The sequence below is a fragment of the Streptomyces sp. NPDC029169 genome (assembly GCF_055563935.1).
The window spans coordinates 453,727-540,055 of the sequence record NZ_JBVHXA010000003.1 but is presented as its reverse complement, the minus strand read 5'-3'; the positions used below and the strand labels follow the sequence as shown (position 1 = coordinate 540,055).

The 86,329-nt window shown below is 71.1% G+C and carries 85 protein-coding genes, 2 tRNA genes, 1 pseudogene and 1 riboswitch (1 of these 89 cut by a window edge); of the genes and pseudogenes, 38 read left to right on the top strand and 50 right to left on the bottom strand.

Annotated elements, in window-relative coordinates:
* Positions 1-142: 142 nt before the first annotated feature.
* On the bottom strand, positions 143-1,351 hold the full coding sequence (locus ACZ4VI_RS09225) for an NAD(P)-dependent malic enzyme (RefSeq protein ID WP_467998073.1): 1,209 nt from the start codon (positions 1,349-1,351) through the stop codon (positions 143-145).
* Between the two features lie 534 nt (positions 1,352-1,885).
* On the opposite strand from ACZ4VI_RS09225, the gene ACZ4VI_RS09220 reads away from it, so the two are divergent.
* Genes ACZ4VI_RS09220 through ACZ4VI_RS09210 form a run of 3 tightly spaced genes read left to right on the top strand, consistent with a single transcriptional unit; the run spans position 1,886 to position 4,590 of the window.
* The gene (locus tag ACZ4VI_RS09220; protein WP_467998071.1) at positions 1,886-2,851 is read left to right on the top strand and encodes an ABC transporter substrate-binding protein; all 966 of its coding nucleotides are present in this window, start codon (positions 1,886-1,888) and stop codon (positions 2,849-2,851) included.
* Between the two features lie 30 nt (positions 2,852-2,881).
* Positions 2,882-3,832, top strand: coding sequence for an amino acid ABC transporter permease (locus ACZ4VI_RS09215; RefSeq protein WP_467998069.1), 951 nt, complete (start codon positions 2,882-2,884; stop codon positions 3,830-3,832).
* Positions 3,833-3,837: 5 nt separating this feature from the next.
* Positions 3,838-4,590, top strand: coding sequence for an amino acid ABC transporter ATP-binding protein (locus ACZ4VI_RS09210; protein ID WP_467998113.1), 753 nt, complete (start codon positions 3,838-3,840; stop codon positions 4,588-4,590).
* Positions 4,591-4,653: 63 nt separating this feature from the next.
* Here the strand turns inward: ACZ4VI_RS09210 and ACZ4VI_RS09205 are convergent, their stop codons facing one another.
* Positions 4,654-5,418: a class I SAM-dependent methyltransferase gene (locus ACZ4VI_RS09205; RefSeq protein WP_467998067.1), complete on the bottom strand. Its 765-nt coding sequence runs from the start codon at positions 5,416-5,418 to the stop codon at positions 4,654-4,656.
* Between the two features lie 94 nt (positions 5,419-5,512).
* On the opposite strand from ACZ4VI_RS09205, the gene ACZ4VI_RS09200 reads away from it, so the two are divergent.
* A complete protein-coding gene (locus ACZ4VI_RS09200; protein ID WP_467998065.1) occupies positions 5,513-6,142 on the top strand; it encodes a CGNR zinc finger domain-containing protein in 630 nt (209 codons plus the stop codon).
* Here the strand turns inward: ACZ4VI_RS09200 and sodX are convergent.
* A complete protein-coding gene (gene sodX / locus ACZ4VI_RS09195) occupies positions 6,046-6,468 on the bottom strand; it encodes a nickel-type superoxide dismutase maturation protease (RefSeq protein ID WP_467998111.1) in 423 nt (140 codons plus the stop codon). The genes ACZ4VI_RS09200 and sodX overlap by 97 nt on opposite strands.
* A 168-nt stretch (positions 6,469-6,636) precedes the next feature.
* Between sodX and sodN the strand changes: the two genes are divergently transcribed.
* Complete coding sequence (gene sodN / locus ACZ4VI_RS09190; RefSeq protein ID WP_361850540.1) at positions 6,637-7,032, top strand: superoxide dismutase, Ni; 396 nt, start codon at positions 6,637-6,639, stop codon at positions 7,030-7,032.
* Between the two features lie 167 nt (positions 7,033-7,199).
* On the opposite strand, the gene ACZ4VI_RS09185 is transcribed toward sodN, so the two are convergent.
* Entirely contained in the window at positions 7,200-7,652 is a 453-nt protein-coding gene (locus ACZ4VI_RS09185; RefSeq protein WP_467998063.1) for a VOC family protein, read from the bottom strand.
* A gap of 131 nt (positions 7,653-7,783) precedes the next feature.
* Between ACZ4VI_RS09185 and ACZ4VI_RS09180 the strand changes: the two genes are divergently transcribed.
* Together ACZ4VI_RS09180 and ACZ4VI_RS09175 are read left to right on the top strand one after the other, a co-directional pair.
* Complete coding sequence (locus tag ACZ4VI_RS09180; RefSeq protein ID WP_467998061.1) at positions 7,784-8,110, top strand: YdhR family protein; 327 nt, start codon at positions 7,784-7,786, stop codon at positions 8,108-8,110.
* 7 nt (positions 8,111-8,117) lie between these two features.
* Complete coding sequence (locus ACZ4VI_RS09175) at positions 8,118-8,414, top strand: hypothetical protein (protein ID WP_467998059.1); 297 nt, start codon at positions 8,118-8,120, stop codon at positions 8,412-8,414.
* Positions 8,415-8,466: 52 nt separating this feature from the next.
* On the opposite strand, the gene ACZ4VI_RS09170 is transcribed toward ACZ4VI_RS09175, so the two are convergent.
* The 4 genes from ACZ4VI_RS09170 to ACZ4VI_RS09155 form a co-directional block, all read right to left on the bottom strand.
* The gene (locus ACZ4VI_RS09170) at positions 8,467-9,084 is read right to left on the bottom strand and encodes a hypothetical protein (RefSeq protein WP_467998110.1); all 618 of its coding nucleotides are present in this window, start codon (positions 9,082-9,084) and stop codon (positions 8,467-8,469) included.
* A gap of 91 nt (positions 9,085-9,175) precedes the next feature.
* Complete coding sequence (locus ACZ4VI_RS09165) at positions 9,176-9,646, bottom strand: GNAT family N-acetyltransferase (protein WP_467998057.1); 471 nt, start codon at positions 9,644-9,646, stop codon at positions 9,176-9,178.
* Entirely contained in the window at positions 9,643-10,143 is a 501-nt protein-coding gene (locus ACZ4VI_RS09160) for a hypothetical protein (RefSeq protein WP_467998056.1), read from the bottom strand. Before ACZ4VI_RS09160 ends, ACZ4VI_RS09165 begins: the two co-directional genes overlap by 4 nt.
* Positions 10,140-11,096 carry a LysR family transcriptional regulator gene (locus ACZ4VI_RS09155; protein WP_467998054.1) on the bottom strand — a complete coding sequence of 319 codons (957 nt, stop codon included), beginning with the start codon at positions 11,094-11,096 and terminating at the stop codon, positions 10,140-10,142. Before ACZ4VI_RS09155 ends, ACZ4VI_RS09160 begins: the two co-directional genes overlap by 4 nt.
* Before the next feature lie 185 nt (positions 11,097-11,281).
* Here ACZ4VI_RS09155 and snpA point away from each other — a divergent pair, with 185 nt between their 5' ends.
* On the top strand, positions 11,282-11,923 hold the full coding sequence (gene snpA, locus ACZ4VI_RS09150; RefSeq protein WP_467998052.1) for a snapalysin: 642 nt from the start codon (positions 11,282-11,284) through the stop codon (positions 11,921-11,923).
* Between the two features lie 139 nt (positions 11,924-12,062).
* Positions 12,063-12,521 (top strand): group II truncated hemoglobin, encoded by a 459-nt coding sequence (locus ACZ4VI_RS09145; protein ID WP_467998050.1) that lies wholly within the window; start codon positions 12,063-12,065, stop codon positions 12,519-12,521.
* Between the two features lie 81 nt (positions 12,522-12,602).
* Here ACZ4VI_RS09145 and ACZ4VI_RS09140 read toward each other — a convergent pair whose 3' ends face one another.
* Together ACZ4VI_RS09140 and ACZ4VI_RS09135 are read right to left on the bottom strand one after the other, a co-directional pair.
* On the bottom strand, positions 12,603-13,019 hold the full coding sequence (locus ACZ4VI_RS09140; RefSeq protein WP_467998048.1) for a DUF6304 family protein: 417 nt from the start codon (positions 13,017-13,019) through the stop codon (positions 12,603-12,605).
* A gap of 405 nt (positions 13,020-13,424) precedes the next feature.
* Positions 13,425-14,006 carry a dihydrofolate reductase family protein gene (locus tag ACZ4VI_RS09135; RefSeq protein ID WP_467998046.1) on the bottom strand — a complete coding sequence of 194 codons (582 nt, stop codon included), beginning with the start codon at positions 14,004-14,006 and terminating at the stop codon, positions 13,425-13,427.
* A 136-nt stretch (positions 14,007-14,142) separates the two neighbouring features.
* Here ACZ4VI_RS09135 and ACZ4VI_RS09130 point away from each other — a divergent pair, with 136 nt between their 5' ends.
* Entirely contained in the window at positions 14,143-14,718 is a 576-nt protein-coding gene (locus ACZ4VI_RS09130; protein WP_467998044.1) for a TetR/AcrR family transcriptional regulator, read from the top strand.
* A gap of 55 nt (positions 14,719-14,773) precedes the next feature.
* Here the strand turns inward: ACZ4VI_RS09130 and ACZ4VI_RS09125 are convergent, their stop codons facing one another.
* Together ACZ4VI_RS09125 and ACZ4VI_RS09120 are read right to left on the bottom strand one after the other, a co-directional pair.
* Positions 14,774-15,826 carry a family 2 encapsulin nanocompartment cargo protein polyprenyl transferase gene (locus ACZ4VI_RS09125; RefSeq protein WP_467998042.1) on the bottom strand — a complete coding sequence of 351 codons (1,053 nt, stop codon included), beginning with the start codon at positions 15,824-15,826 and terminating at the stop codon, positions 14,774-14,776.
* A gap of 101 nt (positions 15,827-15,927) precedes the next feature.
* Positions 15,928-17,343, bottom strand: a complete 1,416-nt coding sequence (locus ACZ4VI_RS09120; RefSeq protein WP_467998040.1) for a family 2B encapsulin nanocompartment shell protein — start codon at positions 17,341-17,343, stop codon at positions 15,928-15,930.
* Between the two features lie 300 nt (positions 17,344-17,643).
* Between ACZ4VI_RS09120 and ACZ4VI_RS09115 the strand changes: the two genes are divergently transcribed.
* Both ACZ4VI_RS09115 and ACZ4VI_RS09110 read left to right on the top strand, forming a co-directional pair.
* Complete coding sequence (locus ACZ4VI_RS09115; RefSeq protein WP_467998038.1) at positions 17,644-18,234, top strand: N-acetylmuramoyl-L-alanine amidase; 591 nt, start codon at positions 17,644-17,646, stop codon at positions 18,232-18,234.
* Between the two features lie 43 nt (positions 18,235-18,277).
* Positions 18,278-19,177, top strand: a complete 900-nt coding sequence (locus ACZ4VI_RS09110) for a 1-aminocyclopropane-1-carboxylate deaminase/D-cysteine desulfhydrase (protein ID WP_467998036.1) — start codon at positions 18,278-18,280, stop codon at positions 19,175-19,177.
* A 70-nt stretch (positions 19,178-19,247) separates the two neighbouring features.
* Here ACZ4VI_RS09110 and ACZ4VI_RS09105 read toward each other — a convergent pair whose 3' ends face one another.
* Positions 19,248-20,843 (bottom strand): Na+/H+ antiporter, encoded by a 1,596-nt coding sequence (locus tag ACZ4VI_RS09105; protein WP_467998034.1) that lies wholly within the window; start codon positions 20,841-20,843, stop codon positions 19,248-19,250.
* 46 nt (positions 20,844-20,889) lie between these two features.
* Between ACZ4VI_RS09105 and ACZ4VI_RS09100 the strand changes: the two genes are divergently transcribed.
* The 3 genes from ACZ4VI_RS09100 (at position 20,890) to ACZ4VI_RS09090 (ending at position 22,813) form a co-directional block, all read left to right on the top strand.
* The gene (locus ACZ4VI_RS09100) at positions 20,890-21,150 is read left to right on the top strand and encodes a UBP-type zinc finger domain-containing protein (RefSeq protein ID WP_467998032.1); all 261 of its coding nucleotides are present in this window, start codon (positions 20,890-20,892) and stop codon (positions 21,148-21,150) included.
* Between the two features lie 248 nt (positions 21,151-21,398).
* Positions 21,399-21,812 (top strand): ATP-binding protein, encoded by a 414-nt coding sequence (locus tag ACZ4VI_RS09095; protein ID WP_361436509.1) that lies wholly within the window; start codon positions 21,399-21,401, stop codon positions 21,810-21,812.
* A complete protein-coding gene (locus ACZ4VI_RS09090) occupies positions 21,809-22,813 on the top strand; it encodes an RNA polymerase sigma factor SigF (protein WP_467998029.1) in 1,005 nt (334 codons plus the stop codon). Before ACZ4VI_RS09095 ends, ACZ4VI_RS09090 begins: the two co-directional genes overlap by 4 nt.
* Positions 22,814-22,830: 17 nt before the next feature.
* On the opposite strand, the gene ACZ4VI_RS09085 is transcribed toward ACZ4VI_RS09090, so the two are convergent.
* Positions 22,831-23,244 carry a hypothetical protein gene (locus tag ACZ4VI_RS09085; protein ID WP_467998027.1) on the bottom strand — a complete coding sequence of 138 codons (414 nt, stop codon included), beginning with the start codon at positions 23,242-23,244 and terminating at the stop codon, positions 22,831-22,833.
* A 91-nt stretch (positions 23,245-23,335) separates the two neighbouring features.
* On the opposite strand from ACZ4VI_RS09085, the gene ACZ4VI_RS09080 reads away from it, so the two are divergent.
* Both ACZ4VI_RS09080 and ACZ4VI_RS09075 read left to right on the top strand, forming a co-directional pair.
* Complete coding sequence (locus ACZ4VI_RS09080) at positions 23,336-24,304, top strand: diacylglycerol/lipid kinase family protein (RefSeq protein WP_467998025.1); 969 nt, start codon at positions 23,336-23,338, stop codon at positions 24,302-24,304.
* A gap of 315 nt (positions 24,305-24,619) precedes the next feature.
* Complete coding sequence (locus tag ACZ4VI_RS09075) at positions 24,620-24,877, top strand: WhiB family transcriptional regulator (RefSeq protein WP_003953983.1); 258 nt, start codon at positions 24,620-24,622, stop codon at positions 24,875-24,877.
* 174 nt (positions 24,878-25,051) lie between these two features.
* Here ACZ4VI_RS09075 and ACZ4VI_RS09070 read toward each other — a convergent pair whose 3' ends face one another.
* The gene (locus ACZ4VI_RS09070; RefSeq protein WP_467998108.1) at positions 25,052-26,518 is read right to left on the bottom strand and encodes a sensor histidine kinase; all 1,467 of its coding nucleotides are present in this window, start codon (positions 26,516-26,518) and stop codon (positions 25,052-25,054) included.
* Between the two features lie 564 nt (positions 26,519-27,082).
* Here ACZ4VI_RS09070 and nagB point away from each other — a divergent pair.
* Positions 27,083-27,868 carry a glucosamine-6-phosphate deaminase gene (gene nagB / locus ACZ4VI_RS09065; protein WP_467998023.1) on the top strand — a complete coding sequence of 262 codons (786 nt, stop codon included), beginning with the start codon at positions 27,083-27,085 and terminating at the stop codon, positions 27,866-27,868.
* A 61-nt stretch (positions 27,869-27,929) separates the two neighbouring features.
* On the opposite strand, the gene ACZ4VI_RS09060 is transcribed toward nagB, so the two are convergent.
* From ACZ4VI_RS09060 to ACZ4VI_RS09045, 4 genes are all read right to left on the bottom strand, one after another.
* The gene (locus ACZ4VI_RS09060; RefSeq protein ID WP_467998021.1) at positions 27,930-29,447 is read right to left on the bottom strand and encodes a glycoside hydrolase family 3 protein; all 1,518 of its coding nucleotides are present in this window, start codon (positions 29,445-29,447) and stop codon (positions 27,930-27,932) included.
* A gap of 9 nt (positions 29,448-29,456) precedes the next feature.
* Positions 29,457-30,293 carry a carbohydrate ABC transporter permease gene (locus tag ACZ4VI_RS09055; RefSeq protein ID WP_467998107.1) on the bottom strand — a complete coding sequence of 279 codons (837 nt, stop codon included), beginning with the start codon at positions 30,291-30,293 and terminating at the stop codon, positions 29,457-29,459.
* Positions 30,294-30,331: 38 nt separating this feature from the next.
* On the bottom strand, positions 30,332-31,354 hold the full coding sequence (locus ACZ4VI_RS09050; RefSeq protein ID WP_467998019.1) for a carbohydrate ABC transporter permease: 1,023 nt from the start codon (positions 31,352-31,354) through the stop codon (positions 30,332-30,334).
* A 134-nt stretch (positions 31,355-31,488) separates the two neighbouring features.
* On the bottom strand, positions 31,489-32,781 hold the full coding sequence (locus ACZ4VI_RS09045; RefSeq protein WP_467998017.1) for an extracellular solute-binding protein: 1,293 nt from the start codon (positions 32,779-32,781) through the stop codon (positions 31,489-31,491).
* Between the two features lie 283 nt (positions 32,782-33,064).
* On the opposite strand from ACZ4VI_RS09045, the gene ACZ4VI_RS09040 reads away from it, so the two are divergent.
* The 7 genes from ACZ4VI_RS09040 (at position 33,065) to ACZ4VI_RS09010 (ending at position 40,759) form a co-directional block, all read left to right on the top strand.
* Positions 33,065-33,829 (top strand): GntR family transcriptional regulator, encoded by a 765-nt coding sequence (locus ACZ4VI_RS09040; RefSeq protein WP_467998105.1) that lies wholly within the window; start codon positions 33,065-33,067, stop codon positions 33,827-33,829.
* Between the two features lie 200 nt (positions 33,830-34,029).
* On the top strand, positions 34,030-34,284 hold the full coding sequence (locus ACZ4VI_RS09035) for a DUF3311 domain-containing protein (RefSeq protein WP_467998015.1): 255 nt from the start codon (positions 34,030-34,032) through the stop codon (positions 34,282-34,284).
* Positions 34,281-35,906, top strand: coding sequence for a monocarboxylate uptake permease MctP (gene mctP / locus ACZ4VI_RS09030; protein WP_467998013.1), 1,626 nt, complete (start codon positions 34,281-34,283; stop codon positions 35,904-35,906). Before ACZ4VI_RS09035 ends, mctP begins: the two co-directional genes overlap by 4 nt.
* Before the next feature lie 249 nt (positions 35,907-36,155).
* Positions 36,156-36,665, top strand: coding sequence for a GNAT family N-acetyltransferase (locus ACZ4VI_RS09025; RefSeq protein ID WP_467998011.1), 510 nt, complete (start codon positions 36,156-36,158; stop codon positions 36,663-36,665).
* A 52-nt stretch (positions 36,666-36,717) separates the two neighbouring features.
* Positions 36,718-36,846, top strand: a riboswitch (cobalamin riboswitch).
* A 130-nt stretch (positions 36,847-36,976) separates the two neighbouring features.
* Positions 36,977-39,340 (top strand): ribonucleoside-diphosphate reductase subunit alpha, encoded by a 2,364-nt coding sequence (locus ACZ4VI_RS09020; RefSeq protein ID WP_467998009.1) that lies wholly within the window; start codon positions 36,977-36,979, stop codon positions 39,338-39,340.
* Positions 39,340-40,356, top strand: coding sequence for a ribonucleotide-diphosphate reductase subunit beta (locus tag ACZ4VI_RS09015; protein ID WP_467998007.1), 1,017 nt, complete (start codon positions 39,340-39,342; stop codon positions 40,354-40,356). Before ACZ4VI_RS09020 ends, ACZ4VI_RS09015 begins: the two co-directional genes overlap by 1 nt.
* Position 40,357: 1 nt before the next feature.
* Positions 40,358-40,759, top strand: coding sequence for a ribosomal maturation YjgA family protein (locus ACZ4VI_RS09010; protein ID WP_467998005.1), 402 nt, complete (start codon positions 40,358-40,360; stop codon positions 40,757-40,759).
* On the opposite strand, the gene def is transcribed toward ACZ4VI_RS09010, so the two are convergent.
* The 8 genes and pseudogenes from def to ACZ4VI_RS08970 form a co-directional block, all read right to left on the bottom strand.
* Positions 40,735-41,364, bottom strand: coding sequence for a peptide deformylase (gene def, locus ACZ4VI_RS09005; RefSeq protein ID WP_467998003.1), 630 nt, complete (start codon positions 41,362-41,364; stop codon positions 40,735-40,737). The two genes, ACZ4VI_RS09010 and def, sit on opposite strands and share 25 nt — an antisense overlap.
* A gap of 70 nt (positions 41,365-41,434) precedes the next feature.
* A complete protein-coding gene (locus ACZ4VI_RS09000) occupies positions 41,435-42,415 on the bottom strand; it encodes a tetratricopeptide repeat protein (protein WP_215065589.1) in 981 nt (326 codons plus the stop codon).
* 79 nt (positions 42,416-42,494) lie between these two features.
* On the bottom strand, positions 42,495-43,748 hold the full coding sequence (locus ACZ4VI_RS08995; protein WP_467998001.1) for an HD-GYP domain-containing protein: 1,254 nt from the start codon (positions 43,746-43,748) through the stop codon (positions 42,495-42,497).
* Positions 43,749-44,065: 317 nt separating this feature from the next.
* A pseudogene (locus tag ACZ4VI_RS08990) lies at positions 44,066-45,439 on the bottom strand (HD-GYP domain-containing protein); the annotation flags it as partial.
* Positions 45,440-45,576: 137 nt separating this feature from the next.
* Positions 45,577-45,876 carry a mycothiol system anti-sigma-R factor gene (gene rsrA, locus ACZ4VI_RS08985; protein ID WP_467997999.1) on the bottom strand — a complete coding sequence of 100 codons (300 nt, stop codon included), beginning with the start codon at positions 45,874-45,876 and terminating at the stop codon, positions 45,577-45,579.
* Positions 45,873-46,529, bottom strand: coding sequence for a sigma-70 family RNA polymerase sigma factor (locus ACZ4VI_RS08980; RefSeq protein WP_352186978.1), 657 nt, complete (start codon positions 46,527-46,529; stop codon positions 45,873-45,875). The genes rsrA and ACZ4VI_RS08980 overlap by 4 nt, the downstream gene beginning before the upstream one ends.
* A gap of 228 nt (positions 46,530-46,757) precedes the next feature.
* A complete protein-coding gene (locus ACZ4VI_RS08975) occupies positions 46,758-47,393 on the bottom strand; it encodes an alpha/beta hydrolase family protein (protein WP_467997997.1) in 636 nt (211 codons plus the stop codon).
* Between the two features lie 160 nt (positions 47,394-47,553).
* Positions 47,554-48,369: an SOS response-associated peptidase gene (locus ACZ4VI_RS08970; protein ID WP_467997995.1), complete on the bottom strand. Its 816-nt coding sequence runs from the start codon at positions 48,367-48,369 to the stop codon at positions 47,554-47,556.
* A 51-nt stretch (positions 48,370-48,420) separates the two neighbouring features.
* Between ACZ4VI_RS08970 and ACZ4VI_RS08965 the strand changes: the two genes are divergently transcribed.
* The 4 genes from ACZ4VI_RS08965 to ACZ4VI_RS08950 all read left to right on the top strand — a co-directional run bounded on the left by ACZ4VI_RS08965 (position 48,421) and on the right by ACZ4VI_RS08950 (position 51,897).
* Entirely contained in the window at positions 48,421-49,107 is a 687-nt protein-coding gene (locus ACZ4VI_RS08965; protein WP_467997993.1) for a M50 family metallopeptidase, read from the top strand.
* 28 nt (positions 49,108-49,135) lie between these two features.
* Positions 49,136-50,464, top strand: a complete 1,329-nt coding sequence (gene aroA, locus ACZ4VI_RS08960) for a 3-phosphoshikimate 1-carboxyvinyltransferase (protein WP_467997991.1) — start codon at positions 49,136-49,138, stop codon at positions 50,462-50,464.
* Between the two features lie 3 nt (positions 50,465-50,467).
* A complete protein-coding gene (rsgA, locus tag ACZ4VI_RS08955) occupies positions 50,468-51,481 on the top strand; it encodes a ribosome small subunit-dependent GTPase A (protein ID WP_467997989.1) in 1,014 nt (337 codons plus the stop codon).
* A 92-nt stretch (positions 51,482-51,573) separates the two neighbouring features.
* Positions 51,574-51,897, top strand: a complete 324-nt coding sequence (locus ACZ4VI_RS08950; RefSeq protein WP_467997987.1) for a DMT family transporter — start codon at positions 51,574-51,576, stop codon at positions 51,895-51,897.
* Here the strand turns inward: ACZ4VI_RS08950 and ACZ4VI_RS08945 are convergent.
* The gene (locus ACZ4VI_RS08945) at positions 51,789-52,448 is read right to left on the bottom strand and encodes a TetR/AcrR family transcriptional regulator (protein ID WP_467997985.1); all 660 of its coding nucleotides are present in this window, start codon (positions 52,446-52,448) and stop codon (positions 51,789-51,791) included. The two genes, ACZ4VI_RS08950 and ACZ4VI_RS08945, sit on opposite strands and share 109 nt — an antisense overlap.
* A gap of 106 nt (positions 52,449-52,554) precedes the next feature.
* On the opposite strand from ACZ4VI_RS08945, the gene hisN reads away from it, so the two are divergent.
* From hisN to ACZ4VI_RS08930, 3 genes are all read left to right on the top strand, one after another.
* Positions 52,555-53,355 carry a histidinol-phosphatase gene (hisN, locus tag ACZ4VI_RS08940; RefSeq protein ID WP_467997983.1) on the top strand — a complete coding sequence of 267 codons (801 nt, stop codon included), beginning with the start codon at positions 52,555-52,557 and terminating at the stop codon, positions 53,353-53,355.
* A gap of 163 nt (positions 53,356-53,518) precedes the next feature.
* The gene (locus ACZ4VI_RS08935) at positions 53,519-53,920 is read left to right on the top strand and encodes a CBS domain-containing protein (protein WP_352186969.1); all 402 of its coding nucleotides are present in this window, start codon (positions 53,519-53,521) and stop codon (positions 53,918-53,920) included.
* Between the two features lie 119 nt (positions 53,921-54,039).
* Positions 54,040-54,459 carry a Fur family transcriptional regulator gene (locus tag ACZ4VI_RS08930; RefSeq protein ID WP_467997981.1) on the top strand — a complete coding sequence of 140 codons (420 nt, stop codon included), beginning with the start codon at positions 54,040-54,042 and terminating at the stop codon, positions 54,457-54,459.
* Between the two features lie 114 nt (positions 54,460-54,573).
* Here ACZ4VI_RS08930 and ACZ4VI_RS08925 read toward each other — a convergent pair.
* The 4 genes from ACZ4VI_RS08925 to ACZ4VI_RS08910 form a co-directional block, all read right to left on the bottom strand.
* Positions 54,574-54,647 (bottom strand) — tRNA-Met (locus ACZ4VI_RS08925).
* 66 nt (positions 54,648-54,713) lie between these two features.
* Positions 54,714-56,714, bottom strand: coding sequence for a tetratricopeptide repeat protein (locus ACZ4VI_RS08920; protein ID WP_467997979.1), 2,001 nt, complete (start codon positions 56,712-56,714; stop codon positions 54,714-54,716).
* A gap of 204 nt (positions 56,715-56,918) precedes the next feature.
* A tRNA-Met gene (locus tag ACZ4VI_RS08915) sits at positions 56,919-56,992 on the bottom strand.
* Between the two features lie 51 nt (positions 56,993-57,043).
* The gene (locus ACZ4VI_RS08910) at positions 57,044-60,043 is read right to left on the bottom strand and encodes a UPF0182 family membrane protein (RefSeq protein WP_467997977.1); all 3,000 of its coding nucleotides are present in this window, start codon (positions 60,041-60,043) and stop codon (positions 57,044-57,046) included.
* A gap of 135 nt (positions 60,044-60,178) precedes the next feature.
* Between ACZ4VI_RS08910 and ACZ4VI_RS08905 the strand changes: the two genes are divergently transcribed.
* The gene (locus tag ACZ4VI_RS08905; protein WP_467997976.1) at positions 60,179-60,733 is read left to right on the top strand and encodes a PPA1309 family protein; all 555 of its coding nucleotides are present in this window, start codon (positions 60,179-60,181) and stop codon (positions 60,731-60,733) included.
* Positions 60,734-60,802: 69 nt separating this feature from the next.
* Here ACZ4VI_RS08905 and ACZ4VI_RS08900 read toward each other — a convergent pair whose 3' ends face one another.
* The 4 genes from ACZ4VI_RS08900 to ACZ4VI_RS08885 form a co-directional block, all read right to left on the bottom strand.
* Positions 60,803-61,891: a YlbL family protein gene (locus ACZ4VI_RS08900; RefSeq protein ID WP_467997974.1), complete on the bottom strand. Its 1,089-nt coding sequence runs from the start codon at positions 61,889-61,891 to the stop codon at positions 60,803-60,805.
* Between the two features lie 72 nt (positions 61,892-61,963).
* Positions 61,964-62,194: a hypothetical protein gene (locus ACZ4VI_RS08895; RefSeq protein WP_467997972.1), complete on the bottom strand. Its 231-nt coding sequence runs from the start codon at positions 62,192-62,194 to the stop codon at positions 61,964-61,966.
* A gap of 185 nt (positions 62,195-62,379) precedes the next feature.
* Positions 62,380-62,838 (bottom strand): molybdenum cofactor biosynthesis protein MoaE, encoded by a 459-nt coding sequence (locus tag ACZ4VI_RS08890; RefSeq protein ID WP_467997971.1) that lies wholly within the window; start codon positions 62,836-62,838, stop codon positions 62,380-62,382.
* Between the two features lie 78 nt (positions 62,839-62,916).
* On the bottom strand, positions 62,917-64,026 hold the full coding sequence (locus ACZ4VI_RS08885; protein ID WP_467997969.1) for an SDR family oxidoreductase: 1,110 nt from the start codon (positions 64,024-64,026) through the stop codon (positions 62,917-62,919).
* A 231-nt stretch (positions 64,027-64,257) separates the two neighbouring features.
* On the opposite strand from ACZ4VI_RS08885, the gene ACZ4VI_RS08880 reads away from it, so the two are divergent.
* Positions 64,258-65,700 carry a zinc-dependent metalloprotease gene (locus ACZ4VI_RS08880; protein WP_467997967.1) on the top strand — a complete coding sequence of 481 codons (1,443 nt, stop codon included), beginning with the start codon at positions 64,258-64,260 and terminating at the stop codon, positions 65,698-65,700.
* Complete coding sequence (locus ACZ4VI_RS08875) at positions 65,697-66,218, top strand: NUDIX hydrolase (RefSeq protein WP_467997965.1); 522 nt, start codon at positions 65,697-65,699, stop codon at positions 66,216-66,218. Before ACZ4VI_RS08880 ends, ACZ4VI_RS08875 begins: the two co-directional genes overlap by 4 nt.
* Positions 66,219-66,271: 53 nt before the next feature.
* On the opposite strand, the gene ACZ4VI_RS08870 is transcribed toward ACZ4VI_RS08875, so the two are convergent.
* The 4 genes from ACZ4VI_RS08870 to ACZ4VI_RS08855 form a co-directional block, all read right to left on the bottom strand.
* Positions 66,272-67,027: an AIM24 family protein gene (locus ACZ4VI_RS08870; RefSeq protein ID WP_467997963.1), complete on the bottom strand. Its 756-nt coding sequence runs from the start codon at positions 67,025-67,027 to the stop codon at positions 66,272-66,274.
* Positions 67,028-67,044: 17 nt separating this feature from the next.
* Positions 67,045-67,725 (bottom strand): AIM24 family protein, encoded by a 681-nt coding sequence (locus ACZ4VI_RS08865; RefSeq protein WP_467997962.1) that lies wholly within the window; start codon positions 67,723-67,725, stop codon positions 67,045-67,047.
* Between the two features lie 13 nt (positions 67,726-67,738).
* Entirely contained in the window at positions 67,739-69,355 is a 1,617-nt protein-coding gene (locus tag ACZ4VI_RS08860; protein ID WP_467997960.1) for a TerD family protein, read from the bottom strand.
* Between the two features lie 113 nt (positions 69,356-69,468).
* On the bottom strand, positions 69,469-70,044 hold the full coding sequence (locus ACZ4VI_RS08855) for a M48 metallopeptidase family protein (RefSeq protein WP_467997958.1): 576 nt from the start codon (positions 70,042-70,044) through the stop codon (positions 69,469-69,471).
* Between the two features lie 193 nt (positions 70,045-70,237).
* Here ACZ4VI_RS08855 and ACZ4VI_RS08850 point away from each other — a divergent pair, with 193 nt between their 5' ends.
* Entirely contained in the window at positions 70,238-71,389 is a 1,152-nt protein-coding gene (locus ACZ4VI_RS08850; RefSeq protein WP_467997956.1) for a ThiF family adenylyltransferase, read from the top strand.
* Positions 71,390-71,430: 41 nt separating this feature from the next.
* Positions 71,431-72,774: an ABC1 kinase family protein gene (locus ACZ4VI_RS08845; RefSeq protein ID WP_467997954.1), complete on the top strand. Its 1,344-nt coding sequence runs from the start codon at positions 71,431-71,433 to the stop codon at positions 72,772-72,774.
* Positions 72,775-72,858: 84 nt separating this feature from the next.
* On the opposite strand, the gene ACZ4VI_RS08840 is transcribed toward ACZ4VI_RS08845, so the two are convergent.
* From ACZ4VI_RS08840 to ACZ4VI_RS08820, 5 genes are all read right to left on the bottom strand, one after another.
* Positions 72,859-73,041, bottom strand: coding sequence for a hypothetical protein (locus tag ACZ4VI_RS08840; protein ID WP_467997952.1), 183 nt, complete (start codon positions 73,039-73,041; stop codon positions 72,859-72,861).
* 92 nt (positions 73,042-73,133) lie between these two features.
* On the bottom strand, positions 73,134-73,457 hold the full coding sequence (locus tag ACZ4VI_RS08835) for a hypothetical protein (RefSeq protein ID WP_467997950.1): 324 nt from the start codon (positions 73,455-73,457) through the stop codon (positions 73,134-73,136).
* The gene (locus ACZ4VI_RS08830; RefSeq protein ID WP_147981118.1) at positions 73,454-73,822 is read right to left on the bottom strand and encodes a WhiB family transcriptional regulator; all 369 of its coding nucleotides are present in this window, start codon (positions 73,820-73,822) and stop codon (positions 73,454-73,456) included. The genes ACZ4VI_RS08835 and ACZ4VI_RS08830 overlap by 4 nt, the downstream gene beginning before the upstream one ends.
* Before the next feature lie 171 nt (positions 73,823-73,993).
* On the bottom strand, positions 73,994-74,365 hold the full coding sequence (locus ACZ4VI_RS08825; RefSeq protein ID WP_467997948.1) for a hypothetical protein: 372 nt from the start codon (positions 74,363-74,365) through the stop codon (positions 73,994-73,996).
* A gap of 171 nt (positions 74,366-74,536) precedes the next feature.
* Positions 74,537-76,735, bottom strand: coding sequence for an ATP-dependent DNA helicase UvrD2 (locus ACZ4VI_RS08820; RefSeq protein ID WP_467997946.1), 2,199 nt, complete (start codon positions 76,733-76,735; stop codon positions 74,537-74,539).
* Between the two features lie 161 nt (positions 76,736-76,896).
* Between ACZ4VI_RS08820 and ACZ4VI_RS08815 the strand changes: the two genes are divergently transcribed.
* Complete coding sequence (locus ACZ4VI_RS08815; protein ID WP_137993475.1) at positions 76,897-77,139, top strand: mycoredoxin; 243 nt, start codon at positions 76,897-76,899, stop codon at positions 77,137-77,139.
* 101 nt (positions 77,140-77,240) lie between these two features.
* On the opposite strand, the gene nudC is transcribed toward ACZ4VI_RS08815, so the two are convergent.
* From nudC to ACZ4VI_RS08790, 5 genes are all read right to left on the bottom strand, one after another.
* The gene (gene nudC / locus ACZ4VI_RS08810; protein WP_467997944.1) at positions 77,241-78,227 is read right to left on the bottom strand and encodes an NAD(+) diphosphatase; all 987 of its coding nucleotides are present in this window, start codon (positions 78,225-78,227) and stop codon (positions 77,241-77,243) included.
* Positions 78,224-79,657, bottom strand: a complete 1,434-nt coding sequence (locus ACZ4VI_RS08805; RefSeq protein WP_467997942.1) for a dipeptidase — start codon at positions 79,655-79,657, stop codon at positions 78,224-78,226. The genes nudC and ACZ4VI_RS08805 overlap by 4 nt, the downstream gene beginning before the upstream one ends.
* A gap of 10 nt (positions 79,658-79,667) precedes the next feature.
* Positions 79,668-83,054, bottom strand: a complete 3,387-nt coding sequence (locus ACZ4VI_RS08800) for a UvrD-helicase domain-containing protein (protein WP_467997940.1) — start codon at positions 83,052-83,054, stop codon at positions 79,668-79,670.
* 57 nt (positions 83,055-83,111) lie between these two features.
* Positions 83,112-83,933 carry a hypothetical protein gene (locus ACZ4VI_RS08795; RefSeq protein ID WP_467997938.1) on the bottom strand — a complete coding sequence of 274 codons (822 nt, stop codon included), beginning with the start codon at positions 83,931-83,933 and terminating at the stop codon, positions 83,112-83,114.
* 91 nt (positions 83,934-84,024) lie between these two features.
* On the bottom strand, positions 84,025-86,329 hold the 3' portion of the coding sequence (locus ACZ4VI_RS08790; RefSeq protein ID WP_467997936.1) for a UvrD-helicase domain-containing protein. Its footprint extends 1,484 nt past the window's final position; 2,305 of the gene's 3,789 nt are visible here — the last part of the coding sequence; its start codon lies off the right edge, out of view; it ends in the stop codon at positions 84,025-84,027.

Here is an 86,329-nt window from a genome sequence, read left to right as displayed (position 1 = left end):
GCACCCACCCCATACGACAACGTCGGCCTTCAAGACCACAACCAGGTCTCGAAGGCCGACGTCACGCACAGGCCCCGGATTTGCCAACAGCATCCTGCACAGAGCGGGGCCCTTCATACGTAGCGAAACGTACCGGACACGCCTACCGGCGGGCCACGCCCTCGGCGCGGGCGGCGGCGGCGACCGCGGCCGCGACGGCCGGGGCGACGCGGTCGTCGAACGGCGACGGGATCACGCAGTCGGCGGCGAGCTGCTCGCCCACCACGTCCGCGATCGCGTTCGCGGCGGCGATCTTCATGCCCTCGGTGATCCGGGAGGCCCGGACCTGGAGGGCGCCGGCGAAGATGCCGGGGAAGGCCAGCACGTTGTTGATCTGGTTCGGGTAGTCCGAACGGCCGGTCGCCACGACGGCCGCGTACTTGTGCGCGACGTCGGGGTGGACCTCGGGGTTCGGGTTGGCCATGGCGAACACGAAGGCGTTCGGCGCCATGGACGCGACCGCGGCCTCCGGGACCGTACCGCCGGAGACGCCGATGAAGACGTCGGCGCCGGCCAGGGCGGTCTCCAGGGAGCCGGTCAGGCCCGCCTTGTTCGTGAGCTCGGCGATCTCGCGCTTGACCTCGGTGAGGTCCTCACGGTCGCGGCTGACGATGCCCTTGCGGTCCGCGACGGCCACGTCGCCGAGCCCGGCCTCCAGGAGGAACTTGGCGATGGCCACACCGGCCGCACCGGCGCCGGAGATGACGGCGCGCAGGTCACCGAGGGTCCGGCCGGTCAGCTTCGCCGCGTTGCGGAGGGCGGCGAGGGTGACGATCGCGGTGCCGTGCTGGTCGTCGTGGAAGACGGGGATGTCGAGGCGCTCCTGCAGCTTGCGCTCGATCTCGAAGCACCGCGGCGCCGAGATGTCCTCCAGGTTCACTCCACCGAAGGAGGGCGCGAGCCGGACGACGGTCTCCACGATCTCATCGGTGTCGGTGGTGGCGAGCGCGATCGGCACCGCGTCCACGCCGCCGAACTGCTTGAAGAGGATCGCTTTCCCCTCCATGACCGGAAGCGAGGCCTCCGGGCCGATGTCGCCGAGTCCGAGCACCGCCGTACCGTCGGTCACGACCGCGACGACCTGGGACTTCCAGGTGTAGTCGTGGACCAGTTCCGGCTGCTCGGCAATCGCGGTGCACACCTTGGCGACGCCGGGCGTGTACGCGAGGGACAGGTCGTCCTTGTCGCGCAGCGGCACCGTGGCCGAGATGGCCATCTTGCCGCCGCGGTGCAGCGCGAAGGCCGGATCGAAGGGCTCCTGAGCCCCTTCCGTACCGCTCTCGCTGCGAGGATTGACGATCTCCGCTGCCATTGGGTTGACCCCTTAAGTCTTCTTCATTTGAGGGTGGCCACTCCTGGATGAGGAGGGGTGGGCGGGTCCCGCGGTCGCCGTGTCTGGCAACCGCGCGGGCGCGCCGCACAACGCGCCCTGAGCCCCGGATGAGGGGTGTAAGGATCCTTCTTACCGGACGTACGTCACCGTAGACGAGTCCAATACGGAGCGGTGATGCGACTCATACAGCCGTATCGGCACCTTGCGCAGAGGAGGCACGTCGCCCCATGTCCGGATACGGTCGGCGGTACACCGGATCGTGGCCTTCGTGTCGTCCAAATGGCGAGATCAACCGGAGATTTTCCGGTGCGATAGCGGTATCTCCGGAGAAGATCCGGCCTTGATGTACCGGCCTGTCGCGATTCGGGGGTCACCCGTTATCCGATTTTGACATGCGAGGCCGTCCGATTCGTGCGTTCCGAATGGCAAGATGCGCGTAATCACACGAGGTCGCGACACCCGAAGGTGCGTGCGCGGCCTGGCAGCTCCCTCACACGCCGGAGGAACCCGACCATGACCGCACGCTCCACGCGCTGTACGACCGCCGCCAAGACCCGTACGTCCCGTCTTGCCGCGGTCGCCGCCATCGCGGTCGCCGGCTCCATGCTGCTGACCGCCTGCGGCGACCAGACCGAGGGCGGCACGACCCCCGAGGGCGGCACGAAGACCACCGGCTCCGCCGCTCCGCTCTTCTCCAAGCTGCCCGCCGACATCCAGAAGGCCGGCGTCATCAAGGTCGGCACGGACGCCGCGTACGCCCCGATGGAGTTCACCCAGGACGGCAAGATCGTCGGTGTCGACCCGGACATCGCCGAGGCCCTCTCCAAGCAGCTCGGTGTGAAGTTCCAGTTCACCTCGGGCACCTTCGACGGCCTGATCACCTCGATCTACACCGGCCGCCAGGACCTGATCATGTCCTCGATGACGGACAACAAGAAGCGTCAGGAGGGCCTGGACGACACCGGCAAGAAGATCGGCAAGGGCATCGACTTCGTCGACTACTTCAGCTCCGGCGTCTCCCTGCTGGTCAAGAAGGGCAACCCGCAGAACATCAACTCCCTCGACGACCTCTGCGGCAAGACGGTCGCCGTCCAGCGCGGCACCATCTACGAGGACACCTTCAAGGCCCAGGCCACGAAGTGCGGCGCGAACAAGCTCACCATCCAGGCGTTCGACACCGACGCCGAGGCCCAGACCCGCGTCAAGGCCGGCGGCGCCGTCGCCGACCTGAACGACTACCCGGTCGCCGCGTACATCGCGAAGACCTCGGGCGGCGGCAACGACTTCGAGGTCACCGGCCAGCAGAGTGACGTCGGCCTCTTCGGCATCGGCGTCTCCAAGGACAACACCCAGCTGCGTGACGCGATCAAGGAAGCCCTCGACGCGATCATCAAGGACGGCTCGTACGCCAAGGTCCTGGAGAAGTGGGACGTCGAGGACAGCGCCGTCAAGTCGGCCACCATCAACGCCGGCAAGTGACTCTCCGCGCTCCATTGAAGGGCAGTCATTGTGACTGACAAGATCGACAAGGGTCCGGCCGATTCTCCGGCCGGGCCCGGCGCCTCGGGCTCCCCGTACGAGGCGATCAAAGCAATCCCCGTGAGGCACGTCGGCCGCTGGGTCAGCGCAGTCGTCGTCATCGCGCTGCTCGGCTGGCTCGTCTTCGCCTTCTCCCAGGGCAACATCATCTGGGACACGGTCGGGGACAAGCTGTTCGACACCTCGGTCCTCGAGGGCCTGTGGAACACCATTGTCATCAGCGTCGCGTCCATGGCGCTGGGCCTCGTCCTCGGCGTCGTCTTCGCCGTGATGCGGCTCTCCAGGAACCCGGTGACCGGCGCAGTCGCCTGGCTCTACATCTGGTTCTTCCGCGGCACGCCGGTCTACGTCCAGCTGCTGGTCTGGTTCAACCTGTCGCTGATCTTCGAGTTCATCAACCTCGGGCCGATCTACAAGAACGAGACCGTGGACGTCATGACGCCGTTCATGGTCGCGCTCCTGGGTCTCGGCCTCAACGAGGGCGCGTACATGGCGGAGATCGTCCGCGCCGGCATCCAGTCGGTCGACGAGGGGCAGACGGAGGCCGCGCACGCGCTCGGCATGCCGCAGACGAAGACCATGCGTCGCATCGTCCTGCCGCAGGCCATGCGGGTGATCGTGCCGCCGACGGGCAACGAGTTCATCAACATGCTCAAGACCTCCTCGCTGGTCTCGGCCGTGCAGTACACCGAGGTCCTGCGGGCGTCGTCGAACATCGGCAACACGGCCGGTGCCGTCATGGAGATGCTGTTCGTGGCCTCCATCTGGTACCTGGCCCTGACCAGCGTGTTCAGCGTCGGCCAGTACTACCTGGAGCGCCGCTTCGCCCGCGGTTCACTGCGGAGCCTGCCGCCGACCCCGCTGCAGCGCATCCGGACTAACCTGACTATGTTCAAGCGTTCTCCGGAGGCGACGCGATGACCGCCATGGTCAAGGCCGAGGGCGTCCACAAGTCCTACGGCGCAGCCCACATCCTGCGCGGTATCGACCTCGAGGTCGCTCCCCGTGAGGTGTTCTGTCTGGTCGGTCCGTCCGGCTCCGGCAAGTCGACGTTCCTGCGGTGCATCAACCACCTGGAGCGGGTCGACGGCGGCCGGCTGTCCGTCGACGGCCAGCTGGTGGGCTACCGCGAGAAGGGCGACAAGCTCTACGAGCTGAAGGACAGCGAGGTCGCGGCCCAGCGCCGGGACATCGGCATGGTCTTCCAGCGCTTCAACCTGTTCCCGCACATGACGGCCCTGGCCAATGTCATGGAGGCGCCGATCCAGGTGAAGGGCGAGTCGAAGGCCGTCGCCCGCGAGCGGGCCGAGCGGCTGCTCGACCGCGTGGGCCTGGCCGACAAGGCCGGGAACTACCCCACGCAGCTCTCCGGCGGCCAGCAGCAGCGCGTGGCCATCGCCCGCGCGCTGGCGATGGAGCCGAAGCTGATGCTCTTCGACGAGCCGACCTCGGCGCTCGACCCGGAGCTGGTCGGTGACGTCCTCGACGTCATGCGTGACCTCGCCGAGTCGGGCATGACGATGATCGTCGTCACCCACGAGATGGGCTTCGCCCGCGAGGTGGGCGACAACCTCGTGTTCATGGACGGCGGCGTGGTGGTCGAGTCGGGCCACCCGCGCGACGTCCTGGGCAACCCGCAGCACGACCGGACGAAGGCGTTCCTGTCGAAGGTGCTGTAGCACGGCCGTAAGGCGATGGGGCGGTACGGGATTCCCGTATCGCCCCATCGCCGCATCCACGGCCTACTTCAGCGCGAGAAGGAGCGTGTCCGAGGGCGAGGCCCAGACGGCCCGGGCCTCCCCGAACCCGGCGGCGCGAAGGATCTCGGCGTGGCGGCGGGGGGACGGCATGTCGCCGTCGGCGTGCTCGCCGTAGATCTCGAAGCGGCGGGCGGTCGGCCCGGCGAGGACCGGGTCCTTGGCGGCCACGGCCCACCACTCGGCCCAGTCGAGCGCGCCGGCGGCCTTGGCGCGGTCCATGGCGGCGTGGCGGTGGGCGCGTTCGGCGGCGTTGATCCGGGGGGTGGTCTCGTCGATCATGTGGTCGGCGTTCATGAAGACGCCGCCGTCCCGGACGAGGCCGGCGAGCTGCCCGTAGAGCGCGGTGAGCGGCTCGGTGTGCAGCCAGTGCAGCGCGGTGGCGGTGAGCACAGCGTCGTACGAGTCGTGCGGGAGGCGGGTGACCCACTGCGGGTCCTTGAGGTCGGCGGTCACGAAGGTGACGCGCTCGTCGTCGGCGAAGTACCCCTCGGCGATGGCGAGCAGGGCGGGGTCGAGGTCGACGCCGACGCTGGTCGCCTTCGGGAACCTCGTGAGGAGCCGATCCGTGATACTCCCTGTACCGCACGCCAGGTCCAGAACGCGGGGCTCCGGCCCCACCACGGCCTCGACCATGTCGAGCATCACGCGGAACCGCTCCTCGCGGTCCGGCATGTACCACTCCTGCTGTCGGTCCCAGCTCTCCTGCCAGGCCGCCCAGTCGGTTCCGGTAGTAGCCGCGTCCGTCATAGCACTCCCTCACCCTCTTCGTAATACCCTCGAAGGGGAAACATCCATTACCCCCTCCGCACCCGACACTAGACTTCCGCCGTAAGGACTACAAGTGGAACTGGCCTATTACTCGGATTACGCCGTGCGTCTGGTCAACACCGAGGAGCCGGCCCGCAACAAGGACTCCCTGACGTCGGTCGAGGCGGTCCGCGAGCTCTTCGGCGCGGCCTCCCAGATGGCCCGGCGGGTGACGGACGCCGACGTGACGCGCTTCCGTTCGGTACGGACCCGGCTGCGGGCGGTCTTCACCGCGGCGGACGAGGGCGACCACACGGGCGCCGTGGACCTCCTCAACTCCCTCCTCCTGGAGTTCCCCGTCAGCCCGCAGATCTCGGGGCACGACTACCTGGACGACGAGGGGCACCCGCGCTGGCACATGCACCTCGCCGACCACCCCTCGAACGCGACGGCGGGGTACGCGGCCATCGCGGCGATGGGACTCGCGTTCCACCTCACGGAGTTCGGGGCCGACCGGCTCGGGCTCTGCCAGGCGGCGCCGTGCCGCAACGCCTACCTCGACACCTCGACCAACCGCTCCCGCCGCTACTGCTCGGACCGCTGCGCGACCCGCGCGAACGTGGCCGCCTACCGGGCCCGCAAGCGCCTGGAGGCCGAACGGTCCGACGAGACCGGCCTCACCGCGGAGAAGAGCCAGGAGAGCACCACACCGGCCGACCGCTGACGCCCGGGCGTGACGGGCCGGTATCGCGCCCGTACGCGCCCGAGCACCAGCTCGGCGGGCACGGCGCCGAAGACACGGCTGTCGCCCTCGGTGTCCGGATTGTCCCCGAGCACCCACCACCCTCCGCCCTGTCGCTCGATCAGGCGCTTGACGATGAGCAGATCCTGCTGGAGCGGGTGACGCAGCACGGCCACGTTCCCGGGCCGCAGCCGGGCCCCGTACTGCACGAGGAGCTGGTCGCCGTGGAGCAGCGTGGGCACCATGGACACCCCCGTCACCTCGGCGATCCCGAACAGGGGCCCGGCCCCCCGCCCCGCGTCCGTCATCCGGCACCTCCCGATCAGATCGTCGACGTCGTCAACGTCGTCCACTCGTACACGAGTCCCATGGTGACCCTGGACTTTTGTCCTAAGCCCCTGGGGGCGCTCGCGAAAACCGCCTTCTCGGGGAGTAATCTCCCACCTGAGAAGACGATCACGAGGAAGGACAGCTGAATGCTCTCCCGCCTGTTTGCCCCCAAGGTGAAGGTCAGCGCCCACTGCGACCTCCCCTGCGGTGTCTACGACCCGGCCCAGGCCCGGATCGAGGCCGAGTCGGTCAAGGCCGTCCAGGAGAAGTACCAGGCCAACGAGGACGCGCACTTCCGCGCGCGTGCCACGGTCATCAAGGAGCAGCGCGCGGAGCTCGCCAAGCACCACATCTCGGTGCTCTGGAGCGACTACTTCAAGCCCCCGCACTTCGAGAAGTACCCCGAGCTGCACACGCTCATCAACGACACCCTGAAGGCCCTCTCGGCCGCCAAGGCGTCGACGGACCCGAAGACGGGCGAGAAGGCGCTGGAGCTCATCGCCGAGGTCGACCGGATCTTCTGGGAGACGAAGAAGGCCTGATCTTCGATCATGCCGCTTGACCTGCGATTTCTTCGATCGTCTGGTCTACCTGTCCGCACCCGGTCCGCTGGCCGCCGAGAACGGCGTCCATGACGGCCCGGGTGCGGTCTTCTTCGCGGAGGCGTAAGCGGGCGGCCGACACGACGACCAATCACGCCCGTGTCGACTCAGAGATCATCTGCGATCGGCGGTCGATGGACGAACATCCAGCGGTGGCCTTCAAGGTCCTCGGCGCGGTAGAGACGTCCGTGAGGGGTGTCCTCCGGCTCCGAGAGGATGGTGGCACCCGCCTGGGTGGCACGCTCGCAGTGTTCGTCGACGTCGTCGACGAAGACCAGGACGCCGTCGATGACGTAGGGCACGGTCGACCAGGCACGGGCGCGCTCGCAGTGCTCGCGATGCGTCCTCGGGCCTTCGTAGTCCGGGGTGGGGGTGCCCATCATGATGCGACCGCCGCCCGCGATCATTTCGCCGTGCGCCAGTCCGCCATCCTCGTCGAGCATGCGCAGGTGCTCGACGAAGCCGAACGCCTTCGCCAGCCAGTCCATCGCGGCGGGCCCGTCCTCGTAGTCCAGCATCGGCACGACTGCCTGCCGCTCGAAACCGGTGAGGTCCGCCATCACGCCCTCCAGGAGCCGGCCCCCTGATATCAGGCTATGCCGCACCTGGTCGCCGGTCTCGTCGACGACCAGCACAACGTGACCACTGCCTAGACTCGACCCAGGGGCGTCTCAAGGACGGAGGTGACTCCATGCCCGCCATCCTCTTCGTCCGGATCACATCCGGACTCGATGCGCAGGAGTTCGAACGGCGCCTGCTGGAACGGCGGCCCCGTTTCCGTGACGTACCCGGTCTCCTGCAGAAGGTCTACGGCCGCGACAGCGCAACCGGCGACGTGTGCGGCATCTACTTCTTCGAGAGCCAGGAGGCGCTCGACGCGTTCCGGGAGACCGAGCTTGCCCGCACCATCCCCGCCGCGTACGAAGCGGTCGAGGTCCGCCGCGAGGTGTACGAGGTGCTCTATTCACTGCGGCCCGACCGGGGGCCCTTCGCCGAATCCGGCCACGCGGCGGCGTGACCCGCCGATGACCGGCGACGATGGCCCCAAGACCGAGCCCGCGCCAGCCACCACCAGCTGCACGACGACGCAGACGAGTTCGGTCGCGGTCGGCCAGATGATCGCCATGATCGCCGGCTCGGTGCTCACCCTCGTCTTCGCCGCAGTCTCCACCCGCCTGGACAAGACCAAGGTGCGAGCCTCGACCAGCGCCAACGCCACCCAGTCCATGGCCGCTGCCTCCGCCGTCCCCGCCCCCCAGCGCCCCACCGGCATCGGCCTGTTCCAGCTCGCCTACCTCATGGGCGGAGCCCTCGGCCCGTAGCACCGCCCGAAGGGGCCCGACCGGCAATCCCGGTCGGGCCCCTTCGGCGCGCCTACGGCGGTTCCGGCAGGTCCAGGGCGCGGGCGAGTGCGGCGGAGACGGGGGCGGCGTGGTCGGGTAGGTGCTGGGCCGTCCAGGCGGTGGCCAGGTGGAGGAAGTCCGTCAGGTCCCGTTCCGCGCCGGCGAGCAGGCTACGGAGGTGCGCGAGGGGCAGCTCGATCACCGGGCTGTCGTCCCGGTCGACATCGACGGTCAGTCGTGCCACCGTGCCCACGCGTTCGGCGAGCGGCGTGGGGTCGTGTCCGAAGCAGGCCGAGCCGTCGCCGTCGATGACCTCACGCCAGTCGCTTCGCTCGTCCAGCCCGTTGCAGCAGCCAGGCACCAGGGTCGCGCCTGTCGTGGTGTCGGTGACCCGCAGGCCGCCGGCGGCGTAGAGGTGGTCCATGGTGAGGAGTCCGTGCAGGAAGCTTCCGAGCGGATCAGCGGGCCGGGGAGGGCGGTTGTCGACGTCCGGATCGATGTCGTTGCACTCGGCGATACGCATGACGGCCGTGCCGACCTCGGCGGGCGTGAGCGAGCCGCTGAGTGGCAGGAAGCCGTACGCAACGGACTCGGCCACCGGCCAGAGGGCGAAGTCGTCGGAGGGGAAGATCTCCAGGACGGGCTGCATGACGATCACACGGAGAGTGTGCGGCATGCTCGCCCGGTCGGTCCCCGAAGGGTTCCGGGGACCGGGCCCGCCGGGGACTCCAGAGGCGCGGTCATCGGGGTGGGTCCGTCCGGAGGGTGTAGCGGAGTTTGGGGTTCGCGGTGGCGCCCAGGCGGTCGTAGAAGCGGATCGCGCCCTCGTTCCAGGTCGGGGTCTGCCATTGGATGTGCGTGAGGCCGAGTGCGCGGGCCTCCGTGCGCAAGGCGTCGATGAACAGGGGGCCCAGGCCCTGGCCGCGTTGGGTCGGGGAGAGGTAGAGGCAGTCCATGTGGAGGTACTCGGCGCCGTCCCAGGTGGAGAGTTCCGCGGCGCACGTCGCGTAGCCGACGAGGCTGCCGTCGGGGAGTTCGGCCACCAGGCAGCGCAGGCGGGGTGGTTCGGGCCCGAAGAGGAGGCGGGTCAGGCGGTCCGCGAGGCCCGGGGCCGGGGGTGCGGCCTTCTCGTACGCGGCGTGCTCGGCGGCCAGTTCGGCCACCCGGTCGAGGTCCTCGGGCCGTGCGGGGCGGATGCGTGCCGCGGTCAACGGACGGCCCCCTCGGTGACGTCGGCCGCCCATGCGCGGACACGCTCGGCGGCCGTTCCCGTGCCGTCCAGGATCCGGCGCACGAACGCCTCCCGCTCGCGGGCGAGTACCGCCGCCTCCCAGACGCAGGGGGCGAGACCGCTCCGGCCCGGGCGCAGCTCCTCCGGGCGCCCCGCCGGGCCCGTCCAGATCGCCAGCTCGGACATATGGCCCTCGATCCAGCTGTGGACGAGCACGTAGTCCCCGTCGCCGCCCGCGTGCAGGATCACGACCGCGAGCCCCAGCGCGCCGGCGTGCCCGCCGAGTGCCAGCTGGTCCGCCGCTATCCGCAGGGCGGGCGCGAGTTCGGCCTCCCCGACCGTACGGCCGGGCGCCTCGATCGCGTACACCTTCACGAGCTGCCCGCCGGCCTCCCGCGTTCCCCACGCGCGGGCGGTCCGGGTGTGATGCCCGTCCGCCAGCGCCATCAGCGCCGCCTCGTCCACAAGATCCGTCATGCCGTCATCATGCCCGGCCCCACTGACATCCCATGCCGGCCGAGCCACTGCCGGTACGGCGCCGCCCGCAGCGCCGCCTCCCGGTAGGCCGCCGAGAGTTCGGCGTACAGCGGGTCGAGCAGCGCTGCCTCCCGGGCGTACAGCAGCAGACGTACCGCCAGGGGGTCGCCCCGCAGCGGCCGGATCTCCAGGTCCTCGCGTGGCAACGATGTCGGCTGGCAGGGTGCCACGGCCTCACCGAGGACGATCAGGGACGCCGCCGTGTGGTAATCGCCGTGCAACAGCGGCGGACTGATGCCCGCCTCGGCCAGGACGCGCCGCAGACCGTCCCACTCGCCGTCCACCGTCGGGTCGACCATCCAGCGGTCCTGGGCGAGGTCGGTCAGCTCCACGACGGGCCGCGCGGCGGCCGGATGGTCCCGGGCCATCGCGACGAACTGCGGCTCCCGTTCGACCAGCACCCGCGCCTGGAGGCCGTGCGGCACCCGCAGCGGGCAGCCCTCGACCTCGTGGACGAAGGCCACGTCCAGTTGGCCCGCCGCGACCGACCGCAGCAGGGCGTGGGCGGAGACGTCCATGTGGAGCGCGATGTCGGTGCCGGGGAGCCCCTGGCGCAGCCGGCGCAGCCACCCCGGCAGGGCTCTGCTCGCGGTCGAACCGACCCGCAGCCGTGGCCCGTCGGCGCGGGCCGCCGCGGCCCTGGTCTCACTGACCAGCGTGGCCATCTGGTCGACCAGCGGCCGGGCCCGGCTGAGCACCGACCGGCCGAGCGGTGTGGGCCGGCAGCCGGTGCGGCCGCGGGCGAAGAGCTCCGCGCCCAGGCAGTTCTCGATCCGGCGCAGCTGTGTCGTCAACGAGGGCTGGCTCATGCCGAGTTGCCGTGCTGCCTTGTGCAGACTGCCCGTCTCCGCGATGGCGCAGAGCACGCGCAGATGCCTCACCTCCAGCTCCATACCCCGAGGGTAGGGCGGCACCAGGTGTCGCACCAGACACCCTCGTCTCGCCAATTCCCTTTGAATCGGAGGGAGTTAAGAGATTCGGTTGGGGGTGATGTCTTCGTGCTATCGCCTGCTGCCATCATCCGCCCAGGCCCCGGCTCCCCCGACACTCTCTCCAACCGACCAGGAGGAGCCCCCCCATGAGACACCCCAAGGTCCTCACCGCCTCGCTCGCCGCGACCCTCGGCCTCGGCCTCGCCGCCGCACTCGGCGCCGCACCGACCGCCCAGGCCGCGCCCACTCCCGCCGCGTACGCGGCCTACGCCGGGTCCGCCGAGGACGCCAGGGCGACCAAGGCGTTCCAGGAAGCCGTCATGAAGTCCGTGGCGAAGAAGCGCGCCGCCAATCCTGGCGCCGCCGCCGTCACCGTCGTCTACAGCGCCGCCAACGCCCCGAGCTTCCGCACCCAGATCGCCCAGAGCACCCAGATATGGAACAGCTCGGTGGTCAACGTACGGCTGGTGGAGGGCAGCAACCCGGACTTCCGCTACTACGAGGGCAATGACTCGCGCGGCTCGTACGCCAGCACCGACGGTCATGGAAACGGCTACATCTTCCTCGACTACCGGCAGAACCAGCAGTACAACTCCACCCGCGTCACCGCCCACGAGACCGGGCACGTCCTCGGCCTCCCCGACCACTACTCGGGCCCGTGCAGCGAGCTGATGTCCGGCGGCGGCCCGGGCACCTCCTGCCAGAACGCCCAGCCCAACGCCCAGGAGCGGGCACGCGTCGACCAGCTGTGGCGCTACGGCCTCGCCTCGGCCGTCAAGACCTTCTGAGGCCGTCGAAGCCGCGCCCGGGTGGGGCGGACGGTCACGGCCGTCCGCCCCGCCGTACGCGCCGAGGGCGAACATCCTTGGATCCGGGGCGTGTTGTGTGAATGCTGGGAGGACACATCCCGGATCCCGGAGGCGTCCCATGACCGCCGAGCACGAGAAGTCCCTGTACGAGGCCGTGGGCGGTGGCGACGGGCTGCGCCGGCTCTCCGAGACGTTCTACGAGTCGGTCCTCGCCGACCCCCTCCTCGCACCGGTCTTCGCCGGCTTCACCCCCGCCCATGTCGAGCATGTCGCCGTATGGCTGGCGGAGGTGTTCTCGGGGCCCGCCGCCTTCACGGCGGAGCTGGGCGGGCATCAGGCGCTGCTCCGCGCCCATCTCGGGCTCGGCATCACCGAGGAGCAGCGGCTGCGCTGGATGGAGCTGATGACGGCGGCGGTGGAGGAGGAGCTGCCGGGCGACGAGCTGCTGCGCCGCCGGGTGGTGGAGTACTTCGACTGGGGGACGCGGATCGCCAAGGACGTCTCGGCCTCGGCGCCGGGCACGGATCTCGGCGAACCCGGTCCCACTCCGCGCTGGGGCTGGAACGGCCTCGCCTGATCGTCGTCGTACGCACAGCCGCTGAGTGACGTGGCCTACGTCAGGTCATGGGCCGGCGCCCCGCGGCCCCCGCCCACCCCCTCAGGCCGTCTGGAGCGGGCGGCGGCCGAACGTCGCCCCCGGCGGCAGCTGGCGCCTCACCCGGTCGAGCGCCTCCTCGAAGTCGCCGCCCGCGATGCCCGACTCGAAGGCCGCGCCGCCGTAGTGCAGCGTCAGGCTCAGGTCCGCGCGCTCACCGAGCGTCAGCAGGCAGCTGAGGGTGGCCTGCTGCGTGGCACCGTCCACGACGACGGGGAGCGGCAGGTCCCACTCCAGGACGCACCCGGTGAGCGTCTCTCCGCCCTCCTCCGCGCGCAGGGCGGCGAAACCCGGGCCCGTGTACTCGACTCCCCTGATGCGGGCGGACACCTGCTGTCCGTCCACCGTGATCACGATCGCTTCCGCGCCGCTGCGGTCCCGGTACCAGCCGGTCCACACTTCCGTCGACTCCGATGACATGCGCGGACTGTAGCGGTCTGACCGGCTCCTTCGCGCGGCCGGTCACCCTGTGGCCGGACTTCTCCCGGTCTCGTCGTTCTTGCCGGTCACGTGCGTGCTAGCGGCTTCCGTTCCGTCCTCGGGAGGGGTGTCCTCGGCGGCGTCCGGAGGGGACCCTTCCGCGCCGTCGCCCCCAACGCCCCCCACGCCCCCATCGGCGCCCTCGGGCCGGACATACAGCGGGCACCGCGGGTTCCGGCACGGCTGTACTTCCCACTCCGGCACCCAGGCCCCCAGGACCTTGTGCCGCTTCGCGACGGTCTCCAGGGGCTGTCCGCAGGCCGGGCACGTGGGCGTAGCCTGCGGGTCCCGGGTCGTACGCGGGGTCTCGCTGCCCATACCTCCCAGGGTAGGGCGCGCCCCAGGTCACCGCTTCCTGGTGTACGTCCGGACGAGCACCCCGTTGTCAAAGGTCCGCACCTCGCCCAGTTCGAAGTCACGGGGCTCGAAGTCCGCGCCGAACATCGGCATGCCGGAGCCGTAGACCTGCGGGTACGTCTTGATGATCAGCTCGTCGATCTCCTCGATGAGCTCGCCGGCGATCGTGGAACCGCCGCAGAGCCAGATGTCGAGCGGGCTGTCCTCGGCCTTGAGCTCCCGGACGCGGCCGACGAGGTCGTCGGCGATCAGCTCGACGTTCGGGTCGGGCGACTCGGCGAGCGAGCGGGTCGCGACGACTTCCCGCAGGTGGGCGTACGGGCTGGTGACGCCGATGTCCAGGGCGAGCTTGTACGAGTTCAGGCCCTGGATGACGGTGTCGAAGTGCTTGTTGTCGGCGTCGATCCCGAGCGGGACACGCCCTTGGGCCGGGATCGTCTCCGGGTACTCGCCCGCCATGAACTCCAGGTACTCCCCCTCGGTGTACTTGAACATCGACGCGGCGTCGCCCTGGGGGTCGCCGATGAAGCCGTCGATGGTGCAGGCGATGTAGTAGGTGAGCTTGCGCAAACCGTGTCCTCTTCTTCGGGAAGGCGGGCCGCCGGTGCAACCACGACAGTTATAGTGCTTCACGTGTAGTGGTTGCGCAAGCCCTATTTTCGAAGAGTTCGAAGAGAACGAAGAACACGCACGGATGGAGCCCGAAGTGGCGAGAAACCCGGAACGCCGTACGGCCCTGCTCGACGCGGCCATCGAGGTACTCGCGGACGAAGGCGCCCGCGGGCTGACCTTCCGGGCGGTGGACGCCCGGGCGGGTGTCCCCATGGGAACCTCGTCCAACTACTTCCCCGACCGGGACCAGCTGCTCTCTCAGGTCGCGGACCGGATCTTCGTCCGGCTGACCCCGGAGCCGGGTTCCCTGGACACGGCCATGACGCCCGAGCCCAGTCGCGAGCTCGTCGTCGAGCTGATGCGCTGGCTGGCCCGGCGGATGGCCGCCGAGCGCCCCTGCTATCTGGGCCTCTTCGAGCTCCGCCTGGAGGCCACCCGCCGCCCGGAGCTGCGCACGCAGCTCACCAAAGTGCTGCGCACCGATCTCGACTTCAACATCCGCCTGCACATCGAGTCGGGCATGCCGGGCGACGCGGACACGGTCCGGCTGCTCTACTTCGCCTTGACCGGGCTGCTCTTCGACCACTTCACGGTCCCCGGGCTCCACGGCGACCGCGAACTGGACGACCTCATCGAGACGGTGGTCAGCCGGATCGTGCCGGAGGACTGACCGTGCCGGAGGACTGACCGCGCAGGAGAACCGATCGTGCCCGAAGGCCGGCCGGTCATCGTGTCCGGCGCGTCACGAACTCCGCCAGGGCCAGCAGGTCCCCGGCCGCCGCCAGGTCCGGAACCGCGCGGGAGAGCTGCTGCACCGCCCCGGCCATCCGGTCGGCCGCGTGGGTCTGCGCCCAGTCCCGGCCTCCCGCCCGCTCGACCGCGTCCGCCGCCGCCCGGACGGCCGGGGCGTCGAGTTCCTTACGGGCGTACAGCTCGGCCAGCTCCGCCCCCGCCGCGGTCCCCGAGGCGAGGGCCGCTACCACCGGCAGCGACTTCTTGTGGGCGACGAGATCCGCACCGGCAGGCTTGCCCGTGCGCTCCGGGTCGCCCCAGATGCCGATCAGGTCGTCGATGAGCTGGAACGCGAGCCCGGCCTCCCGGCCGAACGCGTCCATCGCCGCGACCTCCTCCTCCCCCGCGCCCGCGTACAGCGCGCCCAGGGCGCAGGCGCAGCCCAGCAGGGCGCCCGTCTTGGCGGTGGCCATCGCCATGCACTCGTCCACGCTCACCTCGTGCGGTCCGCGCTGCTCGAAGGCGCAGTCCGCCTGCTGGCCGGCGCAGAGCTCGATGACGCAGGCGGCGAGCCGGGCCGAGGCGGCGGCCGAGGCCGGGTGGCCGTCCTCGGCGAGCATCCGCAGCGCGAGCGCGAGCATGGCGTCGCCTGCCATCAGTGCGTCGGGGATGCCGAACACCGTCCAGGCCGTGGGCCGGTGCCGGCGGGTCGGGTCCTCGTCCATGATGTCGTCGTGGAGCAACGTGAAGTTGTGCGCGAGCTCCACCGCGGTGGCGGCCCGCACCGCGGTCGCCGGGTCACCGCCGAGCGCGCGGGCGGCGGCGAGCACCAGCGCGGGCCGGATCGCCTTGCCCGCCTGCCCGGCGGCCGGGGAGCCGTCGGCCCGCTCCCAGCCGAAGTGGTACATCGCCACTCTCCGTATGGAGCCCGGCAACGACTCGACGGTCGACCGCAGTTGGGGCTGGACGACCGTCCGCGTCTGGTCCAGGAGTGCCACGGCACCCTGGGGGCCGGCCCCGTCGGCCACGGCATCCGCCCGGGTCATGGTCACGTAACTTCCCCCCTCTTTCCTGAGGCTCTTGGCGTGTGGGGTCGTGACGGGGGACGGTCGGCGCGGCCCCCCGTCACGATCACCGGGCGGGCGGGTCAGCGCCAGCGGCTCACCTCCACGTTCTCCAGGACCCCCAGCGCGTCGGGCACGAGGATCGCCGCCGAGTAGTAGGCCGTGACCAGGTAGGAGATGATCGCCTGCTCGTCGATGCCCATGAAGCGCACGGAGAGGCTGGGCTCGATCTCGTCAGGGAGGCCCGTCTGGTGCAGGCCGATCACGCCCTGGTCGGACTCGCCCGTACGCATACAGATGATCGACGTGGTGCGGGCGTCCGAGACCGGGATCTTGTTGCACGGGTAGATCGGGACACCGCGCCAGGTCGGGATCCGGTTGCCGTTGATCTCGATGGACTCGGGGACGAGTCCCCGCCGGTTGCACTCGCGGCCGAAGGCGGCGATGGCGCGCGGGTGGGCGAGGAACATCTTCGAACCCCGGCGGCGCGAGAGGAGTTCGTCCATGTCGTCCGGGCTGGGCACACCGTCGTGGGGCTGGAGGCGCTGTCCGTAGTCGCAGTTGGAGAGCAGGCCGAACTCGCGGTTGTTGATCAGCTCGTGCTCCTGGCGCTCGCGCAGCGCCTCGACCGTGAGCCGCAACTGCTGCTCGGTCTGGTTCATCGGCTGGTTGTAGAGGTCGGCGACGCGGCTGTGGACCTTCAGGACCGTCTGCGCCACCGACAGCTCGTACTCGCGCGGCGAGGCGTCGTAGTCCACGTACGTGTGCGGGACGAGCGCCTCCCCGACGTGGCCGGCGGAGAGGTCGATCGCGGCCTCGCCGTAGTTGTTGGTGCGCTGGTGGGGCAGTGCGGCGACGCCCGCGAGATGCTCGGCGAGCGAGGTGGCCCGTTCGGCGAGGTTGCGCACGTCGTCGCGGGTCAGCTCGAGGACGGTGCAGGCGGTGGCCGCGCGGGCGGTCCACTCCCACGTGCCGTCCGGGTGGGTCAACGCGCTGTCGCCGAAGTGCGCGCCGTCGGCGAGGACTCCGAGGACCGCCTCGTCGCCGTACGGCCCCTCGCCGATCTGCTCGATCTTGCCGTGCGCCAGGAGGTGGACGCGGTCGGTGGGCTCGCCCGCGGTGGCGATCACCTCTCCTGGCGCGTACTCCCGCTGGCGGCAGCGCGACGCGAGCTCGGCGAGGGCCTCCTCGTCCCCGTAGCCGCGCAGCGCGGGGAGTTCGCCGAGCTCCGCGGGGATGACGGCGACGCGCTCACCGGTCTGGACGAAGGTGACGCGGCCGTCCCCCACGGAGTAGCTGAGCCTCCGGTTCACCCGGTAGGTACCGCCCTGCACCTGCACCCACGGCAGCATCCGCAGGAGCCACCGGGAGGTGATCTCCTGCATCTGCGGCGCCGACTTGGTGGTGGTCGCCAGGTTCCGCGCGGCGGCGGTACCGAGACTCTGCTGCGGGCCTGTCTGTTCCGCGCGGACCTCGTCGCCAACCGAACCTACGGACATGGAACTCCCTCTCGATGTGAATGACCTGCGAGAGGAAGCCTTTCAGCACGGAGAGTGGGCGCGCCATTACACAAATGAGTGGGAGTGATCGGGCTCCGGCTGGGCATGTCACCCGGTTTCCACTCGAACAGCCCTGCCCCGACCACCCGATGCGCCGTGTCCGGATCGGCTCGCACACGGTCCGAACGGATGGCCGCGGAGCCGGTTGCTCCGCTACTCCGGTGGTCCGGGTACATCGGTTCCTGTCCCGTTCCGCTCATCCCGTCATCCCGTCATCCCGTCAACCCGAAGGAGGCGGTCATGGCCCCACCCATGTCCGCGAGCAGGTTCCTCGACGCGCTGCGCGACGAGGGCCTCTCGGTCGTGCAGGTCGGCGACTGGCGTACGCACAACCGCAACCACAAGGGCCCGTGGGGTCCGGTCCACGGCGTGATGATCCACCACACGGTCACCCGCGGCACGGAGAACACGGTACGGATCTGCCGGGAGGGCCACTCGTCCCTGCCCGGGCCGCTCTGCCACGGCGTGATCGCCAAGGACGGCACGGTCCATCTCGTCGGCTACGGCCGCGCCAACCACGCGGGGGCCGGGGACGACGAGGTCCTGCGGGCGGTCATCGCGGAGCAGGGCCTCCCGCCGGACAACGAGGCCACGACGGACGGCAACCGGCACTTCTACGGGTTCGAGTGCGAGAACCTCGGCGACGGGGAGGACCCGTGGCCGAAGGTCCAGCTGGAGGCCATCGAGAAGGCGGCGGCGGCGCTCTGCCGGGTGCACGGCTGGACCCAGCGCTCCGTGATCGGCCACCTGGAGTGGCAGCCGGGGAAGGTCGACCCGCGCGGCTTCACGATGGCCTCGATGCGCGAGCGGATCGGGGAGCGACTGCGGTAGGGGTACGGGGGGCCGGGGAGAGGCCGGGGCCGACAATGGGCGGGTGACCACGTTCGACCTCGCTCTGTCCCGGCTGCAGCCCCGGCTCCCGTCCCCCCTGGAGCCGGTCGAGGACGAGCGCTTCGCACGACGCGGACTGCGGCTGCTGCTCAAGCGGGACGACCTGATCCATCCGGACCTGCCGGGCAACAAGTGGCGGAAGCTGGCGCTCAATCTGCGGGCGGCCGACAGCCGTCCGGTGCTGACCTTCGGCGGCGCGTACTCCAACCATCTGCGGGCGACGGCCGCCGCCGGGCGCCTGTTGGACTTCGAGACGATCGGGGTCGTCCGGGGGCAGGAGCTGGCCGACGGCCCGCTGAACCCCTCGCTGGCGCGGTGCGCGGCGGACGGGATGCGGCTGGTGTTCGTGGACCGTTCCACGTACCGGGCGAAGACGGACCCTGAGGTGCTGGCGGGGCTGCTCGCGGGGTCCCCTTCGGGGACGTACGTCGTTCCCGAAGGCGGCAGCAACGCGCTCGCCGTCGAGGGCTGTACGGAGCTCGGCCGCGAGCTGCGCGGGGTTGCGGACGTGGTCGCCGTCGCCTGCGGCACCGGAGGCACGCTGGCGGGCCTGGCGGCGGGCCTCGGCCCCGGGCAGCGGGCGCTCGGCATCCCGGTCCTCAAGGGCGGCTTCCTGGCCGAGGAGATACGCGCCCTCCAACGCGCCGCCTTCGGCGGTCCCCGGGGCGACTGGAGCCTCGACGAGCGCTTCCACGGCGGCGGTTACGCCCGTACGACCCCGGCCCTCGACGCGTTCGCCCAGGACTTCGAGGCGCGGCATGGACTCGCCATCGAGCGACTGTATGTCGCCAAAATGCTCCACGGCCTTGTCACCCTCGCCGAGGAGGGCGCGTTCCCCCCAGGCACGACGATCGCGGCGGTCATCACGGGCACCCCGTCCTGAGGAGCCCCACACCACGGACGCGGTCGCCTGCCCCCGACCTAGCGCACGCGCGCGTGCCCGCCCGCCGGCCTCAGCCCGTCTCCTCGCGGTAGGCCGCCGCTTCCTCCAGGTCGAGGCGGCGGAGCAGGGTGCGGAGCATTTCGTCGTCGATGCGGCGGGCGTCGCGGAGGCGGACGAAGACCTCGCGTTCGGCTTCGATCATTTCGCGGGCGAGGCGGCGGTAGGTGTCGTCGGCCGTCTCGCCCGTGATCGCGTTGACCGCGCCGAGGCGCTCCCACACTGCGTTGCGGCGCCGTTCGAGGACCGTGCGGAGGCGGTCGGCCAGGGGCTGGGGCAGGGTGTTGCGCTCGTCGCTCAGGAGGGCGTCGAGGCGCTGCTCCGCGGCCCGGGACGCCTCGCTCTGGGCCTGGGCCTCCGCCAGGGTCTCCTGGTACGCGTCGCGGCCGGGGAGGTTCAGGAGCCGGATCAGCGGCGGCAGGGTGAGGCCCTGGACCACCAGCGTCCCGATCACCGTGGTGAAGGTGAGGAAGAGGACGAGGTTGCGGGCGGGGAACTCCACCCCGTCCGTCATCACCGGGATCGAGAAGGCGATGGCGAGGGAGACCACACCCCGCATACCGGCCCAGCCGACGATCAGCGGCGCCTTCCAGTCCACCCCCGGCTCCCGTTCCCTGATCCGCTGCGACATCCAGCGCGGCAGGAAGGTGGCCGGGTAGACCCAGACGAAGCGCACGACGACCACGGCCACGAAGACCCCCACGGCGTACCAGACCGCCTCGCCGATCCCGTACCGCCCGAGGCCCTGGACGACGTACGGCAGCTGCAGTCCGATCAGGGCGAAGACGGCGGACTCCAGGATGAAGGCGACCATCCTCCACACGGCCGCCTCCTGGAGGCGGGTCGCGAAGTCCACCTGCCAGTTGCGGTGCCCGAGGAAGAGGCCGACGACGACCACGGCGAGGACTCCGGAGGCGCCGACCTCCTCCGCCGCCGCGTAGGCGGCGAAGGGGATGAGGAGCGAGAGGGTGTTCTGGAGCAGGGCCTCGCCGAGCCGGAGGCGCAGCCAGTGGATGGGGACCATCAGGACGAGGCCGACGCCGATCCCGCCGATCGCCGCGAGCGCGAACTCGCCGAGGCCGCCCGCCCAGCCGATGCCCTCCCCGACCGCCGCGGCGAGCGCCACCTTGAAGGCCGTGATCGCGGTGGCATCGTTCACCAGGGACTCGCCCTGGAGGATGGTGGTGATCCGGTTCGGCAGCCCCAGCCTGCGGGCGATCGCCGTCGCCGCGACAGCGTCCGGCGGCGCGACCACCGCGCCGAGCACGAGCGCCGCGGTCAGCGGCAGGTCCGGGACGAGGACGTACGCGAGCCAGCCGACCGCCACGGTGGCGAAGAGGACGTACCCGACCGACAGCAGCGCGACGGGCCGGATGTTGGCCCGCAGATCGAGGTACGAGGAGTCCACCGCCGCCGTGTAGAGGAGCGGGGGCAGGATGAGCGGCAGGACGATGTGCGGGTCGAGGGTGTAGTCCGGGACGCCGGGGACGTACGCGGCGGCGAGGCCGACGGCCACCAGGAGCAGCGGCGCCGGCACCGGAGTCCTGCGGGCCAGGCCCGCCACCGCGGCGCTCGCCGCGACCAGCCCGACCAGCTGCAGTGCGTCCATCCTTCGGCCCCGTCCCCGGCTCGTCCGACCACGTAACCTGGCCATCATGAGCGAGTGCCTGCACGTTGCCGAAATGCCGCGCCCCGAACCGGCGCCGGTGACCGACACCTGCCCCGAGTGCCTGGCGGACGGCACCCACCCCGTCCAACTGCGGCTCTGTCTCAGCTGTGGTCACGTGGGATGCTGCGACTCCTCGTCGGGGCGGCACGCCACCGGGCACTTCTCGACCACCGGCCACCCGGTGATGCGGACCTTCGAACCGAACGAGCGCTGGCGGTGGTGCTTCGTGGACGGTTCGATCGTCTGACGGCTGGGTACGACAATCCTCCGCTGACCGCTCGCAATTGGGACCCGCAGACCCCTAGCCACTGTCCGTACTCATGGCCTTACCATGAGTGACAGACGGGGGCGGGGTCCCGACCGGGACCCACGGCGACAGGGCAGCATGGATCGCGATAGCGTCACCGCGGATCGCGCAACCGACTGCGCACCGCCCGGTTCGGGGGGCTTTCTCCCCCGGGCCCCGAATGAGCTTGTGCCACCTTGGAGGTGAGGGTGTCCCAGATCGCAGGCGAGCCCGGGTCCCAGGACTTCGTGGAAGTCCGGCTGCCCGCTGCGGGTGCCTACCTGTCCGTGCTGCGTACGGCCACGGCCGGCCTCGCGGCACGCTTGGACTTCACCCTCGACGAGATCGAGGACTTGCGGATCGCGGTCGACGAGGCGTGCGCCATCCTGCTCCAGCAGGCCGTGCCGGGGTCCGTCCTCAGCTGTGTCTTCCGCCTGGTCGACGACTCGCTCGACGTGACCGTGTCGGCGCCGACGACGGACGGGCGGGCACCGGAACGGGACACCTTCGCCTGGACGGTGCTCTCCGCGCTGGCCGGGAAGGTCGAGTCGTCCGTCGCGGACGACAAGACGGTCTCCATCAGCCTGTACAAACAGCGCGGCGCGGGGCCAGGCCCGGCGTGAGGAGCGGGGACGCGACGGCCGGCATCCCTGAGCAGCAGGCGCGGCCGCATCCGGAGGTCGAGGTCGAGGTCGCTACGGAGCAGGCGGTCCAGATGAGCGAGCACGAGCAGCACAGCAAGGTCCCCGAGGGAGCCGAGGATGCCCTGGAGCCCGAGGAGTCCCCGAAGGACCAGGGTTCGGAGGTCCACCGGCTGGCCGGGGAGTCCGGGCCTTCCGGGGGTTCCGAGCCGCGGGAGACTCCGGATCCGCACGACCGGAGCGGGGCGCGCGCGCTCTTCGTCGAGCTGCGCAAGCTCCCGGAGGGGTCTCCGGAGAAGGCGGAGCTGCGCAATCAGCTGGTGCGGATGCACCTCCCGCTGGTCGAGCACCTGGCCCGGCGGTTCCGTAACCGGGGCGAGCCGCTCGACGACCTGACGCAGGTCGCGACGATCGGTCTGATCAAGTCGGTGGACCGCTTCGACCCGGAGCGGGGCGTCGAGTTCTCCACGTACGCGACGCCGACGGTCGTGGGCGAGATCAAGCGGCACTTCCGGGACAAGGGCTGGGCGGTGCGCGTGCCGCGTCGGCTCCAGGAGCTGCGGCTCTCGCTGACGACGGCGACGGCAGAGCTGTCCCAGCTGCACGGCCGCTCCCCGACGGTCCACGAGCTCGCGGAGCGGCTCGGGATCTCCGAGGAGGAGGTCCTGGAGGGCCTGGAGTCGGCGAACGCCTACTCGACGCTCTCCCTGGACGTGCCGGACACGGACGACGAGTCCCCGGCGGTCGCGGACACGCTCGGTGCGGAGGACGAGGCCCTGGAGGGGGTCGAGTACCGGGAGTCGCTCAAGCCGCTGCTCGAGGACCTGCCGCCCCGGGAGAAGCGGATCCTGCTGCTGCGGTTCTTCGGCAACATGACCCAGTCGCAGATCGCGCAGGAGGTCGGCATCTCGCAGATGCACGTCTCCCGCCTGCTGGCCCGCACGCTGGCCCAGCTTCGGGAGAAGCTACTCGTCGAGGAGTAGTCGAGGAGGAGAAGCCGTTACGCCTCGCCGCGGCGGCCGATGCCCAGGGCCTCGGTCGTCGCGGGGTTCACCAGGAGCACCAGCCCGGTGACGGCGAGGACGCCGAGGGCGATACCGGCCGGGATCATGGCGCTGTTCGCCTGGAGGAGCTGCCAGGCGACCGGCAGGGCCAGGATCTGGGTGATGATCGCCGGCCCTCGGCTCCAGGAGCGGCGCAGCAGCAGTCCGCGTGCCGCCGCCCCCGGGATGAGTCCGAGCGCGATCAGGGTCGCCCCGCCCATGAGGGCTTGCGTCAGGCCGTCGGGGTCGCCGGTGAGCGCGCTCACGAGCACGTACACGCCCCCGATCATCAGCGCGAGGGCTTCGATTCCGGCCACCGCGGCCGCCGCGGTCAACCGGGCGGGGCGGGGAGTCTGCTCCGTACTGCTCATACGAGGCAGGGTAGCCGGGGCCGCTTCCTGGGCTGTCCGGCAGGTGGCCGCGACTGGGCTCCGGTACCGCCGGGTAGGTACGCTGGCGGCCATGCGCGCACTTCTTGTGGTCAATCCGGCAGCCACCACCACCAGTGCCCGCACGCGTGACGTCCTCATCCACGCCCTCGCGAGCGAGATGAAGCTGGAGGCCGTCACCACCGAGTACCGCGGGCACGCCCGCGACCTCGGCCGCCGGGCCGCCGAGTCCGAGGACATCGAGCTGGTCGTCGCCCTCGGCGGTGACGGGACGGTGAACGAGGTCGTCAACGGACTCCTCCACGGCGGGCCGGATCCGGACCGGCTTCCGGGTCTCGCGGTCGTCCCCGGCGGCTCCACCAATGTCTTCGCCCGCGCGCTCGGACTGCCCAACGACGCCGTCGAGGCGACGGGCGCGCTGCTCGACGCGCTCCGTGAGCGCCGTGCACGCACAGTGAGCCTCGGGCTCGCGTCCGGCACGCCGGGGACGGAGGACGAGGCCGTCCCGGCCCGCTGGTTCACGTTCTGCGCCGGGTTCGGTTTCGACGCCAGTGTCATCGGGCGAGTCGAACAGCAGCGGGAGCGCGGCAAGAGATCCACACACGCGCTCTACCTCCGGCAGGTGGTCCGCCAGTTCCTGGACGAGCCGAACCGCCGGCACGGCACGATCACCCTGGAGCGCCCGGGCGAGGCCCCGGTCGAGGACCTGGTCCTGTCCATAATCTGCAACACCTCTCCCTGGACCTACCTGGGCAATCGTCCGGTGTACGCGTCTCCGGAGGCCTCGTTCGAGACGGCCCTCGACGTCCTCGGACTGAGCCGGCTCTCGACCCCCGCGGTGGCCCGCTACGCCACCCAGCTGCTCACCTCCACGCCGGAGCGCGGCCCGAAGGGCAAGCACGCCCTGTCTCTGCACGACCTGACCGACTTCACCTTGCATTCGAAGGTTCCGCTCCCGCTCCAGATGGACGGAGACCACCTCGGACTGCGTACGAGCGTGACGTTCACAGGCGTACGCCGTGCACTGCGTGTGATTGTGTGAGTGGAAGGGCCGAAAGTCCTTTCACTCGAACGTTTAGGCTGCCATCCACCCCATAGAAGTACGGCTGTGACCTAGCCGACACCGAGGAATCAAAAAAAACTTTCCGGAAGGGGTTGTATCCCGTGCCGGGGTTTGGGAGTCTCTTCTTGGCGATCGGGACGGCCCGCAAGACCGGCCTCCACTGAGAGCCAGAACCCCTCCTCAGTCCAAGGACCACACCAGTTCATCTGGCAGTCGGCCCTTCACTTACGGGGGGATTCGTGAAAGCGTTCACATTCACAAGCAACCCGCACGTAACCAAGAGAGGTAGCAGCCATGGACTGGCGTCACAACGCCGTTTGTCGTGAGGAAGACCCCGAGCTGTTCTTCCCCATCGGCAACACCGGTCCTGCGCTGCTGCAGATCGAGGAAGCCAAGGCCGTCTGCCGCCGCTGCCCCGTCATGGAGCAGTGCCTGCAGTGGGCGCTCGAGTCCGGCCAGGACTCCGGCGTCTGGGGTGGCCTCAGCGAGGACGAGCGCCGTGCGATGAAGCGCCGCGCCGCTCGCAACCGGGCGCGCAACGCCAGCGCCTGAACACCCTGACAAGCCTGAGGCAAGCGGCGCGTACATCGCGTACGCAATCACCGCCCCCGAGCCGCAGCGCGCAGCAGTAACCCACAGCATTCGAGCCCCGGACCGATCTCCTTCGGTCCGGGGCTCGCTGCTGTGAACGGCTGGACTCGCTGCTGTCCACCGATGGACCCGGGGCTACTTCTGGGACTGTACGGGGATGTCGAGGACGACCCTCGTCCCGCGCTCCGCGCCGGGCTGCATGTCGAACGTGCCGCCCAACTCCCCCTCCACCAGCGTCCGTACGATCTGCAGGCCGAGGTTGCCCGCGCGCTGCGGGTCGAAGCCCTCCGGCAGACCGCGGCCGTCGTCCTTGACCGTGATCAGCAGCCGAGCGTCGGCCCGGGGTTCGCCGCGGACGGCCGTGACCTCGACCGTGCCCTGCTCGCCCGGCGCGAAGGCGTGCTCCAGCGCGTTCTGGAGGATCTCGGTGAGGACCATGGAGAGCGGGGTGGCGACCTCGGCGTCGAGGATGCCGAAGCGGCCGTTGCGCCGGCAGGTCACCTTGCCCGGGGAGATCTCGGCGACCATCGCGATCACGCGGTCGGCGATCTCGTCGAACTCCACTCGCTCGTCCAGGTTCTGGGACAGCGTCTCATGCACGATGGCGATCGAACCGACCCTGCGTACGGCCTCGTTGAGGGCCTCGCGCCCCTGGTCGGAGTCCATTCGGCGGGCCTGGAGGCGCAGCAGCGCGGCCACGGTCTGGAGGTTGTTCTTCACCCGGTGGTGGATCTCCCGGATAGTGGCGTCCTTGGTGATCAACTCGCGCTCGCGGCGCCGCAGTTCGGTGACGTCGCGGAGCAGGACGAGCGAACCGATGCGGGTGCCCTTGGGCTTGAGCGGGATCGCCCGGAGCTGGATCACCCCGCCGCTGCCCTCGACCTCGGCCTCGCGCGGGGCGTAGCCGGAGGCCAGTTTGACCAGGGCCTCGTCGACGGGGCCGCGGGAGGGAGCGAGTTCGGCGGTGATCTGGCCGAGGTGCTGGCCGACGAGATCGGCCGCGAGCCCGAGGCGGTGGTACGCGGAGAGGGCGTTGGGCGAGGCGTACTGGACGATGCCGTCGGCGTCGAGGCGGATCAGTCCGTCGCCGGCCCGGGGCGAGGAGTCCATGTCGGTCGCTTCCCCGGGGAAGGGGAAGGTGCCGGCGGCGATCATCTGGGCCAGGTCGGAGGCGGACTGGAGGTAGGTGAGCTCCAGGCGGGACGGGGTCCGCACGGTGAGCAGGTTGGTGTTGCGGGCGATGACGCCGAGGACGCGGCCCTCGCGGCGTACGGGGATGGACTCGACCCGCACCGGGACCTCCTCGCGCCACTCGGGGTCGCCCTCGCGCACGATCCGGCCCTCGTCGAGGGCGGCGTCGAGCAGCGGGCGGCGGCCGCGCGGGACGAGGTGGCCGACCATGTCGTCCTGGTAGGAGGTCGGGCCGGTGTTGGGCCGCATCTGGGCCACGGACACATAGCGGGTGCCGTCCAGGGTGGGGACCCAGAGAACGAGGTCGGCGAAGGAGAGGTCGGAGAGCAGCTGCCACTCCGAGACCAGCAGGTGGAGCCACTCGAGGTCGGACTCACTCAGAGCGGTGTGCTGGCGGACGAGGTCGTTCATGGAGGGCACATGAGCGAGCGTACCTGCGGAATCGGAGGGCTATGAACCTGGATCTCGCGGCGTTCGTGTTGGAGGATGGGCCGGGAACACGGGGTTGCCGATGGATGGACAGACAAGAATGGTCTAGTCCACAATGGCGGAGCAGCATCCTGTGAAGACCTCCGCTCTCCCCGCACAGGAGGGCGGACGAGGTGATCGACGCTCTCTGCCCTGACTGCGTCGAGACCTCCGATAACGGCCGTGGACCGCACATCCTCGGCCGGGCGACTCCGGGCTGCGGTGCCGGACGGGTTGAGGGTCCCGTCAGGCGCCGCGGCCCGCGGGTGCCCCCGCCTCTCACCTCTCCCGCGCTTTCTCGCGCTGCTCGGCCCCAGGGGGCCTCACATTCCATGCGCCCGCTGGGCTCCGGTGGCTCCGCGGGTCCTCCCGTTCGACCATGGGGAAGGGCACTGTCCGCCCGCTGGAAGGGCCTGAGCAGACTCCCGCCGCTCTGCTAGATTGAGGTTTGATTGGTCTATACCACCAGCCCCCTCACCAGCCCCTCACGAGATCGGCAGGCACAGCGTGGAAGTTGTCATCGTCCCGGACGCCAGGGCAGGCGGAGCGCTCATCGCGGAGGGCATAGCCGGCCTCCTGCGCCGCAAGCCCGACGCGCTGATCGGCGTTGCCACCGGTTCGACTCCGCTGCCCATCTACGAGGCCCTGATCGCCCAGGTCATGGCCGGTTCCCTGGACGCCTCGCGCGCCCGGATCGCTCAGCTGGACGAGTACGTCGGGCTCCCCACGGGGCACCCGGAGTCGTACCGCTCCACCGTGCTGCGCCAGGTCGTCGAGCCGCTCGGGCTCTCCGAGGACGCCTTCATGGGCCCCGACGGCTCGGCCGAGGACGTCCAGGCCGCCTGCGAGGCCTACGACCAGGCCCTGCGCGACGCCGGCGGGGTCGACCTCCAGATCCTCGGCATCGGGACCGACGGGCACATCGGCTTCAACGAGCCGTGCTCCTCGCTCGCCTCCCGGACGCGGATCAAGACGCTCACCGATCAGACCCGCGTCGACAACGCGCGCTTCTTCGACAACGACATCGAACAGGTGCCGCACCACGTCATCACCCAGGGCATCGGCACCATCCTGGAGGCCCGTCACCTGGTGCTGCTCGCCACCGGCGAGGGCAAGGCCGACGCCGTGGCCCAGACCGTCGAGGGCCCGGTCGCCGCGCTCGTACCGGCTTCCGCGCTGCAGCTGCACCCGCACGCCACGGTCGTCGTGGACGAGGCCGCCGCGTCCAAGCTGAAGCTCGCGGACTACTTCCGCCACACCTTCGCCAACAAGCCCGCCTGGCAGGGCATCTAAGACGGATACGGGAGGGGCCCGGCACCTGATCCAGGTGCCGGGCCCCTCCCACGTACGGATCTCACACGCCGGCGATGGCCTCCGCCGCCGCGCGGCCGCAGACCCGGGCCGCGCCGTGCGTGGCGATGTGCAGGGCGCCGCGGGGCCCGGCCTGGTTCAGGCCCATCTCCACCACGACGGTGTCCGGGCGGGCCGCGAGCAGGGCGTCGAGGGCCTCGGTCATCCACGGGTGCCGGTGGGCGTCCCGTACCACCGCGACGATCCGCCGCTCCCCCGCGGCGGCGAGCACGGCGTTCACCGACGGCTTCTCGTACGCGCCGGTCTCGGTGCCGGGCAGCAGCCGCTCCAGCTCGGCCGCCACGCCCCAGGGCGTCTCGTCGCCCACGGCGATGTTGGCGACCGGGGTGAAGGCGGCCACGTAGGGCGCGCCGGTCAGCGGGGTGTACGGCCGCTCCCCCGGGGTGAGCGTCAGGGCCCGGCGGGCCGCGACGAGTCCGATGTCGGTGCCGGGCGCGGTCCCCTCCTGCACCGCCGCGCCCGGCCCCGTTCCAGCCCCCCTGGCCCGGTGCGACTGGGTCCAGGCCGCCAGGGCGCGTACACGCGCCGCGGCGTCGGCCAGCCGCTCCTCGGGCAGTTCACCGGTCCGTACCGCTCCGACCAGCGCGTCGCGCAGTCGCAGTACGGTGTCCTCGTCGGCCAGCCCGCCGCCGACGCAGATGGCGTCGGCGCCCGCGGCGATCGCGAGGACGGATCCCCGCTCGATGCCGTACGTCGACGCGATGGCCTGCATCTCCATGCCGTCGGTGACGATCAGCCCCTCGAAGCCCAGCTCCTGGCGCAGCAGACCGGTCAGGATCTGCGGGCTCAGGGTGGCCGGACGGTCGGGGTCGAGCGCGGAGAGCAGGATATGCGCGCTCATGACTGCTTTGGTACCCGCGGCGATCGCGGCGCGGAAAGGTACCAGCTCACGGGCGTGCAGTGTGGCGAGGTCCACATCGATCCGGGGCAGCGCGTGGTGCGAGTCCACGTTGGTGTCGCCGTGTCCGGGGAAGTGCTTGGTGCAGGCGGCGACGCCGGCGGCCTGGAGGCCCTGGACGTAGGCGACGGTGTGCCGGGCGACCAGGTCGGGGCCGGCTCCGAAGGACCGGACGCCGATGACCGGGTTGTCGGCGTTGGAGTTCACGTCGGCCGAGGGGGCCCAGTTGAGGTCGACCCCGCAGGCGGCGAGCCGGCGGCCGAGCTCCTCGGCGACGGCCCGGGTGAGGTCCACGTCGTCGACCGCGCCGAGGGCGTGGTTGCCGGGGAAGGAGGAGCCCTGCCGGACCTCCAGGCGCGTGACGTCCCCGCCCTCCTCGTCGATGGCGACCAGGACGTCGTCCCGCTCCGCCCGCAGCTGCGCGGTGAGCGCGGCGAGCTGCTCGGGGGAGGCGATGTTCCGGCCGAACAGTCCGACGGAGGAGAGGCCCTCGCCGATCCTGCGGAGCAGCCAGTCCGGCGCGGTGGTGCCGAGGAAGCCGGGCTGGAGAACCGTGAGCGCGTCACGGGTCAGGGTGTCCGTGGCGGTTGCGAGTGTGGTCATGGGGCGGCGTTATCCCTTCACCGCGCCGGCGGTCATGCCGCCGACGGCCTTGCGCTGGAGGAAGAGGAACACGATGAGCACGGGGAGGGCGAAGAGCGTGGAGGCGGCCATGGTGGCGCCCCAGTCGCTGCCGAACGCGGTCTGGAACTGGGTCAGCCAGAGCGTCAGGGTCTGCGACTCCTTGTCCTTGTTGAGCATCAGGATCATCGCGAACTCGTTCCACGCCGTGATGAATCCGAAGAGCGAGGTGGACATCAGGCCCGGGGCGAGGAGCGGGAAGATCACCTTGCGGAAGGCCTGGCCGCGGGTGCAGCCGTCGATCTGGGCGGCCTCCTCCAGTTCGACCGGGACGGCGGCGATGAAGCCGCGGAGCGTCCAGATCGTGAAGGGCAGCACCATGACGAAGTAGACGAGGGTGAGCAGCGGGATGCTGTTCAGCATGTCGTTCTCGCGGGCGATCATGTACATCGCGATGACCATGACCTCCCAGGGGGCCATCTGAGCCATCATCACGACGAGGACGATTCCCTTGCGGCCCCTGAACTTCATCCGGGCGATCGCGAAGCTCGCGGCGAGGGCGACGATCAGGGCGAGCAGCACCGCGCCGACGGTGACGGCCAGGCTGTTCGTGACGTACGTCCAGAACAGGTCGACGCCGGTCGCGGTCGAGTAGTTCTGGAACGTCGGGGTGAAGACGAAGACCGGGTCCTTGGTGAGGATCTGGTGCTGCGGCTTCAGCGAGGACGAGAACATCCAGTAGACCGGGAAGACGAAGACCACGGCGAGGACGAGGGCGCTGAGGTTCTTGACGACCGCGCCGGCCCGGAGGGGCTTCCTGGTGCGCAGCTTCTGCGGGGGCTGGGTGGCGGTGGTGCTGCTGCTGCTCACTGCTCCTCCTCCTGCTTCAGGATCAGGCGGAAGTAGAAGGACATGACCGCGATGAGCATCACGATCGTCAGGACGGAGATGGCCGCCGCGAGTCCGTAGTGGAACTGCCCCACGCCCTCGATGTAGGCGTAGACGGGGAGGGTCTCGGAGCCTCGGTCGGGACCGCCCGCGTTCATGGCGTAGACCTGGGCGAAGGCCTTGAAGACCCAGATGATCTCCAGGAACGTGGTGATCATGAAGAAGGGCCTGAGGTTCGGGAAGACCACGGCCCAGAAGGTGCGCCAGCCGTTCGCGCCGTCCATCTTGGCGGCCTCGTACAGCTCCGATCCGACGGTGGTCAGACCGGCATACATGTTGAGGGCGACGAAGGGGATGGAGCCCCAGACGATCAGGACCCCGATGATGACGAGGGCGGAGAAGCCGGACTCGAACCAGTTGTGCTGCTCGTAGCCGTCGAAGCCGAGCGTCCGCATGATCCAGTTGATCACGCCGAACTGCTCGTCGAAGAGCCACCGGAAGACGGTGACCGAGGCGATGATCGGCATGGCCCAGGCGAGCATGAGCGCCAGCGAGAGCACCAGCCGCATCTTCTTGCCGAGGCGGTTGAGCAGGAGGCCTATGCCGGTGCCGATCGCCATGATCAGGACGACGTTGGCGGCGGTGAAGAGGAGGCTTCGGACGACGACGGTCCAGAAGTCGGGGTCACCGAGGAGTTCGGTGTAGTTCTCGAAGCCGATCCAGACCGTCTCGCGGGTGATGAACTCCTTCCGGTCGAGCTGCTGGAAGGAGAGGATCACATTGCGGATCAGCGGGTAGAGCAGCAGCGCCGCCATGGACAGCAGGGCGGGCGCGATCAGCAGGTACGGCAGCAGCCCACCGGGCAGGGAGCGTCTGCCGCGTGGAGGCTGGAGGACTTCCTTCGAGCCGGAAGGGGGTGGCGGAGTCTTCGACGTCCCTGCCGCCCTCCCGGGCGCGTCCTGGGGAACGGCGGTGGCCGCCCCCGGGGAGTCCACGGTCATGGTCTTATTCCTCGCGGTTCTGGGGCTCCCGCGCCCACCGGGGCGCGGCCCGCTTCGGCGCGGGCCGCAGATCACTGCAATGACCCGGTGGTGCGGCCGGTGCGAGACCGTCCGCACCACCGGGTGGCTACGGCTTACTGCTTGTTGATGCGCTCGTCGATGACCTTGTCGGCGGCCTCGCCGGCCTTCTTCGGGTCCTCGCCGTTCAGGACCTTGGTCATGTAGTCCTTGATCGGGTTCGGAGCGGTCTCGACGTTCGCCCAGCCCGGGGTCACCGGGGTGATCTTGCCGGAGGCCGCGGCGAGGGCCATGGCCTCGGCGAAGGAGCCCGCGGCCGGCTTGAACTGCGCGGCGTCGGTGTTCGGGAGCAGCGCGCCCTCGGTGGCGGTGGCGTACTTCGTCATGAAGTCCTTGCCGGCGGCCAGGGCCAGCCACTCCGTGGCGAGCTCCTTGTTGGCGGAGCGCTCGGCGACGGCGAGGTTGGAGCCGCCGAGGAAGACGGAGCCCGGCTTGTCGGCGGTCTTGCCCGGGATCGGGAAGTAGCCGAAGTCGGCGGTCTTGCCGGCCTTCTTCATGGCCTCGATCGCGCCGCCGGCCTCCCAGCCGAGGCCGATCCAGGACGCCACCCCGCCCTTGGGGATGATGTCGGTGGACTGCTGCGGGGTCGCCTCGTCCTTGTCCTTCGGAGCGGTCGAGTACGACGCGAGCTCCTTGTAGAAGTTCATGGCGTTGACGGCCTCGGGGGAGGACAGGTTGCCCTTCCACTTGTCGCCGTCCTTGACCGCGAGGTCGCTGCCCTCGTCCCAGACGAAGCCGGCGTAGACGTACCAGCTCTGGCCGGGCAGGTAGATCGGCTGCGTCTTCGGGTCGGAGGCCTTGAGCTTCTTCAGGCCGTCGATCCACTCGTCGCGGGTCTTCGGGGCGGAGACGCCGGCCTTCTTGAAGGCGGCCTTGTCGTAGACGACGACGCGGTTGGCGGCGTACCAGGGGGTGGAGTAGAGCTTGCCGTCCAGCTCGGTGGAGGCGAGCATGCCCTTGTTCCAGGCGTCGTAGCCGAGCTTGGCCTTGTCGCCGGTCAGGTCCGCGAGGCCGCCGGTGACCGCGAAGCCGGCGGTCTGGGTGTTGCCGAGCTCAAGGACGTCCGGCGGGGTGTCCTCGGAGAGGGCGGTGGTGATCTTCTCCTGGATGCCGTTCCACTGCTGCTTCTCGACCTTGACCTTGACGCCGGGGTGCTTGGCCTCGAACGCCTTGTTGACCTCCGCCATCCAGGCGTCGGGGGCCGACCCGTCCATGACCCAGACGGTCAGCGTCTTGTTGCCCGACGCGTCCGTCTTGCCACCCTTGTCGCCGCCGTCCTCCGAACCACACGCGGCGATACCGACCATGATGCCCGCGACGCCGATCGCCGCGATGAGCTTGCGCTTCACGCCACCCTCCTCAGGGATGCCTGCAACCCCCCCACCGCGCGAAGACATACGTCGAGTAGTGCTCGTGGGGCTGGGACCTGGTCTTTAATGGTTTAGACCAGTACCGGGAGCTTGGCCTAGACCTTTAGGGGTGTCAAGGGTGTATAAGAAGGGCAGTCGCGTCCGTTATCGGACCGACACCTGAGGGAGGGCGACGACCCGTGACCGGTCCGTGCCACCATGTGAGCCGCGACAGACGGAGGAGCCGGTGACGGCAGCAGCACAGGAGTCGGGAAGGCAGGCCATGGCCACGGACGCGGGCAATACGGAGCAAGAAAGCGGGGTCGCCACCCGCACCGCGCGCGTGCCCAAGTACTACCGACTGAAGCGACACTTGCTCGACATGACGGAGACCCTGCCGCCCGGCACCCCCGTCCCGCCCGAGCGCACCCTCGCCGCCGAGTTCGACACCTCGCGCACCACCGTGCGCCAGGCCCTGCAGGAGCTGGTCGTCGAGGGCCGGCTCGAGCGGATCCAGGGCAAGGGCACGTTCGTGGCCAAGCCCAAGGTCTCCCAGGCGCTCCAGCTCACCTCGTACACCGAGGACATGCGGGCCCAGGGCCTGGAGCCCACTTCCCAGCTGCTCGACATCGGGTACGTGACGGCCGACGACACCCTCGCCGGGCTGCTCGACATCTCGCCCGGCGGGCGCGTGCTGCGGATCGAGCGGCTGCGGCTCGCGAGCGGTGAGCCGATGGCGATCGAGACCACGCACCTGTCGGCCAAACGCTTCCCGGCGCTGCGCCGCTCCCTGGTGAAGTACACCTCGCTCTACACCGCGCTCGCCGAGGTGTACGACGTGCACCTGGCCGAGGCCGAGGAGACCATCGAGACCTCGCTCGCCACCCCGCGCGAGGCCGGCCTGCTCGGTACGGACGTGGGCCTGCCGATGCTGATGCTCTCCCGCCACTCGCTGGACGCGCAGGGCGAGCCCGTCGAGTGGGTGCGCTCGGTGTACCGCGGCGACCGGTACAAGTTCGTGGCGCGGCTGCAGAGGCCCAACGGCTAGCGGCCCAACGGCTGAAAAAGATCGCTCATACGCTGAACCAGCGCCCCGATATCTCCGTGAGGAGTGTCGGGGCGCTGTCGTACCCGGAAGGTGATCCGTCCGCTATTCGGACGGGGGTTCCATAGAGTGAAACGGTCCCCTAGATTTCCTCCGCATTGCACAGCTGATCAAGGGTGTTCGCGAGGGGACGGAGTCGCCGTATGTCGGAAGTGACACAAAAGAAGGAACCGGTCATCACCCCGGTTCGGGTGGTGGTGGCGCTCTGTCTGTTCGCGCCGTTCGTGGCGATGCTCTGGGTGAGCTCGTACGCGAAGGTCGAACCGATGTTCATCGGCATCCCGTTCTTCTACTGGTACCAGATGGCGTGGGTGCTCATCTCGACCGCGCTGACCATGATCGCGTTCAAGCTGTGGCAGCGTGACCAGCGCGCCCGCAAGGGAGGTGCGTCGAAGTGAAGGACGGCGTGAACGGCGTCGCACTCGCCGTCTTCATCTTCTTCTTCCTGGCCGTCACGGTCATGGGCTTCCTCGCCTCGCGCTGGCGCAGGGCCGAGAACGAGCACAGCCTCGACGAATGGGGCCTGGGCGGACGGTCGTTCGGCACCTGGGTGACCTGGTTCCTGCTGGGCGGCGACCTCTACACCGCGTACACCTTCGTCGCCGTCCCGGCGGCGATCTACGCGGCGGGCGCGGCCGGCTTCTTCGCCGTGCCGTACACGATCCTCGTCTACCCGCTGATCTTCACCTTCCTGCCCCGCCTCTGGTCGGTGTCGCACAAGCACGGGTACGTCACCACCTCGGACTTCGTGCGCGGACGCTGGGGTTCCAAGGGCCTGTCGCTGGCGGTCGCCGTCACCGGCATCCTCGCGACCATGCCGTACATCGCGCTCCAGCTCGTCGGCATCCAGGCGGTCCTGGACGTGATGGGCGTGGGCGGCGGCGAGAACACGCACTGGTTCGTCAAGGACCTGCCGCTGCTCATCGCCTTCGGTGTCCTCGCGGCGTACACCTACTCCTCGGGTCTGCGCGCCCCGGCGCTCATCGCCTTCGTCAAGGACACCCTGATCTACATCGTCATCGCGGTGGCGATCATCTACATCCCGATCAAGCTGGGCGGCTTCGACGAGATCTTCACCAAGGCCGGCGAGGCGTACGCGACGATCAACCCGGCGACCGAGAAGCCGCGCGGCGCGCTGGTGCCGGGCGAGATGGGCCAGTGGGGCTACGCGACGCTCGCGCTCGGCTCGGCGCTCGCGCTCTTCATGTACCCGCACTCGATCACGGCGACGCTCTCCTCGCGCAGCCGTGACGTGATCCGCCGCAACACCACGATCCTGCCGCTGTACTCGCTGATGCTGGGCCTGCTCGCGCTGCTCGGCTTCATGGCGATCGCCGCCGGTGTGAAGGTGACCAACGGTCAGCTCGCCATCCCGCAGCTGTTCGAGAACATGTTCCCGGACTGGTTCGCGGGCGTCGCCTTCGCCGCCATCGGCATCGGCGCGCTGGTGCCGGCCGCGATCATGTCGATCGCCGCCGCCAACCTCTTCACCCGCAACATCTACAAGGACTTCCTGAAGCCGGACGCCACGCCGGAGCAGGAGACCAAGGTGTCCAAGCTGGTGTCGCTGCTCGTCAAGGTCGGTGCGCTGGCCTTCGTCCTCACCATGGACAAGACGGTCGCCATCAACTTCCAGCTGCTCGGTGGCATCTGGATCCTGCAGACCCTCCCGGCCCTGGTCGGCGGCCTGTTCACCCGCTGGTTCCACCGCTGGGCGCTGCTCACGGGCTGGGCCGTCGGCATGGTCTACGGCACGCTGGCCGCGTACGGCGTGGCCAGCCCGACCCAGAAGCACTTCGGCGGCTCGTCCGCCGAGATCCCGGGCATCGGCGAGATCGGTTACATCGGCCTCACCGCCTTCGTGATCAACGTCCTCGTCACCGTCGTCCTGACCTTCGTCCTGAAGGCCGTCAAGGCCCCGGAGGGCGTGGACGAGACCTCGCCGTCGGACTACACGGCGGACGCGGGCGACAAGGGCGTCGCCACCGAGCTGCCGAAGGTGGGCGTCGGCTCCCACTGAGCCGCTCCGGACACGACCGAAGGCCGTCGCGCTTCCTCAGGGAAAGCGCGGCGGCCTTCTTCGGTGCGTCCCCGCCCGACCGCGCGGAGCTTGAGGCCCGCGCCCGGGCCCTGCAGACCCTTCCCGGGCACGTGTACGTGACGGAGGTCGACGGCTTCCGTACGGAGAACGGGCTGCGCATCCAGGTCGGCGACGGAGCCCCCGGCAACGGAGTGGGCGCGAGCGGCTGAGCGCGGCAGACTGCGTCGCATGGACTTCACCACCAGGGCGGTACGGCCCGAGGAGTACGACGCCCTCGGGGAGATCATCGGGCAGGCGTATCTCGCCGACGAGCTGCTCCACTTCGGCGAGGGCGACTGGTATCTGGGCGAGCTGCGGGACGTGGCCAAGCGGGCCGCGGCGGCCGAGGTGCTGGTGGCCGTCGACGCGGAGGGCACGCTGCTTGGCGGCGTGACCTTCGTCCCCTCGCCCGGACCGATGGCCGACCTCGCCCGCGAGGGCGAGGCCGAGATCCGGATGCTGGCCGTCGACCGCGCCGCCCGCGGCCGGGGCGTCGGCGAGGCGCTCGTACGGGCCTGCATCGAGCGCGCGCGGGCCGTCGAGGGCTGCGTACGGATCGTCCTGTCCACCCAGCCCGCCATGCGCGGCGCCCACCGCGTGTACGAGCGGCTCGGCTTCCGGCGCACCCCGGAACGGGACTGGAGCCCCCTCCCCGAGCAGCCGGAGTTCCTTCTGCTCAGCTACGCCCTGGAGTTGTAGGCGCACGGGCGACACACAACATGTGGGGGGTGCTTCGAGGAGCGCCCCCCACATGTATGCTCGTGCTCGCTGTTCTCGCAGGGGAATCCGGTGGAAATCCGGAACTGTCCCGCAACGGTGTGGTTTCGGTGTGCTTGTGCACCGGCCGAGTCCGAAGACCTGCGGACAGCGCGCCCGGTCCTTCCGTTCCGGGTGCCACAGACGTCCGGGCCTCGCGGAGTGGGCCGTGGCGCGGCCCTCCCCTGCGTACGGGTGTGGCCGCCGCCCGCCTCCCCCCGCCGGCCCCGAGCCGAGCGAGGGAGAGCCCCCACGTGACCATCGCGCCCGCCGATCCGGCCGCAGTGATCGAGAGCGACGGCAAGGAGAGCGACGGACCCGGGACCGTACTCCTGCGGACCCTGACCGACCTCACCGCCGACCTCACCGACACCGACCCCGGCAAGGTCGCCGCCGCCGCGCTGCGCGGCCGCAACGCCGGTTCGGACGAGGCGGAGCTGCGCGAACTGGCCACGGAGGCGGCCGCGGGTCTGATCGCCGAGGACCCCGCGTACTCCCGGCTCGCGGCCCGGCTGCTCACGATCACGATCGCCGACGAGGCGGCCTCCCAGGGCTCGGTCACCTTCTCCGAGTCCGTCGCCGTCGGTCACCGCGAGGGCCTGATCGCCGACCGCACCGCCGCGTTCGTCGCCCTGCACGCCGAGCGGCTCGACGCGCTCATCGACGGCACCGCGGACGACCGCTTCGGCTACTTCGGCCTGCGCACCCTCTACTCCCGTTACCTGCTGCGTCACCCGATCACCCGCAAGGTGATCGAGACGCCGCAGCACTTCATGCTCCGCGTCGCCTGCGGTCTGGCCGAGGACGACTCCACGCGCGCCCTGGACGAAGTCGCCGCGCTGTACGGGCTGATGAGCCGGCTGGACTACCTGCCCTCCTCCCCCACGCTCTTCAACTCCGGCACCCGCCACCCGCAGATGTCGTCCTGCTACCTCCTCGACTCCCCGCTCGACGAGCTGGACTCCATCTACGACCGTTACCACCAGGTCGCGCGGCTCTCGAAGCACGCGGGCGGCATCGGGCTCTCGTACTCCCGTATCCGCGCCCGCGGTTCGCTGATCCGCGGCACCAACGGGCACTCCAACGGCATCGTGCCGTTCCTGAAGACCCTGGACGCCTCGGTCGCGGCCGTGAACCAGGGCGGGCGGCGAAAGGGCGCGGCCGCGGTCTACCTGGAGACCTGGCACGCGGACATCGAGGAGTTCCTTGAGCTGCGCGACAACACCGGTGAGGACGCCCGGCGTACGCACAACCTGAACCTGGCGCACTGGATCCCGGACGAGTTCATGCGCCGCGTCAACGCCGACGCCGAGTGGTCGCTCTTCTCCCCGGCCGACGTGCCCGAGCTGGTCGACCTGTGGGGCGAGGAGTTCGACGCCGCGTACCGCGCCGCCGAGGCGAAGGGGCTCGCCCGCAAGACCATGCCCGCCCGTGACCTGTACGGCCGGATGATGCGGACCCTCGCCCAGACCGGCAACGGCTGGATGACGTTCAAGGACGCCTCGAACCGCACGGCCAACCAGACCGCCGAGCCGGGCCACACGGTCCACTCCTCCAACCTCTGCACGGAGATCCTGGAGGTCACGGACGACGGCGAGACGGCGGTCTGCAACCTGGGTTCGGTGAACCTGGGAGCATTCGTCGTCGACGGCGACATCGACTGGGAGCGCCTGGACGAGACCGTCCGCACGGCCGTCACGTTCCTCGACCGGGTCGTGGACATCAACTTCTACCCGACCGAGCAGGCCGGCCGCTCCAACGCCCGCTGGCGCCCGGTGGGCCTGGGCGCGATGGGCCTCCAGGACGTCTTCTTCCAGCTGAAGCTGCCCTTCGACTCGGCGGAGGCGCGCGCCCTGTCCACCCGTATCGCCGAGCGGATCATGCTGGCGGCGTACGAGGCCTCCGCCGACCTCGCCGAGCGCAACGGCCCCCTGCCGGCCTGGGAGAAGACCCGTACGGCGCGCGGTGTCCTGCACCCCGACCACTACGACGTCGAGCTGAACTGGCCGGAGCGGTGGACGGCGCTGCGCGAGCGGATCGCGTCGACCGGCATGCGCAACTCCCTCCTCCTCGCCATCGCGCCGACGGCGACGATCGCCTCGATCGCGGGCGTGTACGAGTGCATCGAGCCGCAGGTCTCCAACCTGTTCAAGCGCGAGACGCTCTCGGGAGAGTTCCTCCAGGTCAACTCGTACCTGGTGGAGGAGCTGAAGCGGCTCGGCGTGTGGGACGCGCAGACCCGCGAGGCACTGCGCGAGTCCAACGGCTCGGTGGCCGGCTTCACCTGGGTCCCGGCCGAGGTCCGCGAGCTGTACCGGACGGCGTGGGAGATCCCGCAGCGCGGCCTGATCGACATGGCGGCGGCCCGCACGCCGTTCCTGGACCAGAGCCAGTCCCTGAACCTGTTCCTCGAAACCCCGACGATCGGCAAGCTGTCGTCGATGTACGCGTACGCCTGGAAGCAGGGCCTGAAGACGACGTACTACCTGCGCTCCCGCCCGGCGACGAGGATCGCCCGCGCGGCGTCCGCGACGCCGATCCCCGTCCAACAGGCCGCCGACCCCGAGGCGGTCGCCTGCTCCCTTGAGAACCCCGAGTCCTGCGAGGCCTGCCAGTAATGAGCTCCAACGAACAGAAGAACCTCCTCGACCCGGGCTTCGAGCTGACTCTCCGCCCCATGCGGTACCCGGACTTCTACGAGCGCTACCGGGACGCGATCAAGAACACGTGGACGGTGGAGGAGGTCGACCTCCACTCGGACGTCGCCGACCTCGCCAAGCTGACCCCGGGCGAGCAGCACATGATCGGCCGGCTGGTCGCGTTCTTCGCGACGGGCGACTCGATCGTGGCGAACAACCTCGTGCTGACGCTGTACAAGCACATCAACTCCCCCGAGGCGCGGCTGTACCTCTCGCGCCAGCTCTTCGAGGAGGCCGTGCACGTCCAGTTCTATCTGACGCTGCTCGACACCTACCTGCCCGACCCGGATGACCGCGCGGCGGCCTTCGACGCGGTGGAAAACATCCCCTCCATCCGCGAGAAGGCGCAGTTCTGCTTCAAGTGGATGGACTCGGTAGAGAAGATCGACCGGCTGGAGACGAAGGCCGACCGCCGCCGCTTCCTCCTCAACCTGATCTGCTTCGCGGCGTGCATCGAGGGCCTGTTCTTCTACGGCGCGTTCGCCTACGTCTACTGGTTCCGGTCCCGCGGCCTGCTGCACGGCCTCGCGACGGGCACCAACTGGGTCTTCCGCGACGAGACGATGCACATGAACTTCGCCTTCGAGGTCGTGGACACCGTCCGCAAGGAGGAGCCGGAGCTCTTCGACGACGCGCTCAAGCAGCAGGTCACCGACATGCTGAAGGAGGCCGTCGAGGCGGAGCTGCAGTTCGGCCGCGACCTGTGCGGCGACGGCCTGCCGGGCATGAACACCGAGTCGATGCGCGAGTACCTCCAGTGCGTCGCCGACCAGCGCCTCCAGCGCCTGGGCTTCGCCCCGGTGTACGGCTCCGAGAACCCCTTCGCGTTCATGGAGCTCCAGGGCGTCCAGGAGCTGACGAACTTCTTCGAGCGCCGCCCGTCCGCCTACCAGGTGGCGGTCGAGGGCTCGGTGGACCTGGACGAGGACTTCTGAGTTGATACGCGTACGGGCGGCGGCCGCGGCCGCCGCCCTGCTCACCGTCGCCGCGGGCCTGGGGATCAGGGCCGCGGCGTCGGGCATCGTGGCGAAGTACGCGGGGGACGCGCTCTATACGGTGCTGATCCTGACCCTGGTGGTGCTGCTCGCACCCCGCGTGCGGCCGGTCACGGCAGCCGGGATCGCACTCGGCTTCAGCTGCGCCGTCGAGCTGTTCCAACTCACCGGCGTACCCGCGGAGTTGGCGGCGCACAGCACCCTGGCCCGGCTCGTGCTCGGTACGTCGTTCAATGCGCCGGATCTGTTCTGGTACGCGATCGGCGCGGCGGTCGGCTGGGCCGGCCACCGCGCCGTGGGTGCGCGGAGCAGCGAGGGTCAGTCGTTCGGGACCGTCTCGTAGCGCGGGGTGCCCTCTTCCATCTGGCGCAGGGCGTCCTTGCGGTCGCGCTTGGAGAGCTTGTCGATGTACAGGAAGCCGTACAGGTGGTCCGTCTCGTGCTGGAGGCAGCGGGCGAAATAGCCGGTGCCGCGGACCTTGATCGGGTTGCCCTGGGCGTCCTGGCCATGGACCTCGGCGTAGTCCGGGCGGGCCAGTGAGGCGTACGCCGTCGGGACCGAGAGGCAGCCCTCGTTGGAGTCGTCCAGGACGCGGCGGTCGGCCGGGAGGTCCTGGAGCACCGGGTTGACGACGACGCCGGTGTGGCGGACGCCCTCGTCGTCGGGGCAGTCGTAGACGAAGACCTTGAGGTCGACACCGATCTGGTTCGCGGCCAGGCCCACGCCCTCGGCGGCCTTCTGGCTGGCGAACATGTCGTCGATCAGGGCCGCGAGCTTGTCGTCGAACTCCGTGACGTCCTTGCACTCCCGGTGGAGCACCGGGTTGCCGACGACGGTGATCGGGCGCACCGTGCCGCGCTCGCGGTACGCGAGCTCACGCGCCTCGCAGTCCTCCGTGTCGACGACGAAGCCGTCGTTGATCCGCTCGTCCGTCTCCTGCTGCGCCATTGTCGCTTCTGCGCCTTCCTCAAAACCCCAGCGATGGTCCCGTACAGCCTAAGGGCAGGATCCGGGCTGATCAGCAGACCTCTTCGAGATCCCGCCACTCACGGCTGTCCGGGCTGTCCGCCACCCAGCCGTCGAGGAGGCCGCGGACCAGGCCCACGGGGGCGGCGATCCCGCACTCTCGTTCGGGGACCCAGAGCTCGCCGGGCGAGCGGTGGCCGAGGGGGCCGGGGTGGCCCGGTTCGCTGTGGTCGTGCGGGTCGAGGTGCTCGCCCTCGCCCTCCGCGCTGGGCATGGTCGACTCGGAGCAGGCGCGGCAGAGCAGCCGGACCGACGAGGACCAGTCCTCTGCGGCGAATCCGGCGTCGGCGGCGAGCTGCTCGAGGGCGTCCCGGTCGGCCTCCGTGGCGGCCTCCAGGAGGACCACCCAGGTGGGGACGGGTGAGGGGGCCCATAGCTCGATCTCGTCGAAGACGGGGTAGGACGGGCCCGCCGTGGTCGTGCGCTCGCCGTTCGGCACGCCGTCGTGCAGGACGACCTCGCCCCAGCGCCGGCCCGAGGACGGCAGCGGGATGGACAGCACCTCGATACGGGCCGGGTCGAGCCTGCGGCCCCATACGACCTCGGCCTCGCCCTCCGGCGAGAGCCGGACGGCGGCGCTGCCCAGCTCCATCCCGGCGGGCTCACCGGTCCCGGCGGAGGCCCCGGGCACCTTCAGCCCGTACGCCTGCCAGGCGCGGCGGGCCAGCGGCCAGTCCTGGAGCGCGGTGGCGGCGATGCCGACGTTCCACCAGTCCGGGGCGCCGGTCTCCTTGTCGAGCAGCGCGACGGCGCGGAGCCCGGCGGCTCGCGCCTGCTCCCAGTCGTGCCGGAACTTGTGCAGCAGCGCCAGGTTGAACCAGGACTCCGAAAGCCAGGGCTCCAGATCCGCCGCGCGCGTGAGCAGCGCGCCCGCGTCCTCGTACCGGCCGTCGCCGATCAGCGTGAACGCGCGGTCGGTGGCCTGCCGCCACGAGGCGGAGGGCCGATGCCGTACCTTCCCGAAGATCCTCACGATTCCCGCCTGCCGGTCGCTTCACCCTCTTGTTCGCATCCAACCATGCCCGGTTGGACGCGCGCTCATTACCCATGGGTTACCCAGGCGGGACGGGAGTGACGCCGCCCCTTGCCAGGACTCTGGCGAGGGATTCCACCACGTCGGGGTGGTGGTCGCGGGCGGTGGAGAGGCGGAGGCGTTCGAGTGCGGTGAGCGACCCGCCGGCGCTGTCGCCGGCGAGATCGTCGTAGGCGTTGACGGTACGGACGATCCGGGCGGGCAGCGGCTGTTCGCGGTACGGGTCGGCCTGCCGCTCCACGACGACGGCGACGGCCGCGGGGACGCCGGTCTGGCGCACGACCGCGCCGCCGAGGAGGGCGATCCGGCGCTGTTCCTCGGCCGGGAGGAGGGCGGTGGCGCCTTCGGGGACGGGGTCGACGAGGGAGAGCTGCCCGATGTCGTGCATGAGGGCGGCGTACTCCAGGACGGTCAGCTCGGGTCCGGACAGGCCCAGCTCGCGGCCGACGGCGCCGCTGAGCGCGGCGACGCGGCGGGCGTGCCCCGGTGGGGTGCAGCCGGCGATCTCGGTGGCGCGGGCGAGCGAGGCGATGGTCTGCCGGTTGGTGGTGCGCACGGACGCGTACCGGCGGAAGGAGACCTGGGTGAGCAGCAGCGGCACGCAGAAGACGGGCAGGGCCCAGAGTCCGGCGGCGGCCACGCCGAGGGCCATGACGGTGCCGGTGGCGCAGACGGCGGAGCCTATGCCGAGGAGGGCGCGGAGCTCGTCGCGGAGGAGAGGGCCGTACGGGTACCCGGTGCGGGCGCGGAGCATCAGGGCGGCGAGGACGGCGTCGCACAGGGCGGTGAGGACGAGGAGGAGGAGCAGGAAGAGGGCGTAGGCGGGGCCGTGGCCGAGGTGGTCGGCGACCTCGCCGGAGTTGTAGAGCGGCTGGAAGCAGAGGGCGGCGAAGCCGACGGTGAGGATGCGGCGGGCCATGTGGTCGAGGTCGGGGCCCTTGCCGCGGGCGATGTGCGGGACGATCCCGGCGAGCCCGCCGGCGACGACGACGGCGACTATCTGGAGGACGCCGTGGGTGGTCGCGCTCCCTGCCTGCTCGCCGAGCAGCGCGTACGCGAGGGCTCCGGCGACGGCGAGCGGCGCGGGCTCCCTCTCCCCGGGCAGGGCGCCCCAGCGGGCGAGCTCGCCGAGCGCGATGAGCACCCCGAAGGCGAGGGCGTTCCCGGGCTCGCTGACCCCGTTCCAGAGCGTGGCCCCGAACCCGGCGGCGGTGAGCACGACCGCGGCCCCGTACACCACCCCGACGGTCGCACCCCCGTCCCGCCGCCTCACGCGCGCCCGCCGGGCGGGACGTGCGCGTGGGGCGCGGCGGGGCGCGCGGCGGGGGCGGTGGGGCGCGCGGCGGGGGCCGGGGCCTCGGCGGGCCCTGGGGCTTCCGCGCCGTCGCCACGGGCCGCGGTCGCGCCGGGTACGTCGGGCGCCGGCGGCGGCGGCGGTGGCGGTGGCGGTGGCGGTACGGCATCGTGGCGCGGCCCTCGGGCCGCGGCCGGCAGCGCCGCTGCGGCCACGCGCGCGTGCGGAACGCTTCCCACCGACGGCACGGCGGTGGGGGCGACCGGCGCGGGCGCGCGGGAGCCCGGGCCCGGCTCGCGCGGCGCGCCCGCGCTGGACGCGCCCGCCGCGCCCAGCGCCACGCCCGCGCCCGGCGGCGTCGGCTCGTCCGCCGTGACCTCCGTCTGCCAGCCGTGGCGGGCGAGGGCGCGGACCAGGGCGTGGACCATGCGGGGGTCGAAGTGCGTGCCCGCGCACCGCTCCAGCTCCGCCACCGCCGTCGCCACGGGCCGCGCCCGGCTGTAGGAGCGGGTCGAGGTCATCGCGTCGAAGGCGTCGGCGACCGCGACCACCCGGGCGAACTCGGGGATCTGGCTCCCTCTGAGCCCGTACGGGTATCCGCTGCCGTCCATCTTCTCGTGGTGGTGCAGGATCGCCGCCCGCGCCTCCCCGAGGAAGCCGATGCCCCGGACCATCTCGTGTCCGTACTCCGGGTGCAGCTCGATGATCCGGCGCTCCTCGGGCGTCAGCGGCCCGTCCTTCCTCAGGACCCGGGTCGGTACCCCGAGCTTGCCCACGTCGTGCAGGATCCCCGCGAAGCGGAGGATCTCCAGGCGCTCCTCCGCCATGCCCAGCTCATGGGCGATCAGCACCGAGGCCCGGCCGACCCGTTCGCTGTGTCCGCGGGTGTACCGGTCCTTGATGTCGACGGCCTGCACCAGTGCGCGGATCGTCGCCTGGTGCGCGGCGCGTTCGCGGTGGTACTGGGCGAAGACCCAGCAGGAGATGTACATCGGCAGCAGGACGAAGAGCGCGGCGACGGGGCCGTACGTGCTGCGCCAGAGCACCGCCATCATCAGCCCGGCGAGGCCGTGCACGGCGTGCGGGGCGAGCGCCCGGCCCAGGAGCCCCTGCCAGGCGGCCCGCGGCGGCGTCCTCTCCGCGGTCATCCGGATCCCGCCGTCGAGGGCCGTCAGAACCAGGCAGAAGGTGAGCGCGGAGGCCGCGGCCGGGAGCAGGGCGTACGGGAAGTCGGGGGCGTGCGGCCCCTTCCCGAGGGCCTGCTCGCGGCCCAGGGTCTCGGCGACAAGCGCGGCGGCCCAGACGGCGATCAGGAGCTGGGCCGTCCGCCAGGCCCGCCGTACCCCCGCGGGCCGCTGCTCGACCCGGGCGAGCAGGGCCCCGGGCAGCGCGGTGAGCGCGGCGGCGGAGGGCGGCAGGAGGAGCGCCGAGGCGAGCAGGACGGGGAAGAACGATCCGGCGCCCATCGGCACGGTGCCGTCGATCACCCGGTCGATGAAACGGCAGCGGGCGGGCAGCTCGCACGCGGCGTACAGGGCGGCGAGGAGCACGACGGCGCCCCAGGGGGTGTGTGCGCCGGGGCGTAGCGCGGGCAGCGCGCACCCGGCGGCGCCGATGAGGGCGCAGCCGATGTACACGCGTGCCGCTCGTGGAATCACCATCACGCCCATCACGCCTGTCACGCTAGCGAGTTGGGCGCGGTGCGCGGGCGAGCGACGGCCGATTCGCACCATCGGGTGATACAAGCTGATGTACGCATGAAGGCCGCCGCGATCATCTCGCGGCGGCCTTCAGACAGATCGGGCGATCACTCCTGGGCGGTCGCCGTGATGTCCTGCTCGGGCACCAGCTCGCCCGAGCGGATCAGGTCGATGCGGCCCATCACCTTGGCCCGCAGATCGGTGGGCACGTCGTCACTGCCGCAGCAGCGCTTGACGAGCTTCTTCACCGCCTGCTCCAGGCCGTACTTCTCCAGGCAGGGGGAACACTCCTCGAAGTGCACCTCGAACTTGGTGCAGTCACTGTCGGGCATCTCATGGTCGAGAAACTCGTAGAGATGATCCAGGACCTCTGAGCAATCCGTCTCGTGCGGCTCTCCGCAGCTCATGAGCCCGAGCCTTTCAGATCGTTCGACGACTCTCCGGCGCCCGCGGGAACGAGCCCGCGATCGCGGGCGTAGTCCTCGAGCATGCCGCGCAACTGGCGGCGGCCCCGGTGCAGTCGCGACATCACCGTACCGATGGGCGTACCCATGATGTCCGCGATCTCCTTGTACGCAAAGCCCTCGACATCCGCGAGATAGACGGCGATGCGGAATTCCTCGGGGATCGCCTGAAGCGCTTCCTTGACGTCGGAGTCCGGCAGGTGGTCGAGGGCCTGGGACTCGGCGGACCGCAGTCCGGTCGACATGTGCGACTCGGCGCGGGCGAGCTGCCAGTCCTCGATCTCCTCAGCAGCGCTGCGCTGGGGTTCACGCTGCTTCTTGCGGTACGAGTTGATGAAGGTGTTGGTGAGGATGCGGTACAGCCACGCCTTCAGATTCGTACCTTCGCGGAACTGGTGGAACGAGCCGTACGCCTTGGCATACGTCTCCTGCACCAGGTCCTCGGCGTCTGCGGGGTTGCGCGTCATACGCAGTGCAGCGGAGTACATCTGGTCGAGGTAACCGAGGGCGTCCCGCTCGAAGCGCGCGTTGCGCTCCGCGGTCGTCTCCTCGGGGCCGTCGTCGGTCCCTGTGTCGGTCCCAGTGACCGGACCCACCTCCTCCAACGCTGCGGCGAATCCGAAGGCGGACCCGCTCGATTCGGAGGATAGACGAGGAACGGCTCCGCCCGCCGCCCGAATAGGGGCGCTCTTGGGCGCAGGCAGCACAGTCCAGTCGAGGTCAGCGGCCTGCGCGCGCTCGGGGCAGATGGTCGAACCCATGCGACGGACTCCCTCTTCCTTGCTCTCACACCGACATGGGTCACAACCGTGGTGGCGGCCGCATCATTCCCGGAGTGACAGAAGCCACGAGGAGGCCTCCCGGACGATGAGGTCGAGGGTCTCGTCGGGCGTGACGGGAGCGCGCTTGGCGACAGCGAAGCCGTGATCGCCGTACGGCACCTCGACGAGTCCGTACTCCCCTTCGGGGAATTCCCCGGGCTTCCCGAAGGTGTCGTTGCCGCCCTGGAGGACGAGGGTGGGCAGGCCTGTGGAGAGCAGCTCGTCGGCGCGGGACTTCTCGGGCTTGCCCGGCGGGTGCAGCGGGAAGCTCAGCGCGAGGACGGCGGCGGCGCCGAGCTCCTTCCCGGTCCGGCAGGCGACCCGGGCGCCGGCGCTGCGGCCCCCGGCGATCACGGGCAGGCCGGGCTTGGCGAGGGCGGGCCAGATCCCGCGCCAGCCGGTGTCCAGGGTCTTCGGTGCGGGCGCCACCTTCTTCCCGGCGACCCGCCACGGCTGCTCCACGAGCGCGACCGTCACCCCCTGCGGGGGCAGCGCGCCCGCCAGGGCCTGAAGATCCCGCGCCTCGATCCCGCCCCCGGCCCCATGGGAGAGCGCGAGCACTGCCCACGGCTTCTTCCCGGGATACCAGGTGATCCGGGCGTCCCCGGCGTCGGTCTCAACGATCTCGGTACGGCTCATAACGCCTATGGTGCCCGGAGCCCCCCGTTGTGGGCATTCGTTCCGCTGGGGCGATGGGGGTCCCCCCGGACGAAGTCTGGGGGAGGGTGGGCACAACGGAACGGCGCCCTGGCGGGCGCGTCCGCTCCCGGTGCCTGCGGTGCCCACGGGCGCGGCGCCGTCAGAACAGCGTCGCGATCTCCGGCCCCTCCAGCTCCTCCAACAGCTCCGGCCCGTTGTTGCGTACGTTGCTGACCGCCGTAGCGACCGGATACGCCCGCATCAGGCCCCCCGGCGGCGCCGTCAGCAGGCTCTGGAGGTCGTCCACGTCCGTGCGGCGGGGGTCCAGCCACGCGTCCCAGCGGTCCGGGGTCAGCATCAGCGGCATCCGGGGGTGGATGTCCGCGAGCGTGTGGGGGCCCTCCTCCGGGGCCACGCCGAGCGGACTCTTCTCCGCCTCCGTGGTGATGACCGAGCAGGTCACCCACCAGGCCTCCGGGTGGTCGTCCGGCAGCGTGCGGTCGCGCCAGAACTCGTACAGTCCGGCCATCGCGAAGACCGAGCCGTCCGCCGGAGTCACGAAGTACGGCTGCTTCCGAGGCCGCTTCTTCTTGCCCTCGACCTCCAGCTCCCGCTCCCCCGCCCCGGTCACCCACTCGTAATAGCCGTCCGCCGGCAGGATGCACCGCCGGGCGGAGAAGGCCCGCTTGAAGGACGGCTTCTCGGCGAGCGTCTCCGCCCGCGCGTTGATCATCCGAGCCGCGCCCTCCGGCGTCTTCGACCAGGACGGTACGAGTCCCCACTTCAGCGTGCGCAGCTGGCGAACCGGCCGCGGCGAATCCGCGTCTTTCAGAGGACGCTCCAGCACCGCGTAGACCTCCTTGGTCGGGGCCACGTTCCAGTCCGGAGCCAGGGTCTCCTTCGGCTCCCACTTCTCGACCTCGAAGATCCCGACCAGGTCCTCGGGCCGACGACTCGCTGCATACCGTCCGCACATACGTGCCACACTGCCACGATCCACGACCCACCCGGGGAGACAGTCCACAACATGACCGAAGTCCTCGGCACCCAGCCCGCCCCCGAAGAGTGGCTGGTGATCGCGACGGCGATAGCCGCTCTCGCCGTCATCGTCCCCCGCGCGATATGGCGGCTGTCCCGCAACGCCGTCACCATCGCCCACGAGGGCGGCCACGGCCTGATCGCCCTCGTCACCGGCCGCCGCCTCCAGTCCATCCGGCTCCACTCGGACACCAGCGGCCTGACCGTCTCGCGCGGCCGCCCCACCGGCCTCGGCATGATCCTTACCGCCGCCGCCGGCTACACCGCCGCCCCGCTGCTCGGCCTCGGCGGCGCCTGGCTGCTCGCGGACCACCGGATCACGCTCCTGCTGTGGCTCGCGACCGCGCTGCTCGTCGCCATGCTGGTGATGGTCCGGAACGCGTACGGGATCTTCACCGTCCTCCTCACGGGCGCCGCGTTCCTCCTGGTCTCGTGGCTGACCCGCCCGGACGTCCAGTCGGCGTTCGCGTACTCCGTCGTCTGGTTCCTGCTCATCGGCGGGGTGCGCCCGGTCTTCGAGCTCCAGGGCAAGAGGCGCCACGGAGGAGCCCCCGACTCGGACGCCGACCAGCTCGCGCGCCTCACCCACGTCCACCCCGTGCTCTGGCTCTTCTTCTTCCACGCGGTCGCGATCTGCTCCCTGATCGGCGGAGGCCGCTGGCTGCTGGGGCTGTAGTCGCGCCTGCCCCACTAAAGTGAAGGGCATGACCGATACCTCCCCGCACTCCGACCTGCACACCGACCTCTGGCCCGCCCCGTACGCGAGCGGTGCCGTCGACGCGACCGTCACCGTGCCCGGATCCAAGTCGGTCACCAACCGCGGCCTCGTCCTCGCCGCGCTCGCCGCCGAGCCGGGCTGGCTGCGCCGCCCGCTGCGCTCCCGCGACACGCTGCTGATGGCGGAGGCCCTGCGCACGCTGGGCGTGAAGATCGAGGAGGGCGTGGGCCCCGACGGCACGGGCGAGGCATGGCGGATCATCCCCGCCGGGCTGCGTGGCCCGGCGACCGTGGACGTCGGCAACGCCGGAACGGTCATGCGCTTCCTGCCGCCGGTCGCGGCCCTCGCCGACGGCCCGGTGCACTTCGACGGCGACGCCCGGTCCCACGAGCGTCCGCTGCACGGGGTGATCGACGCGCTGCGCGTGCTCGGCGCCCGCATCGACGACGACGGGCGCGGCGCGCTGCCGATGACCGTGCACGGCGGCGGGGCGCTCGACGGCGGCCCGGTGGAGATCGACGCCTCCTCGTCCTCGCAGTTCGTCAGCGCGCTGCTGCTCTCGGCGCCCCGCTTCAACCAGGGGGTGGAGGTACGCCATGTGGGCGCGAAGCTCCCCTCCCTCCCCCACATCCGGATGACCGTCGATATGCTCCGCGTGGTCGGCGCGCAGGTCGACGAGCCGGAGACCGGCGGCGAGCCGAACGTCTGGCGGGTCTCCCCCTCCGCGCTGCTCGGCCGGGACCTGACGGTCGAGCCCGATCTGTCGAACGCCCAGCCGTTCCTGGCCGCGGCGCTGGTCACCGGCGGCCGGGTGACGATCCCCGACTGGCCGGCCCGGACCACCCAGCCCGGTGACGCGCTGCGTGAGATCTTCACCGAGATGGGTGGCTCCTGCGAGCTGACCGAGGCGGGTCTCACCTTCACCGGTACCGGACGGATCCACGGCATCGACGTGGACCTGAGCGAGGTGGGCGAGCTGACCCCCGGCATCGCGGCCGTCGCGGCGCTCGCCGACTCGCCCTCCACGCTGCGCGGCGTCGCCCACCTGCGGCTCCACGAGACGGACCGGCTGGCCGCGCTCACCAAGGAGATCAACGAGCTCGGCGGCGATGTGACGGAGACCGAGGACGGTCTTGTCATCCGTCCCCGTCCGCTGCACGGCGGGGTCTTCCACACGTACCACGACCACCGGATGGCGACGGCGGGCGCGATCATCGGCCTCGCGGTCGAAGGAGTGGAGATCGAGAACGTGGCGACGACGGCCAAGACCTTGCCCGACTTCCCTGGGATGTGGACCGAAATGCTCGGAGTCTGAGTCATGCGGCGTTACGGCAAGCACACCGACGAGGACGACATCCGCCAGCGTCCCAACCCCAAGGGCAACCGTCCTCGTACCAGCATCCGCCCCAAGCACGAGGAAGCGGTCGAGGGCATGGTCCTCACCGTGGACCGGGGCCGGCTCACCTGTCTCGTCGACGACCGGGTGGTCCTGGCGATGAAGGCCCGCGAACTGGGCCGCAAGGCCGCGGTCGTCGGCGACCGGGTCTCCCTCGTGGGCAATCTGTCCGGCGAGAAGGACACGCTGGCCCGGATCGTACGGATCGGTGAGCGCAGCTCCGTGCTCCGCCGCACGGCCGACGACGACGATCCGTACGAGCGGGTGGTCGTCGCCAACGCCGACCAGCTGGCGATCGTCACCGCGCTCGCCGACCCCGAGCCCCGGCCGCGCCTGATCGACCGCTGCCTGGTCGCCGCGTACGACGGCGGGCTGACCCCGCTCCTCGTCCTGACGAAGTCGGACCTGGCCCCGCCGGACGAGCTCCTGGAGATGTACGGCGCGCTCGGCGTGCCGCATGTGGTGACGACCCGCGACGAGTTCGTGGACGGGGTCGCCGCAGAGCGGGTCCACGAGCACCTGAAGGGGCGGACCACGGCGTTCGTCGGGCATTCCGGTGTCGGCAAGACGACGCTGGTCAACGCTCTGGTCCCGGCGGACCGGCGGCGGACCACGGGGGTGGTCAACGCGGTGACCGGGCGTGGCCGGCACACCACCACCTCGGCGCTGGCCCTCCCGCTCAACGACCAGGAGGGCGGCTGGGTGATCGACACCCCCGGCGTGCGTTCCTTCGGTCTGAACCACGTCGACCCGTCCCGGGTGATCCACGCCTTCCCCGATCTGGAGCCGGGGACCGAGAACTGTCCGCGCGCGTGCAGCCACGACGAGCCGGACTGCGCGCTGGACACGTGGGTGGCGGAGGGGCACGCCGACCCGGCGCGGCTGTACTCGCTGCGGCGGCTGCTCGCCACCCGGGAGCGACGCGAGGGTGACTGAGTCGCGCACGTTTGCGGTCCGTTGCTGCCGGTAAATGCATAATCGCACCAAGTGAGACGAAGCAGTCACCGACGGCGTGGGAGGCACTGACGATGGCGTGGCTGCTGGTGGTGATCGCGGGGTTCCTGGAGGTGGGCTTCGCGGTGGGCCTCAAGCTCTCGCACGGGTTCACCCGGCTCTGGCCCACGGTCGCCTTCGCCTGTTTCGCCATCGGCAGCTTCGGTCTGCTCACGCTCGCGCTGAGGAAGCTGGACGTCGGTGCCGCATACGCGGTGTGGACCGGTATCGGCGCGGCCGGGACGGCGATCTACGGGATGGTCTTCCTCGGCGACGTGGTGTCGACGCTGAAGATCGTGTCGATCACGCTGGTGATCGTCGGGGTCGTCGGCCTCCAGCTCTCCGGGTCGGCCCACTGACCGTCCGCGACGGCGGGCACGGGCGCGACGACGTACGACAGCGCGAGGCGCAGGGCGATCTCGCACGACCGCAGCACACCACCCTCGTCCTGGCCCAGTGCCGTCGCGGCCCGGTCGCGGGCCAGGCCGAGCAGGTCGGCGGGGGACGGCACACCCGCGTCGGCGCGGCGCTGGGCGGGGACGGCGGAGGGACGGGAACCGGCCCTGGCCGGGCGGGGCGTGGGGAGCCGCTCCCCCCAGCACCCGGTGAGCAGGGCCCGCAGGACGGGGCGGGTGAAGGCCTCGGAGACGGTCCACTCGGCGACGGCGGCGAGGCTCCGCCGGGGTGGGGCGGGCGCGGCCAGGACCCGTTCGACGCCCTGGAGGTACGCGTCGGCCTCACGCCGTACGAGCGCGCGGGCCAGGCCCTCCTTGCTGCCGAACTCGTTGTAGAGGGTCTGCCGGGAGACGCCCGCGGCGGAGGCGACGTCGACCATGCGGACGGCGGACCAGGGCAGCCCCGCGAGTGCCGCGACGGCGGCGTCGAGCAGGGCCTCGCGGGCAGTCGGCATCATCGCCTCCTTGCCAGAACGGTTCTGCGCTCAGAGTTGACGGGCCGCCACCCACTGTCAAGGGCTCCCGTGGGACCACGTCCCTTCGAGGGATAGAGTTTCGACCATGGCCGATTACCACGACGATCTGCGTCTCGCCCACGTCCTCGCGGATGCCGCCGACGCGGCGACCATGGACCGGTTCAAGGCGCTCGACCTGAAGGTCGAGACCAAGCCGGACATGACGCCGGTCAGCGAGGCGGACAAGGCCGCCGAGGAGCTGATCCGTGCCCAGCTCCAGCGGGCGCGGCCGCGCGACGCGATCCTCGGCGAGGAGTACGGCATCGAGGGCACGGGCCCGCGCCGCTGGGTGATCGACCCGATCGACGGCACCAAGAACTACGTGCGCGGGGTGCCGGTCTGGGCGACCCTGATCGCGCTGATGGAGGCCGGCGACACCGGGTTCCAGCCGGTGGTCGGCGTGGTCTCCGCTCCGGCGCTCGGACGCCGCTGGTGGGCGGCGAAGGGCGCGGGCGCGTACACGGGCCGCAGCCTGACCTCGGCCACCCGGATCCACGTCTCGAAGGTCGCGGAGCTCGGTGACGCCTCGTTCGCTTACTCCTCGCTGAGCGGCTGGGAGGAGCGGGGCCGCCTCGACGGTTTCCTCGACCTCACGCGCGCGTGCTGGCGGACCCGGGCGTACGGCGACTTCTGGCCGTACATGATGGTCGCCGAGGGCTCGGTGGACATCTGCGCCGAGCCGGAGCTGTCCCTGTGGGACATGGCGGCGACGGCGATCGTGGTGCAGGAGGCGGGCGGCACGTTCACCGGCCTCGACGGCCGGCACGGTCCGCACAGCGGCAACGCGGCGGCGTCGAACGGCCTGCTCCACGGCGAGCTGCTGAGCTACCTGAACCAGACGAGCTGACGCACGCCCCAGGGGCGCCTCGCGCGCCCCCGGCGGGATGCCTCGCGCGCCCCCTTGTCGGGCCCCTCACATCGCTGTCACTCTAAGAGTCCCCCCACTTGTGAACTTGTGAATTGGTTCTCGTTGAAGGCGGGAACGGTTCACGAAGGAGGTGGCTCCCTTCATGCTCGTCCGTGACGCCATGAGCACGGTGGTCCTCACCATCGGTCCAGCCCACACCCTCCGCCAGGCCGCCCGGCTGATGTCGGCGCGCCGCGTCGGCGCGGCCGTCGTCCACGACACCGACGCCGGCGGCTTCGGGATCCTCACCGAACGCGACATCCTCAATTCGATCGGCGCCGACCAGAACCCCGACCGCGAGACCGCGGGCTCCCACACCACCACCGACGTCGTCTTCGCCGCCCCCACCTGGACGCTGGAGGAGGCGGCGGCGGCCATGACGCACGGCGGCTTCCGCCACCTCGTCGTCCTCGACGGGCACGGGCCCGTCGGCATCGTCTCCGTACGCGACATCATCCGCTGCTGGACCCCGGCCCACCGGCACGCGACCACCATGGCGAGCTGACCCAGTGCGGCCAGGACTTCCGTGCGGATGTACGGAAGTCCGGGCCCGCACCCGTAATGGACACTGTCCAAGTCAAGCCGACATCCAGCCTCGGCATTCCCGCTGTTAGGCTGGCTCGTATGAGTGACCTCTTGGAACGACTGCGCGGCCGCGGCTGGCGAATGACCGCGCAGCGGCGCGTCGTGGCCGAGGTCCTCGACGGTGATCACGTCCATCTGACCGCCGACGAGGTACACGCCCGCGCCGTGGAGCGACTGCCCGAGATCTCCCGGGCGACGGTGTACAACACGCTGGGCGAGATGGTCACGCTCGGCGAGGTGATGGAGGTCGCGACGGACGGCCGCGCCAAGCGGTACGACCCGAACGCGCACCGCCCCCACCAGCACCTGGTCTGCGCCCGCTGCGGCACGATCCGCGACGTCCACCCGTCCGGCAACCCGCTGGCCGACCTCCCGGACACGGAGCGCTTCGGTTTCACGATCTCGGCCGTCGAGGTCACCTACCGAGGCCTCTGCCCGAACTGCGCGGCGACCGCCTGAGACGGTCGCGCGACGACGAAGCCCCCACCGGAAGGTGGGGGCTTTCCGCGCTGCCACGCGCCCGCACGACGAAGGCCCGGATCCTGAGGATCCGGGCCTTCGTTTGCTACTGAGTAGCGGGGACAGGATTTGAACCTGCGACCTCTGGGTTATGAGCCCAGCGAGCTACCGAGCTGCTCCACCCCGCGTCGGTGAACCCAACCTTACGGGACGCCCACGACCAGCGCAAATCGCTTCCCCGCCGCCCGCCAGGGCTACGCCGTCAGCTCCTGGTGCAGCGCCTCGCTCAGCCGTGCCGCCCGCTCGGCCACCTCCGCCGGCCCGAGCTCCACGGCCCGCGCGCACCAGCGCCGCCCCTCGGTCAGCTCGCCGCGCCGGGCCGCGAGCAGCGCGAGCCGCAGCGCGGCCCGGCCGTGGCCGGCGCGGGCGGCGCGGGTCCACCACAGGGCGGCCTCGCGCTCGCTGCCCTCGCGGGCCAGGAGCAGGCCGAGGTTGAAGGCGCCGTTACGGCTGCCCGCCTCCGCGGCCTCGCGGTACCAGTGGGCCGCCTCCGCCACGTCACCGCGGGCGGCGGCCAGCATGCCCACCCGTACCTGGGCGCGGCGGTGCCCCTGCTGGGCGGCGCGCTCGTACCACTCCTCGCACTCGGTCTTCTCCTCGCGCGGGGCGCCGAGCGCGGGCGGCCCGGGCTCGGGGCGGCGCGCGTCGAGGACGGTGGCGAGCCGGAACGCGGCCTCGGCGCTGCCGCCGCCCGCCGCGCACCGCAGATGGCGCTCGGCGGTCTGCTCGTCGCCGTCGCGCAGGCTGGCGATGCCGACCTGGAGGGCGGCCTCGGTGTGCCCGGCCGCCGCGGCGCGCTCGTACCAGGTCAGCGCCGTACGGTCGTCGTCGCGACCCGCGTAGATGATGCCGAGGTTGAAGGCTGCGTCCACGCTGCCGGCCTCGGCCGCCTTGGAGAACCAGGGCTCGGCGCCGTTCGCGTCGCCGGCCTGGAGGAGGAGCACGGCGAGCGCGTTGGCGGCCTCGCGGTGCCCGGCGTAGGCGGCGCGGCGGTACCACTGCTCGGCCTGCTGGTTCCGGTCCTGGGCGGCGCAGAGCAGCCCGAGGTTGTACGCCCCGTTGACGTCGCCCGCGTCCATGGCGGCGCGGTACCAGCGCTCGGCGGTCTGCTGCTCGCCGCGGGCGGCGTGCAGGGCGCCGAGCGCGTTGGCGGCGTTGCCGTCGCCGTCCTGGGCGGCCCGCAGCCACCACACGGCGGCGCTCTCCTCGTCACCGGCGTCGCGCAGCAGGAAGCCGAGCGCGCAGGCGGCCTTGGCCTCGCCCTCCTTGGCCGAGCTCAGGTACCAGCGCCCGGCCTCCTTGAGCTCCCCGCGCTTCTCCAGGATCGCGCCGAGGTGCAGCGCGGCCCGCCGGTGGCCCCGCGCGGCGGCCTGCCGGAACCACTGCTCGGCCTCGGCGAGCTCCTCGGTGGGCGGGCCCGTCTGACCGGCCGCCGCGTTCCCGCTCTCGCCCCGGGCACCGCCGACGCCCGTGGCGCGACCCGTGGCTGCCGTACCCGTACCTGTGGCCGTGCCCGTACCGGTACCCGTACCCGGCGCCGTGCCGTGCAGGCGGGCCGGGCCGGCGGCCGCCGTCGCGCGGCGCTCCACGGCCAGGGCGAGGCGGTACGCGGCCTCGCGGTGGCCCTGCTCGGCGGCGGCGCGCAGCCAGCGCTCGGCGCCGACGTCGCTGCGGTGCTCCAGAAGATCGGCGAGGGCGTACGCGCCCAGGGCGTGGCCCTGCTCCGCGGACTGGCGCAGCCAGTACTCGGCGGCGGGCTCGTCGCCGCGCTCGCGGTGGTGGCGGCCGAGCGCGTGGGCGGCGGCCGCGGAGCCCGCGACGGCGGCGACCCGCCACCAGCCGGCGGCCTCGTCCCCATACCCCCGCTGGTGCAGCAGAACGCCCAGGTTGTTGGCGGCTGCGCGATCCCCCTCGGCGGCGGCGCCGCGCAGATACGGCTCGGCGCCGTCCAGGTCGCCCCGGCGCAGCAGCAGCGCGCCGAGCACGCTCATCGACGCGGCGTCGCCGTTCTCGGCGGCGCGCCGGTGGCGTGCCTCGGTCTCCGTGTCGCTCTCGGTCTCGGTCTCGGCGGTGGTGTCGACGGCCTCATCGACGGCCACCGCGGCCTCGATGATGTCCTCCACGGCACGCCGAGCGTGCCGCTGCACAAACCGCCCTGTCTCCAACAGAGTTGCCCTGTCCCCCATAAAAACCATCGTCGCACCACCCGCAACGCGCGTACACCTGGTATACCGCAGCCAGTGAGGTCACTTCAGCGTTTTGTCGACATGCCCACAGAGAGATAAGTCAAACACGACTCACCCCAACTCGCCCCATCCCTACCGCTCTTCGGGGCGTCGTGCGACCCCCGGCGCACGACAAGGGCCCGGATCCTGAAGGATCCGGGCCCTAATCTTCAGTAGCGGGGACAGGATTTGAACCTGCGACCTCTGGGTTATGAGCCCAGCGAGCTACCGAGCTGCTCCACCCCGCGTCGTTGTTCCCTAAAGGTATCACGACGCGGGGCGGGTCCCGACCGGCCCGGTCAGCCGCTCGGTGGGCTCGCGCTGGTGGACGGGGTCGCGTCGGCCGGCGGCGATGCGCTGGTGGACGGGGTCGCCCCCGGCTTCGGCGCGGTGCCGCCCGGCTTCTGGTCGGGCGCCTGCAGCTTGGCGCCCGCGTCCGCCGCCCGCTGGAGGGCGTCCTGCAGGGCTTCCTGGGCCTTGCCGTAGGCGGTCCAGTCACCCTTCTGCAGCGCCGCCTCACCGTCGTCGTACGCCTTCTGCGCGTCGGCGATGGCCTGCTTCAGCGCCGCGTCGTTCGTGCTCGGCGTCGTCGGCGGCTTGGTGCCCGGCTGCTCCGGCTGCTGGGGCGGCGTGGCGCCTTCCACTCCGAAGACCGCGTTCAGCGCCTCGGTGAGGTTGTCCTCGAACACCGTGGTGTCCTTGGTCGTGTCACCGTCCGGCTGGTCCGCGTCCACGTACGACACCGCGACCTTCTTCAGCAGCGGATACTGCGCGTTGCGGCCCTGGGCGTACACGGGCTCGACGTACAGGAAGCCGCCGTCGAGCGGGACCGTCAGCAGATTGCCGTACAGGATGTCGGAGTCGGCACCCTTCATGTCCCGGACGAAAGTCGCCACGGACGGAAGGCTGTTGAGCTTGTTCTGCACCTGCTGGGGTCCGGGGACGTCCGAGGTGACTCTCAACAGCCTTATGCGGCCGTAGTCCTTGCTGCCCGCGTCGGCGTCGACCGCCATGAAGCCGCCCAGGTTGGGCCGCCCGATGGGGGTGAACGTCGTCGTCAGCGAGAACCGCTGCTCGTTGTCCCCGGGCATCTTCAGGCTCAGGTAGTACGGCGGGACCGCGTTGCCGTCCTTGTTGGTCGGGTCGTCCGGGACCTGCCAGGCGTCCGAGCCACTGTAGAACTGCGTCGGGTTCGTGACGTGGTACCGGGTGAGCAGCTCGCGCTGGACCTTGAACATGTCCTGCGGGTAGCGCAGGTGCTGCATGAGGTCGGGCTTGATCGCCTCACGCGGCTGCACGGTGTCCGGGAACGCCTTCATCCAGGTCTTGAGGACCGGGTCCTCCTTGTCCCACTGGAAGAGGGTCACCGTGCCGTCGTAGGCGTCGACGGTGGCCTTCACCGAGTTGCGGATGTAGTTGACCTGGTTCTGCTGGGCGACCACCGCGCGCTGCTGGTTGCCGACCGTCAGAGCGTCGGCCGTGGTCTCCCCCAGAGTGGTGCGCGAGGCGTACGGGTAGCCGTTCGTGGTCGTGTAGGCGTCGACGATCCACACGATCTTCTTGTCCACGACCGCCGGGTAGGCGTCGCCGTCGATGGTCAGCCAGGGTGCGACCGCCTCGACGCGCTCCTTGGGCGTGCGGTTGTAGAGGATCCGCGAGCCCTCGCCGATCGCCCCCGAGTAGAGGATCTGCGGCTCGCTGAACGCGACCGCGTAGGCGGCGCGGTTGAAGGCGCTGGAGAGGTTGATCCCGCTCTTGCCCTCGTAGCTGGTGGTCTTCTCGCCGTTCTCCTCGTAGTCCAGCTCCTTCTGCGGGCCGCCGACGATCGAGTACTGATCGGTCTTCTCGCCGTAGTAGATCCGCTGCTGGTACGGGCCGAGCTGCCCCGTGGTCGGCAGACCGGACTCGGTGAAGACCGGGGAGCCGTTGGCGTCCGTCTGCGTGCCCGCGGCCATGATCGCGCCATAGCCGTGGGTGTACGTGAAGTGGTCGTTGATCCAGTTCCGCTTCGGGATGCCCTTGATGTTGAGCTCACGCAGGCCGACGACGGCGTCCTGTCCCTTGTAGCGGTCGACGTCGAGGGTCGTCGGGAATTGGTAGTACTTCCGCTTCTGCTCCAGCTGCTGGAACGTCGGCGAGACGATGTTCGGGTCGATCAGCCGGTAGCTGGCCGCCGTGTCGGAGTCCGTGCGGAGCTGGTCCTTGGCCTTGACCGTGGATTTGCCCGAGTAGTTCTCCGGCATGGTGGAGTCGATGTCGTACGCCTTGCGCGTCGCGTTGATGTTCTTCTGGATGTACGGCGCTTCCTTGGCCTGCTCGTTCGGCTGGACCTGGAACTTCTGCACGATGGCCGGGTACAGGCCGCCGATCAGGATCGCCGAGAGGACCATGAGGCCGAAGCCGATCACCGGCAGCTGCCAGGTGCGGCGCCACAGCGTCGCGAAGAACAGCAGGGCGCAGATCACCGCGATGCAGAACAGGATCGTCTTCGCCGGCAGATAGGCGTTGGCGTCGACGTACCGCAGGCCCGTCCAGTTGCCGGCCGCCTTGAAGTCGCTGGACTTCACGGCGAGGCCGTACCGGTCGAGCCAGTACGCCACGGCCTTCAGGGAGACGAAGACGCCGAGGAGCACCGACAGGTGGCCCGTCGCGGCGGCGGTGGCGCGGGCACCGGGGCTGGTGACGCGCAGTCCGCCGTACAGGTAGTGCGTCAGGGCGGCGGCCACCAGCGACAGGACGGTGGCGGCGAAGCCGAAGGCGAGCAGGAAGCGGTACCAGGGCAGGTCGAAGGCGTAGAACGCCACGTCCAGCTGGAACTGCGGGTCCTTCTGGCCGAACGGCACGCCGTTCACCCACATGAGCCAGGTGCGCCACTGGCCGGAGGCCGACGCGCCGGCGATCAGGCCCACCAGGGCGGTGATCGCGAGGAGCACCCACTTCTTGTAGGGCGCCAGGCCCATCCGGTAGCGGTCGAGGCTCTGCTGCTCCAGCGACATCGCGCTCAGCGGCGGCCGCAGCCGGTGCGCCAGCCAGATGTTGAACCCGACGGCGAGCCCCATCAGCAGACCGAACACGGCGAAGAGGCCGATCTTGGTCCACAGTGTGGTGGTGAACACGGACGAGTAATGGACCGAGCGGTACCAGAGCCAGTCCGTCCAGAACCCGGCGAACATGACGAACGCCATGGCCAGGACGGCCAGCACGCCCAGCGTCATGAGCAGCGTGCGGGCCCGCCGGGACGGCCGGCCGACTCTGATCCTTGGCCCGGTCGGGCCTCCGCCGCCTCCGCGGTCCGGCATCTGGAAAGCCAACGTGCGCCCCTCGAGGTTGATGCGTCGATAAGCAGGCCCCGCGATCGTAGAGCCCACTGATGCAACTTACTGAGGCTTTACCTAGTTCCCGTCTTCGGGGGATGAGGAGGCAGGATGTTCTCCATGTCCAACGTTTCCCCCTCCGGCACCCCCATGGCCGCGAGCCCCCTCACCCGCGCGGTGCTCGAGATCGACGAGTACGCCTCCGGCCTCGGCTGGGACCGGCCGGCCCGGCTCTTCGCCCTGGTCGACACCGCCCGCCTGCGTGCCCAGGAGCCGGGACTGGCCTCCCAGCTCGGCCTCGAAGGCGAAGAGACCGCCGCCTACACCCCCATCGAGCAGGAGGAACTGCCGAAGGGGAAGCCCCTCGACGAGTTCCTCGGCACCATCGCCTGGCCCGACGCGGTGGTCGGCTGCGCGCTGACGGTGGAGCGGCTGATGCTCCCGCCGTCGGCCGAGGCGTCCGTGCCGGAGGGCCTGAACGAGGCCGCTCTGGCGAAGTGGGTGGCCCGGCACCCCGACCGCCAGGAGGTCCGGATGACCGTGGCCGTGCTCCGTAACGGCGCGCGGGAGGCCGCGATCCGGCTGCGCGAGAAGGACTCCCCGAACGAGGTGCTGACGGGGGCGGACCTGGTGCCGGGGCTCGCGGAGGCCCTGGCGGCGACCTTCGAGTCCTGAGGAGTACGGGCGTACGCGGAAGGGGGCGCTCCGGTCGGTGACCGGGGCGCCCCCTTGTTTGTGCGCGTCCTAGCTCTTCGAGCAGCTGGGCAGGTTTTTCGTGTCGCCGTTGCGGAGCTTCTCCAGCGACTTCGTGGCGTCGTCGATGGTGTTCACCTTGATGAGCGTGAGGCCGTCGGGGATGTCGGAGGCGGCGGCCTCGCAGTTGTCGGCCGGGGTGAGGAAGTACTGGGCGCCGGCGTTGCGGGCGCCGACGAGCTTCATCTCGATACCGCCGATCGGGCCCACCTGACCCTTCTCGTCGATGGTTCCGGTGCCGGCGATGAACTTTCCGTCGGTGAGGCTCTCCGGGGTCAGCTTGTCGACGATGCCGAGCGCGAACATCAGTCCGGCGCTGGGCCCGCCGACGTCGGCGAGCTTGATGTCGATCGTGAACGGGAAGACGTGATCGGTGCCGGCCTGGATGCCGACGATCGCCCGGTCGCCCTCCGCGGACTTCACCGTGGTGATGGTGACCTTCTCGGTGGCGGTGGGTTCCTTGCCGGCCTTCTCGGCCGCGGCCGCCTCCTTGGCGGGAACGATCGTGAACGCGACCTTCTCGCCCGGCTTGCGCGTGGTCACCTGCTTGGCGACATCGCCGGGCTCCTTGATCGGCACGCCGTCCACGGCCTTGATGACGTCCCCGGCGTGCAGCTTCCCCTGGGCGGGGCTGTCCTTGACGACGGAGGCGACGACGACCCGGGTGGTCACCGGGATGCCCAGCTCACCCAGGGCGGCGACCTTGGCGCTCTCCTGGGACTGGCTGAACTCCTCGGCGTTCTCCTGGCTCGACTCCTCCTCCGTCTTGCCGTCCGGGTAGAGGGTCTCCTTGGGGACGACCACGTTGTCGTGGGCGAGCCAGCCGTAGACCGCCTCGACCACGTTCATCCGGTAGTCCGCGCTGGTGACGCGGACGGTTGTCATATTGAGATGACCGTCGGTCGGGTAGGTCTTGCGACCCGAGATCTGGAGGACGGGCTCACCGGCGGCCTTCCCCAGGGTGTTGACCGTGGGGCCGGGGCTCATCTCCGCGTACGGCACCGGGACCAGGACGCCCACACAGAGCAGAGTGATCAGGACCAGAGTGGAGGCGAGCATCGTCGCAGTGCGGCGTGGCATGGAACGACAGTACGGGACCGGTCTGTGAGTGCACCCGTGGGGCGGGTCCGTACGAGGCGGCCGGCGAGGGGCTCAGCTGGAGACGTGGCTGCTGTGTGCGGCGGACTGGGGTGCGGCCGGGGCCATCTCGCGTGCGACACCTTCGATGCCGGAGTGAGACCGCTCCATGGCGTCCCTGAACCGTGCGTAGCCGGCGAGCTCGGCCACATCCCCGATGGTCTTGTTCCGCTGGGCCCAGCTTCCCCATATCGCCGCGCCGACGACTGCGAAAAGCGGAATCAGCAACCAGGCGAGCGCTGCCATGCCGACCTCCCATCCCCAATGAGCGACCGCAACCGACCGGAACCGGCCGATCAGCAGACTAACGATCTGCAGCAACAACGCTGCTGCCAGGGGGCCGGTTACGCAAATCGGGGCGTTCGACTACGGCACGTCGGCGCGGCGCCTTGTCAGGCACGATCTCGGCGCCTCACACACCCGTGCGGCACCTAACAGGCGCCGACCCACTCCTCGGTACCGTCGGAGAAGGTCTGGTGCTTCCAGATGGGGACCTCGTGCTTGAGGTCGTCGATGAGCTTGCGGCAGGCCTCGAAGGCCTCGCCGCGGTGCGGGCAGGAGACCGCGACGACGACCGCGAGATCGCCGACCTGCAGATCGCCCACCCGGTGGACGGCGGCCAGGGCGCGGACCGGATAGTCGGCGACGACCTTCTCGGCGACCCGGCGCAGCTCGGCCTCGGCGGAGGGGTGGCAGGAGTACCCGAGCGCGTCCACGTCGGCGCCGCCGTCGTGGTTGCGCACCGTGCCCACGAAGAGCGTCGTGCCCCCGGCCGCGTCGTCGCCGACGGCCCGGAAGACCTCGTCGACCGAGAGCGGGGTGTCGCGGATCGCCAGCAGCTTGATCGGGTCCGCTGCGGTCTGCTCGCCGGGATGGTCGTTCTGTGCCATGGGCCCATGGTGCCGTACCGCACGGACATCGCGGAATAGCGCTTTCGACCGGTGGACCCGACCCTCCGTAGGAGGGTCCTACATGCCGCGGCGCTTCCGCATCTGGCGCACCAGCGCCGCCGTGCCGAGCAGCGCCACCGTCGCACCGGCCGCTCCCGCCGCCGTCGCGTCCTTGCGGCCGAGCCGGCGGCCCGCGACGGTGTGCCGGCCCGCGACCTCCTCCAGGAGCGCGGCGAGCACCTCCTCGTTGGTCCACTTCGGCCGCCAGCCCGCGTCGTGCAGCCGGCCGACGCTGACCACCCACGGGTGCATCGTGTACGCGAGGTCCCCGGCCGGGGACGGGGTGAGCCCGATCCGGTGCAGCCGGGCCGCCGCGCCGAGGGCGACCGCGGAGGGCAGCTCCATGCGGCGGATCCCGGAGAGCTCCTCGACCTCCTCCTGTTCCAGCCAGCCGTCGCAGCCGACCGCGAACTCGCCGTCGACCTTCTCGAGCGCCGCGTACTCCAGCGCGCTGACCAGGTCGTCGACGTGGCAGAACTGCCAGGTCGGGCGGGACCCGGCGACCACGAGCAGCCGGGGCGACTCGAAGTAGCGGGTGAGGGCCGTGTCCGTACCGCCCACCAGCACTGCCGGCCTGACGACGGTGACGTGCAGCCCGGGGTGGGCGCGGGGCGCACGGCGGCCCAGACGCTCGATCTCCAGCATGTCGCCGACGCCGGTGGCCTCGGCGGTCGCCCGCAGCTCGGCGTCCTCGGAGAGCGGGATGTCGTTGTCGGGCAGCGCGCCGTAGACCATCGCGGAGGTGCAGAGCACCACCCGGTGCACGCCCGCGGCCGCGGCGGCCGTCAGGACCGTCTGCGCGCCGCGCACGTTGTAGGCCGTTCGGGCGGCGGCGTCCGATTCCAGGTCGAGGTCGACCGCGAGGTGCACCACCACGTCCGCGCCGCGCAGCTTCTCGGCGATCGCCGGGTCGCGGACGTCGAGGATGTGCCACTGCGCCTCGGAGACCTCGCCCCGGCGCTCGTCGATCGCGATGACCTGCTTGATCTCCTCGGACGCGGCGAGGCGCCTGGTCAGCAGGTCGCCGACCCCGGAGGCGGCGCCGGTGACCGCGACCACGGGGCCGCGCCCGGCGGACCGGGTTGAGATGTTTCGCGCTGCGCGAACCTGAGGATCTGGGGAACTCACCGGGCGTCTCCAGCGGTTGTCTTCAGTACGTACCCGAATGACGCGTACGTACCAGGTGGCGTCCATCCTGCCGCAGGCCACGGCCCGGCGGAGCACCGAGCCCAGATCCGGCCCGGATGTCTACGCTGGTGGTGTGTAGCGGGCACCGAGGCGAGGCGCCCCGGGGGGAGAGCCGAGCCAGGAGAAACCGCCGTCGGCAGGAGCCGGCGGCCCTATGAGCCGAGGAAACCTGTGAGTGACACCCCATTCGGATTCGGCCTTCCGCCGGAGGAGCCGGAGGACGGCGACGAGGGCAAGAAGAAGGACCCCGCCGGAGGTGGCCAGGGGTCCGGTGGCCAGGGCGGCGGCAACGCGTTCGGTGCCAATCCGTTCGGTTTCGGCGGTCTGCCGGGCATGGGCGGACCCGGTGGCGCGGACAATCCGTTCGCCGCGATGTTCGGCTCGCTGAACCCCAACGACCTGGGCGCCGCCTTCCAGCAGCTCGGCCAGATGCTCTCGTACGAGGGCGGTCCGGTGAACTGGGACATGGCCAAGCAGATCGCCCGCCAGGTGGTCGCGCAGGGCACGTCCGACGGCACCAAGGACGCCAGCGTGGGTCCGGCCGAGAAGGCGGCGGTCGAGGAGGCCGTGCGCCTGGCCGACCTGTGGCTGGACGGCGTGACCTCGCTGCCTTCGGGGGCGGGCACGGCCGTGGCGTGGAGCCGCGCGGAGTGGGTCGAGGCGACGCTGCCGGCCTGGCAGCAGCTGGTCGACCCGGTCGCCGAGCGGGTCGGCGCGGCGATGGGCGATGTGCTGCCCGAGGAGATGCAGGCCATGGCGGGCCCGCTGATCGGCATGATGCGGTCGATGGGCGGCGCCATGTTCGGCCAGCAGATCGGCCAGGCCGTCGGCGTGCTCGCGGGCGAGGTCGTCGGCTCGACGGACGTCGGTCTGCCGCTGGGCCCGGCCGGCAAGGCGGCGCTGCTCCCGCTGAACATCGAGTCGTTCGGCAAGGACCTGGGCGTCCCCAAGGACGAGGTGCGGCTCTACCTGGCGCTGCGCGAGGCCGCCCACCAGCGGCTCTTCGCCCATGTGCCGTGGCTGCGCTCGCATCTGTTCGGCGCGGTCGAGAGCTACGCCCGCGGGATCAAGGTCGACACCTCCAAGCTGGAGGAGGCGGTCGGTCAGCTGGACCCGACACACCCGGAGCAGCTCCAGGAGGCGCTCCAGCAGGGCATGTTCCAGCCCGAGGACACCCCGGAGCAGAAGGCCTCGCTGGCCCGTCTGGAGACGGCGCTCGCGCTGGTCGAGGGCTGGGTGGACGCGGTGGTCCACGAGGCCGCGAAGTCCCGGCTGACCTCGGCTGACGCGCTGCGGGAGACGCTGCGCCGGCGCCGGGCGAGCGGCGGTCCCGCCGAGCAGACCTTCGCCACGCTGATCGGTCTGGAGCTGCGTCCGCGCCGGCTGCGGGACGCCTCGCGGCTGTGGGCCTCGCTCACGGACGCGCGCGGTGTCGACGGCCGCGACGACCTGTGGGAGCACCCGGACATGCTGCCGACGGCGTCCGACCTGGACGACCCGGACGGCTTCGTCCACCGCGAGCAGCTCGACTTCTCGGAGATCGACAAGATGCTCGGCGAGGCGGCCGGGGGCACGAAGCAGGACGGCGACGACGAGGGCGACAGCGAGAAGTGAGCCTGCACGATGACGCGGTCCTCGTACTGAAGGAGTACGAGGACCAGGACGAGCTGCGCGGGATCTACCTGGACCACCTGGCGGCGCACGCGGACGGGATGTGGAAGGCGTGCGAGGCCGGGCATCTGACGGCCAGTGCGCTGGTGGTGGACCCGGAGCGCGGGCGGGTACTGCTGACGCTGCACAGGAAGCTCGGCATGTGGCTGCAAATGGGCGGCCACTGCGAGCCGGGGGACGCGACGCTCGCGGAGGCGGCGCTGCGGGAGGCGACGGAGGAGTCCGGCATCCCGGGTTTGGCTCTGCTGCCGGGCGGGCCTGTGCGGCTCGACCGTCATCCGATTCCGGCGCCCTGCCACTGGCATCTGGACGTGCAGTACGCGGCGCTGGCACCGGCCGACGCGGTGGAGGCGATCAGCGAGGAGTCGCTGGACCTGCGCTGGTACGCCTACGACGAGGTGGCGGCGGTCGCCGACACCTCGGTGGTGCGGCTGATGGAGGCCACGAGGGCCCGGCTGTAGACAGCGGTAAGGGGCGGTCGCCTTGGCGACCGCCCCTTACGCATGGTCCCGCGTCAGTTCCAGGCGTTGTTCTGGTTCTGGGCGTGCGAGCCGTGCTGGCCGGCGCCGAACTGGGCGGCGATGCCCTGTCCGATGGCGGCGTTCTGCGGCGGCATGACCTCGCTGGGCTGGACCAGGGCGAAGCCCTGTCCGAGGAAGCTGAGCTCCCAGCCCTCGCCCGTGTTGCCGCGGCGGCGACGGACGCTGGAGTTCGTCGTCTGTGCCTGCATCTGCACCCGCAGCCCGGAGGACCAGGCGACGATCGCGTCCGCGTCGACGTTGACGTACTTGTCCGGGGTGACATGCATCATCAGCGGCTGACCGGAGGTCATCAGGGCGACCTTGCCGCGGCCGGAGATGTTGAGCTGGTACTTGCCGGAGCCGGAGATGCCGTACTGGCTGTCCACGGCGATGACCTCGGTGTGCAGGGTCGAGTCCAGCGCCAGGACGTAGGCGCTGTCGACGGTCATGCCCTCCTGCTCGACCTCCACGACGTGGATGTACTGGGCGAGGTTGGCGAAGTAGACCGTGCCCTGCCCGGAGCAGCGCATGAGGTCGAGACCCTCACCGGTCCTGGCCTGGGCGCGGCGCTGGCTGGGCGTCTTGTACTCGCCGTCGAAGTCGACGAGTCCCTGGTAGGCGACCATGGCGCCCTTGCGGGCGAGGACGTCGTCCGTGCCGGTCAGGGCGACCCGCAGCAGCTGCGGGTTCTGGATGACGTACCGTTCCTGGCTCTGCTGCTCGGCGTAGTTGAAAAGCGGGCTCTGCATGGTGTTCTCGCTCCCCCTCAGCCCCGGATCCGCAGGCGGTCGGTGCTGTCCTCGCTCGGCTGTACGACGACGATGCCCTGGCCGGAGAAGGCCATCTGGTACGCCTCGCCGCTGCCCCGCCCGATCAGGGAGGAGGCCTTGAAGCTGCGCTTGCCTTTGACCTTGAGCGCCGGCGACCAGGCGACGAGCGCGTCGGGGTCGACGTACGTCTCGTCCTCGCCACGGCCGCAGTCGACGACGATCGGCGTGCCGCGCGAGGTCAGGGCGACCCAGCCGGTGCCCGCGATCTCGACGTTGAACAGGCCCTGCCCGGCGAACTTGGCGAGGCCCTTGACCCTCTCGACGCCCCACTGGAGGTGGGCGTCGAAGGCGAGGACGTTGGTGCCGTTGACGGAGATCGAGTCGTTCTGGAGGTTGATCACGACGACGTCGGCGCCGTAGTCGGCGAGGTAGAGCAGTCCGTCGCCGGAGCACTTCATGATGGGTGCACCCTCGCCCGTCGCCCAGGCCTGCGCGACCTGGCGGACGGCGGGCGGGTTGGGCTCGTAGGTGACGAAGCCCTCGTAGGCGACCATCGAGCCGGTGCGCGCGTACAGGTCCTGGCCGGAGACCATGGCGACCTTGAGCATCGTGCGGCCGTGGTTCTCCATCCGGGCGGCCATCGGGGTCGGGGCGAAGCCCGCGAGTTGCTGGTTCATTCTTCGGGCTCCCTCAGACCTCGTACGGCTGGACGACGATGAAGTTGCCGGGGGCGCCCCGGAACTGGAGGTTGACGGTCTCTCCGCTGTGTCCGGGGTACGCGTTGCGGCGCAGCCGGACCTGGCTGGAGAGGATCACCTGGGACGCGGACGACCAGGCGACGACCGCGTTGCAGTCGGCGAAGGTGGTCGGCGTGACGGGCAGGACGACCGGGATGCCGTGCGTCTTAACGACGACGGTGCCGGTGCCCTGGAACTGCATCGTGAACAGGGCGCCGCCGGGGATGCCGTGGCCCTCGATCCTCCGTACTTCGTACTGGAGGGACTCGTCGAAGGCGAGCACGTGCTCCGCGGAGACGCAGATACCGTCGCCCTGGAGCTCGATCGGGTGCAGATGGGCGCCCTCCTCCGCGAGGAAGACCTGGCCGCGGCCGGTGCAGCGCATCAGCTGCATCTCCTGGCCGGTGGCGTTGCCGACGATCCGGCCGGTGAAGCCGGCGCCCTTGTGGGCGAATTCGACTTTGCCCTGGTACATGACCATGCTGCCCTGGCGGGCGAGGACGGGCACGCCGCCCATGGCCAGGTCGACCCGCATGAGCTGCTGGTTCTGCGGGGTCCAACGGGCGCCGGTCGCGGTCTCCTTGTACGGCTGGAGCGCGGCGGCGAGCCCGGCGCCGGCGGCGGGAACACCCTGGGGCATCCCGTGGGGCATCCCCTGGGGTACGCCGCCCATATGGCCGGGGACCTGGCCGAACTGGGGCTGCTGCTGGCCGTAAGGGGGCTGCCCGGGAACCTGGCCGGGGACCTGCCCGAACTGTGGGGCCTGCGGGGCCTGCTGCGGCTGGCCGTACGGCGCGGGGGCCGGCGCCGGGGCGGGCGGGGCCATCGGCGCGGCCATGGTGGGGGCCGTGTGCATCGGCTGGACCGGCGCCTGCGGGGCGGGAACCGGAGCGGGAGCGGGAGCGGTCGGCGGGGCGCCGAACTGCGGGGCGGGCTGCGGCGCCTGGGGCGCGGCGGGCGCTCCGAACGCGGGCGGCGCGGAGCCCTGCTGCGGCGGGCCGAAGCCGGGCGCCGCCTGCGGGGCCTGGGCCGCGGGCTGCTCCTCGGCGACCTCGCCGCCGAAGTTCTTCAGCAGCGCGTCGAGGCCGCCGTCGAAGCCCTGGCCGATGGCCGCGAACCGCCAGACGTCCTTGAGGTAGAAGTCGCCGAGCATGACGGCGCGCTCGGTGGAGAACTCCGAGCCGGTGAAGGGGTATCGGACGACCTCTTCGCCGCCCGCCACGATCCGGATGTAGCCGGGGCCGATCTGCGACATCTGGCCTGCGCCGTCGATGGTCGCGGTGAAGGACAGCTTGTGGATGTTCGCCGGGATCCGGTCGAGCGTGACCCGGAAGGACTCGGTGTCGCCCGACTGCGCGCCGAGCAGCTGGATGGACTCCTCCGGCGACTTCGGCTGGTTGAAGAAGATGAAGTACCGGTCGTCCGAGAGCTGCTCGTTGGCGTCGAGACCGAAGCAGCTGATGTCGAAGGTCAGCCCGGGCGCCGCGATCTGCACACCCACGTACAGATCGGTCCCCGGTGTGAGATCACTGATCTTGGCCTTGTGGCCGCGTTGGAATTCCCTGGCCATGCGTAACGACCGTCCCCCATCCCGAAATACGAATGCGTCGCGTCAGGCTAACGGCTGTGTGCGACATTGAGCCAAGCTGGTACGCATTCGGTACAGGATTGGCACGGGCGCGGCTACTCTCCGCGCGCGGCCGGCAGGTGGGGCAGGCGCTCCGCGGCGACGACCCCTTCGAGGTAGCCGCGGGCCCGTTCGGTGCGCGGGTACGCCTCCAGGAGCCGCCAGAACCGGGGGCCGTGACCGGGCACGAGGAGATGCGCCAGCTCGTGGACGAGGACGTAGTCGACCACGTACTCGGGCATGCCCTGGAGCCGGTGGGAGAGGCGGATGCTGCCCTCAGAGGGGGTGCACGAGCCCCAGCGGGTGTTCTGGTTGGTCACCCAGCGCACGGACGTGGGCCGTGCGCGGCCGGCGAAGTACTGGTCCGACAACCGCTCGGCGCGTTCGGTGAGTTCGCTGTCCCCGAGGACACGCTTGCTCTCCTGGGCGGCGAGCTTGTCCAGCATGACCGTCACCCAGCGTTGCTCCTCCGCCTCGGACATCCGCGCCGGGATGAGCACGATGGTCCGGTCGCCCTCGCGATAGGCGGAGACGGTTCTGCTCCGCCGGGAGCTTCTGCGGACCTCGACCGCACTCGTCCCCGAGCCGCGGGGCGGTTTGCTTGTCACGCTGCGCTGTGGGTCGGCGGGCACGGCCCCGACGTTACCCGCTGTCAGCGGGGGAAGTCCCGCCTCCGGGACGGTTCGGCGGGGATCCGGTCACACCGCGCACCATTTGAATGATTAATACCCCACCCCTGTGGACAACTTTCGGTGTCCGCTTCGACGCCCGGGCAATCTGGCATCGGAAGGAAGAAGACGACCGATCAAGATCACGGGGGCGGAAATGCATCCGATGCTGAAACCAGCGCTGCGGCGGGCCTGGCCCGACCTGGGGAGCGTGCAATTCGGGGTCACCTCCGCGCACGCGACGGTGGTGGGTCCGCTCGACACGGCCACCGGCAGCCTGCTCGGACTGCTCGACGGCACGCGCGGCCTCGAACTCCTGCGGGCGGAGGCCCGCGCCCTGGGCCTGCCGGACGGCTGGCTGGAGGGGCTGCTCGACCGGCTCGCGGGGGCGGGCCTGATCGCGGACGCCTCCGCCGGGCGCCCCGGGAAGGTGGGTGGCGTCACGTCTGCGGACAGTGAGCTCGATCCCCTCCGCGCCGACCTGGCCTCACTCTCCGTGGTCCATCGGGAGCCGGACGGGGCGTTACGGCGCGTGGCCGCCCGGCGGGCGGCGCGCGTCCAGGTCCGCGGCGCGGGACGGGTCGGCGCCACGGTCGCCGCGCTGCTGTCGGCCTCGGGGGTGGGCACGGTGGACGTGCTGGACTCCGGCTCGCTGCAGCCCTGGGAGGTCGCGCCCGGCGGACTGCCGGCCGAGGCAGTGGGTGAGCGCCGGGCCGAGGCGGCGCACCGGCTCGTGGCGCGGTCGGCGCCGGGCGGCCGCCCGCCCCGGGCACCTCGGCGGGTGACGGGTGAGAGCGGACCGGAGCCAGGGCTCTCACTCGTCGTAGTGACACCGCGGGACGGCCTCGCCGCCTACCTCCCCGACCCGATCCCCGCCGAGGGCTGGATCACGACGGGCACTCCTCATCTCTACGCGGGGGTGCTGGAGGCCACCGGCGTGGTCGGACCGCTGGTGCTGCCCGGCGGGACGGCCTGCGCGGGGTGCGCGCAGGAGGAGCGGACGGACCAGGATGCCAAGTGGCCTCGCATGCTGGCGCAGTGGCGCTCGGGTCCGCCGCCCCAGGTGCCGGCCTGCGATCTGGGCCTCGCGACGGCGGTCGCCGGGCTGGCCGCGGCCCATGCGCTCGCTTTCCTGGACGGAGAGTTGCCGGCGAGCGCGGGGGCGCGCTGGGAGGTCTCGTTGCCGTTGCTCGAGTGGCGGGTGAAGCGGATGAGACCGCACCCTGCGTGTCCGTGCGACGCGGTGCGCGGCGGAGAGGGGGAGCAGGCCTCGGGGACCGGAACCCGGCACGACACAATGGCGGGGTAACCGTCCTGTGTGGCACGGCAGTCTGGGATTTGGAGGGGCGCATGTCTGATCTTCCCCGGAAGGCGGTCACCCGGACCGCGAGGTTGGCCGCGTTGCCCCTGGGCTTCGCCGGACGGGCCACCTGGGGCCTGGGCAAGCGGATCGGCGGCAAGTCGGCCGAGATCGTCGCCCGCGAGCTTCAACAGCGCACGGCGGACCAGCTGTTCAAGGTCCTCGGGGAGCTCAAGGGCGGGGCGATGAAGTTCGGGCAGGCGATGTCCGTCTTCGAGTCGGCGCTCCCCGAGGAGGTGGCCGGCCCCTATCGGGCGGCGCTGACCCGGCTTCAGGAAGCGGCGCCCCCGATGCCGACCCGCACGGTCCACGGCGTCCTGGAGGAGCGGCTCGGCGAGGAGTGGCGGGAGCTGTTCCTGGAGTTCGAGGACAAGCCAGCGGCGGCCGCCTCCATCGGCCAGGTGCACCGGGCGGTGTGGCACGACGGCCGTGAGGTCGCGGTGAAGGTGCAGTACCCGGGGGCGGGCGAGGCGCTGCTCTCCGACCTGACGCAGCTCAGCCGTTTCGCCCGGCTGCTCGGCCCGCTGATCCCCGGCATGGACATCAAGCCGCTGATCAACGAGTTGCGCGACCGGGTGTCTGAGGAGCTGGACTACGGCCTGGAGGCGCAGGCCCAGCGGGAGCACGCGGAGGAGTTCGCGGACGATCCCGATGTCGTGGTGCCGTCCGTGGTGCACCAGAGCGAGCAGGTTCTGGTGACGGAGTGGATCGACGGGATCCCGCTGTCGGAGGTGATCGCGGACGGTACGGAGGAGCAGCGGAACCGGGCCGGTCAGCTCCTGGCCCGCTTCCTCTTCTCCGGCCCGGCCCGCACGGGGCTCCTGCACGCCGATCCGCACCCGGGCAACTTCCGGCTGCTGCCGGGCGGTGACGACGAGGAGGGTCCGGAGAGCTGGCGGCTCGGGGTGCTGGACTTCGGCACGGTGGACCGGCTGCCGGGCGGACTGCCCGACACGATCGGGACCTGCCTGCGGCTGACCCTGGAGGGGGACGCCGAGACGGTGTACGAGCTGCTGCGCGAGGACGGGTTCGTCAAGCAGTCCATCGATCTCGCCCCGGACGCGGTCCTCGAGTATCTGCTGCCGATCATCGAGCCGGCCGAGGTCGAGGCCTTCGGTTTCACACGCGGCTGGATGCGAGCCCAGGCCGCCCGGATCGCCGACCCCCGCTCCCCCGCGCACCAGCTGGGCAAGCAGCTCAATCTGCCGCCGTCGTATCTGCTGATACACCGGGTGACCCTGAGCACGATCGGTGTGCTCTGTCAGCTGAACGCGACGGTGCGGCTGCGCGACGAACTGGAGGAGTGGCTGCCGGGCTTCGTCGAGGCAGAGTGACGGTCGGGCCGACGGCCGTCACCACCCAGCGGGGTGACGGGCCGTCACCATCGGGAGCGGAGTGAGAGGCGGGCCGACGGGCCGTCACCACCAGGCGGAGTCGAGCCGGCCTTCGATGGACCGAATGTTCTCGCGGGCACAGCTGTCGCAGATGTAGTGGCGTCGGCCGTTCTCCACGGAGCAGGTCCAGGTCACCGGGAGCGTCTCCGCGGTCTTGCCGCAGCGGGCGCAGACGATGGGCTCCTCGGGCTTCGGGGCGTCGTTCACCCACCTGACGATAGTCCGGCAAGGGCCGGGCCGCGCCGCAACGCACCGCGGGGGCCGGTCCGTTCGGACCGGCCCCCGCGGGGTTCTTCGGGTCAGTGCATGACGGCCATGGCGAGCGCGCGCCGGGCGCGCAGCGATACGCGCTCGGCCCGCCGCTGCATGCGCCGGGCGGCGACCAGGCGCATGGCCTGGCGTTCCGCCTCGGCTTCCCTCATGAGGTCGTGCATATGCGCACGAGCCAGGGCTTCTGGGATGAGTTGCATTTCACGGGTCCTGTTCTGACGCGAGGCGTTCGCGCCGGTGATGCTGACGTCTGGAGTCGCGGAGCCGGAGGGCTCGCTGGTGGAAGAGGTCATCGGGGCCTGCTTCTGGGGATCGTGCGTGAGGGGTCGGTCGATGGTTCCGGTGACGTTCATGCCGCGACCGGGTTCTTGCGCGGGCGACCACGCGGCCGCTTGCGGGCCACGACCACGCCCTGGACGAACAGCTCGCCGCCCCAGACGCCCCACGGCTCACGCCGCTCCTGCGCCCCGGCGAGACAGGCCGCCATCAGCGGGCAGGTACGGCAGAGGGACTTGGCGTACTCGACGTCGGCCGGGGACTCGGCGAAGAAGACCTCCGGGTCGTACGAGCGGCAGGGGACGGGTACGCCGAGGTTCTCGATGGCGTCGTCGAGCGCGGTGAGCGTGGTGAGGGGGGTCAAGGTGGAGTCCTCCGTGAGGCCGGGCGGCGGGATCGTTTCGGAAGGCGGTACGGACGGGGCGTGCGCTTCGAGTTGCACGGTGGTCATTCCTCGTCTGGTCGTTCCGGCCTGTTGGCCGGGGTTTCGGCTGGTACCGGGTGTTGCTGGTCCCGAGGCCCCTTCGCTCCGTCATCCCCGTTCGGGGACAAACAGAAGGGCCGCGGATCCCGGGTGGGGTTCCGCGGCCCTGAAGGCGCCGGCCTGATCAGATCAGGCTGGATCACTCCAGGGTTCGAGCCCACGGATGGCCCACATCGTGTGGTGCTGCGTCGTCTGCTGCTGGGTTCCGGCACCGGTCGCCGCAAAGCCATAGGCCTTGGCCTTGACTGCTGCTACTCCTGCTTCCAGTGCCTTGGTCGGTCGCTCATTGCGCTCGCTGACGGGGAGACCCACCAGGTCGGCAGCCGGCCGCAGGGAAGCGACGCGGGCCGTGCCGGCGCCGGACAGACCGGTGCCAGGAAGGCCGCTGCCGAGGAACGCAGAGCCGGAGAGGCCGAGCGAGCAGGCGGAGACGACCGAGCGATCGGTCATTTTGTCGGTGCTGACGAAGCTGACGGTGGTGCAGATGATGTTGCTGATCACTGGAATCGCCTCCTCTCGGCGTCTCGGAGGGCTCGGTGTGAGCCGGACCCTCATGTTCGTTTGGACAAGTACAGCACGAAAGCAGGGCTTCCAAGAAGCCGCTGTTTCCGTGGTTAAGAACCTATGGGGCTTGACGGGGCGGGCGCAAACTATTTTTCCGACGAGTTTTCATCAGTCCTCCCCGTCCTCTCCTCCACCCCTCTCACCTGGCTCTTCGCCCGTGCAGAGGGCGAGAACGTCGGCGCCGAACCGGTCGAGCTTGCGCGCGCCGACCCCGGAGATTCCGGCGAGTTCGCCGTCGGTGGTGGGCACGCGCTCGGCGATGGCCATCAGCGTCTTGTCGGTGAACACGCAGTACGCGGGCTGCCCGAGCTCCTTCGCCTGGTCGGAGCGCCAGTCGCGCAGCCGCTCGTAGAGCGCCTCGTCCATGTCGGACGGGCAGTCCTCACAGCGCATCAGTTTCATCTCGCCGGCCTCGGTGAGGGTCGCGCCGCAGACGCGGCAGCGCACTGGGCCGCGGGCCTTGCGCCGACCGCCGCCACCGCCGATGCCGAGGGCGCGCTCGACGGAGCCGCCGCCCGCGCCGGCCGTGCCAAGGGCGCCGGAGCCGGGCCGGAGCCCCTTGAGGAAGCGGGTGGCCCGACGGGAGGCGCGGCCGCCCGGGGAGCGGGAGAGCGCCCAGGAGAGCGAGAGGTGGAGCCGGGCGCGGGTGACCCCGACGTACAGCAGGCGGCGCTCCTCCTCGACCTGCTCGTCGGTCTTGGCGTACGTGATCGGCATCATGCCCTCGGTCAGGCCGACCAGGAAGACGGCGTCCCACTCCAGGCCCTTGGCCGCGTGCAGGGAGGCGAGGGTGACGCCCTGGACGGTCGGGGCGTGCTGGGCGGCGGCCCGCTCGTCGAGCTCGGCGACCAGGTCGGAGAGCGTGGCGGCCGGCTTGGCGCGGGCGAAGTCCTCGGCGAGCCGGACCAGCGCGGCGAGGGACTCCCAGCGGTCGCGGACGGCGCCCGAGCCGGCGGGCGGCTCGGTGGTCCAGCCCTTGGTGGAGAGCACGGCGCGGACCTGGGCGGGCAGGTCCTCGGCGTCGTCGAGCAGCGAGTCGTTCCCGCCGGCCCGGGCGGCGCCGCGAAGGGCGATGCCGGCCTCGCGTACCTCCTGGCGTTCGAAGAAGCGCTCGGCGCCGCGCAGCTGGTAGGGGACTCCGGCGTCGGCGAGGGCCTGCTCGTAGACCTCCGACTGGGCGTTGATGCGGTAGAGCACGGCGATCTCGCCGGCCGGGACGCCGGCGGCGATCAGGTCCCGGATGCGGCGGGCGGTGCCCTCGGCCTCGGCGGGCTCGTCGGCGTACTCGGTGTAGGCGGGCTCGGGGCCGGGGTCGCGCTGGGAGATCAGCTCCAGGCGGTGCTCGGCGGCCCGGCCGCGGGCCTGGCTGAGCAGCCCGTTGGCGAGGTGGACGACCTGGGGCGTGGAGCGGTAGTCCCTGATCAGCTTGACCACCGTGGCGTTCGGGTGCCGCGTGCGGAAGTTCAGCAGGTGGTCGGGGGTGGCCCCGGTGAAGGAGTAGATCGTCTGGCTGGCGTCGCCGACGACGCAGAGGCTGTCACGGTCGCCGAGCCACAGGTCCAGGAGCCGCTGCTGGAGCGGGGAGACGTCCTGGTACTCGTCCACCACGAAGTGCTGGTACTGGCGGCGGATCTGGTCGGCGATGTCGTGCCGGTCCTGGAGGATGCCGACCGTGAGCAGCAGCACGTCCTCGAAGTCGATCACCGAGCGGTCGCGCTTGAGCTGCTCGTACATCCCGTAGATCTGACCGATCTCGGCCGGATCGCGCGGGGCCTCGCGGACGGACTTGGCGACGACGGCCGGATAGTCGGCGGGCACGGTCTGGGTGACCTTGGCCCACTCGATCTCGCCGGTGACGTCCCGCAGCTCGTTGCGGTCGAGCCGGACGCGGCAGCGCGCGGCGGCCTCGGCGACGAGCTGGACCTTGCGCTCCAGGAGCCGGGGAAGATCGCCACCGACGACTTTCGGCCAGAAGTACTGGAGCTGACGGAGGGCGGCCGAGTGGAACGTACGCGCCTGGACGCCGCCCGCGCCGAGCTGCCGGAGCCGGCCGCGCATCTCGCCGGCGGCCCGGTTGGTGAACGTGACGGCCAGCACGCTGCCGGGCTGGAGTATCCCCGCCCGCACCCCGTAGGCGATGCGGTGCGTGATCGCGCGGGTCTTGCCCGTGCCGGCTCCCGCCAGCACGCACACCGGACCGTGCAGGGCGAGGGCGACCTCGCGCTGCTCGGGGTCGAGCCCGTCGAGCACCGCGTCGGCCGACTCGGGGACCTGCGGGAAGAGAGGGGAGTGCGTTGCTGCTGTCACTCCGCCATGCTGCCAGGTCGAGAGGGATGGGTGCGGCGGGTTGTCCACAGGCCGGGAGCCGCGGTCATACGAATCGCGGTCATACGAATTCGGGAATGGCGGCGGGAGCGCGTACGTTCTTTCCCTCGGCACCCACCCCGCGAACAGAGGAGCGCCAGGCCATGCAGGGAACTGTGACGATGTACAGCACCGAGTGGTGCGGCTACTGCCGTCGGCTGAAGAGCCAGATGGACCGCGAGGGCATCGCGTACACCGAGATCAACATCGAGCAGGACCCCGAGTCGGCCGCGTTCGTGGAGAAGGCCAACGGGGGCAACCAGACCGTGCCGACCGTGCTCTTCGCCGACGGCACGACGCTGACGAACCCGTCGCTGGCGCAGGTCAAGCAGAAGGTCGGCGTCTGAGGCTCCGCCCAGCACGCCTGGCCGAAAACAGCCCCCGTCCGGAGGTCCCGGACGGGGGCTGTTTCGTGTGAGGCGAGGGTTGTTTCGTGTGACAGGAGTCCTCAGACGACGTCGCCCGGCTTCGGGAGCGGCTTGCCGTACCAGAGCTCGATGAGGCGGGAGGCGATCGAGATGCCGTACGGGGGCAGCACCTCGCCCGACTCGAAGGCGGCGGCCAGCTCCTCGCGGGAGAACCAGCGGGCCTCGTGGATCTCCTCGCCGTCCACGTCTATCTCCGAGGAGGTGGCGTGCGCGAAGAAGCCCAGCATCAGGCTGGACGGGAAGGGCCAGGGCTGGCTGGCGACGTACTCGACCTCGCCGACCGTGACACCGGCCTCCTCGAAGACCTCGCGCACCACCGACTGCTCGATCGACTCGCCGGGCTCGACGAAGCCCGCGAGGGTCGAGAAGCGGCCCTCCGGCCAGTGGACCTGGCGGCCGAGCAGGATCCGGTCCTCCGCGTCCGTGACGGCCATGATCACGGCCGGGTCGGTGCGCGGGTAGTGCTCGGCGCCGCATGCCTGGCAGCGGCGGATGTGCCCGGCGGCCGCGATGACCGTGCGCTCGCCGCAGCGGGAGCAGAAGCGGTGGAGCCGCTGCCAGTTCTCCAGGGCGACGGCGTGCACCATGAGGCCCGCGTCCCGGGGCGAGAGCAGCAGACCCGCCTCGCGCAGACCCGCCGGCCTGGCGGACTGGTCCATGCGGCCCGGCAGGGCGTCCTTCTGGAGGGCGAAGTAGGAGACACCGTCGGCGTCCGTGCCCAGGAAGTAGCGGTGGGTCTCGGTGACCGGGGCCTCGAACGCCGGGGTCATCACGAGTTCCGTGCGGCCGTCGGGGGTGTCGTCGATCAGCACCTGACCGCCCGAGACGACGAAGACGCGGGTCGTGGGGTGGCTCCAGGCCGCCGCGAGCCAGGCCTCGTCGAGACGGTGGTGGGCGGCGCGGTCGATGCCGCTCGGGGCGGTGAGCGAGACCGGCCGGTCCGCGAACTGGCTGTTCAAGGTGGACACAGGTACTTCCAACTCCCCCGGATCGTGGTGTGGGTTCATCGCGCGGCGGTGTGCAGGGCGGCGGGCAGGTCGCCCCACAGGTGGGCGGCGGTCTCGACGCCCTTGAGGAGGAGGTCGAGTTCGATCTTCTCGTTCGGGGCGTGCCAGCCGTCGGACGGTACGGAGATGCCGAGGAACAGCACCGGTGCGCCCAGGACGTCCTGGAGGTCGGCGGCGGGGCCCGAGCCGCCCTCGCGCGTGTAGCGGACCTTCGCCCCGTCGAAGGCGCGGCTCATCGCGCCCGCGACCGCCGTGAGGGCCGGGTGGTCCAGCGGGGTGAGGCAGGGCCGGGTCGGGGCGCCGAAGACGAGCTCGTACCGGATGCCCGCGGGGACCCGTGCGGCGAGCCAGTCCCGTACGGCGAGCTCGATCTTGTCCGGGTCCTGTCCCGCGACCAGCCGGAAGGAGAGCTTCAGCTGGGCGGAGGCGGGGACGATCGTCTTGCCGCCGGGGCCCTGGTAGCCGCCGCCGATGCCGTTCACCTCGGCGGTGGGCCGGGCCCAGACGCGCTCCAGGGTGGAGAAGCCGGCCTCGCCGAGGGTGCCGTGGGACTTGGCGGTGCTCAGCCAGGCGGCCTCGTCGAAGGGCAGCTCGGAAAGGAGAGTGCGCTCGGCGTCGGAGAGCTCGGTGACGCCCTCGTAGAAGCCGGGGATGGCGACGCGCTCGTCCTCGTCGTGCAGGGCGGCGACCAGACGGCCGGCGACGGTGGCCGGGTTGGGCACGGCGCCGCCGAAGGAACCGGAGTGGATGTCCTGGTCGGGGCCGTACAGCGCGATCTCGCAGTCCGCGACGCCGCGCATGCCGGTGCAGACCGTCGGGGTGTCCTCGGACCACATACCGGTGTCGGAGACGATCACGGCATCGGCGGCGAGCCGGTCCGCGTGGGCCTCGACGAGCGTCCGGAAGTGCGGCGAGCCGGACTCCTCCTCGCCCTCGACGATCAGCTTGAGGTTGACGGCGGGCGCGGTCCGTCCGGTCGCGGCGAGGTGAGCGCGGACCCCGAGGGTGTGGAAGAACACCTGGCCCTTGTCGTCGGCCGCCCCGCGCGCGTACATCCGCCCGTCGGTGACGTGCGGCTCGAAGGGGTCGGTGTGCCAGCCGTCCTCGCGGGCGGCGGGCTGGACGTCGTGGTGCCCGTAGACGAGGACGGTCGGGGCGTCCGGGTCGCCGGAGGGCCACTCGGCGAAGACGGCCGGCGCGCCGTCCGTCTCCCAGATCTCGACCGTCGTGAACCCGGTCCCGGACAGCTTGTCGGCGAGCCACCGCGCACTGCGCCGTACGTCCTCGGCGTGGGCGGGCTGCGCCGACACGGAGGGGATGCGCAGCCAGGCGACGAGGTCGTCGAGGAAGGCGGCGCGGTGCTGCTCGATGTACGCGCGTACTGCCTGGGTACGTACGGTCTGGACGGCGCTGTCCGGGGTGTCGCTCATGCTCCTGAGCCTATCCGGCGTCCGGAGTGGGTCCGCCCAGCAGGATCCCCTCCAGCTCGGCCCGGCCGGGGAGGGCCCGAGGCCGTACCACTTCTCCCGTCCGTACGTAGACGAAGGCGGCCGCGACCTCCTCGGGGTCGAGGCCGTGCTGCTCGGCCCAGGCGAGGCGGTAGATCGCCAACTGGAGGGGGTCGGCGGTGCGGAGGTGGCTGGTCTTCCAGTCGACGATCTCGTACGCGCCGGTGTCCGGGTCGCGGTAGACGGCGTCGATCCTGCCCCGGACGACCCGGCCGGCGAGAGAGAGGTGGACGGGGACCTCGACCCGGTACGGGGTGCGGTGGGCGTACGGGGTGAGGGCGAAGGCGTCCTTGAGCGCGTCGAGGTCACGCTCGTCCACGATCTCCGGTTCGCCGGCGAACTCCTCGCCGCCGGGGAGCTCGTCCGGGCCGAGCATGGGGAGCGGGAGCTCCTCGAACCGCGACTCCACCCACGCGTGGAACCGCGTCCCGCGCCGGGCGGCGGGCTGCGGGGGCCGCGGCATGGGCCGGGCCAGGTCCTGGGCGAAGCCGTCGGGGTCGGCGGCGAGGCGGAGGACCTGGGAGGCGGAGAGGTAGGCGGGGAGGAGGACGTCTCGGGTGGTGGCGCGGGAGCGCTTCAGTTCTGTGGTGAGGGTGGTGAGGTCTCGGTCCCAGGAGGCGATTGTTTTCTGGTCCTCCAGGGTGAGGGCGGGCTCCGGAGCCCGGGGCGCGGGGATGTCGTGGGGCGACGGCCCCTCGTCCCAGAAGGGGTCCTCGTCCCAGAGAGGGTCCTCGTCGGGCCAGAGGTCCTCGGGGTCCTGGGGTGCGGGCCCTTGCGCGGGCAGCGCGTTCGTGGCGTTGTGCCCACCCGTTCCGCCCTGCGGAACGATTGCCCACAACTGGGACCGGACCTTGTCCGCCGCCGCGCGGCGACGGGCAAAGGACTCGGGATCCAGCGGGAGGGGCCAGGCCTCGTCCGGGCGGTTCTCGGCGAGCGTCGGGTTCTCGGCGCCCTCGTCCGGTTCGTCGGACCAGGCCTCGATCTCGCCGAAGCCTGCCGCGCAGTGGTCGTACAGGGCGTGCAGGAACGCGGAGGGGCCGCGGGGCTTCTTCTGGGACGGGCCCCACCAGTGGGCGGAGCCGAGGAGGAGGGAGCGGGGGCGGGTGAAGGTCACGTAGCCGAGGCGGAGCTCCTCGGTGTGCTGGTGGTCGCGCATCGCCTCCTTGAACCCCTTCAGGCAGGCGGCGTCCCAGGTGTCGATGTCCGGCAGCGTCGCCGCGTCCCCGCGCAGCGCGTGCGGCAGCACCTGGGGCTGGGAGGTCCACGACTCGCGGGACCGGGTACTCGGGAACTGGGCGGCGACCAGGCCGGGCACCGCCACGACGTCCCACTCCAGGCCCTTGGACTTGTGTGCCGTGAGGACCTTGACCGTGTTCTCGCCGCCCGGGAGGGCGTTGTCGAGGCCCTTCTCGTACTGCGCGGCCGTGCGCAGGAAGCCGAGGAAGGCCAGCAGGGTCGCCTCGCCGTCGAGGGAGGCGAAGCCGGCGGCTATGTCGAGGAAGTTCGACAGGGTCTCGCGGCGGCGGGCGGCGAGCGCGTGCGGGGAGGCGGAGAGTTCGACCTCCAGGCCCGTGGTGGCGAGGACCCGGTGCAGGACGTCCATCAGGGGGTCGGCGAGCGAGGAGCGCAGGGCGCGCAGCTCGGCGGCGAGCCGGGCGAAGCGGACCCGGGCCTCGGCCGAGAACGGCAGGCCGTCGTCCTCTCCGCCGGAGTCCAGGAACGTGTCGAGCGCGTCGGCGAGCGAGATGACCTCGGCCGGGTCGACGCCCTCGACGGCCGCCGCGAGCCGTTCGTCGGCGTCGGCGCCGTCGTCCCCGGCACGTCCGCGGTGGACGAGCAGCCGGGCGCGGCGGCCCAGGAGCGCGAGGTCGCGCGGGCCGATGCGCCAGCGCGGGCCGGTCAGGAGGCGGACCAGGGAGGCGTTGGCCCCCGGGTCCTGGAGAACCTCGCAGACGGCGACCAGGTCGGCGATCTCGGGGAGGTGGAGCAGCCCGGAAAGGCCGACGACCTCGACGGGTACGTCCCGGGCGACGAGCGCGGCCTGGATGGCGGGGAAGTCGGTCGCCGTCCGGCACAGGACCGCGATCTCGCCGGGCTCCCTGCCCGTACGGACCAGGTGGGCGAGGGAGTCGGCGAGCCAGTCGATCTCCTCGGCGTGGGTGGGGAGCAGGGCGATCCGTACCGAGCCGTCGCGCTCCGCGCCGGGCGCCGGGCGCAGCGCCTCCACGCCCGCGTGCATGGCCCGCAGGGGTGTGGCGAGCCCGTTGGCGAGGTCGAGGAGGCGGCCGCCGCTGCGCCGGTTCTCGGAGAGCGCGTAGCGGGTGGCGGGGGTGCCGTCCTCGTACGGGAAGTGGGCGGGGAAGTCGTCCAGGTTGGCGACGGAGGCGCCGCGCCAGCCGTAGATCGCCTGGCAGGGGTCGCCGACGGCCGTCACGGCGTGCCCCGTGCCTCCGCCGAACAGTCCGGAGAGGAGGAGCCGTTGGGCGACGGACGTGTCCTGGTACTCGTCGAGCAGCACCACCCGGAACTGGTCGCGCAGGATCGCGCCGACCTCCGCGCGCGTGGTGGCGAGCTCGGCGGAGAGGGCGATCTGGTCGCCGAAGTCGAGCAGGTCGCGGGAGCGCTTGGCGGCGCGGTAGCGGACGACGAGGTCGAGCAGCTCGCGGCGGGCGGTGGCCGTCTCGGGGACCTTGCGCAGGTCGGCGTTTGTCAGCTTGGCGCGGGAGAGCGTGTCGAGGAGCTCGGAGTCGTACGCCCTGAGGTCCTCGGGCCGTACGAGATGCTCGGCGAGCTCGGCGTCGAGGGCGAGGAGGTCGCTGACGAGGGTCGGGAAGGACTTGGTGAGCGCCGGGTACGGTCCGGGTGCCTCGCGCAGCACGCGCGCGGCGAGCTGGTAGCGGGTGGCGTCGGCGAGGAGGCGGGAGGTGGGCTCCAGGCCGATGCGGAGGCCGTGATCGGTCAGCAGCTGACCGGCGAAGGCGTGGTACGTGGAGATGCGGGGCTCGCCCGGCGGGTTGTCAGGGTCGATGACGTCGGGGTCCGTCACCCCGGCTCGTACGAGTGCCGTGCGGACGCGTTCGGCGAGTTCGCCGGCGGCCTTGTTGGTGAAGGTCAGGCCGAGGACCTGTTCGGGCGCGACCTGGCCCGTGCCGACCAGCCAGACCACCCGGGCGGCCATCACCGTGGTCTTGCCGGAACCGGCTCCGGCCACGATGACCTGCGGGGCGGGCGGCGCGATGATGCAGGCCGTCTGCTCCGGGGTGAACGGGATGCCGAGGAGCTCCTTGAGCTGCTCGGGGTCGGTGATGCGTGCGGTCACCTCAGAGAGGCTAACCGGCACCACTGACAGCGCCGACCGCCGCCGGGTTCCCCCGGCTCAGGTCCGTATCCCCGGGTCGAGCTTCGTGAGGTCCACCGTCTCGTCCGCGGGCGGTACGACGACCTTGACGGGCTTGTCGTAGTCGGAGAGGACGACGCTGCTCGGCTCCTCGCCGCCGGTCTTGACCATCTTGAGGATGTAGGGCTTGCCCTTCTGCGCGACCGACACCGTGGTCGTCTCACCGCCCGGCTTCTTCTTCACCAGCGTGGCCACGGGCGTTCCCTCGACCTTGGCGTCCGGTCCCCTGGTCAGGCCCTTCCGTTCGTCCTTGTCGTCCCCCAGGTCCTCCAGCAGGGCGTCGAGGTCGCAGACCCCGCTGAGATCGCTGCTGCCCGCCTGCCCCTGCGTGATCTTCAGCCAGCGTCCTTTGACGAACTCGATCGTCGCTTCGATCTGCGGGGCGGGCATGCCCTGGGAGGTCATGGAGACCCGCCAGAACTTCTCGTCGCCCTTCAGGTACGTGACCCCGTCGGCCTGGCGCAGTTCGCCGGTGCCGCCGCCGATCTTCATCACGCCCGTGCAGTCGTTCCTGTCGTCGAGCGCGATGTCGATGTCCAGGCGCTCTCCGTCGGACACGACCCGTCCGGTCATCCGGAGGGAGGTCGCGGACTGGGTGGCCTTGACGGCCCGCTCGGCGATCGCGTCGGGCGTCAGGTCCTCGAAGGGGTCGGGCGTGGGGGCGAGGGCCACGACCTGAGGCGGCGGGGTGGCTGCCTGGGTCCCGGCTGCGGGGGCCGCGAGGCCGACGGTCGTCGCCGTGGCCAGGGCTGCGACGACTGCTGCCGCGGCACGGGCTGTGCGATGCGTGGACGGCGCCATGCGAGCCTCCTCGCGCAATCCTCGTTCACCCACCAGGGTGCGGCCCGGGACGTGCGCCCGCTACTTCGGACACGGCGGGGGGCGCGGCGCGTCACTCCACGATGTGGCGGCCCTCCGGTTGCGCGCTGCACGCGGACCGGAAGGTGCAGTGGGTGCAGTGCTGGCCGGTGGTGGGGGTGAAGCGCTCGTCGAGGACCCGGCCGGCCGCGGTGGCCAGCAGGTCGCCGACCCACTCCCCCGCCAGGGGTTCCTGTGCCTGGATCTTCGGCAGCGCGTCCCCGCCCTCCTTCTTGGGGGCGGGCTGGCGCAGCTGTACGAGTTCGGCGCCGCCGGGGTCGGGGCGGTGGCCGTCGAAGACCTCGTCCAGGGCCCCTTCGCGTACCGCGAGCTGGTAGACGGCGAGCTGGGGGTGGTGGGCGACCTCGTCCTTGGTGGGCGCGGACTTGCCGGTCTTGAAGTCGACGACGTACGCGCGGCCGTGCTCGTCGGTCTCGACGCGGTCCATGGAGCCGCGGATCCGGACCTCGTACGCCCCGGCTTCGAGGGTCACGTCGAAGTCGTGCTCGGTGGCGGCGGGGGTGCGGCCGCCGCGGTCCATGACGTGCCAGCGCAGGAAGCGTTCCAGCGCCACGCGCGCGTGCTCCTTCTCCTGCGCGGACTTCCAGGGGGCGTCGAAGGCGAGGGCGTCCCAGACGGAGTCGAGGCGGGCCATGAGGACGTCGAGGTCGGCGGGGGTACGGCCGGAGGCGACCTCGTCGGCGAGGACGTGGACGACGTTGCCGAAGCCCTGGGCGGCGGTGGCGGGGGCGTCGGCCTTGACCTCGCGGCCGAGGAACCACTGGAGGGCGCAGGTGTTGGCGAGCTGGTCGAGGGCGGAGCCGGAGAGGGCCACGGGGTGGTCGCGGTCGCGGAGGGGCACCTGGCTGCGGGTGGGCTCGAACAGGCCCCACCAGCGGTCGGGGTGGGCGGCCGGGACGAGCGGCTGGCCCTCGTCGTCGGTGAGCGCGGCGAGCTGGGCGAGGCGCTGGGCGGCGGCGTCGCGGAGGGCGTCGGAAGCGGCCGGGTCGACGGTGGTGGCGCGGAGTTCGGCGACGAGCGCGGCGACGGCGAGGGGGCGGCGGGGGCGGCCGGAGACGTCCTTGGGTTCGGTGCCGAGTTCGGTGAGGAAGCGGGAGGGCTGGTCGCCGTCGTCGGCGGGGGCCTTGACGGCGGTGACGACGAGGCGGTCGCGGGCGCGGGTGGCGGCGACGTAGAAGAGGCGGCGCTCCTCGGCGAGGAGGGCGCCGGGGGTGAGGGGGTCGGCGAGGCCGTCGCGGCCGATGCGGTCGGCCTCGAGGAGGGAGCCGCGTCGGCGCAGGTCGGGCCAGATGCCCTCCTGGACGCCGGCGACGACGACGAGGCTCCATTCGAGGCCCTTGGCGCGATGGGCGGTCATGAGGCGGACGGCGTCGGGGCGGGTCTGGCGCTTGGAGAGGGTGTCGGCGGCGATGTCCTGGGCGTCGAGCTCTTCGAGGAAGTTCAGGACGCCGCGGCCGCCGACGCGGTCCTCGGCGCGGGCGGCGGTCTCGAAGAGCGCGCAGACGGCGTCGAGGTCCCGGTCGGCGTTACGCCCGGCCGCGCCGCCCCGGAGCGCGGCGCGCTCGAGGCGGCCGGGCCAGGGGGTGCCGTTCCAGAGCAGCCAGAGCGCCTCCTCGGCGGTGCCGCCCGCGGCGAGCCGGTTACGAGCCTGCCGCAGCAGCTCCCCGAGCCGCCGGGCGCCCCGGGCGTACGACTGATCATGCGCGACAAGCCGCTCGGGCTCCGCGAGCGCGCGGGCGAGCAGCACGTCGGAGGCCGGCGGCACCTTGTTCCCCCCGGCCCGCTCCTCATCCCGCAACGCCCGCCCGAGGCGGCGCAGGTCGGCGGGATCCATCCCGGCGAGCGGCGAGGCGAGCAGGCTGAGCGCGGTCTCGGTATCGAGCCAGCCGGACGCATCCGCCCCGGCTCCCTGCCCGGAGCCCACCCCGGCCACGGCGGGCGCGGCCCCCGCCGCCTGCCCGTCGGCCGAGTCCGTCGGGCCGGTGGCGGAGCAGCCGGGCGCCTCGGCGGCCTCGCCCCCGTGCCCGTCCCCTCCGGGGTCGATGCTCGCCGCCTGCCCAGGGCACGCCTCGGGCACGGCGGGCGCGGCCCCCGCCGCCTGCTCGTCGGCCAAGTCCGTCGGGCCGGTGACGGCGGCGGGCGCGCCGGATCGGGTGTCCTCCCGCCGCACCGGGTTGTGTGTGGGCCCGTCGGGACCGTGTCCGTCCCCTTCGGGGTCGGACTTCTCCGCATGCGCCGAGCTCCCTCGCGGCGCGGTGGGCTCGTCCTCTGCCGGCCGGGCGGCGGCCGACGGCGTGGGGCCGGTGGCAGCCTCCGGC

Bases quoted from the DNA above. Each gene is read 5' to 3' on its own strand.
- ACZ4VI_RS09100 (WP_467998032.1), top strand. From the start codon at position 20,890: ATGAGCGAGTGCCTGCACGTTGCCGAAATGCCGCGCCCCGAACCGGCG.
- sodX (WP_467998111.1), bottom strand. From the start codon at position 6,468: ATGACGGACGCGGGGCGGGGGGCCGGGCCCCTGTTCGGGATCGCCGAG.
- ACZ4VI_RS08860 (WP_467997960.1), bottom strand. From the start codon at position 69,355: ATGGCCAGGGAATTCCAACGCGGCCACAAGGCCAAGATCAGTGATCTC.
- ACZ4VI_RS09050 (WP_467998019.1), bottom strand. From the start codon at position 31,354: ATGACCGTGGACTCCCCGGGGGCGGCCACCGCCGTTCCCCAGGACGCG.
- ACZ4VI_RS09040 (WP_467998105.1), top strand. From the start codon at position 33,065: ATGGCCACGGACGCGGGCAATACGGAGCAAGAAAGCGGGGTCGCCACC.
- ACZ4VI_RS09205 (WP_467998067.1), bottom strand. From the start codon at position 5,418: ATGACGGACGCGGCTACTACCGGAACCGACTGGGCGGCCTGGCAGGAG.
- ACZ4VI_RS09075 (WP_003953983.1), top strand. From the start codon at position 24,620: ATGGACTGGCGTCACAACGCCGTTTGTCGTGAGGAAGACCCCGAGCTG.
- ACZ4VI_RS08845 (WP_467997954.1), top strand. From the start codon at position 71,431: ATGTCTGATCTTCCCCGGAAGGCGGTCACCCGGACCGCGAGGTTGGCC.
- def (WP_467998003.1), bottom strand. From the start codon at position 41,364: ATGGCGCAGCAGGAGACGGACGAGCGGATCAACGACGGCTTCGTCGTC.
- ACZ4VI_RS08805 (WP_467997942.1), bottom strand. From the start codon at position 79,657: ATGAGCGACACCCCGGACAGCGCCGTCCAGACCGTACGTACCCAGGCA.
- ACZ4VI_RS09035 (WP_467998015.1), top strand. From the start codon at position 34,030: ATGTCGGAAGTGACACAAAAGAAGGAACCGGTCATCACCCCGGTTCGG.
- ACZ4VI_RS08950 (WP_467997987.1), top strand. From the start codon at position 51,574: ATGGCGTGGCTGCTGGTGGTGATCGCGGGGTTCCTGGAGGTGGGCTTC.
- ACZ4VI_RS08935 (WP_352186969.1), top strand. From the start codon at position 53,519: ATGCTCGTCCGTGACGCCATGAGCACGGTGGTCCTCACCATCGGTCCA.
- ACZ4VI_RS08930 (WP_467997981.1), top strand. From the start codon at position 54,040: ATGAGTGACCTCTTGGAACGACTGCGCGGCCGCGGCTGGCGAATGACC.
- ACZ4VI_RS08815 (WP_137993475.1), top strand. From the start codon at position 76,897: ATGCAGGGAACTGTGACGATGTACAGCACCGAGTGGTGCGGCTACTGC.
- ACZ4VI_RS08970 (WP_467997995.1), bottom strand. From the start codon at position 48,369: ATGTGCGGACGGTATGCAGCGAGTCGTCGGCCCGAGGACCTGGTCGGG.
- ACZ4VI_RS09060 (WP_467998021.1), bottom strand. From the start codon at position 29,447: ATGACCACACTCGCAACCGCCACGGACACCCTGACCCGTGACGCGCTC.
- ACZ4VI_RS08910 (WP_467997977.1), bottom strand. From the start codon at position 60,043: ATGCCGGACCGCGGAGGCGGCGGAGGCCCGACCGGGCCAAGGATCAGA.
- ACZ4VI_RS08920 (WP_467997979.1), bottom strand. From the start codon at position 56,714: ATGGTTTTTATGGGGGACAGGGCAACTCTGTTGGAGACAGGGCGGTTT.
- ACZ4VI_RS09145 (WP_467998050.1), top strand. From the start codon at position 12,063: ATGACCGCCGAGCACGAGAAGTCCCTGTACGAGGCCGTGGGCGGTGGC.
- ACZ4VI_RS09155 (WP_467998054.1), bottom strand. From the start codon at position 11,096: ATGGAGCTGGAGGTGAGGCATCTGCGCGTGCTCTGCGCCATCGCGGAG.
- snpA (WP_467998052.1), top strand. From the start codon at position 11,282: ATGAGACACCCCAAGGTCCTCACCGCCTCGCTCGCCGCGACCCTCGGC.
- ACZ4VI_RS08945 (WP_467997985.1), bottom strand. From the start codon at position 52,448: ATGCCGACTGCCCGCGAGGCCCTGCTCGACGCCGCCGTCGCGGCACTC.
- ACZ4VI_RS09070 (WP_467998108.1), bottom strand. From the start codon at position 26,518: ATGAACGACCTCGTCCGCCAGCACACCGCTCTGAGTGAGTCCGACCTC.
- ACZ4VI_RS08850 (WP_467997956.1), top strand. From the start codon at position 70,238: ATGCATCCGATGCTGAAACCAGCGCTGCGGCGGGCCTGGCCCGACCTG.
- ACZ4VI_RS09175 (WP_467998059.1), top strand. From the start codon at position 8,118: ATGACCGGCGACGATGGCCCCAAGACCGAGCCCGCGCCAGCCACCACC.
- ACZ4VI_RS08905 (WP_467997976.1), top strand. From the start codon at position 60,179: ATGTCCAACGTTTCCCCCTCCGGCACCCCCATGGCCGCGAGCCCCCTC.
- nudC (WP_467997944.1), bottom strand. From the start codon at position 78,227: ATGAACCCACACCACGATCCGGGGGAGTTGGAAGTACCTGTGTCCACC.
- ACZ4VI_RS09210 (WP_467998113.1), top strand. From the start codon at position 3,838: ATGGTCAAGGCCGAGGGCGTCCACAAGTCCTACGGCGCAGCCCACATC.
- rsgA (WP_467997989.1), top strand. From the start codon at position 50,468: ATGCGGCGTTACGGCAAGCACACCGACGAGGACGACATCCGCCAGCGT.
- ACZ4VI_RS09025 (WP_467998011.1), top strand. From the start codon at position 36,156: ATGGACTTCACCACCAGGGCGGTACGGCCCGAGGAGTACGACGCCCTC.
- ACZ4VI_RS08835 (WP_467997950.1), bottom strand. From the start codon at position 73,457: ATGAACGTCACCGGAACCATCGACCGACCCCTCACGCACGATCCCCAG.
- ACZ4VI_RS09085 (WP_467998027.1), bottom strand. From the start codon at position 23,244: ATGAGCAGTACGGAGCAGACTCCCCGCCCCGCCCGGTTGACCGCGGCG.
- rsrA (WP_467997999.1), bottom strand. From the start codon at position 45,876: ATGAGCTGCGGAGAGCCGCACGAGACGGATTGCTCAGAGGTCCTGGAT.
- ACZ4VI_RS09080 (WP_467998025.1), top strand. From the start codon at position 23,336: ATGCGCGCACTTCTTGTGGTCAATCCGGCAGCCACCACCACCAGTGCC.
- sodN (WP_361850540.1), top strand. From the start codon at position 6,637: ATGCTCTCCCGCCTGTTTGCCCCCAAGGTGAAGGTCAGCGCCCACTGC.
- ACZ4VI_RS08975 (WP_467997997.1), bottom strand. From the start codon at position 47,393: ATGAGCCGTACCGAGATCGTTGAGACCGACGCCGGGGACGCCCGGATC.
- ACZ4VI_RS08865 (WP_467997962.1), bottom strand. From the start codon at position 67,725: ATGAACCAGCAACTCGCGGGCTTCGCCCCGACCCCGATGGCCGCCCGG.
- ACZ4VI_RS08870 (WP_467997963.1), bottom strand. From the start codon at position 67,027: ATGCAGAGCCCGCTTTTCAACTACGCCGAGCAGCAGAGCCAGGAACGG.
- ACZ4VI_RS08965 (WP_467997993.1), top strand. From the start codon at position 48,421: ATGACCGAAGTCCTCGGCACCCAGCCCGCCCCCGAAGAGTGGCTGGTG.
- hisN (WP_467997983.1), top strand. From the start codon at position 52,555: ATGGCCGATTACCACGACGATCTGCGTCTCGCCCACGTCCTCGCGGAT.
- ACZ4VI_RS08900 (WP_467997974.1), bottom strand. From the start codon at position 61,891: ATGCCACGCCGCACTGCGACGATGCTCGCCTCCACTCTGGTCCTGATC.
- ACZ4VI_RS09120 (WP_467998040.1), bottom strand. From the start codon at position 17,343: ATGTCCGTAGGTTCGGTTGGCGACGAGGTCCGCGCGGAACAGACAGGC.
- ACZ4VI_RS08795 (WP_467997938.1), bottom strand. From the start codon at position 83,933: ATGGCGCCGTCCACGCATCGCACAGCCCGTGCCGCGGCAGCAGTCGTC.
- ACZ4VI_RS09015 (WP_467998007.1), top strand. From the start codon at position 39,340: ATGAGCTCCAACGAACAGAAGAACCTCCTCGACCCGGGCTTCGAGCTG.
- ACZ4VI_RS09170 (WP_467998110.1), bottom strand. From the start codon at position 9,084: ATGCAGCCCGTCCTGGAGATCTTCCCCTCCGACGACTTCGCCCTCTGG.
- ACZ4VI_RS08895 (WP_467997972.1), bottom strand. From the start codon at position 62,194: ATGGCAGCGCTCGCCTGGTTGCTGATTCCGCTTTTCGCAGTCGTCGGC.
- ACZ4VI_RS09125 (WP_467998042.1), bottom strand. From the start codon at position 15,826: ATGACCCGGGCGGATGCCGTGGCCGACGGGGCCGGCCCCCAGGGTGCC.
- ACZ4VI_RS09180 (WP_467998061.1), top strand. From the start codon at position 7,784: ATGCCCGCCATCCTCTTCGTCCGGATCACATCCGGACTCGATGCGCAG.
- ACZ4VI_RS09225 (WP_467998073.1), bottom strand. From the start codon at position 1,351: ATGGCAGCGGAGATCGTCAATCCTCGCAGCGAGAGCGGTACGGAAGGG.
- ACZ4VI_RS09105 (WP_467998034.1), bottom strand. From the start codon at position 20,843: ATGGACGCACTGCAGCTGGTCGGGCTGGTCGCGGCGAGCGCCGCGGTG.
- ACZ4VI_RS09115 (WP_467998038.1), top strand. From the start codon at position 17,644: ATGGCCCCACCCATGTCCGCGAGCAGGTTCCTCGACGCGCTGCGCGAC.
- ACZ4VI_RS09185 (WP_467998063.1), bottom strand. From the start codon at position 7,652: ATGGCGGACCTCACCGGTTTCGAGCGGCAGGCAGTCGTGCCGATGCTG.
- ACZ4VI_RS09140 (WP_467998048.1), bottom strand. From the start codon at position 13,019: ATGTCATCGGAGTCGACGGAAGTGTGGACCGGCTGGTACCGGGACCGC.
- ACZ4VI_RS08890 (WP_467997971.1), bottom strand. From the start codon at position 62,838: ATGGCACAGAACGACCATCCCGGCGAGCAGACCGCAGCGGACCCGATC.
- ACZ4VI_RS09160 (WP_467998056.1), bottom strand. From the start codon at position 10,143: ATGACGGATCTTGTGGACGAGGCGGCGCTGATGGCGCTGGCGGACGGG.
- aroA (WP_467997991.1), top strand. From the start codon at position 49,136: ATGACCGATACCTCCCCGCACTCCGACCTGCACACCGACCTCTGGCCC.
- ACZ4VI_RS09220 (WP_467998071.1), top strand. From the start codon at position 1,886: ATGACCGCACGCTCCACGCGCTGTACGACCGCCGCCAAGACCCGTACG.